Source organism: Spirochaetia bacterium, assembly GCA_022482625.1.
Lineage (GTDB): Bacteria > Spirochaetota > Spirochaetia > Sphaerochaetales > Sphaerochaetaceae > Pleomorphochaeta.
On sequence record JAKVOU010000001.1, the window covers coordinates 2,133,338 to 2,248,680 of the forward strand.

Below are 115,343 nucleotides of genomic sequence, written 5' to 3' on the forward strand. Positions count from 1 at the left end.
CACCTGTGAATGGGCTAGCAAATACATCAATGAACGTGGTGGTAAGACCGGTGTCATCAATGTACATCTGTATCGTCCTTTCAGTGCAGAGCATCTGGTTGCTGCACTTCCCAAGACCGTAAAGAGGATTGCAGTTCTTGACAGGACAAAGGAACCGGGAAGTCTTGGTGAACCTTTGTATCTGGATGTTGTTGCAGCTTTGGAGCAGATGGGTAAGACTGGTATCAAGGTCATCGGCGGACGCTATGGCTTGAGCAGCAAGGATTTCCCACCGACTCATGCAAAGGCTGTTTTCGATCATCTTGCAGGACCGGCTTTCCATAACTTTACCGTTGGTATCAACGATGATGTTACCCATAAGTCCATCAAGATCGGTGATTCGATTGATGTTACACCCAAGGGCGTTGTTTCCTGCATGTTCTGGGGCCTTGGTTCCGATGGTACTGTCGGTGCAAACAAGAACTCCATCAAGATCATCGGTAACAACACTCCCCAGAATGCACAGGCTTATTTTGCCTATGATTCCAAGAAGTCCGGCGGTATTACCGTCAGCCATCTTCGTTTCGGTGAAAGCAAGCTGAATATGCCATGGTTGATCGACCATGCTGATTTCGTTGCTTGTCATAATCCTGCTTATATCGGCCGTTATGATATGCTTGGTCCATTGAAGGAGGGCGGAGTATTTCTTCTCAATAGCCAGATTCCTTCTGATGAAGTATTCGAGCATCTTACCCGTGATATGCAGGAGCAGATCATCAACAAGAAGATTCGTTTCTTCAATATCAATGCTCTTGAGATCTCCGGTGCCGCTGGCCTTGGTACAAGGATCAATACGGTCATGCAGGCTGCTTTCTTCAAGATCAGCCGTATCCTTCCAGAAGAAGAAGCCATCAAGCTGATCAAGGAATACATCAAGAAGACCTTCCTCAAGAAGGGCGAAGATATCGTCAAGAAGAACTGGGCTGCCGTTGACGGTGCATCCGATGCACTCCACGAAGTCAAGATTCCTGCTACGATTACCAAGAGCTGTGAACCACCGGTTCTGATTTCTGCAGATGCCGATGAGTTTGCACAGGACATCATCAAGCCGATCATGCATCGTCAGGGTGATACTATTCCTGTTTCCAAGATGTCTTTTGACGGTAAGTTGCCTACTGGTACCGCAAAGCTTGAGAAGCGTGGTGTTGCACCGTTCATTCCTCATTGGATGAGTGAGAACTGTATCCAGTGTAACCAGTGCGTACAGGCTTGCCCGCATGCAGCAATTCGTGCAAAGCAGATTGAACCTGCCAAACTTGAAAATGCTCCGGAAGGATTTGTTACCATCAAGTCCAACACCAAGAACACCAAGGACCTTCGTTTCAAGATTCAGGTCTATCCTGAAGACTGCCAGGGTTGTGGCGTCTGTGTTGAGACCTGCCCGGCAAAGAACAAAGCTCTGGAGATGCGTCCTGTTCAGGATGAAAGAGATGCAGGAGCTGACAAGTATGCTGAATTCTTCGAAGATCTGCCTTATGCAGTGATGGATGGTGTTTCTGATACGACCGTCAAGGGTCTGCAGTTCAAACAGCCTCTGTTTGAGTTCAGCGGTGCCTGTGCAGGTTGTGGAGAAACTCCTTATGTCAAGCTTGTTTCCCAGATTTGTGGCGAGAACATGATTGCAGCCAATGCTACAGGATGTTCTTCCATTTATTCAGGAACATTCCCGACTATTCCGTATACCAAACGCCAGAGTGATGGCCGTGGTCCAGCATGGGGCAACAGTCTGTTCGAAGACAATGCCGAATATGGCTTGGGCATGCGCCTTGCATTGGATAGCAACCGTCACCAGTTGAAGATCTATATCGATCAGTTGCTGGAAGCTGGTACTACTCCGGAACTGACTGAAGCAATCAAGAAGAGCCTTGATGTCTGGGGTTCAGCCAAGGAAGATGCAATTGAAGCACAGAATGCTGTACAGGCTGCACTTCCTGCTGCTCTTGCTGCTGCAACGGATGCCAACAAGGGTATTCTTGCCAAGATCGATGAGTTCAAGGATTATTTCTGTGACAAGAATGTATTCATCATCGGTGGTGATGGCTGGGCATATGATATTGGCTATGGTGGTGTTGACCATGTTGTTGCCAGTGGCAAGAATGTCAATATTCTTGTCCTTGACACAGAAGTATATTCCAATACCGGTGGACAGGCTTCCAAGGCTACGCCACTTGCAGCTGTTGCAAAGTTTGCAAATGCAGGTAAGCAGGTCGGTAAGAAGAACATGGGCTTCATGTGCATGAGCTATGGCTATGTGTATGTAGCTTCCATCAGCTTGGGAGCCAACAGGGCTTTGGCTCAGAAAGCACTGCAGGAAGCTGTTGCATGGAATGGTCCTTCCATTGTCTTCTGCTACGCTCCTTGTATCAACCATGGTATGAATATGAGATTCAGCCAGGTTGAAGAGAAGAGGGCAGTTGATGCTGGTTACTGGCCGTTGTATCGCTATAATCCTGCACTGCCTCAGGGTGAGAGATTCTCTTGGGATATCAAGAAGGCTCCGACAATTGATTATCTCGACTTTATCAAGGGTGAAGTCCGCTACAAGTCATTGTACAAGACTAATCCGGAACATGCAGATGAACTGTTTGACAAGGCAAAAGCCGATGCAGCAAATCGCATGAGTTTCTATGAGAGAGTCGGTAAGCTTATGTAATTGTTTCCTGCAATGGAAATATGCAAGGGTCCTTTCGGGGGGCCCTTGTTTTTTCTGCCATTACCAGAGTATTTGATTTTTTGACAATTTGTCTTAATTGTTTTCCTGTCGTCAGGATCATGACATTGAGATGAAAGCGGATGTCAAAAGGGTTGTTTCTGTAATTCCAATGTACGTATGAAGTTCAATTGACATTCAGTTGTTTGTATGATTAAATCAACAGTGATATTGTCCAATGGATACTTTAAGAAGGTTTGGATGTCGGAGATTTTATTTCCAGATGCCCAAAGGTCGGCTGATCAAGTGTTGAAGGCAACCATTCTGAATCTGTTGATCGGGATGGACCTGGATTGCTATGGATGGAGGAATTCATGAAAAAATTGAAAAACACCTTATTGATGACGATGCTTGCCGTTTTATTGTGCTCATGTGCCGGTACAGCAGCAAATACAGCACCGGCAATCGAGTATGACAGCCAGAACAGTACCTATCTGCAGGAAGTCCTGGGAGTAAAGCAGTTCGCGGGAACAGTATCTTCTGCTGATTTTACTGCAGCAGCGAACAAGATTACAGGGAAGGAAATAACTGCTGATGCGGATATCCTGAAAGTATTGGTACAGGAGGCTGATTTCGATGAACTTGCCCAAACCTATTCTCGGGATAAAGTCTCGGCACGCTTGAAGAATTATGGCATTGCCGATACTGGCACATATGACCAAAAGTATGTTGTCTGTGCCTTGGATGCACACCTTGTTGATACCCTTCATTTCCAGGCAATCGTAAAGGAAGGAAGTCTCGATCCTGACATGGCAGACTATCTGCTGATGCAATTAGCCAAGACTACCGGCCAGGCCCGACATTATTTGGGCAGGGTTTCAGATCCTGATATCATCAGCAAGATTTCTACAGCTTTTGACAATTTGTATCTGTTCTCATACAGCGATCTTGACAATGCAGGAGCTAAATTGGTCGAAGATAAAGTTACGACTGGATATAACCTCAAGGAGGATGGCTATAATGCCAATTTCCTACCGGAACTGACAATCAAATACGGACATAGTGAAGAAGTCCATCTCAAGCAGCTGGTTGCCTTGCTCAACAGTGAGGGAATTGACGCACGCTTGCAGCTTGAACCAAAAATATCCATCTATCAGTACTTGCTTGAATGGGGCCCGATTCCGGAACCGACACCGACCTATCGTGTAGAAAAATATTCTGATAATCTCTATTTGGTCTATGCTACGGAATATGATGCGATGTTTGAGTTTGACAATGAAAGTGACTTGGAAGCCTTTGATGGCATAATCAATAAATATTCAAAGAAAAACTCAGCTAACCAAGCAAAAGGCAGTGATGTCAAATTGATTTCCGGTGCTTGGTGGCAGCCTCTGTATAGCACGATGGATAAGAATCATGACCAGAGTGCTTACAAGGCCGTCTATGATTGCAGTGCATCTGAGAATGGATATACATTCCATTCATTCTGCTTGCCTGCAGTCAAGGACAACCTGCTTGCAGCAATGAAGAAAGAAATGTCTGATAAGGCAAAGATTTCCGTTGCTCCACTCTATGTTGACAATGCCTTCTACAGGTATCTGAATGGAGAATCAGAATAAACAGCTGATTATATGTGCAAACCGGAAGCAGTTTGCTTCCGGTTTTTGCTTCTAAGTCTGGAAAGGCATACCCCTATGAAAGTTGGTTTGTACTTTCAATTTTCTGCATCAAGAGAAGCAAGGGTTGCCACCATTCATGTTGGTCTGGGTCTGCACCGATACTCCTTATTTTCTTCAATCGGTAACGCACCAAGCTGTCTTTATTCTTCTTGCAGAGGATATCAAGATCCTTTCGGATAGTTTCTCTTATGGCCTGGGCTGTAAAATCTGGATCTGCCTGGGCTCCTTCTTCGACTTCAGGAATAATACCATTGATGATTTTCAAAGCAAGAAGGTCTCTGGAAGTCATTTTCATGATATCAGCGGCTTCCTCGGCCTTACTGGGATCATGCAGGAGTATTGATGCAAAACCTTCAGGAGTGATGACTGAATATACTGCGTTCTCCAAAAGGTATATCTTGTCTGTGATGCCGATACCCAAGGCGCCACCACTACCGCCTTCACCGATGATGAAGCTTATCGTGGGTATCTTGAGCAAAGCAAATTCCCTGAGGTTTTTCGCTATGGCTTCGCCGATACCCCGTTCTTCTGAATCAATGCCGGGATAAGCTCCTGGTGTGTCGATGAAACTGATCAAGGGACGATGGAACTTTTCTGCCTGTTTTGCCAGCCTAAGAGCTTTTCTGTATCCTTCGGGTCTGCTCATACCATGGTTGCAATCAAGATTTTCCTTGAGGTTTGAACCTTTTTTTATGCCGATGACCGTTACTGGTCTGCCCTCGAACAGTGCAATGCCACCTATCATTGCAGGATCATCTCCGAAAGCACGGTCTCCATGCAGTTCCATAAAGTCATCAAAGAGCAGATGTATGTATTCCATTGTACCTGGACGTTTGATATCCCTGGCCAGCTGCACGCAATTCCATGCAGATCTCGGCGTTACTGCTTTATCAACAGAAGACAGCCGTTTCTTGATTGTCTGATAGTTATTGTTCATGTTGCCTCATGTGTCCGCAATAGGAACGAAAGTGTCCTGTGCAGGTCTTTTCTCTCGACGATGGCATCAAGAAATCCATGTGATTGTTGGAATTCAGAAGTCTGAAAGCCTTTAGGCAGTTTTTCTCTGATGGTTCCCTGTATGACTCTGGATCCTGCAAAACCTATCAAAGCCTGTGGTTCTGCAAGTATGACGTCTCCGAGCATGGCAAAGGATGCCGTAACGCCACCCATCGTTGGGCTGGTCAGCAGAATGAAGAGTGGTACGGCAACTTCACCCATCAATGCAGCCGCCGCGCTTGTCTTTGCCATCTGCATCAGGGAGAAGATACCTTCCTGCATCCGAGCACCGCCACTGGCCGTACAGATGATCAGAGGGAGGTCTTCAAGTGCAGCTTTGATCATTGCTGCTGTAATTTTTTCTCCTACGGTGGCTCCCATGGAGCCTCCCATGAAATCGAAACTCATGACGCAGAGTATGACCTTCTTTCCGTCAATCGTACAAGTTCCTGTAGAAACTGCATCATTCTGCCGTGCCTTTTCCTTATTTTCCTGTAATTTTTTATCATAGCCGGGAACTCCTAATAAATTCGTTGCTTTCATGTCCTCGGCAAATTCTTTATAAGAGCCATCATCACAGATAAGGGTAAGCCTTTTCTCCCAGTCCATCCTGAAGTAATGGTGGCAGTATGGGCAGATGTCTAGATTTTCTTCTAGTTCTTTTTCAGAAAGCTCCCTGTTGCATCCAGGACAGATTTTTACTGATTCCTTCATAGTTTTCCTTCCTTTTCCAGGATGTCGTAAAGATCAGTTGCGAACTTACCGCTGGAAAACTGTTCGCTGTCCAATATGGTTCTTACTGCTTCTTTGTTTGTATGAATGCCTTGTATATCCAATTCGTCCAGAGCTTCATGCATGGTCCTTATGGATTCTTCCCTGCTGTCTGTATGTACGATGATCTTTGCCAACAAGGCATCATAGAAAGGACTGACCGTATAGCCTTCATACAGATGGGAATCACAACGTATGCCGCAGCCGATCGGTGGGATGAACTTGGTGACCTTTCCACAGGAAAGGGCATTTATCCTGACTTCGAGTGCATGTCCCTGGAGCGGTGGATCTTCTCCCAGGCATCGTGAAGGAATCCCGTCACTTATGAGGACCATCTGTTTTACCAAATCAATGCCCGATACGGCTTCCGAGACTGTGTGTTCGACTTGGATTCTTGCATTGACTTCCATGAAACAGCAGTTGTGATCCTGTATAAGGAATTCAATGGTTCCTGCACCTTTGTACGCCAAAGTACGGAACAGATTTACAGAAGCTTTTCTCAGTCGAGTCCTTAAGTCTCTTGAAACGACAGGAGAGGGACTTTCTTCAATAATTTTCTGATGATTCTTTTGCACGGAGCAGTCTCTTTCACCAAGAAAGATTACATTGCCGTTACCGTCGGACAAGAGCTGTACTTCTATATGCCTGGGATGTTCCAGGTAGGCTTCCATATGAACTGTACTGTCACCAAAGAACAATTTGGCTTCTTTCTGTGCAATGCCAAGTCCTTCTGCAAGTTCCTCTTCCTTGCGTATGATTCTCATTCCTTTGCCGCCGCCTCCCAAGGAAGCTTTGAGTATGATGGGATAGCCGATATCCTTTGCGGTTTTCTTTGCTTCCTCAATGGTCTTGACTGCGCATTCTGAACCAGGAGTAATATCCAGGCCTGTGGCTTTTGCCTTTTTTCTGGCTTCAATCTTGTTACCTAGCAGATTGATCGTGGTGGGGTCTGGTCCGATGAAGATGAGACCCGCTTGACAGACTCTGTCGGCAAATGTTCCGTTTTCGCTGAGGAAACCTACTCCTGGATGAATTGCCTGGCAATGTGTATAGAGTGCTGCTGCAATAATATTCTGCATGTTGAGATAACTGCTTTCACAATCTTTATCCCCGATGCAGATAGCCTCATCTGCCATTTTCGTCCAAAGTCCATCGGCATCTGGTCGGGAAAAAACAGCAACGCTGCCTATTCCCATCATTTTCAGGCAACGGATGATTCTTACGGCAATTTCTCCACGATTTGCTACAAGCACTTTGGTGATCATAGTGGTTTTACCTTGAACAGAGGTTGCCCGAATTCTACCAATGAGCCTTCCTGTGCCAGTACTTCCATGATTTTGCAATCTTCATCTGCTGGCATTTCGTTCATCATTTTCAATGCTTCTATAATGCAAAGTGTCGTGCCTTTTGTTATTGTCGTACCGACAGGAGCAAATGGCAAAGCATCAGGAGATGGTGCGCTGTAGAAGGTGCCTACCAGGGGAGCTGTGATTGTCTTATATGTTTCTGTGCCAGATTCTTTGCAGTCTCCTTCAGAAAATTCCTTTATTACAGGGACAGAACTCTGTGCTGGACCTGAGGAGTTTTTTTTCATATGTAATCTGCATCCCTCAACTTCAAGTTCAAGTTCCGTCATGGAACTGCTATTGAAAAGGGCTGTGATATCCTTGATTGTCTTGATGTCGATATGTTCCATAATTCACCTCATGTAGCAGAAGTATTGACTATGTTTTATAATTACAGTATTTCTAATTTATGTCAATATTGACATTTTTTTAAAATGTGTAGTATTACATATACAGGAGATGACATGATACGTCAAGCATCGATAGATATAACGGCAGTAGGTGGTTACCTGCCTTTGAAGGTAGTAGTGAATGATGATTTTGCCAGCATGGTAGCTACCAGCAATGAATGGATAACTTCACATACAGGCATCAGGGAAAGGCGTTTTGCTTCTGTTTCTATGTTGACAAGCGACATGGCTGCGGAGGCTGCACGAAGCATGTCTGTCGATTTGAGTGATGTGGACGGGATTATTGTGGCTACGGCTACTCCTGATTATCAAGGATTTCCATCAACTGCCTGTGTATTGGTTGAAAAACTTGGGCTCAGTCAGGTGAAAATTGCCTTTGATCTTGTGGCAGGTTGCACTGGATTCGTGTATGCACTGGAACAGGCCAGGGCACTTGTCCATTGTGGCAGTTGCAGAAAAATGCTTGTCGTGGGTGCTGAGAAGATGTCTTCTGTCCTTGATTTTTCTGACAGGAATACCTGTGTACTTTTCGGAGACGGAGCTGGATGTGTGATCGTTGAAGAAGGGGACGGACTCAAACGAACCTTGCTGGGCGTTGAAGGCAAGGGAGCTGATAGCCTATATATCAATCAATCACGTCATATCGTCATGAATGGGCGGGCGGTCTATAACTTTGCCGTAACAAAGATGACTGAAATAATTGCAAGATTGACGCAGGAAGAAGGAATAAGTCTTGCAGATATTTCATGGATTGTACCTCATCAGGCAAATGAGAGGATTATAAAGGCTGCAGCAGAAAGGCTGGGTGTCGATGTCGAAAAGTTTTACCTCAATGTCAGCCGCTATGCCAATACCAGTGCGGCAACAATTCCATTGGCATTATGGGATATGGAAAAGGAAGGAAAGCTGAAACAGGGTGATATCCTGTTGCTTGTTGCTTTCGGTGCAGGCCTTACGTATGGAGGAAATTGTCTGGTATGGAAAAAATAATTGTTTCATTTCCTGGCCAGGGAGCCCAGTATCCCGGTATGGCTATGGACTTCTATAAACAGAGTGCTATGGTCAGGGATTTGTTTGGACAGGCTTCTGATGCCTGTGGGCTTGACTTGAAGAAGCTTCTTGAAAGCGGAAATGCAGAGAAACTGAAAGATACCCAGGTTGCACAAGCTGCCATTGCCTTGGCAGATCTTGCCAGTCTTGCCATATTGGAGGAAAAAGGTTGTATTCCCGCAGCTGCTGCAGGTTTCAGTCTGGGAGAATATGTAGCCTGTTACGCTGCAGGAGTCTTTGATATCCCTACTTTGTTTCAGCTTGTGGGGCTACGTGGCCGTCTGATGCGTGCTGCCTGTGAATCTGCTGTAACCTCATATGGCAAGCTTATGATGGCTGCTGTAATCGGTATCAACAGGGAAACCGTAGACAGAATATTGGAAGAAAATAAAGCTGATGGGCTCTTTTTAGCCAATGACAACAGCACCCGCCAGGTAGTTCTGTCAGGCAGGGAAAGTGAATTGGAGCGGTTGCTTCCGGTCTTCAAGAAGGCTGGAGCCAGAAGAATTGTTCCTTTGTCAGTTTCAGGACCTTTCCATTCGCCATATATGGCACAGGCAGGAAGAGAATTTGCCAAGCGAATTGGGTCGATACCTTTCAATGATCCAATCATACCGATTTTCAGCAATGTGACTGGGGTACCTATGTTGACCGGACAAGAGGTCAAGGAACTGGCAGGATTGCAGATTACCAGTACCGTTGCGTGGAGAAAAACGATGGAATCAATCATTGCAAGTTTCGATAAAGATGTGCTGTATGTTGAAGCTGGCCCAGGTAAGGTCCTTACAGGATTTTGGAAAACAATGGATGTAAGTTGCTGCCCTTGCGGGACCATGGAGGCAATAGAGAAAACTATGGAGAAAAAAGACAATGTGTGACAGAAACATGAAGAAGGCCATCCTTACCGGGGGATCCAGAGGTATCGGTCTTGCAATAATCAAGGCATTGCTGGCTGACGGGTATGAAGTCTGGTATCTCAGCAGGACTCCGATTTCAGAAGAAATAGCAGGGACCGCACATCATCTTAGCTGTGATGTGATGGATCGGATGGCTTTTGAAAAAGCCCTGAAGACAGCAACGGAAGAAGCTGGAGAAATAAGCCTGCTGGTCAATGATGCCGGTATTACCCGTGATGGATTGATTATGAGAATGAAGGATGCGGACTGGGATGATGTCCTGAAAGTCAATCTTACTTCTGTATTTCTGTCCTGCAGGGCTTTGTCAAGGCAGTTCCTGCGTCAGCGCTATGGCGTAATCATTAACATAGCAAGCGTTGTCGGCATTGTAGGTAATCCAGGACAGGCAAATTATGCGGCATCAAAAGCAGGAATAATCGGATTGAGCAAGAGCCTTGCAAAAGAATTTGCTTCCAGAAATATACGCGTCAATTGTATTGCTCCTGGCTTTATTGATACCAGTATGACACAGAAGCTCAATGAAGAACAGAAAAAGTCAATTTGTGACAAAATTCCGCTTGGTTACATCGGAGATGCAGAGCAAGTCGCCAAGGCTGTACGTTTCTTGGCTTCTGCTGATGCATCATACATAACCGGACAGGTATTGGCCGTCGACGGCGGCATGACCATGTGAGGGACAGACAATGGAAAAACAGAGAAAAGTAGTAATCACAGGTATGGGAACCGTAAATCCCATCGGCAAAGATGTTGCAGAGTTCTATACCAATATTCGCAAGGGCAGTTGTGGAATTTCTCGCATCACACGGTTTGATATCACTGATTATCCTGTCAAGATTGCAGGAGAGGTCAGGGATTTCGAACCATCCCTTCGCATTGACAAGAAGAATTTGAGGTCCATGGCCTTGTTTTCACAATTTGCTGCCTATGCAGCACAGGAAGCCATGGAAATGGCAGGCATCGGTGGCAAGGCTGAGGATGGCAACAGGATAGGTGTCTATGTCGGCAATGGGATAGGAGGCTTTGATGTTGCAGAAAACAACTTGGAGAAGCTTTTTCCCAGAGGCCCTCGGGCGATATCTCCGCTTACTATCCCTATGTTGATTGGTAACGAGGCTGCCGGTAATATTGCCATACTCCATAATCTCCAGGGGCCGTGCCATACCATCGTTACGGCTTGTGCTTCGGGGACAGATGCCATAGGCACTGCCTTTCTGGCCGTCCGTTCAGGACTGGTTCGACATGGCTATTACCGGTGGCACGGAAGCTGCCATTACCAGGCTTGCAATGAGCGGGTTTGCAAGACTCCATGCCTTGTCTGCTTCTCATAATGATGATCCCCTTCATGCCAGTTCTCCTTTTGACAAGAACCGTGATGGGTTTACCATGGGAGAAGGTGCCGGTATGCTTGTCATTGAAAGTGAAGATTCGGCAAGAAGCAGAGGTGCTGTCATCTTGGGTGAAATTCTAGGTTATGGGGCGTCCTGTGATGCTTTCCATATCACTTCTCCTGAACCTTCGGGCATCGGTGCAGCAAAGGCAATGAAGGAAGCCTTGTCTATGGCCGGTCTGGGTACATCTGATATAGACTATATCAATGCGCATGGTACCAGTACCCCTGCCAATGATGCAATGGAAACCAATGCCATTAAACTGGCTTTCGGTGAAGATGCCTATCGCCTGAAGGTATCTTCAACCAAGGGAATGACAAGTCATCTTGTCGGAGCAGCAGGAGCTGTAGAGGCAATCGTGTGTGTGAAATCAATCCAAGAAGGATATTATCCTGCAACGATCAACTATCACACTCCTGATGAGCAATGTGATCTTGACTATGTGCCTAATATAGGTATTGATGCGCCGATGCACTATGCGCTCAGTGAATCCTTGGGCTTTGGAGGTCACAACGGGGCACTGGTGTTCGGCAGCTATGAGGAGAATAGATAACCATGGAAATTACTGACATATTGTTACACCGGAAACCCTTTCTTTTTGTCGATACCATCGAGAAGGCTGATGAAAAGCAGATTGTCGGTACTTACACGTACCGTGAAGATGAATTTTTCTTCAAAGGGCATTTCCCTCAATATCCTGTTGTCCCCGGTGTCTTGCTTATTGAGTTCCTGGCACAGGTGGGGGGAGCAGGCCTGGGCATGACGCAGGTGCTTGCCCCCGGTTCACTTTTTGTCCTCGGTACGGTCGAGAAGGCAAAGTTCCGCCATCAGGTACGACCCGGCGATACTGTCAGAGGTGAAGTGGAGAACCTTAGGGTTTCAAGTCATATCATCCGTCAGCAAGGCAAGGTAAAAATCGGAGATATAATCTGTGCCGAGGCTTCATGGATGTGTCTGTTGTCAGGAGAAGGAGACAGGTAGAATGATCATAGAGGAAAAAGTCTTGCATGGGGTATGTCTGACCGCGCATCCTACTGGGTGCAGGACATATACGACAGATGAAATTACGTTTGTAGAAGATGCCTGCAAAGGGCTTGAGGGAGATAGATACAAACCCTTTGAAAAAACACATCCGAAGGCGCTTGTCCTTGGTTGTTCAACAGGATATGGTCTTTCCAGCAGGATAGTTTTGTCTTTTGGCTGTGGAGCTGATACACTTGGTGTTTCTTTTGAGCGAAGTCCGAAAAAAAACAGATGTGCGACGCCTGGCTGGTACAATACCAAGGTGTTTGAGGAAAAAGCAGCACATGAAGGTCTCTATTGCAAGACATTGGACGGTGATGCTTTTTCTGATGCTATGAAACAACAGGTAGCACAGCTCATCAAGGAAGAACTGGGCAAGGTGGATTTGGTCATCTATAGTCTGGCTTCCCCTGTCAGGATTGATCCTGTGACTGGTGAGACATACAAATCCGTACTCAAGCCGGTCGGTAAGGATTTTACTTCCCTTTCTCTTGATCCTGCGACTGGTCAGATTGGTCAGGTAACACTGTCTGCTGCAGATGAAAAGCAGGTCGAGGCTACCATCAAAGTGATGGGAGGTGAAGACTGGTTACTTTGGATTGATTATCTTTCAAAACAAGGATGTCTTGCTGATGGTGCAAAAACGATAGCTTATTCTTACATTGGGCCGAATATTACAGCACCTATTTATCGAAATGGTACTATCGGTCAGGCAAAAAAGGATTTGGAACGTACTGTTCCGAAATTAAATGGAATCATGGCTGGGATCGATGGCAAAGCCTATGTATCTGTAAATAAGGCTTTGGTAACAAGGGCAAGTGCCGTTATACCTGTAGTGCCTCTTTATATAACAATTCTCTATCGAATAATGAAACAGAAAGGGTTGCACGAAAGTTGTATAGAACAGATGTATAGGCTATATCGTGACAAGTTTCCTGCGGAAATGGTAGAAGAAGATGGACTCCTACATATGGATGACTTTGAAATGCAGCAGGACGTTCAGGATGAGGTTAGGAAAATCTGGGCGACACTGCACGAGGGACAGGTCATTGGAGATGAGGAACTGGAGCAATTCCGAACGGACTATGCACATCTTCATGGATTCGGTTATCGGACAATTGACTACGGTAAGGATGTTGATCCATTGAATCCTTAGAAAATAAGACCGCTGCAGATATCATTTGCAGCGGCCAATAGTTACCTTTGTAAAAATACTTCAATCACAGGGTGAAAAATCATCCTTTGAAGCTCCGCAAAGAGGACATACCCAATCATCAGGGAGATCTTCAAAAGCTGTGTTTGGTGCGATTCCTCCGTCAGGATCACCGACGGCGGGATCATAGACATACCCACATAAATTACATTCGTACTTTTTCATTGCGTTGTTCTCCTTGGTTTGATAATACTCGACAAAGCTTTTCTGTGCAAGTCACTTAATGATATAGGGATAGAATTCCTTCCAATAAATAAACAAACCTACTTCTGAAGTTCTCTGGTTCGAGAATTTCTACGGAATTTCCACATTGGATGATTTTGAGAAGCAGGTCTGTAGAATTTTCGACATCCATGGTACAAATAGAGTAACCATCAAAATTTTCAATCTTTGGTTCATCATGATTGAGGCCATGGAATACGTTCATTGCCGATTCTTCCTTTATTTTCAGAGAGAGGTGAACCATGTCGATGGAATCGTAGCTGTCACTCTCTTCAGGACGTTTGAATGGTTTCAGATTATCTGGGATAGTATAGGTCTGATCTAAGATGACAGCCTTTGTAATGGTGCTGATATCTATGGTTACCATTTCCGGAGTATGCCGCAACCGTCCTGTTACGCTTATGGGATTCCTGCCTGTCGAATCTTCCCTGAAACCGATAAAATAAGGGGCCAGTTCTGTTTCGCTTTTCTTTTCCCCGATTTTTTGTTCAATCTTTACGATTCTGCCAGAGACCCAGGAATCTATCAGGACATCAAGTATGCTGCTGTATTGGCTATTGCCGCTTTTTTTCTGGACTTCTTTGTCTATTTCTTCTGCCAGCTGCATGATATTTTCGCTGATTTTCGGTGCATAGACTCTCATGCTCAGTGCAATTTTTCTCAGGCCTGAAGCAAGATGTGGATTTTGGAATTCAGTGTTTTGGGCCAGTATTTCTGCAGACATATTGAATGCAAGACTTTCATAGACGGACAATTCAATGTTTTCGTCTTCATTTTTGTTTCTGATTTTGATGAGATTGTTTTCTTCATATACGTCAATATATTGACTGAGGTCCGTAACGTATCTGCTGATAGTTGACCGATGTACGCCAAGTCTCCGTGCTATTTCTGCTCTTCTCAGGCCCTCAGGATGGGAAAGCAGGAGCAATTCCAATTGTGCAACTCGTTCTCCTTTCATAATGCCTCCGATAAATAGAACTTATTGCAGTGGGACATCAGCTTGCAACGACGTTAATCATAGCATTTTTTTTAAAAAATGCAACAAAAATTCAACATTTAATTCCATATGTTGCATTTTTGTTTTGTTTGAGCCGTTTGTTTTTCAAGGATTTTTCTGTTGTTGTTTTGTTTCTTTCGTGATGATACTATGCCTTGGGAGGAGAGAGTCTATGAAGGATGATGAAGCGCGTACTACTGCCATTGAGATCAAGCTTGCCTATGCAGAAGAAATGATAGCCCAGCTCAATGAGGTAGTCATAAGGCAACAGAAAGATCTGGGGGTGTTGGAAAACCATGTGGCAAAACTTGAAAAGAAGATGAAGGATTTCATTGACAATTCAGAAGGGGAGGAAAGACCGAACCGCAGACCGCCACATTATTGATTCAGCAGTCATTCTACCTCAATCCTGGGTTTCCATGTAGTTTTGGCTTCAAATACCTTTGATTTGCTTCCGTCCTGCTCATCTTTCCAAATCTGATGAAAAAAAATCGGAGCTGGCCCAGAAAAGGGATTGTCAGCATCACTGAATGTCTGTACATGGATATGGTCAGCAAGGAAAGTCTGTCGAAGCCATGAAACAGTAATCTGAGAAACCTTGTAGAGATCCCTGAAATCATTGGGCATTGCAGTAAGCAACCAGTTGATATAAGCAACATTGTTGACATGATGGTTGGAGTCTGTTACTCCGTAGGTAACATCTGGCTGTGTATGTGATATTTCCTGTATATCCTTTGGTATGATCCTTGATATTCGGGGAGGAAGTGCACAGTGCTGGGGGTAACGCTCACTATCTGTAGGCTGTATAAGTTTTTCCATGATTTTGGAAGGCACACGGGGCCGGCCTGTGTTGGTATCCAGGATTGCCCAGAAGGTTTTTGCAAGAAAACATCTTTTGCCATACTTGTCGTAAGCACGAACAGAACGGGGGATAAAGATACCTGATGGATTCTGTGCCCAGGTTTCCATGTGGACGACTTCTGGCCAATGAGGATATCGGTCAATTTGCATCTCTGTGTGGGTAATGACCCATGTACAGCCTATCTCATGCAATTCAGGAATACTGCAATGACGCTGTACTGCGTGGAACGCCGCCATTTCCTGTGCCAATTCAAAGAACCAACTAAGTTTTGCAACCATATGGCTATCTTCGTTATAGGTATAGCTTCTAAAGTCTTCTCTGAAGACATTGTCTGCATCTATTTCTCTCAGTCCGTCAAGATCCATGGGCTGCATTACTCTTTCTCCTCCGTTGCCAAGCTGATCCTACGGTAAAATATAAGCTGGCTTCTGCCATATTTCCGTTGGTCACAGCAAGTCAGTTCTCCGATATGTTCCGGCCAGTTGTCTTTTTCTTCCACAGGATAATGGATGATGAACAAGCCGTTTCCCTTTACCAGATGGTTGCTTTCAACCAAGCGGGCAAGGGAAACTTTACCTTCCATATTGAACGGAGGATCGGCATAGACGATATCGTATTCCTGCTTGGCAGTCGGAATAAAACGTTTGACATCAACCATGAACAGCTTTATCTGGGAACCTTCAACGATGGACAGGTTCTTCTGTATGACTGTTTTCTTACCTCTGTCTTTTTCTACTACATGTACAGGATCTGCACCTCTGCTGGCAGCTTCGATGCCTACACATCCGCTGCCTGAAAAAAGATCAAGGAAAGACATACCATCCAGGTTGCCTAAGATTGAAAAAAGCGATTCCCTCATCCTGTCCATTGCCGGTCGTATGACTCCCGGTGGGCAGACAACTGTCCTGCCTCTATACACTCCGCCTGTTATCCGCATCTGTATGCTCCGTGATTCAGATTCTTTGTACAGTATAGCCATTGGAAGCTGAAAGTACAAACAGGGAGCAAAAAGAAGTGTATTTTTCTGTTTTGGTGTTTTCTCTATGATCGGTTATAATGTTATCCTGAATGAACTGGTTTGTCTGTACTGCATTAGGTCATTTTTGCATCTGCGGGGTAATGCCTGAAAGCGGAACGCAGGTTTTTTCGAGAATCCTAGAACTTATCCAAAAAAAGGGGTGACAGTGTAATTATGTAATCTTTATGATTTCTATGCCATGTCTTTCAAAATAGTACATCTTGTCTGTATCAACCCTTTTAGACTGGTTTTCAATGGCTTCTGTAGATATGAGCTATCAATGATAGGGTTGAAGGAACTTGCTTTTTCAATCAGCTCGTCCATCATGTTGAGGATTGCCTTGTCATTGATTCCAAGATTCTGACCCAAAGCAATGAAATCCTTGCGTCCTATCTTGTTTTTTTTGCCGTTCAATGTCAGTGCAGTTTGTTCCGTATCCATGGGATTGACCAGCTGTACAGGCAGAAGGTCATAGGCTTTCGACAGGCGAAAGGCATGGTTTTCATTTTCAATCAACGAAAAATTCTTCAAGTGCATGTCTGAGTTTCCTGTGATGAAGTTGAACAGGGTAAGTCTGAAAAACCCTGTGATATCTATCCCAGGCATTGAAGACCATTTCCTGATAATCTTTCCGCATTGCTCATATGAACCTTTGTATTTGTCTTCAGTAAGGCGTTCTGAAAGTTGACAGAAGTCCTCCATCTGCAATTTGTTTTTTCCTTTTCTGTCTATTCGCTTCGTAATATATGCAGGTGTCCCATCCTTCATAAGGATCAATGCATGCGGAACCGTCGGAATACCGATTGAATCTGCAAGCAACATGACGGTGTGTTCTGCTTCCGGTAATTGTTGGTAGCCCTTGCTTTGGGGTTTCAATATGAATCCTGCAGGGTAGCCGATGAGCGTCAATCGAAAATCCTTTTTATGTATGTTTTCGGAGCTTAGGTGTAGGGATAGTTTCTTTTGAATGCCTGTAACGGTAAGTCCTTTCTGAACAGTTTCTTCTGCAAGTCTGTTGATACCCTCATCATCCAGCTGTAACCGAGGAAGAGAAGAAGTACTGAAGAATTTCTTTATGCAGCCTTGATGCCATCCGGTAGCATATTCATTTTGTAATTCCAATGGTCTTCCACAACAAAGGCAATGATCATATTTCATCTGCTACCACGCTCACAGCACCGATGCAATCTTTGCAAGTTGTCATCAACAGTCCCATTCTGTCATAGGAATTAAGATTCCATTTTTTGATGGCGATATTCAGCAACCACCCTTCTGGAATCAATCCATCAAAAAAAGGAAAGAATGTCTTGCTCTTATATGGTTGTTTTTGCAGGGGAAGTGTCAGGCTTATCGGAAGTGCATCTTTATCCATGAGGTAGTTTTCCGTATAGATGAATTCATACCCATCTTCGGTTTCCTTTATGGTTCCTGCTTTCTTGTCATACATGTACACTGATCCTTGTCGTTTGTCGGTCATTCTTTTTCTTCCCTGTCAAGCATGACTGGTCCCAATTCTTTTCCGAACATTGCCAGAGCTTGGTTGACCTTGTCCATCCGGACAGGTTTCTTTTCCTTGTTCCAGCTCTCTGACGAATCTAAGGCCCAATCCAGACCGGAGTGCAAATTCCTGTTGCGTCAGTCCTGCTTCCCTGCGGTTTTTTCTTGATGTAGTTTCCAACTATATTCATTAATCTTATTTATATACCCTATCGGGTGTAATGTCAACTATTTTTTATATTTTTGTACCCGTTAGGGTATAATTGGTACTATCATATAGTGTTTTATACCTTTTCGGGTGTATCCCTTGTACAAAGACTATCGGAATGTGTGAATTATAGGCTGATATGAGGTGGCCGTTTGTCAAGCACTATTGTAACAATCTTTACTCCTTTTTCATCGGTTGAGCCGTTTCTGCAGATGTCATGGACGTGGATAAGGAAAAGGCTACAGTCTTTTCGACACTTGGCCATTCTGATATACGTGGATTGGGTACCTACAGGTCAATGGTTCGTCGAAAGCCCTTTCAGTCTACAAGCGAGAGTCTGTTTCATAGACAATATCAGTAATCCTATACCCAGGTTTCTCTATATGCCTTTTTTTCCAACATGAAACTTTCTATTGTTTCTTTGGTGTTGTTTTCTAGAAGCAAAGGAGAGAACTGATGTGTTCCTGCATGATCAAGGCAGTCAATGCATCTTGATTTGATTACCTGCAGCCCTCCCTGTATATTTTTTCCTTTAATCAACAATATATAATTTAAGGAGATAAGAAGTGATACGAATCAAGGTATGGAGGTACGAAAAACATATCTTTGGTTGAATATGTTTTTTCTATTGATCCAAAAAAAATAATCCCGAAATATAACGTTATTCTAGAATCATTTGGATGTCGTACTGGTATAGCAAAACAGGAAAGAAGGGAAGAGAGAGCCAGGAGATATATATCGGGATGACAGAAGATGTCCTATGCGTATCTTTATAGAAATATTATCCAAAACAATATAAAGATTGTTAGGTGAGTTCATTGGACAATTGAATTAATATTACTTTTTTGGTAATCCGTATTTGGAGGATAATTAAATGTCAAATATCAATGTACGAAATTGCGTGATTGAATATAATATCCAAGGATCTGGACCTGCAATTGTTTGGGGGCATGGGCTCGCATCATCAATGAAGCAAGAAGATTCCTTTAAAGTTGTTGATTTGGCAGGATTACAAAATGATTATTCAATTCTTCGGTACGATGCCAGAGGTCATGGTGCAAGTAGCTTTACTAAAAATTTGGAAGATTATTCTCTAGAAAATCTTGCAAGAGATCAGCTTGAGTTAGCAACCTCATTAGGTTTTAAGAATTATATTGCTACAGGAATATCTATGGGAGCATCAACAGCAATAACAGCAGCAATTATTTCACCTGAAAGAATTAAGGCGTTAATACTTGTACTTTTGCCAACTGCCTGGGAATTTAGGAAGGCACAAGCTGAAAGATATGAAAAAATTGCAGAGTGCATTGAATCAGGAGATATGGAGGGATTTCAGAAACTTATGAAATCTGTTCCTTTACCAGATCCCCTTGCAAGGTTTTCATCGAAAAAAGGAAAGGGACCAACGGTTCTTGAGGAGGATGAAAAAAATCGGTTATCGTTAATTTTTCGTGGACTGAGTAAGACAGATTTGCCTTCAGTTGAATTAATAAATCGTATAAGTCAGCCGACTCTGATTCTTGGCTGGACGGGCGATGAAAATCATCCTTTAACTACAACTGCAAGATTCCAGGAGTTGGTACCGCATTCAAAGATTGTTTTAGCTACAACTTTTGACGGAGTAAAAAAATGGAATGAGCATATTAAAAGCTTCGTGGAAAATATATGAAAAGTAAAAAAAATTGCATTTAGCAATTGCTGCAACCTGATAATTTCTTTTGTCATGAAACGTACAAGCGAGAGAGCAAAGATAGCTGTTGTCTCTCAAGGTTCAATGGTTTGTATGCTGATAACATTGTCTTTGTAGGAAAACTTGCAATGATACCTGATCAGTATGATGTGGTTACGTATGATGTACATGCTGCCATATATCTGGCAATGGATTTCCTGATGGAAAAAACATTGCTGAGGTTGTATTTTTCGACGGCAAGGATACCTGTAACATCCCAAGGTATTATTGGAAATCAACTCAGGTAAAATACTTTGTGGAAGAAAATCCTCAGATTTCTCTGAAGGAAGACATCTTGTGTGATGGTTTTGGTTCGATTGCGGGCTATGATGCACTGAAAAGTTATATACAGGCGGGTAAATCGATTCCTCAAGCAATCTTTACCGGAACGGATTCCCTTGCCATAGGGGTTCTCAAGGCTATGCATGAATTCCATAAACCTATACAGAATATCATTTCCATCAATGGAGATTCTTCTGGTGCTTGGGCACATCCTCAACTGACCAGTGTTGATATCAATGCAAGGCTTATGGAATGGAAGCAGTCTCCCTGATTTTACAGAATTCAAAAATGTTCTGTTGGTTCGCAAGATGGTTTCATTCGGACCTCATATAATTGACCGTGATAGTGTTGTTGCAGGTAAGTAGCTTGGGGAAAGAAAAAAATCGGGAAAACAGCCTGTCCAAGAGATAGAAACGGGTATGTTCAGAACCCCATGGAATATGTATTGATACTGTTTGTCTAAGGATTGTTGCAGAGATTATGCGTTTTGCCTTTAATCTCTTTCCCTGTCCGGAAATGGATTCGCTTCTTCCAGTACCCTTGCAATGACCCGGTTTTCTGCCCGAATGAATCCGGGGTCTTCTTCCAATATCCGATCGCAGCAATCCCTTGCTTGCTTGATCAGCTCAAGGTCATCAGTCAAGGATGCAAAATGTAATCTGAGATAACCGCTTTGTCTGGTACCGGTAAGCTCTCCGGGGCCTCTGATCTTCAAGTCTTCCTCAGCAATCTTGAAACCGTCATCTGTTTCACGCATGATCTTGAGCCGTTTTATTGCATCTTCACTGAGATTGTCTGAGAATACAAGAAAGCAATAAGACTGTAACTGTGAGCGTCCTACACGTCCCCTGAGCTGGTGCAGCGCTGACAGTCCGAAACGATCGGCGTGCTCGATAATGATACAGGTAGCATCAGGAATATCAATACCGACTTCGATGACACTGGTTGAGACGATGTACATCAATTCTTTCTTCTTGAATTTTTCCAGAATCTGTACTTTCTCTTCATCTTCCACTTTACTGTGCAACAAGGCAGAAGGGACACCTGGATATTGGTTTTTCAGATATTCAAACATATTGGTGACATCTCTCAGTTCACTTTGTCCTGAGTCATCAATCCTGGGATAGACAAAATATGCCTGATGTCCTCTGTTGAATTCAACGGCTACTGCCTTGTACATACGTTCCCTGCTGGCTTCTCCTACCAGATGGGTAATGATTTTCTTTCTGCCCTTCGGCATCGTATTGATTGTTGAAACTTCCAAGTCGCCATAGATGGTCAGTGCAAGTGTCCGTGGAATCGGGGTTGCACTCATCATCAGTACATGGGGCATTTTACCTTTCTGGAGAAGCTGTTCCCGTTGTTCTACGCCGAAACGATGCTGTTCATCGATGATGACGAACCTTAGGTCGGCAAAGGTGACTTGATCGGAAAACAAAGCATGGGTACCGATGATGATATCTATTTCTCCGGCTTTGATTGCTTCAAGCAGAGGACGTCTGTCTTTCTGTTTCGTTGAACCGATCAGCAGCCCTATCCTGATACCGAATGGTTCCAGCAGTCTTGCTGCGTTTTCTGCATGCTGGAGAGCCAAAAGCTCAGTAGGGGCCATGAAAGCAACCTGTCCATGGCGGGAAAGTACATGCAAGGCACTTACCCATGCGACCAATGTCTTGCCACTGCCCACATCACCCTGAAGCATTCTGTTCATCGGTATATCGGCATCCAGATCTTCCCGTATCTGTCTGAGAACTTTGATTTGGTCGGGAGTCAGTGAAAAAGGAAGTGAAGCTACAAACCTGTTTTCCAATTCTGTCGGGATTGATTGCCCGTGGACTTTTCTTTTCTTTGACAGGTTTCTTCGGGCAAGAATCTGCAGGTAGAAAAGCTCTGTGAACGCAAGGGAACGACGAGCGGAAGCTCTGGAAGTGGAATCAGGAGGAAAATGGAAGCATCTGATTGCCGTGTCACTGTCCATAAGATGCAAGTCTGCCGTAAGTTCCTGTGGGAGTTCGTTTTCAAATGAAGTATTTTCCTGCAGGATCTGATGTATGGCTTTTCTCAGTATTTTTTGGGTCAGGGTACCTCGAAGAGGGTAAACGGGAAGTATCTGCCCAAACGGCGCTGGTGGTTCTTGTCCCAATTGCATTTCGGTAAGTTCAAAAGACCCGGTCTGAAGTGAACTGCCCCGGCGTGTCACGTTTGTTGCGTAAAGGTAGAATACGTGATGAAGCCTGATGGTCCGTTGCAGGAAGTTCCTGCCGAAACATAGAAGCTGTATGTTGCCGGTTTCTTTTCCGCTGACATCTTGCATCAGTAGTTTCAAGGTGCGTTTTGCCCCGCCTCCGAAAAATTCATAACCGGTTGCCATGACTATTGTATTGACCGTTACGGGTTGTCCTAGATAAGGTGGAAACTGCCCTAACGGCGTAAGGACCGATCGATCTTCCCAACTCCGGGGGGCCAGGAGCAACAAATCTTTCTGGCTTTTGACATCAAGTGTAACCAAGGATGCCTCAGCCGATTTTCCTATGCCTTTCAGCAGTGAAACTTTCTTCTCGAGTGCCCTGATGAACATCGTCAGGTCCTACAGTGTGTAAAGAAAGGCCCATAAGCGGTATAGGCCTATCCGACAGGCTATGAAAAGAACGACCACGAAGATGAGGCTGACGATCAGCAAGTGTCCGTCATTTGCAATATTTGAATTGAAAAAGACTTTCTGTGTCCAGTTTATGATACCCTCGGTCAGGTTGTTGCATATCCTGCTCAGCGTAATCGGTGCCGGACCACTTTTGTAGAAGAAAAACAATCTAAGTGCCAGGGCAATGATGATGATCCAGAAGATGAAGGCTATGATGGATTGCCAGAGTATCTGCATTGACAAGGCTATGCATATACCCCAAGTCAACTTTCCTGTCCTGCTGAAGATACTTAATATGGCCTGGACAAAGGAAAGCAGGGCAAACCCAAGGACAGGCGTAAAATCAATGACCCCTTTCCGTAACCATCCTACTCCGATGAACAAGTTGAGGAAAGGATCGACTATCTTGACGAGCCATCGGGTAAAACCATTGTTTCCTAGTTGTGTTCCAGGGATACGGATCCATGTCAGGATTACCCTGATCCAAATCAAGAACATATAAATCTGTATCAAGCCAGCACCTAAGCCTGCCAGCTTCATCAGTAAGGTAGGTGCATCATACACACTCATGGATTCCTCCTTCCTTAGTTGAACCAGACGTCTGTAACGACAGGAATCTGTTTGGCTTCCTGGGAGAAACCTTCATTGTACGAAATAGAAAATTCCGGACCGCAGATGATTTTCGTTTCTTCAGTCGGACTTTCCTGCTGTTCGTCTTCTTCAGTATAGGTTTCATCTTCAATTCTGGCCGATGAGTTGTCTTTTTGGAACAACAAATCTACCTGTATAGTTCCGTTTCCATCTGCATGGGTAACCAAAAGATCCCTTAGTTGCGTAAGATAATCCATGTTTGATTGGGCAATTGTCTGATTTACTTTTATGAAGCAGTTTTTCAATGCAACAGGAGGTAGCTGTGAAGGATCAACAACCTCATCAATGAGGAAACTGATTTTGTCCATGCCCCTTTTGTTGTCAAATTTTCCTGTAAAACCATGGATGCTGTCTGCTGCTAGGAGATCTTTATAACGTTCCCAACCATCAGAGAATATCGTAGCATCTATGGTACCGTTTTTGTCAACCAAAGTAAGGAATCCCATCCGCTTGTTGTTTTTCTTGCTTGTGTATTGCTTGACGGATTGAATCATTGCAATGATGGAAACTGTTCTTCCGAAAGGAAGCTTTGTCGGCTCACCGAGATTTACTACGACACTTTTCTTTATGGCATCTGCGTACACATCCATCGGATGTCCTGAAATATAGAAACCGAGCAGTTCTTTTTCTTTTTCAAGTTTTTCCATGATTTTCCAATCAGGAACCGGAACCATGTTGAACTGATTGATTTCTTCCGTTTCTTCTTCGCCGAAGAGAGAAAGTTGCCCATATTGGTTGTCTTCATGGCTCTTTGCAACGAATTTCAACATTTCCGGCAGATTGGTCAGCAAGGTGGGTCTGTTGACACCGAGCTTGTCAAAGACTCCTGCACAGATCAGTGATTCTATGAGCTTGGAGTTCAATACCTTCGAGCTGCTGCGCATAAGGAAATCCATGAAATCCTTATACGGTCCGTTTTTCTCCCGTTCTTCTACTATTTGCTGCACAGCACCTTCTCCAACGTTCTTGATACCGCTCAATCCGTAGATGATCTGGTTGTCAACGACTGTGAATTGGTTTTCGGAGTAGTTGATCGTCGGGGGCAATACCTTGATACCCATTTCCTTGCATACGGCCAGATATTCGCTGTATTTGTCTGGATTGTTGATTTCATTGGTAAGGTTCGCGGCCATGAACTCTGCAGGGTAGTTTGCCTTGAGATAGGCAGTCTGGTAAGCAATGATGGAATATGCCACTGCATGAGACTTGTTGAAACCATAGCCCGCGAAAGGTTCAAGCATTTCAAATATTTCTATGGCATGCTCTTTGCTATGGCCTTTCTTTGCCGCTCCTGCGATGAACTTGACCTTTTCCTCTGCCAAGGCATAGACTTTTTTCTTACCCATGATCCTACGAAGGATATCTGCTTGCCCCAGGGTGTAGCCTGCAATGATCTGTGCAACCTTCATTACCTGTTCCTGGTAGACTATGACGCCATAGGTAGTCTTCAGTTCATCTTCAAGAGAAGGGTCTGCATAGGTAATCTGTTGTCTGCCATGCTTGCATTCGATGAATTGTGGGATATAAGCCATCGGTCCCGGCCTGTACAAGGCATTCAATGCAACCAGGTCTTCCATGTTGCTGGGGGCCGCGTCCCTGAGGATTTTCTGCATGCCGACGGATTCAAACTGGAATACGCAGGTACTGTCACCTTTTCTCAGCATATCGAAAGTCTGTTGGTCTTCATCTGAAATTGCCTTGAGATCAAAATCAGGATTTCTCTTGTGTATCAGGTCAACGCAATGCTTGAGCAAGGTAAGAGTCTTCAATCCCAGAAAGTCCATCTTTACGAGGCCGCACTGTTCGATGAGGTCCATCGTGTACTGTGTGGATATGGCACCTGTCTTCGAATCAGAACATAGCGGAACATAGTTGATCAGAGGAGTCTGTCCGATGACGACGCCTGCTGCATGGGTAGAGACATGCCTGTTCATACCCTCCAGACGGGAGGCTACGTCAAACAACGTTTCGTAAATGCCTCCCTGTTGGCGGAGAGCTGTCAGTTCCGGACTCATTTCCAAAGCTTTTGCTATGGTCATCTTCGGTTCATCCGGTATGAACTTTGCTATCTTGTTGGCCTCATCGAACGGGATATCCAAAGCTCTTGCGCAGTCTTTTATGACAGCTTTTGCTTTCAAGGTTCCGAAAGTTGCAATCTGGGCGACGTGATCCTTGCCGTAGTGCTGTGTGACATAGTCAATGACTTCCGACCGTCTTTCGAAGCAGAAGTCAATGTCAAAGTCAGGCATGCTTACACGGTCTGGATTGAGAAAACGTTCGAACAGCAATTTATACTTCATCGGGTCGACATCTGTAATGTCGATGCAATACGCCACGATAGAACCTGCCCCTGAGCCACGGCCAGGCCCTACGGGAATCCCATGGGTCTTGGCCCAGTAGATGTAATCACGGACAATAAGGAAGTATCCTTGGAAGTCCATTGTAATGATTATATTGAGCTCATATTCCAACCGGTCATAGTATTCCTGAGGAATGTCCTTGTATCGTCTCTTGATGCCGTCATGTGCCAGAGACCTTAGGTAATCTGCTGTATCTTTGAAACCTTCAGGAACTTTGAAAATCGGTAACAAGGGACCGGGGAAGTGAATTTCAATATGGCATCGCTCAGCTATCTTTGCGGTGTTTGCAATGGCTTCAGGGCACCATGAGAACAATTCTTCCATCTGTTGGGGAGTCTTGAAATAGAATTCCTTGGACGGGAATTTCATTCTGTTGTCTTCGCTGACCTTTGAGTTGGTACCGATACACAGCAACACGTCCTGTGCTTCCCAATCCTCTTTATCAATGTAGTGGATGTCATTGGTAGCCACGACGGGGATGCCGGTTTCCTTTGAAATCTGTACGAGGAGCGGGTTTGTCCTTTTCTGCTCTTCCAAACCATGGTCCTGTAATTCAAGGAAATAGCGACCGTCATCAAAGACAGAAGAAAACCATAAGGCCCTTTCCTTTGCACGGTCATAATCTCCGGCAAGCAGAAGTTGCAGAATTTCTCCGCCTAGGCACGCTGAGAGGCATATGAGACCTTCATTGTGCTCCTTGAGCAATTCATCGTCAATTCTCGGCTTATAGTAATAGCCTTCTGTCCAGCTGATGGAATTGAGCTCCATCAGATTATGGTATCCCTTTTCATTCATAGCCAGGAGGATGAGATGATAACGATGGGTATCATCCTTTCCTAGGCGAGGCCTTTCGGTATGTCCTGCCGGATTGCAATAGAATTCGCAGCCGACTATGGGGTTTATGTCTTCCTTCTTGCAGGCATCATAGAAACGGAGTGCTCCGTACATGTTCCCATGGTCAGTCAAGGCAAGGCTTGTCATGCCATTTTCCTTTGCCTTTTTTACGTATGATGATATCTTTGCTGCTCCATCCAAGAGGGAGTAGTCACTGTGGTTATGAAGATGTATGAAATCTGACAATTGCGTCTCCTAATAGTATGCTGTACCATGTTTTGGTTTCATTGAAAAGAGGACGTTCTGAAATACTCTTCTACAACGTTCTCTTTGCAATAGAGTCACCAAAGGCAAGTTTTTCCCGATATCGGCTATAAGCTTGTGCGAAAGGTCCACTACTTTCTGGGCTGAAAGTGGAATCTGGGCTCCTTCCAGCTCATTGCATAATTCCGATGCGAAATACATACCTGCAAGCGGAAATGTTATGCAAAGTTGCATTTCGCTGACCATTCCTCCGGTAATATCCGCCCGTAGGGCAAGAATTACCGTAGATTCTGGTTTCCTTATCGGATCTCCGATGCAGATGAATCTTTCATAGTCACTGCTTTCATATTCAATCCGTAGTTTTGATATGATACTGTTTTTTTCCAATTGCAGTTTCCCTGTTGCATCATAGATCCTTCGCAATGGAATTCTTTTCGTCGTATGCTTATTGTCCTGGACCTTGAGTATTTCTGCTTCGGTGTTCATCAGGATCAGGGTGCCTGGCAGGGCAAAGCGGATACCAGAAGTACACAAAGCACCTCCGATGGTCATCTGGTCACGAACGATACTGGAAGCTGTAGCATCCAATGTATGCAGCAGCAAGTCATTGAAAATGAGCTTGCCTATTTCCAGCATCCTGCTTGCACAGACCATACACCCTACATCGACGGTCCGTATGTTCTTTGTAATGTCGAAAAAGGCATCAATCTTTCCCAGATAGATGAGCGGACGGGTTGAAGTGTCAGGGTAGAAATCCGGCCTGCTCATGATGAAAGTTCCTCCTGCCCAAATCTGGCTGTCAGGATTCTCTGCAATGCATTGGAACAATTCACTGATTGTCTTAGGCATGAATATCTTTCTGTTAAAGTACATTGCGCTTGATCCTGTCCTCCCGTGCAGCCTTCACGATTTCCAGAAGTTCACTGGAATTCATGCATTTGCAGGTGCTTAGGGAAAACTCCCTTGCTACCATGTTCTCATCTATTTCTTCATGGGTATTCTTATCCAATCGTTTTTCCATGAAATTCCTTGAGTTTGCATCAAGGGTATCGAGCCTGTTGGCTTTCTTGGTTGCGAACCTGAGGAGAATTGATTCAATTATCAATGTTTTTGGTTGATAACAGTCAGGACAAGGTTCACTTCCCAAAGCATCATACGTACGCCTGATATTCCGATAGTGTGCGGTTTGCATGAAATAATCAAACGTAGTGACCGTCTTGCCTTGGAGCAGAAACGCCGGTGTCATGCAACCTAAGACCGGTTTGCCGTCTACGAGCACCAGGCAACCGCCGCAGCAGTTCCCGTCGCAGCGTACCTTGTTCAGACTGATTCCCATGTCTTCATAGAGGATGTCGGAAAGTGGTTTCGTTTCACTGACGATGAGTTCAAGTGGGGTTTTGTTAAGCGTCATGGCAAGCTTGATCATCCTTTTGCTTCCTCCATCAAAGCAACGATTTCTTCGGAAAAAATCGGTAATTCCGTAATTTGACAGCTCAATGCCTGTTCCAAAGCAACGGCATAAGCTGCAATGGCAATTCCTCTTAGGCCGCTTGAAAGCGAATCGGTGAGTTCCTTGTCATCACAATTGATATCGAGATCAATCTTGAATTCATTACCCAGTGCCAGTTTTGCTCCTTGCTCAAGCAAGGTCGTAATGATGGTCTGTTTCATCTTTGATGTAAAAGAAGGTTTGTCCGATACCTGACCTGTAAGGAAGGTCCCCCATATGTGAGAGATGATTGGTTCCAGATTGACAGGGTCAATCTGAAGCTCTATGACCAAGGCTCCCCAGGTGTTTGTCTGAAACAGATGTTTGCCTGCAAGTTCCTTGCTATCGGCACTTTCACTGATAGGAAGAGCTTGGAGGAACCTTTTTGATTTGATCTTTTCACATGCCAAGCTTATGTTTTTTGGCATCCTGCCGCTGCTGACAGAAAGGAGTGAAGGTCCGCTGTCAATCATGAAAGGTCCGTCTTCTGTAAAGCTGATGTCATTTTCATTGACTTCCAATTTCTTTGCAATGATCTGTTTCCAGATATTGGCACTGTGTCCGACCGGCAGAAAGGAAGTATTGCATATGACTTTTCCTTTTGTATGCAGGGTGAGCATGACGGACTGTTGCTGAATGCCTTTGCAGTTTGATGAAAAACCACAGAGGCCAGGGCCAGATGCAATACCGATGCCTCTGGCATAGCTTGACAGCAATGACAGTTTCTTTTGTATTGACTTGTGTATCTGGTAGCTTGCATTCTTTCTGTTGAAAAAACATTTCTGAGCCAGTTTGTCCAATTGTCCATCAGGTTGCTGTTCGCTCTTCCATGCAATGACCTGGGGCCTGAGCGAATCGGCACTGTGCAAGGACTGCCTCCACAGATATGGTGACTGCTCCAGTTTTTTCCCAAGGCGTGAGCTGTGTATTTCAGATGCTGCCAAGGCATCACAATACCCCAGGTCCCCGAAGAAGTTTGAAGCTTGTGTCGGACTGGAAACTATCGATATGGTACAGCGGAATCCTTTGAGTGGATATTCCGGCAACAGGCCGGCTAGCATTTGTTTGCATAGTTCATTGCTGAACAAAGGGTAGGCGCCCTGGTCTATCTGGACTTCGGCTAGCTCTGCAACAGTCTGTTTGTTCTGATCATACCATGTTGTTTTCTTGACTGTAGTTTCAATTTTGACCGTCTGTGCAAAGCTGGTCAATTCAACAGGAAGGCCGGATTTGATGGCCGCTATCGCTGCTATGCAGGCCATATGGGCTGGCTGTAGCCAATATTCATCATGGGGAGCAAAGTACAGTTGCCGATGGATGATGATTTTCCGTTTGTTATAGCCTGTTGCGGCGGCAACTGCTTCCTTGATCAGGTTAGGCCATTGTGTCGGAGCAGAAATTTCAATGGTGTCGCTTGCTGTCCTGGCGGTAACTTTCAGAGGCTTTCCGGGTTCTGTCTTCCGACGTTTGGAAGTAAAAGAACTTTCGAAACGTTGCAGACCTACTGCAGAGGTAGCCTGGTCATAATTGCCCAAGTCCTGCTTGAAGGTCAAGATTCGTGGCTTTTCCAGTTTTTCCGGCTGGTGATAGGAAATTTCAATCTGCCTTGAAAGGACTTCTACGGTGTCTAAGGTCGGGCCGAAAAGTGCGAATAGCGGCTCGCCTATATAGGATACCTTTGCCGCTGCCAGCAAGGGGATATACTCACCCAGGACATTCAGTCTGTTTGCTCCCATGATATCCATCGGGGTAATGGCAAGGTAGTCTTCATCCAACTGGGGCAACTGGATGTCGGGAACCAATCCCAAGCCGCTGGTTGCTCCGACCAACATGCCTTGGAGAGGCTCAAGTTGCAGATTGTTCTTTTTCTTTTTTGCCATGGAAAAATAATAGCATTAAAATCTGCTCTCTGCAATGTTCGGTTGTTGACGAGGCCTGTTTATCGGTTTGTTTCATATGGAAAAAATCCAATGGCTGGAGTATGATATACCTATGAATGACGAAGAGAAACTGCTGGATGAGGTCAATGATCTCAGTGACCGGCTAAGGACTTATCAGAGGGCTTATTATGTGGATGCCAGACCTTTGGTTTCCGATATGGAATATGATCGTTTGTTTGACCGGCTCAGGATGATTGAGGGCAGCCATCCCAAATTCAGGTTCCCTGATTCCCCGACCCAACGGGTCGGCAGTGACCTTTCTTCAGATTTTCCTGAAGTGACGCATACTATCCCTGTGCTGAGCCTGGACAAGGCATACAGTGAACCTGCCGTACAGGATTGGATCAGCAAATGCGAGAAGAAAGAAGACCGACAGCTTTCATTTGTATTGGAGCAGAAGATAGATGGCATCAGCATGGTACTCTATTATGAGCATGGTGTACTTGCAAGGGCTGTTACCAGAGGCAATGGTACGGTAGGCAACGATGTGACTGCCAATGTCAGGACGATCAAGTCAGTTCCGCTACGGTTGTCCAAGCCTGTTGATATTGCTGTAAGGGGTGAAGTCTACCTGCCGAAAGCAGATTTTGAGGCTTTGAACAATAAGCTTGAGGAGCCTTTTGCAAACCCCAGGAACCTGACGGCAGGGACCATCAGACGAAAAAAGAGCAGTGAGACTGCCCAGGTTCCCCTTGCGATATTTGTCTATGAAGGCTTTTGGAAAGAAAATCCTCCGTTTGCCGATCATGTTGCCATCCTTGCAGAATTGAAAGCGTTGGGCTTCCGTACCAATCCGAACATAGGTCTTTTCTGCCAGACTGCAAAAGAAGCCAAGCAGAAACTTGATGCAGCACATCTGGAAGGAAGCTGGGGAAGTTTTTCTGACCTTCAGGAACATATACGCAGGCAGACTGAAGGACGGGCATCGTTGCCATATGAAATTGACGGGCTTGTACTGAAGGTAAATGAGATCCATGTCCGGGAACGGTTGGGCTATACTGAGCATCATCCCCGCTGGGCAATTGCCTACAAGTTTGAAGCTCCACAAGCACTGAGTACTGTCCAGCAGATCGACGTGCAGATCGGTAGGACAGGGAGAGTGACACCGGTTGCACGTATCACTCCAGTGGCAATAGGCGGTTCCACGGTATCGAATGTCACCTTGCACAACCAGCAGTACATTGATGAACTTGAACTTGCTGTCGGAGATACTGTTGAGGTAAGCAAGAGAGGTGATGTGATTCCGGCTGTCGAACGGGTCGTTGATAAAAATGAACAGGGTAATACGACGTATCATATTCCTTCCGCCTGCCCTGTCTGTGATACGGTCCTGGTACAGAGGGGAAGCCATCATTTTTGTCCCAATCCTGATTGCAGGGCCCAAATGCTGGGGCGGATTGAATTCTTCGTCGGCAAGGATCAGATGGATATTGCCTCTTTTGGTCCCAAGACAGTGGAATTCCTCGTGGACAGGAAATTGGTAAAGGATGTACCCGACTTGTATTCGGTAAATTACAGTGTCTTGATGGATGCTCCTGGCTTCGGAGACAAGAAAGTCGCTGCGATACAGGCTGGTATTGAAGCGAGCAAGAAGCAGCCTTTTTCACGGGTGCTGGTAGCCTTGGGAATGCCTGAGATAGGCAAGAAAGTCGTCGATATGCTTATCGAGGCCGGTTTTGATTCCATGGACAAGCTGCTGGATATTGCAGCAAAGAAAGACAAGGCAACTCTTGCGACTGTCCGTCTTATTGCTGACAAGACTGCGGATAATCTGATAGACAGCCTTAACGAACCAGCAATGCAGGAAAGGATAGCAGCCTTGAGGGCTGCTGGTTTGCCTATGAAGATGGTCAGGACAGCAGAGCCAAGCCTTCCCAAGATCTTTGAAGGGCAGGTCTGGTGTGTCACCGGTTCATTCCAACAATTCAATCCAAGGACCAAAGCCATGGAAGAAGTTGAAAAGCGTGGAGGGCGCGTAGTTTCTGCGATTACTGGCAAGACAACCCATCTGCTATGCGGTACCGGGGGAGGCAGTAAAAGAGCCAAGGCTGAAAAACTTGGCATAAAACTTGTTGATGAAGCGCAGTTCCTTGCTTTGCTTGGTGAAAGTAATGGAGGAGACCCGGCAGTGCCATCGGAACAGTCCTCTCAGATGGAGCGTCAGGGAGAATTGTTCTGAAAGCAGTAGAAAAACTGGAGGATTTGGATTAGGATGCAAGTATCTTTTTGCCTACTAGGCTATAAGGAGCTGGAAGTTGCATACGTTAGCTGTTGAGTTGAATGACCGGTTGAAAGGTACGGTTCCCGGTGAGTTTCTTTCCGCATATGGGAAAAGAATGTATTTTCCGAAAGGTATCGTGGCACAGAGTGCCGAAGCCAAAAGCCAGGCAAAGCTCTATAATGCTACGGTCGGCCAGGCTTTCAAGGATGGACATCCCATGTACCTTTCCTCTATCTATGATGAATTTACGAAGGAACATCTGACGACTAACCAGATCTTTACCTATGCTCCAGGTGGAGGAGAGCCGAAACTGAGGGAGCTTTGGAAAGCTGATATGCTGGAAAAGAACCCTGGGTTGGAGGGTAAGACCTTTTCAAGGCCTTTGGTTACTGCCGGTCTGACCCATGCCATTTCAATGATTTGCCGCATGTTCCTTGATGAAGATGATACATTGCTCGTTCCTGATTTATTTTGGGACAACTACGACCTTATCGTCACGGAAAATGTCGGGGCTTCTCTTACTACGTTCCCTCTGTTTGATGACAGCGGACGCCATTTCAATCTGAATGGCCTGGAAGAAAGCATTGCTGCTGCAAAGGGAAAGAAGCTTGCAATCCTGCTCAACTTCCCCAATAACCCGACAGGCTATACACCGACCAAGACAGAGATGAAAAATATCGCTGATCTGTTGCTTTCTGCCGCTGAAAAGGGACAGAAGATGATAGTGATAGATGATGATGCCTATTTTGGCTTGTTCTATGAAGCGGATACAGCCAGGGAAAGCTTGTTTTCATATCTTGCCGATGCACATCCGAATATCCTGGCGATAAAGGGAGATGCTGCAACGAAAGAGGCCATGGTCTGGGGCTTCAGGATCGGATTCATTACGGTTTCCTGCAAGGGATTGACAGCAGACCAGTATGATGCCATCGAAAAGAAATTCATGGGAGCCATCCGTTGTTCCGTTTCAAATTGTGACAAGCCTGGACAGAATCTGCTTGTCATGGCAATGAGTGACCGCCCAAGTTTCCTGGCTGACAAGAAAAAGGCCTTGGAAGAAATGGAGAGGCGCTACAGGACTCTTCAGCAAGTTCTTGCAGACAAGCAGGATATGGATTGCTTGAAGCCTTTGGCTTTCAACAGCGGTTATTTTATGTCATTTACCTGCAAGGGTGATCCTGAGGAACTGCGGAAGTATCTTCTTTCGAAATACCAGATAGGTGCAATCAATATCATGGGAAAAGTCCTGAGACTTGCTTACTGTTCAGTAGAGGAAACTGATATCAGGGATTTGATTGACAAAGTATATAAGGCGGCAGGAGAGCTATGGGACTGAAGACCAAGGTATACTTGGTAGATGACAAAGGTAACAAATACATGGGTATCGGAGTAGTCTGGCTTTTGGAAGAACTCCAGAAGTGCGGGTCACTGCGGGCCGCTGCAGCAGATCTTCAATTGTCATATTCAAAGGCTTATATGATGGTCTGCAACCTTGAAGCATCATTGGGAAGAGAAGTCATTGTGCGTCGTAAAGGCGGTGTGTCGAGGGCAGGAGCCAGTCTGACCCCTTTTGGTCATGCTTTTCTCAAACGTTACAAACAGTTCCATGAAGATATAAAGAGGGCTGAACGGCCTGTATTTGAAGAATTTCAGACAGATATCGACCAGATGATAGGAAGGTTTGAAAAATAAACGGAGGAATCCATGAGCAAAATCAAAAAGACCGAAGAGAAATATGATTTTAATATTTCTGATCTAGGTGAGGCAAAGATTCCCACTCCGATTGTAATGAGTGAGATATCCGGTGAGGGACGGGCAAATTACGTGAGTGATAATGACCGCCTATATTTCAGTACCGAAACTATTCTTGACACCAATGGGAATAGGTTGCCGATGTTTGATGATACGGTTGAAAAAGCTGGGCCCCGTCAGAAGATTTATTTCAATCCTGCCCATGTCCATGCGGCTATCTGTACCTGCGGAGGACTTTGTCCTGGACTTAATAATGTTATCAGGGCTGTGGTACGTTGTTTCTGGTACCGATATGGGGTACGTAGGATCAGCGGGGTACAGTATGGCTATCGTGGCCTGCTTGAGAACAGTCCTTGGCCGTTGATTGCCCTTGACCCTGATATCGTGGATGATATTCAGGAAAAAGGTGGTACGATACTCGGTTCTGCCCGCGGTGGCGGAGAACTCGTTGATGAAATAGTAGACTCATTGGAGAGGCTCAATATCACTATCCTGATTACCATCGGTGGAGACGGAACTCTTCGCGGAGCCTATGATATCGGCGAAGAAATCAAGAAAAGAGGTCTCAAGATTGCTGTCATCGGTGTACCGAAGACCATTGACAACGACCTGTCTTTCATTCAAAGCTCCTTTGGCTTCGATACTGCCGTTACCAACGCAGTTCCCAGTGTCCGATGTGCCCATGTCGAGGCAAAGAACTCAATCAATGGTATTGGTTTGGTAAAAGTAATGGGTAGGGAAAGCGGCTTTATTGCAGCCAATACATCCTTGGCACAGTCCGATGTGAATTTCTGCCTGATTCCTGAAAACCCGTTTGATTTGGAAGGGCCCAATGGACTTCTTGCACATTTGAAGGAAAGGATCCTTACCCGCAAGCATGCTGTCATTCTTGTTGCAGAAGGTGCCGGACAGGATCTGGTTCCCAAGACAGGGATAAAAGATGCATCAGGGAACATAAAGTATGGAGATATCGGTCTGTTCCTGAAAACGGAAATCAAACGTTTCTTCGTCGCTGAGGGAATTGAAGTAAACATCAAGTATATAGATCCTTCATACATCATCCGTAGCGCAGCTGCAGATTCCTTTGATTCCATCTATTGTGCAAGGTTGGGAGCCCATGCCGTCCATGCTGCGATGGCAGGTAAGACACAATGCCTTATTTCCCAGATCAACAACAAATTTGTTCATATTCCGATCAAGCAGGCGGTGAGCAGACGTAATCATGTGGATATAGAAGGTAGCCTTTGGAGGGATGTCTTGGAAAATACCCGACAGCCTTTCAGCATGAAAAATGATGGTGAACTCAATCAGTTCTAACGTGTGGCTCCGGTGATTGACCGGGGCCTTTTTATTGGTTTGACTTTGTTTTTTGTACAAATAGGATTTCTGTTGTACTCTCGATACATTTTTACCCAATTAAAAACATAATAAATAATAAAGTAATTCTTTTTAATATAATGTTATATGTAAATTATATACAATTTTTCTAAAAAAATTTTTCTATTTTTTAAAAAAAAGTACTTGATGTTTGAATTGGTTTGTATTATGTTTTGAGACGTTAGAGAGACAGACAATACTGAAACTCTACAAACCTCCTTTTGTTTTGCCTCGGTAGGCTTTTACCTCCTTTTGGCCTACCGGGGATTATTTTTTTCGGTTTCATTTTTTCTTTTTTAAGAAACTGGATTTTATGGGTCAGCAGTCTGCTGGCCATTTTTTATCTTATTTTCTCTATATTGTTCATGAAGTAACTACCAAATAGAAAAGATTTTATTTGGCTGCTTGATACATTCTACCAATGGCATTGCACTTTTTATAAGCAGAAAATGCCAATGTTTTGCTCTAGATGGCCTGTCTGGTTTATGTTATCTGTGTCTGTTTCTTGAAGTAACTCAATTCCGGAAGTACCAGGATATAAGCTAAGATTGTAGAAGCATAATCTGAAATAGGCTGAGCAATCTGTATTCCCCGTAGACCAAGGAAATGTGTCAGGATTATCAGCAAGGGAATAAGAAATAGTCCCATTCTGGCAATTGAGGCAATGCTGGCCTTAAGGCTTTTTCCGATGACTTGGAGCAACATGGTACTGACGATATTGAAGGATAAAATAGGAAATGCAAGTGAAAATGCCCTCAGTGCATAGGCACCGATCCTTATGACGTCAGGATCATTTCTGAAAAATTGCACCAGAGTCCTGGGAAATATCCAACAGAAAGTCATCATGACCAAACCGACGACTACACCTGCTGCTGTACAGAATTGATAGCCATCATAGAGCCTTTTGAATTTTTTTGCTCCATAGTTAAAGCCACATACAGGTTGAAAACCTTGCCCTAGGCCTATGATGATGCAGACTCCGAAAAAAGATAACCTGGAATCGATGGAAAGTGCTGCGATTGCCGTATCTCCATATTTTCCTGCACAGAAATTCAATACGATGGTTGAAATACTGGCGACCATATTCCTGAAAAAAGATGGTGAACCCAACGCAAGCATAGTGGATATATATCCATTTTTCAGTTTTATGGCAAAAAGTGGATGGCGTAGGTTTCCATGCATCGTACATCCATGCAACAGCAACAGGAAAGAAACGAACTGGCTGATGATGGTCGCAAGGGCGGCTCCTTTGATTTCCATATGTAGGGGAAAGATGAAGATAGGGTCAAGTATTACATTGATGATGACTCCTGATACGATACCTACCATGGAAAAGAAAGCACTGCCCTGATACCGAAGCTGGTTGTTGAGTACCAAGGCACTCATCATCCGGGGAAAGCCGAAAAGGATGATGGAAGCATATGCATGTGCATAAGGACGGATAGTTTCCGTTGTTCCCAGGATACCAAGCAAGGGATTGAGGAAGGCCAGTCCTGTGACCATGAATAAGAGACCAAGCAGGATAGAAAAATAGAAACCGGTCGAAGCCATTTGTTCGGCTTCCTTTCGTTTGCCTGCACCTAGTTTCTGGGACAGATAGGTTCCGGTCCCTTGACCACAAGTGAATCCCAAGGCCTGCATGAATCCCATGAGTGGCAGGACGATACCGATTGCTGCAGTTGCACTGGTATTGATTCTCCCGATGAAGAAAGCATCAACCATGTTGTACGAAGCTGATACCAGCATGCTTATGATGGTAGGTATGGCGAGTTTTATAATCAGGGGCCTGACTGGTTCAGTCAGCAGGCCTTTCTAGAGATCAATATCTTTTCTTTGCATGAATGCTATCATGTCCATTTGTATAAGAAAAAGCAATATTGCTGAAGAAAACCATCTGTTTTTGCTATGTGGATTTTGAAAAAACAACAGTTATGCTTGACTAACCGGCAGAATGTTGTTACCATGTACTTAATGAAAATGAATTTCATTAAGGAGTGTGCAAATGAATCTCTACAAATACACAGTAAAAGATCGTAAAGGACAGGATGTAGCGTTGAGTGCTTACAAGGGCAAAGTAGTACTGGTAATCAATACAGCAACAGAATGTGGCTTTACTCCCCAATATGCACCGCTTGAAGCAATATATGAGGATTTGCATGACAAAGGCCTTGAGATACTTGATTTCCCATGTAACCAGTTCGGAGGACAGGCTCCTGGTACGGCAGAGGAAATCCATGAATTCTGCACGGGCCGTTTCGGAGTGAAATTCCCCCAATTTGCAAAGATTGATGTCAATGGTGATAATGCTGATCCTCTTTACAAGGATTTGGTACATAATACCAAGTTCGGTGGTTTTGACATGAACCATAAGATTGCTCCTATTCTGGTTGAAATGCTGTCAAAAGCTGACAAGGATTATGATAAGAAGAGCACGATCAAATGGAATTTTACCAAGTTCCTTTTTAACAAGGAAGGAAATCTGGTAAGACGATATGAACCTACTGCAAGTCTTGATGGTCTGAAAAAGGATATCGAAGCACTTCTGTAGAAGAAAACAACCTCTCTTGTATTTATCTGACGCTCCATGTCTCCAAGCATGGAGCGTTCTTTTTCAGAAACAGAAAGGCCGTTGCATCTGATATACAACGGCCTTTCTGTTTACCTTAGGATGTGATTGCTTAGCCTAACAAATCTGCATAGGCCTTCAGTATGTCATTACCTTCACAGCCCGCAAGGACTTTTTTTGCAAGTTTTTTCCCAAGTTGGACTCCTTCCTGGTCAAAGGAATTCAAATTCCAGATAAGGCCCTGGAACATTACCTTGTTTTCAAAATGTGCAAGAAGAGCTCCTAAGACTTTCGGAGTCAGTTGCTTTGCATACAATAGTGATGAGCAACGTTCACCGGCAAACTGTTTGTTCGGATTGTCATCATTCTTACCTAAGGCAAAGGCAACTATCTGCGCTGCAAGGTTTGCATTGAGTTTCGTTTGGCTATATGAATCTGCTGTTTTGATGTCTTTGCCATATTGGCAATTCTTGAAGCCAATGAACTGCAATGGTACGATGTCTGTTCCTTGATGCAGCAACTGGTAAAAAGAATGCTGTCCATTGGTTCCCGGTTCTCCGAAAATAATCGGTCCTGTCGGATATGCTACAGGTTTCCCGAAACGGTTTACATGTTTTCCATTGCTTTCCATGTCCAGTTGCTGCAGATGTGCAGGGAAACGGGACAATGCTTGTGAATAGGGAAGGATGGCTGTTGTCGGATAACCTATCACATTCCTGAGATATATGCCTATAAAGGCATCCAGCATCGCAGGGTTGTCTTTCACCTGTGGGGCAAGTGCTTTGATATCTGCTTCATGGGCTCCTTCAAGCAGGGCTTGGAAAACATCGAATCCCAGTGCAATGGAAATTATGGTACCACCTACGGCACTTGTAGAGCTGTAGCGGCCTCCGATATAGTCATCGATGAAGACTGCATCGCGGACATCTTTGCTTTTTGCCAGAGGGCTGGTTTTGCTTGTAACGGCAATCATATGCTTCGAAGCATCAAATCCTTCGATTTTGGTTGATTTCAATGCATCAAAGACCAAATCCCTGTTTGTCAGGGTTTCCTGTGTCGTACCGCTTTTTGAGACAAGGATGAAAAGTGTCGTTTCGAAATCCATGTCCTTGATGACTGCAGCAACATCATCAGGATCGACATTGCTGATGAATTTTGCTTCAAGCATCTGCCGTTTCTGACCTTCACACCAGCCTTTCAGTGCCAGGTAAAGGGCTCTTGGGCCCAGGTCGCTGCCCCCGATACCGATTTGAACGACAGTCTTGAAAGATTTGCCCGTAGAACCTACCAGTTCGCCATTTCTTATGTCTTCTGATAGCTGTTTGATTTTTTCCAGCTGGCTTTTGTAGAATTGTCCCTTGTCTTCTCCGTCTGCATGGACCGGACCGAGTACCTGTCCTCTGGTAAGGTGATGGAGCACGAGGCGATTCTCGCCTGTATTCATCCGTTCCCCAGAAAGGATGGCTTTGTATTTGTCTAGGAGTTGCTGTTCCTGTGCAAGCTCCTGGAAGACTGCCAGGTGCCTTTCATCGATCGGCATGGCGGCATAGTCATAGATGATGCCGGCTCCTTCGGTTGCTTTATATGAATTGATGCGTCGGCTGTCCAGGCAGGATTTGAGCCTGACTGGTGCAAGCGCCTTCAATGCCTCGAAAGAGGCAAGTGTATCAAGATTGTGGAATTCCATTCTGTTCTCCTGTCAGTCCTGTATTTCAGGGATACGTGTCTTGAAACTTTCCTGAAGGTCTTCCTTTGTCATGCCTTCGCGAAGAATGACGAAGATCGTATCATCACCGGCTAGTGTACCCAATATTTCAGGCAAGGCCAAGACATCCAGCGCAATTGCAACGCTGTTTGCATGTCCAGGTCTTGTCTTGATGACTCCGAAATTGCCGCTGAATTCAATGGAAAGTATACCACGGCGGACATCCTGTATGTAACTTTTTTCTGATTCACTTACCATGTCATTCTCTGGCAATGCATAGTAGTAACCTGACCAGCCATCGGATATCTTGCCTACCTTCAGCATCTTGAGATCTCTGGAAAGCGTTGCTTGGGTAACCGAATAGCCTTCCTTCTTCAGCATTTCCAATAGGGTATCCTGGTTGTCTATCCTATTGTTCTTTATCATTTCCTTGACTACGTTCAGTCGCGTATGACGTTCTCTCATTATGTCTGCTCCCCTCTGGACATCGGATCAGTTCCATGTCCGGTCCAAATATGGCTTTGTATGTACACTGTATAAATATACAGTAACATCGTACATTTAACAAGGTATAAGTATATTGAAAAAATGAGTTCATATTCTTGGCTTGCCAAACGGTAATTAATACTTCTTTAATACTTTTCTTGTAAACGGCTAATACTTCTTCCGTAAGGTAAGGCTATCTTATCAAGGAGAGAAACAATATGAATAAGAAACTGATCGTTGTAGCCATGACAGCAATGCTTGCTGCTTCAGCAGTGTTTGCTCAGGGCTCCAGTGAATCTTCGGCAAAACCGGCGGCTTCCACTTCTACCTATACTTTCGGGGGGTCATCGACCGTAGCTCCGATTGCCAATTCGGCAATCCCTGTATTTGAATCCCTCAATCCAGGCAAGAAAATAAGCTATGAGACCTTGGGGTCTTCCGTAGGTATCAAGCAGCTGCTGGCCGGAACTCTTTCACTTGCAGGTTCTTCCAGAGAATTGAAACAGTCAGAACTTGATGCCGGTTGTGTCCCGACAACCATTGCCCTTGATGGCCTTTCGGTTGCGGTCAACTCTTCCGTGGCTGTTTCGAACCTTACCATGGCACAGCTTGCCGGAATCTTCTCTGGGGAGATTACCAACTGGAAGGAAGTCGGTGGCAAGGATGCAAAGATCCAGTTGATCGTGCGTGATGAGACTTCCGGTACATATGGTTCCTTCAAGGAGATCGTCATCGAGGCTGCTGGAAAGGAACCTACTACTGATGCCATCGTAGCTAAGGAAAATGGAGAAGTCGCTACAAAGATTGCATCTACTCCCAATTCAATCGGCTACATCGGCATGGCTTTCGGTAGTATCGTTACCGATGCCGGCGGAAAAATTCTGACTGTCAACGGCATTGCTCCGAATACCCAGAATGTCATTGACAAAAAGTATCCTATCAGCCGTGCACTGTACGTGGTTACCATGGGTAAGCCTGTTGACGGTACTGTTGAGAAAGACTTCATTGATTTCCTGCTGAGTAGCAAAGGACAGAAGATTGTTGCAGAAAGTGACTTCATCCCACTCAACTGAGAGTGAAACAATGGTCACAGGTTTGAAGACGGGATTGCAGAAATCAAAACGTCTGAGAACTGCCATGGAATCTGTCAGCAGGGTTGCCCTGCTGGCAGCTGCCTTGATTTCCATTGCTGCTGTTGTACTTATTACTTTGTTTATCGTCCAGCAGGGACTGCCGATGTTTTCAAAGGTTCCCGCTTCTGAATTCTTCCTGTCGACTGTATGGACACCGTCGGCATCGAATCCCCATTACGGGATTGCTTCTTTCATCATTGCAAGCTTTGAGGTGACATTCCTGGCTATGATTTTTTCCTTGCCTATTGCACTTTCATGTGCAATTTATCTTTCTGAGTTTGCAAAAGGGAAGTTCGCAGGAATCCTACGCAGTGCAATTGAGCTTTTGGCAGGCATTCCTTCCATCATCTATGGATTGTTCGGCATCGCGCTTGTTGTCCCCGCAATCAGGAATACGCTGGGAGGCAACGGATACAGCCTGCTTTCAGCCGGTATTATCTTGGCTATCATGATCTTGCCGACTATCATCAACTTCAGTGAAGTTTCCATCAGGGCCGTTTCCAAGGACCTGAGGATGGCCTCAGTGGCTATGGGTGCTACCCCCTGGCAGACCATATACAAGGTTGTCCTTCCTTCTGCTATGAGTGGAATCGTCTCATCTGTTGTGTTGGGGCTGGGAAGGGCTATCGGTGAGACTACTGCTGTATTGCTGGTCGGAGGCAATGCCCCTGTATTTGCAATCAAACCTACGGACATGGGCAGGACAATGACGATGAATATCATTACGGACATGAGCTATGCGACTGGAGTGCATATGGAAGCTTTGTTTGCTACGGCGATGCTTCTTTTCCTGTTCATCCTGCTGCTGAATGCTTTGGTTGTGGAAATATCCCGCAGATCCCGGTTGGAGAATTGATATGGACAGAAGAAAAACCAATAGGATTGCCTTGGGGACAATAAATATCTTGGCATTTGCTGCCATAGTCATTCTTGTCGTCATCCTTTCTTATCTTGTCTTCAGGGGCTTCTACAGCAGTGCACAAAAGGAAAGAACCGTACTCAATACGGTTGACCAGGATCTTCCTTTTGGTGTCTATGCGGCAAAAAAATCTCACATCAGGGAACTGGATTGGTTTACCCTCAGGAATATGGGCGAAGGAAACATACTTACCTTACGCTCCCTTACTTCCGTAAACAAGATGTTTGAACTTATAGCCTTAGATGAATGATTTTGTAGTACTACATTCCAAATAGTTTGAATATTTTCTTTTGAATTATTGATATAAGTTGTAATGCGCTGTATATTATGTAGTGATATAAAAGACTACTTAAGAGGCGAACATGGCTTTTATCAAAACTCAGAAGACTTGTTGCGATGCCGCAGGCAATTTCATATCCGGTTCGGCTTCGATCAAGGACGTCGCATACGTCCGCGGAGCGAAATATCATTCCAGGCAGATTTCAAGGGAGGTGCTGGGGAAGATAATATTCCTTGATGCTGCAAAGAAAAGGGGGGTCTTCGTTTCTCCGACCAGGGGCCTTGTCTCCTATGATGTGGAAAAGGATGAGTTCAGTCCCGTTGATGACGATGACGGGAGGATCATGTCGCACGGGGAACTGAAGAAGGAGGTACACACCGTCTTCGGGGATGCCTATCTCCTTTTGGAGTTTCTGAGGAAACAGGGGCTGGCAGGGCTTCTGGAGGACGTCTTTACGAAAAAAAAGGACCTCCAGAGGGTGTATGCCCATCTCCTGCATGGGATACTGAGGAACGGAAGTGCGATATCGTGTGACAGCTTCCTGGACAAGTCCTTTGCAGCCTACCTCCTTGATGACATAGGGACAGCCTCGTTGCATTGTGATTCGGGCTTCTTCTCCCTGCTGGGGGATGACCGTGTGAAGATGGCATTCTTCAAGGGGTTCGTGTCCTTCATGAAGATGAAGGATCCTGGTTTCGGCAATGCGTGCTATGTGGATTCGACCCCCCTGCCGAACAGCATGGCGGACAATCCCTTCGATGCACTGTGCAGCCACGGGGTACATGGGAGCGCCTGCATGATGAGGCTTGTCCTGGTACTGGACGCACGGCATTCCCTTCCGGTATGGTTCGACATCATCCCGGGGAACCTGCTTGACGTGAGCACGGTGATGGGCATCGTGGAAGACGTGGAGTCAAGCCTGTGCATCAGCGTCGGTTCCCTCACCCTTGATGCCGGATATGCATCAAAGGAAATCATAAGGGCGTTTTCTGACTGCGGGGACAAGTCCCTGATACTGAGGATGCCGGCAAGGAAGGGATATCCATACAAGGAACTGTACTGGAGGCACAAGGAACAGATCCCAAAGGGCAAATATGCATTTGTCCGCAACAGGCATACTTATTTCGGGACCTGCGAGGAGAGCAGGCTCTTTGATGCGCATATGTTCCTCTATCCGTTCGTCGACAAGGAAAATGCGCTCATGGGATTCCGTGACGGCATCCTGAGGGATGAGGATGCATACGGGAAGCTAAGTGCCAGGGACAAGGACTTCCTGACAGTGAAATCCGGATATTTCGTACTCATTGCAAACTACCGGGCTGCTCCCAAGGACATCCTTTCCCGCTACTTTGACCGTGCCGACATAGAAGGAGCCTTCAAGACATCCAAGGCATATCTCAAGCTGCTTCCCCTTGCAAAGTGGACCGACTGCACGGTACGGGGCAAGATCCTTGCAGATATGATCTGCCTCATCATCACGCTTCTGTTCAGGAAGGAAGCGAATGGGGACGGCCATCCGCTTCCGGAGATCATCGGCAGGACACAGTCCCTGATGTGCTTCAGAAAGCAAGACGGAACAGTCATAGTCGAAACTCCGAACAGGCAAGTAAAGGAATGCTACAGGGCCTTTGGGATTGAGGTTCCCTCAAGTCTTGACTCAGGAAAGTTCAAGGAAGCATTGGGGTTAAAAATGTAGTGCTACAATTTCGGGCATCTTGGGTTATAGTTGAAAAGGACGCTGCGGCTTCTTTTGCTTCATATCTTGGTATAACGGAGAAGGGACTCAAGTCAGGAGGAGCCATCATTGTTCCTTCCTTGGCAGACGTCAAGGACTTGGCTTCCCATGAAGGAGCATTGGTAATAACAGCCCAAAAGGGCCGTGTACCTTCGCATTTCAGAAAGGTTGCAGTCAGTGATGAAGTCCTTGCCATCAATCCGTCGGTAACGGCCTTGTTCGGCAACCGTAGCATCGGTAGCCTTTCCCAGCAACAGGCAGAGGATATTGCTGCATCCCGCTATACTTCCTGGCAACAGCTCGGAGGTCCTGACCTGCCTCTGCATGTACTGGCTTCTGGTTCAGGCGCCTATGCCGTGGCAGCAGCAAAGGGCTCGGCTTGCCTTATGTCTGCAAAAGCCTATCAGCAGGCAATTGACCGAGGACTCAAGCTTTCATTGATGAAGATACAGCATAAAGTTACGGGCTTGAATCTGACCTGGGAATACATTACCAGCAAGACGGAAGAATCGGGCAAGTTCGGAGGTATCCTCTCGATTATCATCAACACGGTGTTCATGGTAATTCTGACTACGCTCTTTGCTGCTCCCCTTGGGGTAGCTGCTGCTGTCTATTTGGCAAAGTATGCGAAGCGGGGTAAGCTTACACAGATTATCAGGGCCGGTATAGATCTTCTTGCCGGTGTACCGTCCATCATATTCGGACTGTTTGGCCTTCTGGTGTTCGTGCAGTTGCTTGGCTGGAGTTTCTCGCTGATCAGCGGAGTTCTGACCCTTGTCCTGATGATTCTTCCTACGATAGTCAGGACAAGTGAAGAAGCCATCAAAAGCGTCAATCCTTCCCTTGAAAATGCAAGCAGGGGACTTGGGGCCACGAAGATTGAGACCATATGGAAGATTACCTTGCCTTCTGCGGCAAATGGCATCACTACAGGTGTCATCCTGGCTATCGGAAGGGCTGTCGGTGAAACTGCGGCACTGATCTTTACCATCGGTTCTTCCACTGATGTGGCAACAGGGTTGGACAGCTCAGCTAGGGTACTTGCACAGCATATCTACCTTACCATTACGGAGGGCCAGTCCATTGACCATGCCTTTGCTTCGGCATTGGTTCTGATTGTCCTGGTGCTTTTTATAAATACATCGGCAAGGATGCTGATGCAGAGAGGAAACAAGAAGAAATGAGTGATGTACAGCAATCCTTGTTCCATGTGTCCGGCCTGAATCTTTGGTATGGGCAGACACATGCACTTAAAGATGTATCCATGGATATCAAAGCCAATACGATCACTGCATTCATCGGGCCTTCAGGCTGTGGAAAATCAACTTTTCTCAGGACGCTTGACCGTATGAATGACCTGATCGATGGTGTCAGGATTACCGGGGAAATCCTCTATGGAGGACAGGATATCTACAAGGAAATGGATACATTGGACTTGAGAAGAAAAGTCGGTATGGTGTTCCAGAGCCCGAATCCTTTTCCTATGAGCATCTATGACAACGTAGCGTATGGACCTCGGCTCCATGCGAGGTATTCAAAAGGTGAAATGGATGAGATAGTAGAAAAGGCTTTGCGGCAGGCCGCACTCTGGGATGAAGTCAAGGATCGTCTTAATCAAAGTGGTATCGGGCTTTCCGGAGGCCAGCAACAACGACTCTGCATGGCAAGGACACTTGCTGTTGATCCTGATGTCATACTGATGGATGAACCTACCAGTGCCTTGGATCCTATTTCGACGACGAGAATAGAAGAGCTGATGGTCGAACTGAAGCAGAAGTATACCATCATTGTAGTTACCCATAACATGCAGCAGGCGTCCAGGGTCTCGGATACGACGGCATTTTTTCTCATTGATGAAAAGAAGTGTGGATTTTTGGTGGAATCAGGGAAAACCGAGGATATTTTCTTCAATCCGAAGGACAAACGGACAGAGGATTACATATCGGGTAAGTTCGGTTGATTCAGGGAAGAGGAGAGATATATATCATGACAGACAAGAAACATCAATTGGATGAGAAATTGGAGTTCTTCAGGGAATTGCTGCTTCAGATGGTCAACAGAGTCGAGGAATCATTGGTAAAGGCTACTGCCGCTGTCAGGGATAATGACCAGCAGCTTGCAGAACGGGTATTGGCAGATGACTATTTCATAGACCAGATGCGGACGATGGTAGAAAATGATGCTGTCAGATTGTTGATCAGCGAGGCTCCCTACGGACATTACATGCGCCAGGTAATAGCAGGGCTGAAGATTGTTACCAGTCTTGAGCGCATGGGAGACCATGCAGGTCACTTTGCCAAGATAGCCTCTACCCAGGACAGAACGAACAAATATGAATGCGAGATTGTCAAAGATATCGTTGACATGGCAATGGCAGATGTAGCGATGTTTCGAGGAGCCGTAGAGGCTTTGATGGTCATCAATGCTGATATGGCTATGGACGTAGCGAGACAGGATGACAAGGTCGATGCGTACAGGACCAGTATCAAGAAGAAGATACTTGATGCAGACCCAGGCGATGACAAGCGTTTTTCCCGTAATCTTTTTGAATACTACTATATCGTGACGGAATTGGAACGGCTTGGAGACCATGTGACTACCATCTGTGCCTGGATCGTCTATATGGATCAGGGCGTCAAGCCGAAACTGAACTGAAAATATAGAATTCCTTGTTTGATTTTGCCTCATGAGAGCAATAGTAATCGGTAAAATCAGTTTAACTTCTTTTTTAACAAAAATTGCCTATAAGGCTATATAATGAATGAAAGGAGTGAAAGTATATCTATGGAACTATTGCTTGATACGGCAAATCTGGAAGATATTGCCGACGGTTTGGAAACTTTTGCAGTCAGCGGTGTGACGACAAATCCTACTATACTCAAAGCTGAAGGCAAGGTGCCTTTCTTTGATCATCTGTGCAGAATCAGGAAGTTGATCGGAGATACCCGCAGCCTGCATGTCCAGGTTGTGGGGAACAGCTGTGAAGAGATGGTGAAGGAAGCTGGGAAGATACGCAGTGAAGTAGGAAAGCAGACATATATCAAAGTACCTGTGACGAGTGAGGGACTGAAGGCCATCCAAATTCTTGCCCCGGAAGGTGTGAATGTCACGGCTACGGCCATATACTCTACGTTCCAGGGAATGATGGCTTCAATTTCAGGGGCGAAATACTTGGCTGTATACTATAACCGGATGAAGAACATTGATGTCGATCCCGACCGTGCAATCAATGATATCAGTAAAGTGCTTCCCAGCGATGGAAGCTGCAGTATCCTGGCAGCAAGCTTCCATAACATTGCCCAGGTGACTTCTGCTTATGCTGCCGGTGCCAGGGCCTGTACGGTGGGCTATAAGTTGCTGGCCGGAGGATTATGCATGCCTTCGGTACAGAAAGCAGCAGAAGATTTCCACAAGGACTGGGTAGCTGTCTATGGAAACAGGTCAATGACTGATATGTAGCAGCTGCAATAGTGCAATCGGTTCAAACCTTTTGTTGTTTTCCGTACAGTTTCTTGCTTTTTTCTTCCAATTGCTTCAGCGAAGGACTTTCTTTTGGAATCGTAAGGGTAAAGGTAGAGCCCAATCCCTCGGTACTGTCTACTTCAATGGTTCCTTTGTGGATCAATGCAATATGCTTGACGATGGAAAGTCCCAGTCCTGTGCCGCCGGCACTGCGACTGCGGGCTTTGTCTACTCTGTAGAACCGTTCGAATATTCTCTGTTGTTCTGGTTTTGGGATGCCTATACCATGATCCTTGACCCAGATGCGTACGTAGGAGTGCTTTTCTTCGGCAGCAAGGATGACTTCAGTGTGTTTGTCACTATAGGCAATGGCATTGACGAGCAAATTGATTACTGCCTGTTTGAGCAGTCCCGGGTTGCAGGTAAGTTCAAGTTTGTCAGGACAATCCAACGTCAATGTGATTTTCTTTGTTTCGGCCTTGAAGCGGACGCCTTCGATACAGGCATCCAGAAGCTTTTTTAGTTTCTCCTTTTGCATCGGTGGAGCAATTTCTGCTTTTTCCAGGGAGGCCAGAGTCAACAGATCATCGATTATGGTCTGCATCTGGATAGTGTTTCTGTGGATAATTGCGGCAAAATGTTTTATTTCAGGTTTTTTAAGATCACCATTGTCAAGTATTTCTGAAAACCCACTGATTGAAGTCAACGGGGTCTTGAGCTCATGTGAGACATTGCTGACAAAGTCCTGACGTACCTGTTCCAGGTGCTTGAGTTCAGTTACATCCCTGAATGTCAGTACTGCTCCGTTTGTTTCCTGCTGGTTTTCATCCTTGATTGCCGTAATATGCAGATTGAAGGTCTTTTGCTTGCCGGCACTCATCAGCAATGCAGTTTCTCCCCTATAGGGACCCCAGCATATCAGTTCGTATTGTGATGAGGTACCTTCTGCCAATGTCTTGTCTACCAATCCGTCCAATTCAAGGTCAGAGAAGATGTCCATGAGCCTGCTGCCGATTTCAATTGTCTGGTCAAGGAGTGTCTTGCTTGCCCTGTTGCTTATCATTACTTTCTTTCCTTTGTCAAGCAAAAGGACTCCTTCGTCCATGGAAGAAAGCAAGGAAGAATACTTGTTACGTTCGTTTGAGATGCCTGAGATGGTTTGCTGCAATTGGTTTGCCATGTGGTTTATGGTATCAGACAACTTATGGAATTCTTCCGGCTTGTCAATGTAGGTACGATATTCAAGATCTCCTGTTGCATACCTGCTTCCGGCAATTACCAGAGCTTCTACAGGATTGAGCAGATGACGTATGACAATATAGAGGATTATGAATACGAGTATACCGATCATGAGCAGCAAAGGTACAAGCAGGGAGAGGAACTGCTTGTTCAGCAAAGAAAAATATGTATAAGGTGCAGCCACGCGTATATAATATAAGCCATCGGATGTCCGCATGGCACAATAGAGTGTTTCTTTTCCTGTAGTAATACTCTGTCGGACAGCTGTCCCACTTCCGTTTTCCCTTGTCTGCTTCAGTTCTTGCCTGAAGTAATGGTTATCCATGGTTTCGGTATTGTGTTCGCTGTCGTATACGACGGTACCGTCTTCCTTGATCAATGTTATCCTGATGTCCTGTGTAATTGCCAAACGGTCCAGCAGCTGTCGGTTCCCATAGAACTCCGGTTCTCCCAGCAGCTTGCATCGGTCCATCAGCAGTTCAGTTTCGCTTTGTCGGAGCGTACGCGAAAAAATAACTCGGGAAGTAAATATACCGGCAAGCAGGACCAGAAGCATGGAGAAAGATACCAACAGGACAAGTTGGTTCTTTACTTTCATGTTTCTTCCTCCGTGCTGTACTTGTAGCCGATTCCCCAGACTGTACGTATCCGTTTGCCACATGTACCGAGCTTTTTCCTGAGAGAAGCGATCTGTACATCGATTGAACGTTCTGTCGCGGGATAATCTTCACCCTTTGTCGAACTGATCAGCTGGTCCCTTGTAAAGACACGTCCCTCATTTCTGAAAAGCAATAGCAACAAGTTGAATTCTGAGGCAGTAAGTATAAGGGAAGTTCCCTCGAACGTACATTCCCGTTTGCTGGGATCCATCGTCAGACCTTGCCTTGACAATGGACCGTCTTCATTCTTCTTCTCATGTCTCAGCCGTGCCTTCACCTTTGCTGTGAGGACTTTTGCACTGAAAGGCTTTGTCAGGTAATCATCTGCGCCAAGTTCCAACCCAGTGATGATGTCACTTTCTTCTGAACGTGCAGATGCTATGAGAATAGGCAGTTCCTTATAGCCGAGTTCATACCTTGCAATCTTCAGTACTTCCAATCCATTGAGACGGGGAAGCATCAGATCCAAGATCATGCAATCCGGTTCCTTTTCCTTCAGTTTCTCGATTGCTTCTTCTCCATCATTGGCCCGTATGACCTTGAAGCCTTCCTGTTGCAGTTGATAGGCAATGAGTTCCTGTATGTCCAGTTCATCTTCTACGACAAGTATCCTGGTCTTCATGGTTCAATTCTGAAGCAAGTCGGAATCAGTGACAAGGGGCTTTGGTCCATAGTATCTGGTTATTAACATTTTTCTAATACTTTCTCAGCATAAAAAATGGGAAGCAGAAGCTTCCCATCTAATGTTGGACAGAACCTATTTACAGTTTAATAGTTGTTGTGATGAAAACTATTGGTTCTTGGCTTTGAAATGGCTTCGCTTACTTTGAGTTTCCTTTCGTCGAATTCTGTGCCGTCAAGCTGGGAGATTGCTGCATCGGCAGCTTCGTCTTCTTCCATTTCAACGAAAGCAAACCCCTTAGGTCTGCGGGTTTCGCGGTCAAGGATGATATTTGCATTGTTGACAGTACCAAACTGTGCAAAAAGATTGCGAAGTTCTTCTTCGCTGGTGCGGTAATTCATATTACCAACATAAATTTTCTTAGACATCGTGTATCCTTTACAAGCAGATGCTTGTGTTTAAAATTGCTTCTTTTCTTTTCATTGTGAGCTGAACAGACCCTACCAGGCTTCTTTTTATCTTTTTCCTGATAAAAAAAGGCTATTCGGAGTGCTTGCACAAAAGAAGCTTGTTATACACTTACTTCATTCGGTTCCGGCGTCTATCAAAAGAACTGTCCAACATCTTTTTGTCATAGAGAGCAAGAATGCAGCTACACCAATTTATTTCTTAAAAAGCAATAAAATAATAACATCAAAATTGTCCAGATGTCAATCTGAAATAATGTATTTTTACACGTTTTTAGGTGTAGTTTGGTTTCTACACTGCATATAGTGCAGGTATTTGGGAGAAACGGCATATGGAGGGAACTATAATGATATGTTTTCAATTACTGCCAGAATTAGAAAAAACTTACAGTCGGATTGATGATGAAAAAGATAGTGCCTGTTGAAACAATTTGTCTTTGCTGGCAAGATTACCGCATGAAGAGTGATCTGGCACATGTAGCTTTTTCCTTTATTGCGATTTTTATCCTGCTTGCTGCCGTGATGGTCTTTCACAAGAAAACGAAGACCAGTGCGGAGCTTCTGCGCAAGCTGATTCATATTACGGTTGCCAATTGGTGGCCGATCTGCCTGTTTACTGTACATGATATCCGCTATGCAATCATCGGACCTGTTTTTTTCATCCTGTTCAATTCCTTGTTCGTGTTCAGCCCACGAGTCCAGCAGGCTTTTGGTTGGAATGACCGACGGCGGAACTTGGGACTTATTTATTATCCTGTGACTTTGCTGATTTTTGTGCTTCTTTGCTACAATGGCCTCTTGAGTGCCAGGGCGAGCTTGGCTGGTGTCTATTGCATGGCCCTTGGTGACGGCCTTGCGGCCATCACCGGTACTATCTGGGGGAAAAAGAAGTTGCCGTTTCCTACAGGGGGAAAAACCTATATCGGTTCATTTGTCATGTTCCTGGCCTGTTGCATTGTCTGTCTGACCGTGCAGGCGGGGCTGGAAATTTCTCCTCTGGTGCTTCTCGGACGTGCAGTTCTCATAGCCGGTATTGCTACTGTTATGGAAATGCTGACTCCATTGGGTCTTGACAATCTCAGCGTACCTTTGGTTTCTGCGTTACTGATGGAGGTCCTGCTATGATCGACCGTTTTATGCTTTCAGGGGCAAACGGATCCCTGACAGCTTATGTTGATTATCTTGTCAGGCAGCTCCCTTTCTTTCCTGTGATCATTGCCTGCCTGATGTTCCTGCTTGCCATTGTTGCATGGAAGGAACGACAGCTTACTGCAGGAGGTGCATTCGGTGCTTTTGTTCTCGGTAATCTGACAACTTTTGCCTTTGGTTTCGGTGGGCTTTTCCTTTATGTCTTTTTTCTTCTTTCTGCCTCGGTACTTGCCAGGATCGGTAGTCAAAACAAAACCGTGGCTTCTGCACAACAAACACAGAAAAAAGGAAGTTGCAGGGACTTCATGCAGGTCTTTGCCAATGGGGGTGCAGGATTTTTCCTTGCACTACTATATCTATATCAACCTTCCATGAGGCTTTTGCTTCTTTTCGGAGCTTCTGTGGCAGAGGCAGTCAGTGATACATTTGCCGGTGAAGTCGGCGTGTTGCTTGGGGGTCCGAGTTTTTCTGTGTTGACAGGACGACCTATGAAAAAAGGACTTTCCGGTGCAGTTTCCCGGGGGGGGACGCTTGCCGGGCTGATTGCTGCCTTTTTTGTTGCCATGTTATGGTATCCTTGTTTTTTCCCTGTTGCGGCAAAAAGTCTTGTGTTTCTGGTTATCGTTGCTTTTGCGGGTTTCTTGGGATGTGTGGCAGACAGCTTGCTTGGGGCAACCATACAGGTACAATACTATGCCCTTGACGGAAGTCTGACAGAGAAATCACAAATGGATGGCAAGTCTTTGGAAAAAGCCCGAGGAATAGCTTTTTTTGATAATGATATCGTAAACCTATGCAGCAACTGCATCGCCGTAGCGATTGCCTACTTGCTCTCGATAATATTTTTCTGATTTACTTGCCGACGGACTGAATTCTTTGTATTTTATCTTCCGATGGCTTAAAGTCATCGTCATTTGAAAAAATATATTCAACGAATAAGAGAGGATATGAATAATGGCAAAACAGCTACAATTCAGTGAGGAATCCCGTAAATCTTTAGTCAATGGCGTAGAGAAGATTTCTCATGCTGTGATGACAACCTTGGGCCCTAAGGGTCGCTTGGTCTTGCTTGACAAAAAATTCGGTGCACCGACCGTTACAAAAGACGGCGTGTCTGTAGCCCGTGAAATTGAGCTTGAAGATCCGTTTGAGAACATGGGTGCCCAATTGCTGAAAGAAGTTGCAACGAAGACGAATGATGTTGCTGGTGATGGAACAACTACTGCGACTGTATTGGCTTGGTCAATTACAAAAGAAGGCATGAAGAGTGTCGCTTCCGGTGTGAATCCGATGGGAATCCGTAGGGGCATTGACAAGGCTGTGGCAGATGCTGTGGCTGAAATCAAGAAAGAATCAAAGGAAGTCAAGGATAAGGAAGAAATCGCACAGGTTGCAACCATCAGCGCCAATAACGATACTACAATCGGCGAGGAAATTTCCAACGCAATGGAAAAGGTCGGAAAAGACGGTGTCATTACCGTTGAAGAGTCCAAGACATTTGAGACGACGACTGACTTTGTTGAGGGCATGCAGTTTGACCGTGGTTATCTGAGTGCTTATTTCTGCAATAACAGGGAGACCATGACATCTGTGATGGAAGACCCCTATATCCTTATTTATGACAAGAAGATTTCCAACATGAAGGAATTGCTTCCGATTTTGGAGAAGGTTGCTCAGACAAACAAACCGTTGCTGATCATTGCAGAGGATGTCGACGGTGAGGCTCTTGCAACATTGGTCGTCAATAGCGTCAGAGGTGTACTGAACGTTGTTGCAGTAAAAGCTCCTGGTTTTGGTGACCGCAGGAAAGCAATGCTGGAAGATATTGCAGTGCTGACAGGCGGACAGGTTATCAGCGAAGAGCTTGGTCTGACTCTTGAGAATGCAGAGTTGGATATGCTTGGCCGTGCAAAAAGCATCAAAGTTGATAAGGAAAATACAACAATCATCAATGGCGCTGGTGAAAAGACTGCTATTGCTGAAAGGACTGCACAGATCAAGGCTCAGATTGCTGATACAACCAGTGACTATGACCGTGAGAAGCTGCAGGAAAGACTTGCAAAACTGGCAGGTGGCGTAGCTGTCATCAATGTCGGAGCTGCAACTGAAGTTGAACTCAAGGAAAAGAAGCACAGAGTCGAAGATGCTCTCAGTGCAACACGTGCAGCGATTGAAGAGGGTGTTATTCCTGGTGGTGGTGTTGCTCTTGTACAGGCTGCAAAGCAGCTTGCTGAGAAAAATCTGACTGGTCTGAGCGAGGATGAAAAGATTGGTTACAAGATTGTGCGCAGGGCACTTGAGGAACCTATCCGTCAGATTGCACAGAATGCCGGCGTGGATGGATCCATCATTGCTGACAAATGCATGAACAGTGAAAAGGGCTATGGTTTTGATGCAAATGAGATGAAATGGTGCAACATGGTTGAAAACGGAATTATCGATCCTATGAAGGTAACCCGCTGTGCATTGCAGAATGCAGCTTCCATTGCTCAGCTTATCCTGACCACTGAATGTGCTGTTACAGATATTCCAGCTCCGGAACCGGCAGCACCGGCTGCAGCTAACCCAAATATGGGCGGAATGATGTAATATCAGTTCACTGATGTAGTTACAAGAGGCTACGGGACAAATCCCGTGGCCTTTTTTTCTTTCCTATAGGATTTACTGAATCAAAACTTGACTAGCGTTGCAATAACGTGTTACTTTTATCGATAATTACGGGGCTGTCGTTATTGAACAATGACAGTATTTCGCCCCTACGTATTTTAGGGGAGTATTATCATGCCGGAGACTTCCGGTATGTAAGTTAGAAGAGAGGATTCGCTATGGAATTATTGTTGGCTCTGGCTGGGGCTTCGGGAACTGCGACAGGAAGCGGTACTGCGGCTGCAGGTTCGATGACGACGTCGATCGTTACCTTTGGCCTTATCATCGTCATCTTTTATTTTTTGTTGATCAGACCGCAGCGTAAGAAAGACAAGGAAACTCAATCGATGATTTCTTCGATTGCAAAGGGCGATAAAGTCGTTACCATCGGCGGAATCCATGGTACTGTCGTTGCAGTAAGGGAAAAGTCTTTCGTGCTCAAAGTGGATGATAATACGAGGATTGAGTTCAATAGGTCGGCAATCAGCAGCGTCATAGAGAAAAAGGGGTCAGGGGCTAAGAACAATTCCGGAAAACAAGCCAAGAAAGTTGCCTTGGAAAAGAAACAGCCCTTGAAGGAAGCAGAAGCTCCGGCTGAGGAAGAGAGCACTGCTGCAGCTGAAGCTGGCAGCGAGGACAATAATATTAATAAGTAGATAACCTGATTCAGATAAAGTTATCATAGTGTCACAATTGGAGAATGTTATGAAAAAACGTGATCGATTGATCATTGTTCTTTTGGTACTGTTTCTGTGTGGTCTGTTCCTTTACCCGACGTTCAAGTGGTATGTGCTGACCCCATCGGAAACAAAGGATTTGGCCAGTGGATCAAATGAACAGATCAGGGAATATGCCTTGGGACAGGCTACGAAAGATCTGCATGAAATCAAGAACTTGGTTCAATCCGACGAAAATGCCGAGGTTCCTGCCAAATTTATCTATTTGGAAGCTATAGCAAAGGATAATTACCATGCAATGAAGAAGGATGTTCCCTCCAAGTGGAACATCTTGAATCTTTGTGCCGGTTTCTATACGGAGAAAGATATCTTCAATACGCTGGAAAATCACTATAGGTCATCCATCTATGATGCAAAGACCCTGAGCAACAACGTGTTGCAGCTTGGACTTGATTTGAGAGGTGGTATGAGCATCCTTCTTGATGCAGACAAGGATGCCTATGAAAAGAAGGTCGGTAAGGCCGTTTCTGATACTGAAGTTACGAAACTTGTCAACCAGGATATCGAAATTCTCAAGAATCGTATTGACCAGTTCGGTGTAAGCGAACCTGAAATCAGACTCCAGGGAAGCAATCAGATTTTGGTTGAGATTCCTGGTGCAGCAGATCCTGAAAGGGTGAATTCCTTCCTCCAGGGCAAGGGTTCTCTTGTCTTCCAGATCGTGGATACGACTCTTACGGATAAGATCAATACAGAATATGCAGCCAATCCTGGTGAAGCCTATACGGAAGATGGGCAGATCAAACAACCGGCTGATTTGCCAGCCGGCAAGACTGTCGCAGGATATTATGTCAAGGATGACTATGGTATCGATGAGCTGAAAAAGTTCGTGGTTTTGGATGATGAGATCGGATTGGATGGCATACATCTTGAAAGTTCGACAACCAGCACGAATGGTATTACAGGACAGCCAGTAGTTGATTTCCATCTCGATTCCGTAGGTGGTGACCAATTCTACAAGTTGACAAGCACGCACGTAGGTGATTCGATGGCTGTGGTAATGGATGGCAAAGTCAAGTCTGTGGCAACCATCAACGAAGCTATCCGTCAGGATGTCCAGATTTCGGGCTTTTCCAAGAATGAAGCTTCCGATTTGGCTGTCGTACTGCGTACTGCAGCCCTTCCTATCGAGTTGACGGTATCAAGTCAACAGTCTGTAGGTGCTACACTGGGTGAAGATGCTGTGTCTGCAGGGTTGCGGGCCATTGCGATTGGCTTGCTCCTTGTCGTGGTGTTCATGGTGCTGTATTATAGCCTGTGCGGCTTGGTGGCTGACTTGGCGCTGGTATTCAACCTTGTCATCATGTTGGCTTGTCTTTCTGCGTTCCATTTTACGTTGACTCTGACGTCTATCGCAGGCCTCATCCTTACTCTAGGTATGGCTGTTGATGCGAATGTCATTATCTATGAACGTATAAAGGAAGAGCTGGCTGTAGGCAAGTCTTCACAAGCTGCTGTCCGTCAGGGCTTCTCGAAAGCTTTCTGGACTATTATGGATGCAAACATTACGACCATCATTGCTGCGTTGGTACTTTCCCAACTTGGTTCCAGTGCAGTCAAAGGTTTTGCAAATACGCTTGCCATTGGTATCATCAGTTCCTTGTTCACGGCATTGTTTGTCTCGCATCTGATTTTTGATACGACGATTACTGACAAGGAAGGTGCGAAGATCCATATCGGCAGGAGGGCAAAGAAATGATCAAAAAAGATTTACCTGTCATCAAGGTTCGTAAGATTGCAGTTACTGTATCTGCTATCCTCCTGGTTATCGGTATTGCTTCCTACATCATCAACGGAGGATTCAATAAGGGTATTGATTTTGAAAGTGGCTTGAGTGAACGTATTCAGGTTGCCCCTGTGGGGCTTCAGGTTACCTACGAAGGAAAAGATGATGCAACATTGTCTGTAACCAATGGTAATGTAGTACTCGAGACGAGAGGAACCGAAGGCGTACATTCCCAGACCTTCCTTGTGGCGGACAATCCGACTGCAGGGGATTTGGCAAAATCGATGGATGCTGTTTCTGGTATCACGGCAACTGCCGTGGATGCAAGCCTCTCGACAAGTGATTTGCTTTCCGGATATGGTTTCCCGGCAACACTCAGCAAGGATCCCACCAGCCTTAACTTTGCAGTGGGTGGAAATGTAACAATTGACCAGGTCCGCGCTGCTCTGTCCAGTCTTGGCAATGTACAGGTACAGACAATGGGTACTGATTCCCAGCAGCTGTTCCAGGTAAGAATCGGAACCGGTGCAGGAGATACACAGGCCAGCCTTGAAAATGCTGTTTCCAAATGCTTTGCCGGTGCTTTCGGTGAAAATGGCTTTGTTGTCTTGGAAAGCAACTTCGTCGGGCCACGTTTTAGCCGGACTTTGATTACTTCATCTTTGATTGCAGTTTTGGTGGCTATGGTATTGATCCTGCTGTATGTTTGGTTCAGGTTCCATATCGCTTATGCAGTTTCTTCAATCATTGCACTTTGTCATGATGTACTGATGCTTCTTGGCTTCATTGCCTTGTTCCAATTTGAGGTGTCCAGTACGACTATTGCTGCTGTACTGACAATCATAGGTTATTCTCTCAATGCGACTATTGTTATTTTTGACCGTGTCCGTGAGAATTCCGGCTTAATGAAGGACAAGTCGTTTGCCGATGTCATCCAGCATAGCGTTACACAGTCTTTGACTCGTACGATCATGAGTAGTTTGACGACTGTGCTCGCAGTGTTGCCGTTGGCTATTCTGGCTACTGGCAGTATCCAGCTGTTTGCCATCAATTTGATTTTTGGCATTGTCGTAGGTACATATTCCTCAAACTTCATTGCCCCTGCTTTCCTCTATTGGATCAGCGGCGGACAACATATTGTTGAGAAGAAGGAATCAAAATAAGCTGGTTGCCTGATTGACATTCATGCCGCCGAAGAACTGTTCTCCGGTGGCAGTTTTTGTCTTGGGGGAAAACATGGAAATTGTCAGGATGCAGATCCTTGGATTCTGCAAGGGTGTAGAAAGAGCTGCCCGTTTGACTGAACGTATACTGGAAAAAGCCAAGGGACTTGATTTGCCTGTCTATGCTCTTGGCTCTCTTGTGCATAATACGGTTTTCAATTCGTATATGGAAAAGAAAGGTTTGAGGATCATCGATGGCAGCGGAGACTTGGCTCCCGGGTTCCTTATCCTGCGTACCCATGGTGTCAGTGATCGACTGAAGCGGGAATATCTTGGCAGGGGGATGATTCTCTGTGATTCGACCTGCCCGGTGGTACTGCATGAACAGTCACTTGTCCGCCATGCGGCACCGGGGGAGTTTGTCTTGATCGTCGGGACAAAGAATCATCCTGAGGTCATGGCCCTGTACGGGGTTGCTGACAGGGACAATGACAAGATGATCATTTCCTCCCTTTCTGATTTGGATCGGGTTCCGAAGGATGTCGCGTTGCTTGTGGTGATGCAGTCTACGGCTTCTCCTTCCTTGGCGAATCCGATTTTGGCAGAGTTGGAACGATGGAAACAGAAAGGCCGGCCTGTAAGAATAGGCAACAAGCAATGCCATTCGACTGAGTCGAGATTGCATGCCATTCAGGAACTTGCCGGGAAGGTTGATTGTGTCTTGGTAGTAGGGGATCGGCAAAGTGCCAATACCAATGGTTTGGTTGAAAAGGTGACGAATGCGGGGAAGTGTGCTAGACTTGTTTCGGATGCATCTGACTTGGATGAACATTTGTTCGACATGGAAAGACTGGGGATAGCTTCCGGAGCATCCACACCTATGTTTGTCATTGATGAAATTATCGCAGCATTGAAAGGAGGAGTAGAAAAATGGAGAGGAAAATACCTATCCCAACAATAAAAAGGTACCCTTCATATCTTCGTAGACTTCAATCATACAAGGCGCAGGGCATGGTAAATATATCTGCGACCTTTTTAGCTACGGACTTGCAGCTGAATCCTATACAAGTCAGGAAAGATATTGCTCTGACTGGCATTGAAGGTAAACCCAAGATAGGTTTTTCCGTCAATGCCCTGATTATTTCCTTGACCAATGCATTGGGCTGGAACAATACATCAGATGCCATTTTGATCGGAGCTGGTAATCTGGGCAAGGCCTTGCTTGGGTATGAAGGTTTTTCATCATATGGACTCAGAATCGTGGGGGCTTTTGACAAGGATCCACAGAAGATAGGTACGGAAGCTTCCGGGCTTGTAATCAGGCCTCTTGAAGAACTTGAGGCCTATGTGATTGACAACAGAATCAATATTGCAATCATTGCCGTACCTGCGCGGCAGGCCCAGACCGTAGCAACACTCTTGGTCAAATGTGGGGTCATTGCATTATGGAACTTCGCTCCCGTACACTTGCAGCTTCCTGATGGCATTGTCGTCCAACGGACGGACTTGGCTTCTCATTTTGCGGCTTTGTCAGAAAAGATGCGGAGGGCGTTGGATGAAAAAGAAGTTGGAGTTCGCAAAAGGTGGTAATATGTTTCATTTGTTGTTTATAATGTGATTAGTACCATATTATTATATAAATTATTCATATTAATTTATCATTTCTACTGTTTTAATATATTTTAATGACATTTTGTTTGTGTATAAGTGATATGCTGTTGTATTAGTTGACTTTGGTAAGCCAGCGTGTTATCCTTGTTGCAGGAGAAGAAAACATGGATAAGGTACACGTGGATCTGTGTATGGGAAGTTCCTGTTTCGCAAGGGGCAATTCCCAAGCCTTGGCAAATCTTGAATCCTATATCAAGGAAAATCATCTGGAGGACAAGGTAGAACTTGTAGGACACCTTTGCATGAACGCCTGTAGCAGCGGACCGAACGTCAGGATTGACGGTATGAATTACTGTGGACTTAATCCCGATTGTGTTGTTGATCTTGTTGCCCAGGCCCTTGAAAAACACAAGGAAGACCAATCATGATATATCCTATCTATACTGAACTTACTGAATGTAGGGATTGCTACAAATGTGTCAGGGCTTGCCCTGTGAAAGCTATCCAGGTAAAGGATGGCAGTGCCGTAGTCGTCCATGAACGATGCATCTATTGCGGTACCTGCGTGGGGGTTTGTCCTGCCCATGCGAAGAAAATACGAGATGATCTTCCTCGAGTACAATTGTTTCTGGAAAAGAATGAAAATATATTCTGTTCTCTTGCTCCTTCCTATGTTTCTGAGTTTGAAGGTCTGGATGAAGCCTTGCTCATAGGTCTCAAGAGGCTTGGCTTTGCCCATATCAGCGAGACTGCCATCGGAGCAACATTGGTAAGTGCCTGCGTGGACAAGGTTGCCCGGAATACAGCCGGCGGAACGTGCAATTGGATTTCGACAGCATGCCCATCCGTGGTCAAGATGGTCAAGAAATACTATCCGGGACTTGCAGGTCAGCTTGCACCGATACCCTCTCCACTGCAGATGCACAGTGCATTCCTGCGGAAGATATACGGGAAGGACATCGGTATTGTCTTCGTGGGACCTTGCATTGCCAAGAAAGGTGAAGCAGATGAACATCCGGGATATCCGGATTTTGCCTTGACTTTCGAAGAGCTTCGCAGATGGCTGAACCAAAAGGGAATCGACCTTCCTGCCTTGCAGCGGCTGGTTGACACAGGACAGGCTTTTGTTCCGCCTTTTGAACCTGCTGCGGCAGCAGAAACCACTTCATATCCGGTGGAAGGCGGTATGCTTGCAAGTCTTGATTGGAGCAGTGATCCATTTCAGTCCAAGGCTGTTGCCCTGAGTGGGGCGAAACAGATAGTATCGGCATTGGCCGGATTGCAGGACAAGGCTTCTTCTGAATTCCTGGAACTGCTTGCTTGTGATGGTGGATGCATCAATGGGCCGGGTACCAGGGAATTTCATGGGGTTGCTGAAAAGAAAAAGATAACCTCGCACCATACCCAGCAGAGACTAGTCAGAAAGAACGATCTTTTTAAAATTCCTGAAGATTTTATTGACTATGCGCTGGAAAAGGGATATGGCATACTTGAAAAGGCGGAATTGCCTCTGGCTTCAGAGAAACCTTTTGTCAGGAATGCCCATAGTGAGGAAGAAATACTGCAGGCTCTGCATGCGTTGGGTAAATTCAATGAAAGTGACCAACTCAACTGCGGGGGATGTGGATACAATACATGCCGTGATATGGCGTGTGCCTATCTGGATGGCATGGCCGAACCGGAGATGTGCGTGACGAAGATGCGTAAAGAGGCTCAGAATAAGATTGATGTCTTGCTGAGAACGATTCCCATGGGCGTCGTAATGGTGGATGACCAGCTTCGCATCGTCGACTGCAACAGTGGCTTCCTGCATCTTTTTGGGGATATCGACTATGATATCGACGGTGAGATCATTGATTTGATCGGAGGATTGCCTGTTGAACGTTTTGTCAGCTTTACCGACAAGTTCCGGCAGCAGTTTGATACCAAGCGTGGACATCAGTTCATGCTCCGACATAAGGACAAATTCCTGCGTGTAACGTTCTTCAGCGTTGAGAATCATCATCTTGTCGGAGCGCTTTTCGAGGATATAACCAGTCCGACTGTCAGGAGGGAAACAGTGGTAAAGAAGGCTGAAGTCGTCATACAGAAAAGTCTTGAGACTGTGCAGCAGATTGCTTCCTTGTTGGGTGAGAACGCAGCAGATACTGAGATTACACTTAATTCCTTGATTGAGGCATTTCAGGTCCCTGATGCAGAACATGAGGATGGCTTTACTTCAGACACCTTGGAGGATGTGCCATGAATGATGTCTTTATCGATGTCGATTACTCACAGGTCTACAAGCATGGGCAGCAGATAGGAGGTGATGTATTCCTGCTTAGTCGGAATCCTGAAAGGAATCAGATTGTCGCTATTCTCAGTGATGGACTAGGAAGTGGAGTAAAAGCCAATGTGCTTGCTTCGTTGACTGCCCATATGGCACATAAACTGAGTTTTTCTCCGATGGACCTTACTCATTCGGCAAGAATAATCATGGATACGCTTCCTGTCTGCAAGGAAAGGAAAATAAGCTATTCGACTTTTTCCATAGCGGATATCCGCTATACGATGGGGAACCATGACATTGATGTGAATTTCATAGAGTATGATAATCCTGAAGCACTGATTTTTCGAGGAATAGAAAACATCGATTGGAAAGGCAGGACCATTGATCTGCAGCGGGAAGGAGCTTTCAAGAAGGAACTGCTCCATACGATCAGTCTTAAATTGTCCATCGGTGATCGTCTGGTCATGTTCAGCGATGGGGTAACACAGGCAGGCCTTGGCCTTTCGTTACCACTTGGTTGGAGGCACTCCGGAGTGACAAAATTCGTCCAGGATGCCATTCTTGCAAATCCGATGATAAGTAGCCGGAAACTTACTTCTGCAGTTGTCAATAAAGCTTTGGGATTGGATGGCCTTGCTTCGCGGGATGATATTACCTGTGCCTGTATCTATGTCAGGAGACCGAGAAGAACCCTTATTGTCACAGGGCCGCCGTTTGAAAAGAAAAGCGATGTGATTCTAGGTGAAAAGATCAGGGCTTTCGAAGGTCGGAAAATTGTTTCAGGTGGTACGACAGCTTTGATTGTAAGCCGTTTGTTTGACAAGCAGCTTAAAGTCGATCTTTCCTGTTGGTCACCTGATGTTCCTCCGATTTCGTATATGGATGGGATTGATTTGGTTACTGAGGGAATGTTGACGCTTTCCAAGGTTGCAAAGGTCCTCGAAGAAAAGATTCCTGTCTATACGTTGCCGGATAATGCAGTCAAAAAGTTTATGGAGATACTGATGGATAGTGACCAGGTCCATTTTATTGTCGGTACAAAGATCAATGAAGCACACCAAGATCCGAATATTCCTGTGGAAATTGGTATCAGACGTACTATAATAGGAAGACTCCGCAAGGCTCTTGAGGTAAACTATCTCAAGGAAACCAGTCAGGAGTATCTATAAGACGAGTGGGTGATTGATGTGTGCACAAGGGGTTCGGAGAATCCCAGAACGAATATATAGGGAGGAAAGCAATTTCTCTTCGGTTACTACCGGGAGTCCTTTGCTGACGGTCTATGAAGAAAAAAGAGAAAGTCAAAGTCAATATTTGCGTCGGGACATCTTGTTTTGTCCAGGGCGGGGCGGATTTGCTTCTGTACAATGATTTTTTGGATCCCGCTTTGCTTGACAGGTGTGAAATTGCGGGCTGTTCCTGCTTTGAGGCGTGCAAGAAGCTGGAAGCTGCTTCAGGCAAGGAAAGTAAACCTCCGTTTGTTTCTATCAACGGCGTACTTCATGGCAGTGTTGATCCGAATACGCTGGCAGCCCTGATAGCGGAGGCTGTCAATGCTTGAACTCAACAACCAATATAATTTGGTAAAGCGACGAGTTCATACTGAAGTCGTAAAAGAATTCTTGGAAGGTAGGCTTGAAGCTGATGTTGATAAGATTCCTTTCAGGATCATTCCGAAGGATGCAGTACCCAGCAGATGCTGTATCTATAAAGAAAGGGCAATGGTCCGTTATAGGATCATGGCACTTCTCGGTGTCAATATCGAACAGGATGATGATGAACTGAAACCACTCTCAGCCTATGTCCATGAAGCATTGGAGAAAGATGCCGCGCCAGTTCCTGTGCTCACGACTATCGCAACTGCCTGCAGTGCCTGTCCCCGAGACCAGTTCAAGGTAAGTGATGCCTGTAGAGGTTGCTTTGCCCGACCTTGTCTTGCAAATTGTCCTAGGGATGCCATCGTGTTCAAGAACGGACAAGCCTGCATAGACCAGGACCGTTGTGTCCGTTGCGGCAAGTGCATGGAGGTCTGTCCTTTTCATAGTATCATTCATATCCCGGTACCTTGCGAAGGCGCTTGTCCCGTCAATGCCATACGTAAGAATGAAAAGGGATTTGTTGAGATTGACTATACGAAATGCATCAGTTGCGGCAATTGTGCCAGGTCCTGTCCTTTTGGAGCAATTGTCGAGAGAAGCGGGCTTTTCCCTGTGCTGAAAATGCTGAATGATCCTGAGATGAAGACCGTGGCAATGATTGCACCTGCCATAGACGGACAGTTTCCCGGTACGCTCGGCCAGATCAAGGCTGCGCTTCTGGAAGCGGGCTTTGATGAAGTGGCTGAGGTCAGTGAGGGAGCAGAGACAACTTCTGTCCATGAGGCAAAGGAAGTTGTCAAACGTCTTGAAGAAGGTGAACCCTTCATGACTACAAGTTGTTGCCCGGCCTACATGGAGTTGGTGGCACGTCATCAGCCATACTTGAAGACGAAATGCAGTGATGCACAGTCCCCTATGGCTTATACTGCTGATATCTGCAGACAGCGTTATCCTGGCTACAAGACAATATTCATCGGTCCTTGCCTTGCCAAGCGCATTGAAGCAGTCCGGCTCGGTACTGTGGATGGGGTCATCACATTCAGTGAACTTGCTGCCTTGTTCATTGCCAAGGATATCGATGTCAGGGAAATGGAAGAAGCTGATATGGGCAAAGTGGAAGAATTCCAGGATTGTCGGAATTTTGCACTTACCAGCGGAGTTGCCGGCTGTGTCGTTTCCCGAGTCAAGGATCAGAGGGAAGTCAGGACCATGTGTATCAATGGATTGGACAAGAAAACTGTCAAGATGATGGGAGTCTGGGAACAGAGGCCTCCGGTGGCAGACCTCGTTGAGGTCATGACCTGTGAAGGCGGATGTATCAATGGACCTGGCTGCATCGTGAAGCCTGCACTTGCGATGAGACTTCGGAACGGACGTGCGGTTACCCCTGTCAAATCTGCCAGGACCCGACCGTGAATTCCATTGTTTCCCAACTTGAGGCCCTGCTGGATCCTTGGAATGCCCAGTTGCCTGTGCGGTATGCCGGTCTTTCCAATGCCATTCCGGTTCTCAGACAGTTGCTTGGAGCCGTACGGGGGCTGAATTGGGTGGGGTTCTATGTCGTCGATAGCTCTTCGCTTTTGCTTGGCCCTTTTTTCGGAAACGTTGCCTGTGTTCGTATTTCTTACGGCGCAGGTGTCTGTGGTAAGGCTTGGAAGGAAAAGAAAAGCATCCTGGTCCCTGATGTGCGATTGTTTTCCGGTCATATTGCCTGTGATGCCAATTCCCGAAGTGAATTGGTCGTGCCGATAGTGAGCAGAGGGCAAGTAGTCGCTTTGATTGATGCGGATTCAGTGGTAACAGAAGCTTTTTCCCTTGAGGATGCCCAGGTCGTGGAGCAGGCGGCTGCCGTTATTGCAGAACGTCTGTTTTATGTGTCGGCTACTTGACGAGTAACTTATTTTGTAGCATCCTGTTGTTACTCCCTGATAAGGAGCTGGGCGTTGACGAAGACGAGTAACAGATACAGATGGCCTGAGAGAGGGAACCCTTGGCTGGAAGGTTTCTGCCGATCTTTCTGTGAAAACCACTTCTGAGCTGTACCGTGAAAGGTCCGTACCTAGTAATTGTACCGTATTTCCTGCGTGAAGGGGAAAAATTGAGCGTCTTTCCTTAGGGGAAGGAAGCAAGGTGGAACCGCGGAGTCCTTATGCCTTCGTCCTTGCACTGATGAATGTCATCATGTGCGAGAATGATGACATAAGGATTTTTTTTGCAATCCGCCGTTGGTGGAGAGGAGTTTTTGATATGGCAGAGAAAAAAGACGAACACCTGCAGATGATACGTCATTCAATGGCTCATGTCATGGCAGAGGCTGTGCTTGAGATGTTCCCCGGTGCCCAGATAGCAATCGGGCCTGCAATCGATACGGGATTCTACTATGACTTTGAATTGCCCCGTCAGTTGTTGGAGTCCGATCTTGATGAGATTACCGAACGGATGAAGGCAATTATCAAGCAGGACAAGCAATTTGTCCGTATTGAGGTTTCCCGAGAAGAAGCAAGGAAACGTTTTGCAGATCAGAAGTATAAGCTTGAACTGCTTGATGCTATCCCTGAGGGGGATACGATTTCCTTGTATAACCAGGGTGGTTTTACAGATCTGTGCAGAGGCCCTCATGTTGCATCTACCAAGGAGCTTCATCCCGATGCTTTCAAGCTGATGAGCATTGCCGGTGCTTATTGGAGGGGGGATGAGAAAAACCAGATGTTGACCCGCATCTATGGTACGGCTTGGAACAATGCCAAGGAGCTTCGTCTGTATCTCAAGGAAGTGGAAGAAGCTGCAAAGCGAGATCATAGGAAATTGGGCAAGGAACTTGATTTGTTTTCTCTTCATGAGGAAGCCGGTCCTGGCTTGGTATATTGGCACCCCAAAGGGGCACGCATACGTCAGGTAATTGAGGATTTCTGGCGGAAAGAGCACTATAAGAATGGTTATGAGATGGTGTATACACCTCATGTAGGTAAATCATGGCTATGGGAAACCAGCGGACACCTGGATTTTTACCATGATGGTATGTATCCTCCGATGAAAATGGATAATGCGGATTACTATGTCAAGCCGATGAATTGTCCTTTTCATATCATGATTTACAACAACTCCAAGCATTCCTACAGAGATCTTCCTTGCAGATGGGCTGAACTGGGTACTGTCTACAGGTATGAAAAGGCAGGCGCTCTCCATGGTTTGCTCAGGGTAAGGGGCTTTACTCAGGATGATGCACATCTTATCGTTACTCCTGAACAGATGAATGACGAAATCAGCGAAGTGCTACGGTTCAGTCTATATATGCTCCATAGCTTCGGGTTTGAAGACATAAAGGCATATCTTTCTACTCGCCCAGCAAAGGCTGTAGGAGAACCTGCCCGTTGGGATGCCGCTACGGAAGCTTTGCGTGGTGCAATTGAAAGGGCAGGACTTGAATATGACGTAGATGAAGGCGGCGGAGCTTTCTATGGTCCGAAGATTGATTTGAAGATCAAGGATGCCATCGGACGCAGATGGCAGCTTTCTACCATTCAGTTTGATTTCAACTTGCCTGAAAGATTCAAGATGACATTCGTTGATAAGGATGGTATAGAAAAGCGTCCATACATGATTCACAGGGCATTGTTGGGTTCCATTGAAAGGTTCTTTGGTGTACTTCTTGAGCATTATGCAGGAGCATTTCCTCCTTGGTTGGCTGCTGAACAGGTGCGGATCATACCAATTGCAGAGGCTTGTAATGCATATTGTACTGAACTGGAGAAGAAGCTGAGGGAGAAGGAATTCAGAGTATCTGTCGATCTTGGCAACGACCGTATGAATGCAAAGATAAGGAATGCCCAGAACCAGAAGATTCCATATATGCTGATAGTCGGCGAAAGGGAAATGGAAAACGGGCTTATGTCTGTGAGACTTCGGACTGGAAAGCAGGAAAACTGGGGTACTTTCGATCAGTTCGTTGAGAAACTGCAGAAGGTCATTGATTCCAAGCAACAGGTCTGAGGAAGTGGACGATATCTACGAATGAAAATGGGTGGGCGGTTCCTAGGGGATTGCCTGCCCTTTTTCTGATTGGAGGAGAAAAACCGTGGATAATGAAAAGTTTGCCAGATTGGAAGAATTGGACCGTAAGGTCACCATGATAGATCATATTGCTGCAATCCTTGAGTATGACCAAGAAACAGCAGCCAAGGACAAGGCTTTTGCTGAGCGTTCAAAACAGATGGGATGGGTCAAGGAACAGGAGTTCCTGCTTGTTTCCGGTAAAGAAATGGGAGCTTTGCTTACAGCTCTTGGCGCTGATGATGGAAATGAGGAAGGAGATGGGGAGAATGATTTTGAAAAGGCTCTGATTCGTAATCGTTATCGCCAGTATGCAAGGGCCGTAAAAATTCCTGCAGAGTTTGTTTTAAGAAAAGAAATGGTGACCTCTGATGCATATCGGAACTGGATCAAGGCAAGGGAAAGTGGTAACGATGCCGATTTCCTTGAAAGCCTGAAGGCTGTAGTAGACTGTATCCGACAAGAAGCCTCATATGTCAAAAGACCAGACCAGCTTCTGTATGATGCCTTGTTGGATACTTACGAACCTGACATGACCACACAGGACATAGACGGGTTGTTTTCAGCTATGGAAAAGGATTTGCTGCGATTGGTGGCTACCTATAAGGATGTTGAAGTTCCGATTTCTTTTCTGTATGGTCCATATGAAGAAAAACTGCAGGAAAAATTTGCATTGTCTGTGATTTCTGCGATGGGCTTTGATTTTTCCAGGGGACAGCTTGCTTATGCCCCTCATCCGTTTACTACGACATTGGGTGAAGATGACATACGGATAACGACCAGATATTCAGATCCGAGTGTCATGGATCCTCTTTGTTCTACGGATTCACGAAGCCGGACATGCCCTTTATGAAATGGGAGCTTCGTCAGGGAGGCTGAAGGGAACAAGCCTCGGTTGCGGAGGAAGCATGGGGTTGCATGAAAGCCAAAGTCGCTTTTGGGAAAACATAGTGCTGAAGTCTCCTGATTTCTGGAAATATTGGTATTCTTCGTTCAAGGCGATTTTTCCTTCTCAGGTGGCGGGTATCAATGGAAATGATTTCGTAAAGGCAATAAACCTAGTAAAACCGTCATTCATCAGGGTCAATGCGGACGAGGTATCCTATGGCCTGCATATAATTATGCGCTACCGATTGGAAAAAGCATTGGTGGAAGGTAGTCTGGAGGTCAGGGACCTTCCTGATGCTTGGAACTGTGAGTGTTCCCGCTTGTTGGGACTTACCGTGCAAAAGCCTCAGGATGGCTATCTGCAGGATGTCCATTGGGCAAGTGGCCTATTTGGATATTTTCCTTCATATGCACTTGGAAATCTTTACGGAATACAGATTTATGATGTTATGAAACAACAGCTTGGCATATCTGCTGGGAATCCTCTTGATCCTGAGATGCTTGGCAGAATCAGTGATTGGCTTTGTGCGAAAGTATATGGATATGGCAGTATGTATACCCCTATGCAACTTCTGAAAAAGGTCACAGGGAAAGCTCTTGACGCATCTATGTACACACAGTACCTTGAAGAAAAGTTGTCATCTGTGTATGGCCGCTGAGGAGGCTTTCTGTGAACTTGCCGAATAGACTTACTATTGCCAGACTCGTTATGGCTCCGTTGTTCTTTGTTGCGTTCAGTTTGGCTGAATGGATTGGCCCCTCGGCATATCTTGTCTCGACAATACTGATGCTCATTCTTTTTATTGCCATAGAATGTACTGATCTGCTTGATGGAAAGATAGCCCGAAGCAGGCATATGGTGACGGACTTGGGAAAAGTGATGGATCCGTTTGCTGATACGTTCAGTCGGTTGACTTATTTTGTCTGTCTCATGCATGCGGGAATCATGCCGATGTATGCCTTTATGGTTATCATGTGGCGGGAATTCGGGCAGGCTTTCGTCCGATCTCTCATGTTGAAGGAAGGAGTTGCAATGCCTGCCAACATATGGGGTAAGAGCAAAGCCGTACTTTATGCCGTATCTGCAGTCTTGGGTGTCTTGTTGCTGAGCCTTGAGCGGGTAGTACCGAGTTTGTCATGGCTTTCCTTTGCCCATACTGGCATGCAGGTCCTTTTTGCTGTCACGGCTGTTGCATCAGTTGCTTCGTTCCTTACCTACCTTGTCGGGATTCGTCGTTCAGGTGTATTGTCTGGTTTGTCAAAATAGGAAGGCACCTGTCGGGTTGCCTGTTTTGCAGAGGAACGGTACCTGAGTTTCAATGAGAGTAAAAAGCATTGAAAAAGGCTCTGTTTTCTGAGTGTATTGCAGGGCTAGCCAACAGTGGGAAAAGGCAAGGGAGGCTTGTGAAATATCCCCCAAGAGGTTGAACATGTTCCGATTGTCCGCATCTTGTCCAGCAATACGGTTTTCAGATCCAGGCGATTCGATCCGGGGTTCTCGACCTCGAAGCCATTCCAGGCAAGATAGTTGTCAAGATATTTCGTGGAGACACCCCTGAATCCAGCCAGCAGCCCCCGAAGACGGCTATGCAGGCTGTTGACCTTCTGCAAGTTGTATCGCCCTCGTACCGGGCATCCCTGTATGCCCGCCTTCAGCTGTACCACCGGCAGGCCATCCGAGGCGCAGAATTCCCGGCTTGCCCGGCTCTTGTCGGTCACCATCACCACGTCATCGCCCAGGTGCGAGGCCAGGACAAAGGAAAGGTAGCGGGGTTGCACCATCCCCCTGCCGGCAGCCTTCGCCAGGGTCTTCCCCTGCTCGTCGATGGCGCACGGCACGCAGACCTTCTGGTTGCCCAAGCCCCTCGTATGGGTCGCTTTCCCTCTCTCATGACGATGGCCCGTCACCCTGTGGGTCTTGTATGCCGGGCTCCGATGCCGCTTCCCCCTGGTTTTCCGCATCGCAGTTGCCTTTGTAGTTGTCCTGGATGTACGTCTCGTCCTCCTGTACCCGGCCGCTGAGCAAGTTCCCCGTGGATCCCGCCGCCAGTGCATCGAGGATCTTGTGCCGCCAGAAGAACGAGGTGCTCAGCGCTATGCCGCACTTGCGTGCGGCCTCCCGCAGGGGAAGCCTCAGGGCGAATGCCTCCAGGTAGGCCTCCCAGGTTTCCTTGCCGTGCTTGCTCTTGTATCGCACAGAACCGGTGGTCGCCCCGAACGTACGCCCGCAATCCCCGCAGAGATACCGCTGCCTGCCCCTGACGAAGCCGTTGCGACGGACATGGACACCGGAGCAGTGGGGACAACGCGGCATGTCCTCGTGACTGTCCCGATGCTTGTCGGGAGCATCCGTTGCCAGTTCGGCCAATGCAATGACCCTCTGGCGATCCTGTTCCGACAGATTCCCGAGCATTTCCGCCAATGTTTCAAGGCTGATGGTTTCTTTGTCTTTACATAACATATGTTGAGTATATTACAAAAAGACGGTCGCTTCAAGCGCTTAGCAATACACTTGGAAAACAAGCGCTTAGAAAAAAAATATTGGAAGTGCTTGACGAAAGATTTTCTAAATGATATCTTCATCAAGCACGTTGAAGCATAGGACTTCAAGAAAGTTGCTTTTTGACATATCTATAAGCGAAGGGAAGAGAAGACAGTTTTGTTCCACAACTGCAATTATGCAGGTGTGAATCGAATAAATCAGAGGTTTTTTGTCAATTCAAGGATGAGAGAACAGACAGATTGAAGAAGTCGGTCGTGAGTTCTTGGAGCGGCAGGAGAGGACGCCGGAAATGATATCGAGCAGCGCGGGCTTCGGCCCGCGCGATATGATGACGGAGAGTTTGATCCTGGCTCAGAACGAACGCTGGCGGCGCGTTTTAAGCATGCAAGTCGAGCGGCAGGGGGGCTTCGGCCCCCCGAGAGCGGCGGACGGGTGAGTAACACGTGGACAACCTGCCCCCCGGAGCGGGATAGCCGGTGGAAACACCGGGTAATACCGCATGAGACGCCAGGGCCGGAAGGGCCCCGGCGGGAAAGGCGCCGAGGCGGCGCCGGGGGATGGGTCCGCGGCCCATTAGCTAGACGGCGGGGTAAAGGCCCACCGTGGCGACGATGGGTAGCCGGCCTGAGAGGGTGGACGGCCACATTGGGACTGAGACACGGCCCAGACTACTACGGTGGGCAGCAGCTAAGGATCTTCCGCAATGGGCGAAAGCCTGACGGAGCGACGCCGCGTGGACGATGGAGGCCGTGAGGTTGTAAAGTCCTTTTCGGGAGGGGGAACGACGCCGGCAGGGAATGGCCGGCGGATGACGTGAATCCCGGAAGAAGCCCCGGCTAACTACGTGCCAGCAGCCGCGGTAACACGTAGGGGGCGAGCGTTGTTCGGAATCATTGGGCGTAAAGGGCGTGCAGGCGGCGCTGCAAGTCCGGCGTGAAAGGCCCCGGCCCAACCGGGGGGACGCGCTGGAAACTGCGGTGCTTGAGTACAGGAAGGGGCATCGGAATTCCGGGTGTAGGGGTGAAATCTGTAGATATCCGGAAGAACACCGGTGGCGAAGGCGGATGCCTGGCCATGTACTGACGCTGAGACGCGAAGGTGCGGGGAGCGAACAGGTTTAGATACCCTGGTAGTCCGCACAGTAAACGATGTGCACCAGGCGTCGGGCCCTGAGGGTCCGGTGCCGAAGCCAACGCGATGAGTGCACCGCCTGGGGAGTATGCCCGCAAGGGTGAAACTCAAAGGAATTGACGGGGGCCCGCACAAGCGGTGGAGCATGTGGTTTAATTCGATGATACGCGAGGAACCTTACCAGGGCTTGACATGCGTCCGGCGGGCCGGGAGACCGGCCTTCCCTTCGGGGCGGGCGCACAGGTGCTGCATGGCTGTCGTCAGCTCGTGCTGTGAAGTGTTGGGTTAAGTCCCGCAACGAGCGCAACCCCTGCCGCCAGTTGCCAGCAAGTGAAGTTGGGCACTCAGGCGGGACTGCCGGTGACAAACCGGAGGAAGGTGGGGACGACGTCAAGTCATCACGGCCCTTATGTCCTGGGCCACACACGTGCTACAATGGCCGGTACAGGGCGCAGCGAGGCCGCGAGGCGGAGCGAATCGCGCAAAGCCGGCCCCAGTACGGATCGGAGCCTGCAACCCGGCTCCGTGAAGTTGGAATCGCTAGTAATCGCGCATCAGCATGGCGCGGTGAATACGTTCCCGGGCCTTGTACACACCGCCCGTCACACCATCCGAGTCGGGGGTACCCGAAGTCGCCAGGCCCAACCTGCAAGGGGGGGCGGTGCCTAAGGTATGCCCGGTGAGGGGGGTGAAGTCGTAACAAGGTAGCCGTACCGGAAGGTGCGGCTGGATCACCTCCTTTCTGCAAAGAAAGGCAGGGGCATGCCCCGCTCACAGGCGGCGTGCCCCGAAATATATGGCGATCTTTTAGAAATACTCTGATTTAGAATTGGCTCTCTTCTCTTCTCTTATATATATGTCAACCGGGACTGTAGCTCAGGTGGTTAGAGCGCTTGCCTGATAAGCAAGAGGTCACAAGTTCAAGTCTTGTCAGTCCCATGTGTGATATTTGTTAATGTTTTTTTTGAATAGAGAGCGAAGGGACAGCAAGGGCAATATGGTCAAGCAATGAACAGGGTCCACGGAGGATGCCTGGGAGCCGTCAGGCGACGAAGGACGCGGCAAGCTGCGAAAAGCCGCGGGGAGGGGCAAGCACCCTATGATCCGCGGGTCGTCCGAATGGGGTAACCCGGCAGGCGCTGAGCCTGCCGCCCGCACGTGAGGAAAGACAGCGTGCGGGAGCCATACGCCGGGAAATGAACCATCTGAGTACCGGCAGGAGAAGAAATCAAGCACGAGATTCCCCAAGTAGCGGCGAGCGAACGGGGAGGAGCCCAAACCGCGCGCCTTCGGGCACGCGGGGTTGTAGGCGCGCGCCTGGGGAGACCCGGGCAGTGAGAAACCCCCATGCCAGGCGAACGCACCTGGGAAGGGCGGCCGGAGCGGGTGAAAGCCCCGTAGCCGGCGGCATGGGGGCTGCCTTGGCGCGCAGCCTGAGTACGGCGGGGCACGAGGAACCCGGCCGGAAGCAGGGGGGACCACCCTCCAAGGCTGAATACTCGGCGGCTACCGATAGCGCACAGTACCGTGAGGGAAAGGTGAAAAGGACCCCGGGAGGGGAGTGAAAGAGAACCTGAAACCGTGGACCTGCAAGCGGTCAGAGCCCGAGAGGGTGATGGCGTGCCTTTTGTAGAATGAGCCTGCGAGTCGCCCTGTGCAGCGAGGTTAAGGGACAGGAGTCCCGGAGCCGTAGGGAAACCGAGCCTGAAGAGGGCGCGAGTTGCACGGGGCGGACCCGAAGCCAAGTGATCTAGCCATGGCCAGGCTGAAGCCGGAGTAAAGTCCGGTGGAGGGCCGAACGTAAATCCGCTGAAAAGGGTTGCGATGAGCTGTGGCTCGGAGTGAAAGGCTAAACAAACTTGGAGATAGCTGGCACTCCCCGAAATAGCTTTAGGGCTAGCGTCGCGTGGACTGCACCGGAGGTAAAGCACCGGATAGATGCGGGCCCTTCACCGGGTACCAAGTTTAACCGAACTCTGAATGCCGGTGTACAATGCGCGGCAGTCAGACGGCGACTGATAAGGGCCGTCGTCGAGAGGGGAACAGCCCGGACCGCCGGCCAAGGTCCCCAAGGCGTGCCGAGTGGGAAAGGAAGTGTGACTGCACAGACAGCCAGGAGGTTGGCTCAGAAGCAGCCATCCCTCCAAGGAGTGCGTAACAGCTCACTGGTCGAGTAGTCACGCGCCGACAATCCAACGGGGCTAAGCACGCCGCCGAAGCCGCGGCACAGCGCCATGTGCGCTGTGGGTAGGGGAGCATTCCGCGAACGGACGAAGCGGGCCCGGGAGGGCCCGTGGACGGGGCGGAAGAGAGGATGCAGGCATGAGTAACGGAAAGGGGGGTGGGATCCCCCCCCGCCGGAAGCCCGAGGTTTCCGGGGTAAAGGCAATCTGCCCGAGGGTCAGTCGGCCCCTAAGGCGAGGGCGAAGGCCGTAGCCGATGGGAAGCGGGTCAACATTCCCGCACCTCCCGGTGTTTCGACGGAGCGAAGCATGGGGCGGAGCACGGCAGGGCGACGGTAGTCCCTGTCCGGAAGGCGGGCCTATGACGGCCGGGAGGCAAACCCCCCGGCCCAGGTGAGCCGGCGGCGAGCCGCCGCAAGGGCGGCGAAGCGTGCCGAGCCGCGGTGCCGAGAAACAACTTCTAAGGCAAGGCACCGGGAGACCGTACCGCAGACCGACACAGGTGGGCGAGCTGAGAATGCGAAGGCGCACGGACGAACTCACGCTAAGGAACTCGGCAAAATGCATACGTAACCTAGGGATAAGTATGGCTCCCCGCAGGGGGAGCCGCAGAGAAATGGCCCATGCGACTGTTTACCAAAAACACAGGTCCATGCGAACCGGCGACGGGAAGTATATGGACTGACACCTGCCCGGTACTGGAAGGTCAAGGGGAGCCGTCAGCCGCAAGGCGAAGCGGCGAACCCAAGCCCCAGCAAACGGCGGCCGTAACTATAACGGTCCTAAGGTAGCGAAATTCCTTGTCGGGTAAGTTCCGACCCGCACGAATGGTGTAACGACATGGGCGCTGTCTCGGCGTGAGGTCCGGTGAAATTGAAGTCCAGGTGAAGATGCCTGGTACTCGTGGTTAGACGGAAAGACCCCGTGAACCTTTACTCCAACCCGGCATTGGGGGCTGGGCAGGGATGTGTAGGATAGGTGGGAGGCAAGGATGCCCGGGCGTCAGCCTGGGCGGAGCCGCCGGTGAAATACCACCCTTCCCTTTCCAGCCTCCTCACCCGCGCCGTGAACCGGCGCGGGGACCGTGCCAGGCGGGGAGTTTGACTGGGGCGGTCGCCTCCGAAAGCGTAACGGAGGCGCGCGAAGGTCGCCTTGGGATGGTCGGGAATCATCCTGCAAGTGCAAGGGCACAAGGCGGCTTGACTGCGAGGCGTACAGGCCGAGCAGGTACGAAAGTAGGTCCTAGTGATCTGGCGGCAGCGAGTGGAAGCGCCGTCACTTAACGGATAAAAGGTACTCCGGGGATAACAGGCTGATCTTGCCCAAGAGTTCATATCGACGGCAAGGTTTGGCACCTCGATGTCGGCTCATCGCATCCTGGGGCTGGAGCAGGTCCCAAGGGTTTGGCTGTTCGCCAATCAAAGCGGTACGCGAGCTGGGTTCAGAACGTCGTGAGACAGTTCGGTCCCTATCTGCCACGAGCGTAGGAAGTCTGGGGGGAGCTGCCTTCAGTACGAGAGGACCGAGGTGGACGGACCTCTGGTGTACCGGTTGTCGCGCCAGCGGCAGGTGCCGGGTAGCCACGTCCGGAAGGGATAACCGCTGAAAGCATCTAAGCGGGAAGCCCGCCCCGAGATGAGACTTCCCATCCCCCCCTGTGGGGGACTGAAGGAACCAGGGAGAATACCTGGTCGATAGGCCGGGGGTGGAAGCGCGGCGACGCGTGCAGCCCACCGGTACTAATCAGCCGTGAGGCTTGACCATATTGTCGTTGCGGTCCCCCGCAGGGCCAAGGCCGGGTGTACCAGGGACTCTCCTGGTGCCCCTGGGCGTTGGCCGGGTCCGGTGGCGATGGCGGGGCGGGCACACCCGTTCCCATCCCGAACACGGAAGTTAAGCGCCCCTGCGCCGATGGTACTGCCTTCTGGCGGGAGAGTAGGCAGCCGCCGGACCCCTTTCTTTTTCCCTTCCATGGCCCTTCGGGTCTTTTTTTTTGCCCTTTCGGGTATACCTGTTGGTTGTAAATAAAAAATTACTGAGCTGTATCCTACTCTGAAATGCAACGATTTTACAGGCAGTTCATCAATTTTGTTTGGTGTGCAGGATAATGTTATTGTAATATGGGTTGACCTTAGCTTTATACAGCTACATCTTTCAATATGGACAAAAAGACCTATGCTTTTATTGGTTCAATTTTCGGGTCTGTATGATTTCTTTGTTCTGGCAAATAGCTTCCTTCCATTTCTTTCTGATAGGCTATTTTTGCATGACTATTCTCGAAAGATTTTCTCCTTTTTTCTCCACTGCTGTGCTTATTGTGGCAGAGGTTGCAGATCCATCACAGTACAGGCATGTTCTTGTTCCTTTCTTCCTCAATCCAGTGTATAGTGAAATTGATGACAGAATATTCTTCAGAAAAACTGACTGTTTGCTTGTTGTAATTGTTTAAGGGACGTTGTGTTTGGGATGGTCTGGAAAGATTTCCTTTTCCATCATCAATCAGGGCTATTGGACATTCTGAAAATGCTGTTGCACCAGTATAGCTGGGCATAAGCCTATTCCATATCAGAGGAATGAAGTGAACCTGCTGACAAAACTTAAAGATACGATGATTTCCGTTGTTCCCCTCATGGTGATTGTATTGATTCTTCATTTTTTTGTATTTCCTTTGCCGAAAACCATACTTATGGACTTTCTCATCGGAGGTATCTTGCTGATTCTTGGTTTGTCTGTTTTTCTTCTTGGTGCCGAAATTGGAATGGTACCCATTGGACAGAAAGTAGGTTCTTCCTTGACAAGGAAAAGGAATCTTCCTCTTATACTTGTCATTGGATTTGTTGTTGGTTTTGCCCTTTCCGTTGCGGAGCCAGATATCCAAGTCCTTGCATCCCAGGTCACAGACGCCGATGCTTCCATTACTTGTACTTCTCTGATCATGATGATTTCTATCGGTGTGGGATTGTTTGTCTCGATGGCTTTTGCAAGAACTATTTTTCAGGTTCCGCTTAAATGGTTGTTTTCTGTTTTTTATGGTATTGTCTTTATCTTGACGGCAGTAGTGCGTCCTGAATTCGTGGGGATTGCTTTTGATGCCGGAGGTGCTACGACAGGTCCGATGACAGTTCCTTTTATCATGGCACTCGGACTTGGTGTAGCCTCTGTCAGGAGAAATGTATCTACTTCAAGCGTAGAGAATGATAGCTTCGGATTTGTAGGTGTTGCTTCTATCGGTCCAATTCTTGCCGTTTTGTTAATGGGACTGATTTCCGACGGTGCAGCGGGGACTACTTCACAAGCCGTCTCTGTCGAGGCATTTTCCACAGGAACTATCATTCAACATTTTCTGAGGTTGTTGCCTGGTATATCCAAAGAAGCACTGAAAGCATTGCTTCCGCTTTCCTTTATTCTCCTTGCGTTTCAAGTGACATTGCTCCATATGCCGAGGCACCAAGTGAAGAAGACCATCCTTGGCTTATTCTATACGTTTGTTGGATTGGTAGTATTCCTTGTCGGAACCAATGGTGGGTTTATGCCTGCAGGGAAGGCCTTGGGAGCAGGAATCGGTAACTTGGGTGACGGATGGGCTCTTTTTCCCATTGGATTGTTGTTCGGTGCAGTAGTAGTATGCGCCGAACCGGCTGTCTGGGTCCTGACCGATCAGGTTGAAGAGGTATCTGGAGGACACATCCGACGTCCCGTGATGCTGATTACACTTGCGATAGGAGTCGGTACAGCCGTTGCACTTTCGATGTTGCGGGTCGTCGCCGGCATAAACCTTGTGTGGTTTTTGCTTGCGGGATATGGCATCGCCTTGATTATGACCTTTTTTTGTCCTCCTTTATTTACAGCTATTGCATTTGATTCTGGTGGTGTAGCTACAGGACCGCTGTCTTCGACCTTTATCCTGTCGTTCGCTCTAGGAGCGTCAGCAGCTTTTGATGGCAATCCGACAACCGATGCGTTCGGCATACTTGCAATGATTGCGATGACGCCGTTGATTGCAATTCAGACGCTTGGTTTGATTTATAAGAAAAAGCAACATACAATGAAAAAGCTTAAGGACCGGCATAAGGCGCAAACAGCATCTGTGAGGGACAAAAGATGATAGACAGAAACGGAAATACAACTACGGTTTTTCGTCCTGGAAAACTATTGCTGACCATTATCGGAAGGCATCAGGGGGAACGTTTAGTCAACGCAGGAAGGGCCGCAGGGGCAATGGGAGGAACAATTCTGCTTGGGCGTGGTACCGCTACCAATCGAGTGCTTGCGGCGTTGGGTATAGGTGATACGGCCAAAGATGTTTTGCTTACGCTTCTTGATGATGGTCAGACTGAAGCTGTCAAATCTGCGCATATTTCGGCTGCAAAAGAAGATACTAGACACTTGACAGGCATAGGAATGTTGCTTGATGTCGCCGGAATTTTACGACAAAAGGAGCATGACGAAATGGAAAACCATGCCAATGAAAGGATGGGGGGAACAATGGAAACAAAATGGAAATTGATATCCGTCATTGTCAACCAGGGATATGCAGATGAAGCAATGGTTGCGGCGCGTAAAGCAGGAGCTGAGGGCGGGACAATCCTTACCGGAAGGGGCACAGGAACAGAAAAGGATGTGAAATTCTTCGGTATCAGTCTGGTACCGGAGAAAGAGCTGCTGCTGATCCTTTCTCAAAGCGAGAAGGTGGAACGGATATTGAATGCGATGCGCTGTGAGACATGTTTGCAGGAACCTGGAAGCGGAATTGTATTCTGTATGGCTGTAGAAGATTTTTTCCCTTTGGGAAAATAATGTCCGGAACTTTTCTGATTGTAATTGTCTTGTTTCTTGACATTCATTTTGAATGGGGCACATTGAAATTCATCTAAAAATATTGTAGAAATTGAACTTTTTGTTCTGGATGCAGTCAGAAGATCTGATACTGGGCTGATGTATGCAGGATAATGACGCTTTCTGTTTCGTTGACAAAAGATGTTCTGCTATCAGAGACAGAACAAAACGGGTGTTTTCTTGCCATGGTTCCATGGCTTGAGGTTATATCTGATTTTCTCTGGGGATTGCTGTTGTAAAATTTATATATAATATTGTCCGGCTTGTTTATCATTGTAATTTTGTGGGATAATATATATAATCAGTTTAGATTATCCCATAATAAGGAGCACCAATATGCATTTTATCCCACGTCAGGCAGAACAGACTTTAAAAAGGCTTGCAAATTCATTTCCGGCTGTATTGGTTGTAGGTGCACGTCAGACAGGAAAAACGACGTTGATCAGGAACTCAGCAGTTGCTTTATCTGCGAACTATGTAACATTTGATGATATTAATGAAATACAATCCGTTGCGGCCGATGCCAAGACATATCTCGAGTTCCATCGTTCCCCTGTTATCTTTGATGAGATACAGCATGTGCCGAATCTTTTTCCATACCTGAAAATGGAAATTGATGAAAACCGTCATCCCGGGATGTTTTTCTTGACAGGCAGCCAGCGTTTTTCAATGATGAAACATGTTACAGAAAGCCTTGCCGGACGTATTGGCATTTTGCAATTGCCTGGTATTTCTTTGAGAGAACGTTTGGCTGATACATGTACTGAACCCTTTGTACCGTCGAAACAATTCCTTGTTCGACGTACCGTTCCTGCCAGAATCGATTCGATCGGAACTTTATGGACGATGATCCAGAAAGGTTCTTATCCTGAAATCGTTACAGGAAATGTTCTGCCGGAAGATTTCTATGGTTCCTATCTGCAGACGTATATAGAACGGGATGTCCGACAGCTGACGCAGGTTGCTGATGAACTTCAGTTCAGTAACTTTGTCGTTGCTGTAGCTGCGCGGACTGGCCATTTGGTCAATTATGCAGATTTGGCACGCGATATTGGCATCAGTGAAGTAACTGCCAAGAAATGGCTTTCAATTCTTGTTACTTCGGGATTGGTATATTTGCTTCAGCCATATTCGGCAAATGTAGAGAAGCGGGTCGTAAAGACTCCGAAACTTTATTTCATGGACACTGGTCTTGCTGCGTTTCTAACGAAATGGCGTACGTCTGAAGTCTTGATGACGGGTGCAATGGCAGGGACTTATTTTGAGACTTTCGTCGTGACCGAGATTATAAAAAGTTATTTGAATGCAGGACAGATACCGCCGGTTTATTTCTATCGGGATAAGGATAAGATTGAAATAGATCTGCTTATAGAATCAGAAGGTACATTATACCCTGTGGAAATAAAAAAAACAGTAAGCCCTGCAAAAAAAGATATTGCTGCTTTTTCCATATTGTCACGTATCAGGAATGTAAACATAGGAACAGGAGCTGTTATCTGTCCCTGTACCAAGTTGGGTATCCTGAGCTCTGATGTGTATACGGTACCAGTTGATTATATCTGAATGCTGAGTATGTTTTTTTTGCAAGGATGCAATGTGAAAAGATCTTTATTCTGTGGGCAGGTGTTCTGGTGCTTGGTGTAACGGGTGATAGATCTTACGCAATTGCAATGAAGTTCAATAAAAACAGATATTGCTTCTGAAATTTTTTCTTATTATGTTTATATCATGGATTACATTTCTTTTTGAGGAGGGAAAAAATGGATACGGTTCTTGAAAACATACTGACGAGAACGAGCGTCAGGAGCTATACAGAAAAGAAAATTGATTCACAGACGCTTGAACTGTTGCTAAAAGCAGGAATGGCTGCTCCTTCTGCCATGAACAGGCAGCCCTGGCGCTTCATTCTAATTACGGAAAGGGCTGTCCTTGATTCTTTGGCAACCAGACTTCCATATGCAAAGATGGCAGCAGAGGCACAGGCGGGAATAGTAGTCTGTGGTGACATGGATGCAACAGGAGAGGGGGAAAAGGACCTTATGTGGGTTTCTGATTGTTCGGCAGCAACAGAGAACATCCTTCTGGCGGCACATGCTCTTGGACTGGGAGCTGTGTGGACAGCTGTATATCCTGTGAGAGACCGGATGGAGACTGTTGTTGATGTATTGCATCTGCCCTCCAAGATAGTTCCTCTTTGTTTTGTTCCTGTCGGATATCCGGTGGGTACGGAACGCGTAAAAGAAAAATTCAAGAAAGACAACATTCATTTGAATCGATGGTAAACATCGTCTGAATGCCTTTTCTTTGCTGTTTAAGCACTAAAGTAGCAGTTGAAAAGTGATGATGGAATCTGCAAAAAAAAGTTGTAATAAAATTTGTCTGAACTATTGACTAGAGTAGGGCAAATCTGCTATGTTGACCGAGCGCTTCGAGAGGAGCGCCTGAGAGCAGGAGGCCGGGGAAACCCGGGGACTGCAGGTCTTTTTTAGAAGAAGAGCGAAGGGGAGACGAGAAATGGAAGGAAGCCGACCGGCCGGGCGCGAGCCTGGCCGGGGGGGGCTCCCAGTCAATTCAAGGATGAGAGAACAGACAGATTGAAGAAGTCGGTCGTGAGTTCTTGGAGCGGCAGGAGAGGACGCCGGAAGAGATATCGAGCAGCGCGGGCTTCGGCCCGCGCGATATGATGACGGAGAGTTTGATCCTGGCTCAGAACGAACGCTGGCGGCGCGTTTTAAGCATGCAAGTCGAGCGGCAGGGGGGCTTCGGCCCCCCGAGAGCGGCGGACGGGTGAGTAACACGTGGACAACCTGCCCCCCGGAGCGGGATAGCCGGTGGAAACACCGGGTAATACCGCATGAGACGCGCGCGCCGGAAGGGTGCGGGCGGGAAAGGCGCCGAGGCGGCGCCGGGGGATGGGTCCGCGGCCCATTAGCTAGACGGCGGGGTAAAGGCCCACCGTGGCGACGATGGGTAGCCGGCCTGAGAGGGTGGACGGCCACATTGGGACTGAGACACGGCCCAGACTACTACGGTGGGCAGCAGCTAAGGATCTTCCGCAATGGGCGAAAGCCTGACGGAGCGACGCCGCGTGGACGATGGAGGCCGTGAGGTTGTAAAGTCCTTTTCGGGAGGGGGAACGACGCGGGCAGGGAATGGCCTGCGGATGACGTGAATCCCGGAATAAGCCCCGGCTAACTACGTGCCAGCAGCCGCGGTAACACGTAGGGGGCGAGCGTTGTTCGGAATCATTGGGCGTAAAGGGCGTGCAGGCGGCGCTGCAAGTCCGGCGTGAAAGGCCCCGGCCCAACCGGGGGGACGCGCTGGAAACTGCGGTGCTTGAGTACAGGAAGGGGCATCGGAATTCCGGGTGTAGGGGTGAAATCTGTAGATATCCGGAAGAACACCGGTGGCGAAGGCGGATGCCTGGCCATGTACTGACGCTGAGACGCGAAGGTGCGGGGAGCGAACAGGTTTAGATACCCTGGTAGTCCGCACAGTAAACGATGTGCACCAGGCGTCGGGCCCTGAGGGTCCGGTGCCGAAGCCAACGCGATGAGTGCACCGCCTGGGGAGTATGCCCGCAAGGGTGAAACTCAAAGGAATTGACGGGGGCCCGCACAAGCGGTGGAGCATGTGGTTTAATTCGATGATACGCGAGGAACCTTACCAGGGCTTGACATGCGTCCGGCGGGCCGGGAGACCGGCCTTCCCTTCGGGGCGGGCGCACAGGTGCTGCATGGCTGTCGTCAGCTCGTGCTGTGAAGTGTTGGGTTAAGTCCCGCAACGAGCGCAACCCCTGCCGCCAGTTGCCAGCAAGTTAAGTTGGGCACTCAGGCGGGACTGCCGGTGACAAACCGGAGGAAGGTGGGGACGACGTCAAGTCATCACGGCCCTTATGTCCTGGGCCACACACGTGCTACAATGGCCGGTACAGGGCGCAGCGAGGCCGCGAGGCGGAGCGAATCGCGCAAAGCCGGCCCCAGTACGGATCGGAGCCTGCAACCCGGCTCCGTGAAGTTGGAATCGCTAGTAATCGCGCATCAGCATGGCGCGGTGAATACGTTCCCGGGCCTTGTACACACCGCCCGTCACACCATCCGAGTCGGGGGTACCCGAAGTCGCCAGCCCAACCTGCGAGGGGGGGCGGTGCCTAAGGTATGCCCGGTGAGGGGGGTGAAGTCGTAACAAGGTAGCCGTACCGGAAGGTGCGGCTGGATCACCTCCTTTCTGGAAAGAAAGGCAGGGGCATGCCCCGCTCACAGGCGGCGTGCCCCGCAGCAAGGGTGGTCCTTTCCAGGGGGGCCCCCGGGGCTTCCTTCCGTTTCCCGTCTTCCCTGAGGCAGAGCCGGGGGCGTAGCTCAGGTGGTTAGAGCGCTTGCCTGATAAGCAAGAGGTCACAAGTTCAAGTCTTGTCAGTCCCATGTGTGATATTTGTTAATGTTTTTTTTGAATAGAGAGCGAAGGGACAGCAAGGGCAATATGGTCAAGCAATGAACAGGGTCCACGGAGGATGCCTGGGAGCCGTCAGGCGACGAAGGACGCGGCAAGCTGCGAAAAGCCGCGGGGAGGGGCAAGCACCCTATGATCCGCGGGTGTCCGAATGGGGTAACCCGGCAGGCGCTGAGCCTGCCGCCCGCACGTGAGGAAAGACAGCGTGCGGGAGCCATACGCCGGGAAATGAACCATCTGAGTACCGGCAGGAGAAGAAATCAAGCACGAGATTCCCCAAGTAGCGGCGAGCGAACGGGGAGGAGCCCAAACCGCGCGCCTTCGGGCACGCGGGGTTGTAGGCGCGCGCCTGGGGAGACCCGGGCAGTAAGAAACCCCCATGCCAGGCGAACGCACCTGGGAAGGGCGGCCGGAGCGGGTGAAAGCCCCGTAGCCGGCGGCATGGGGGCTGCCTTGGCGCGCAGCCTGAGTACGGCGGGGCACGAGAAACCCTGCCGGAAGCAGGGGGGACCACCCTCCAAGGCTGAATACTCGGCGGCTACCGATAGCGCACAGTACCGTGAGGGAAAGGTGAAAAGGACCCCGGGAGGGGAGTGAAAGAGAACCTGAAACCGTGGACCTGCAAGCGGTCAGAGCCCGAGAGGGTGATGGCGTGCCTTTTGTAGAATGAGCCTGCGAGTCGTCCTGTGCAGCGAGGTTAAGGGACAGGAGTCCCGGAGCCGTAGGGAAACCGAGCCTGAAGAGGGCGCGAGTTGCACGGGGCGGACCCGAAGCCAAGTGATCTAGCCATGGCCAGGCTGAAGCCGGAGTAAAATCCGGTGGAGGGCCGAACGTAAATCCGCTGAAAAGGGTTGCGATGAGCTGTGGCTCGGAGTGAAAGGCTAAACAAACTTGGAGATAGCTGGCACTCCCCGAAATAGCTTTAGGGCTAGCGTCGCGTGGACTGCACCGGAGGTAAAGCACCGGATAGATGCGGGCCCTTCACCGGGTACCAAGTTTAACCGAACTCTGAATGCCGGTGTACAATGCGCGGCAGTCAGACGGCGACTGATAAGGGCCGTCGTCGAGAGGGGAACAGCCCGGACCGCCGGCCAAGGTCCCCAAGGCGTGCCGAGTGGGAAAGGAAGTGTGACTGCACAGACAGCCAGGAGGTTGGCTCAGAAGCAGCCATTCCTCCAAGGAGTGCGTAACAGCTCACTGGTCGAGTAGTCACGCGCCGACAATCCAACGGGGCTAAGCACGCCGCCGAAGCCGCGGCACAGCGCCTTGTGCGCTGTGGGTAGGGGAGCATTCCGCGAACGGACGAAGCGGGCCCGGGAGGGTCCGTGGACGGGGCGGAAGAGAGGATGCAGGCATGAGTAACGGAAAGGGGGGTGAGATCCCCCCCCGCCGGAAGCCCGAGGTTTCCGGGGTAAAGGCAATCTGCCCGAGGGTCAGTCGGCCCCTAAGGCGAGGGCGAAGGCCGTAGCCGATGGGAAGCGGGTCAACATTCCCGCACCTCCCGGTGTTTCGACGGAGCGAAGCATGGGGCGGAGCACGGCAGGGCGACGGTAGTCCCTGTCCGGAAGGCGGGCCTATGACGGCCGGGAGGCAAACCCCCCGGCCCAGGTGAGCCGGCGGCGAGCCGCCGCAATGGCGGCGAAGCGTGCCGAGCCGCGGTGCCGAGAAACAGCTTCTAAGGCAAGGCACCGGGAGACCGTACCGCAGACCGACACAGGTGGGCGAGCTGAGAATGCGAAGGCGTACGGACGAACTCACGCTAAGGAACTCGGCAAAATGCATACGTAACCTAGGGAGAAGTATGGCTCCCCGCAGGGGGAGCCGCAGAGAAATGGCCCATGCGACTGTTTACCAAAAACACAGGTCCATGCGAACCGGCGACGGGAAGTATATGGACTGACACCTGCCCGGTACTGGAAGGTCAAGGGGAGCCGTCAGCCTTCGGGCGAAGCGGCGAACCCAAGCCCCAGCAAACGGCGGCCGTAACTATAACGGTCCTAAGGTAGCGAAATTCCTTGTCGGGTAAGTTCCGACCCGCACGAATGGTGTAACGACATGGGCGCTGTCTCGGCGTGAGGTCCGGTGAAATTGAAGTCCAGGTGAAGATGCCTGGTACTCGTGGTTAGACGGAAAGACCCCGTGAACCTTTACTCCAACCCGGCATTGGGGGCTGGGCAGGGATGTGTAGGATAGGTGGGAGGCAAGGATGCCCGGGCGTCAGCCTGGGCGGAGCCGCCGGTGAAATACCACCCTTCCCTTTCCAGCCTCCTCACCCGCGCCGTGAACCGGCGCGGGGACCGTGCCAGGCGGGGAGTTTGACTGGGGCGGTCGCCTCCGAAAGCGTAACGGAGGCGCGCGAAGGTCGCCTTGGGATGGTCGGGAATCATCCTGCAAGTGCAAGGGCACAAGGCGGCTTGACTGCGAGGCGTACAGGCCGAGCAGGTACGAAAGTAGGTCCTAGTGATCTGGCGGCAGCGAGTGGAAGCGCCGTCACTTAACGGATAAAAGGTACTCCGGGGATAACAGGCTGATCTTGCCCAAGAGTTCATATCGACGGCAAGGTTTGGCACCTCGATGTCGGCTCATCGCATCCTGGGGCTGGAGCAGGTCCCAAGGGTTTGGCTGTTCGCCAATCAAAGCGGTACGCGAGCTGGGTTCAGAACGTCGTGAGACAGTTCGGTCCCTATCTGCCACGAGCGTAGGAAGTCTGGGGGGAGCTGCCTTCAGTACGAGAGGACCGAGGTGGACGGACCTCTGGTGTACCGGTTGTCGCGCCAGCGGCAGGTGCCGGGTAGCCACGTCCGGAAGGGATAACCGCTGAAAGCATCTAAGCGGGAAGCCCGCCCCGAGATGAGACTTCCCATCCCCCCCTGTGGGGGACTGAAGGAACCAGGGAGAATACCTGGTCGATAGGCCGGGGGTGGAAGCGCGGCGACGCGTGCAGCCCACCGGTACTAATCAGCCGTGAGGCTTGACCATATTGTCGTTGCGGTCCCCCGCAGGGCCAAGGCCGGGTGTACCAGGGACTCTCCTGGTGCCCCTGGGCGTTGGCCGGGTCCGGTGGCGATGGCGGGGCGGGCACACCCGTTCCCATCCCGAACACGGAAGTTAAGCGCCCCTGCGCCGATGGTACTGCCTTCTGGCGGGAGAGTAGGCAGCCGCCGGACCCCTTTCTTTTTCCTTTCCATGGCCCTTCGGGTCTTTTTTTTTGCCCTTTCGGGTATACCTGTTGGTTGTAAATAAAAAATTACTGAGCTGTATCCTACTCTGAAATGCAACGATTTTACAGGCAGTTCATCAATTTTGTTTGGTGTGCAGGATAATGTTATTGTAATATGGGTTGACCTTAGCTTTATACAGCTACATCTTTCAATATGGACAAAAAGACCTATGCTTTTATTGGTTCAATTTTCGGGTCTGTATGATTTCTTTGTTCTGGCAAATAGCTTCCTTCCATTTCTTTCTGATAGGCTATTTTTGCATGACTATTCTCGAAAGATTTTCTCCTTTCTTCCTCAATCCAGTGTATAGTGAAATTGATGACAGAATATTCTTTAGAAAAACTGACTGTTTGCTTGTTGTAATTGTTTAAGGGACGTTGTGTTTGGGATGGTCTGGAAAGATTTCCTTTTCCATCATCAATCAGGGCTATTGGACATTCTGAAAATGCTGTTGCACCAGCATAGCTGGGCATAAGCCTATTCCATATCAGAGGAATGAAGTGAACCTGCTGACAAAACTTAAAGATACGGTGATTTCCGTTGTTCCCCTCATGATGATTGTATTGATTCTTCATTTTTTTGTATTTCCTTTGCCGAAAACCATACTTATGGACTTTCTCATCGGAGGTATCTTGCTGATTCTTGGTTTGTCTGTTTTTCTTCTTGGTGCCGAAATTGGAATGGTACCCATTGGACAGAAAGTAGGTTCTTCCTTGACAAGGAAAAGGAATCTTCCTCTTATACTTGTCATTGGATTTGTTGTTGGTTTTGCCCTTTCCGTTGCGGAGCCAGATATCCAAGTCCTTGCATCCCAGGTCGCAGACGCCGATGCTTCCATTACTTGTACTTCTCTGATCATGATGATTTCTATCGGTGTGGGATTGTTTGTCTCGATGGCTTTTGCAAGAACTATTTTTCAGGTTCCGCTTAAATGGTTGTTTTCTGTTTTTTATGGTATTGTCTTTATCTTGACGGCAGTAGTGCGTCCTGAATTCGTGGGGATTGCCTTTGATGCCGGAGGTGCTACGACAGGTCCGATGACAGTTCCTTTTATCATGGCACTCGGACTTGGCGTAGCCTCTGTCAGGAGAAATGTATCTATTTCAAGCGTAGAGAATGATAGCTTCGGATTTGTAGGTGTTGCTTCTATCGGTCCAATTCTTGCCGTTTTGTTAATGGGACTGATTTCGGACGGTGCAGCGGGGACTACTTCGCAAGCCGTCTCTGTCGAGGCATTTTCCACAGGAACTATCATTCAACATTTTCTGGGGTTGTTGCCTGGTATATCCAAAGAAGCACTGAAAGCATTGCTTCCGCTTTCCTTTATTCTCCTTGCGTTTCAAGTGACATTGCTCCATATGCCGAGGCACCAAGTGAAGAAGACCATCCTTGGCTTATTCTATACGTTTGTTGGATTGGTAGTATTCCTTGTCGGAACCAATGGTGGGTTTATGCCTGCAGGGAAGGTCTTGGGAGCAGAAATCGGTAACTTGGGTGACGGATGGGCTCTTTTTCCCATTGGATTGTTGTTCGGTGCAGTAGTAGTATGCGCCGAACCGGCTGTCTGGGTCCTGACCGATCAGGTTGAAGAGGTATCTGGAGGACACATCCGACGTCCCCTGATGCTGATTGCACTTGCGATAGGAGTCGGTACAGCCGTTGCGCTTTCGATGTTGCGGGTCGTCGCCGGCATAAACCTTGTGTGGTTTTTGCTTGCGGGATATGGCATCGCCTTGATTATGACTTTTTTTTGTCCTCCTTTATTTACAGCTATTGCATTTGATTCTGGTGGTGTAGCTACAGGACCGCTGTCTTCGACCTTTATCCTGTCGTTCGCTCTAGGAGCGTCAGTAGCTTTTGATGGCAATCCGACAACCGATGCGTTCGGCATACTTGCAATGATTGCGATGACACCGTTGATTGCAATTCAGACGCTTGGTTTGATTTATAAGAAAAAGCAACATACAATGAAAAAGCTTAAGGACCGGCATAAGGCGCAAACAGCATCTGTGAGGGACAAAATATGATAGACAGAAACGGAAATACAACTACGGTTTTTCGTCCTGGAAAACTATTGCTGACCATTATCGGAAGGCATCAGGGGGAACGTTTAGTCAACGCAGGAAGGGCCGCAGGGGCAATGGGAGGAACAATTCTGCTTGGGCGTGGTACCGCTACCAATCGAGTGCTTGCGGCGTTGGGTATAGGTGATACGGCCAAAGATGTTTTGCTTACGCTTCTTGATGATGGCCAGACTGAAGCTGTCAAATCTGCGCATATTTCGGCTGCAAAAAAAGATACTAGACACTTGTCAGGCATAGGGATGTTGCTTGATGTCGCCGGAATTTTACGACAAAAGGAGTATGACGAAATGGAAAACCATGCCAATGAAAGGATGGGGGGAACAATGGAAACAAAATGGAAATTGATATCCGTCATTGTCAACCAGGGATATGCAGATGAAGCAATGGTTGCGGCGCGTAAAGCAGGAGCTGAGGGCGGGACAATCCTTACCGGAAGGGGCACAGGAACAGAAAAGGATGTGAAATTCTTCGGTATCAGTCTGGTACCGGAGAAAGAGCTGCTGCTGATCCTTTCTCAAAGCGAGAAGGTGGAACGGATATTGAATGCGATGCGCTGTGAGACATGTTTGCAGGAACCTGGAAGCGGAATTGTATTCTGTATGGCTGTAGAAGATTTTTTCCCTTTGGGAAAATAATGTCCGGAACTTTTCTGATTGCAATTGTCTTGTTTCTTGACATTCATTTTGAATGGGGCACATTGAAATTCATCTAAAAATATTGTAGCAATTGAACTTTTTGTTCTGGATGCAGTCAGAAGATCTGATACTGGGCTGATGTATGCAGGATAATGACGCTTTCTGTTTCGTTGACAAAAGATGTTCTGCTATCAGAGACAGAACAAAACGGGTGTTTTCTTGCCATGGTTCCATGGCTTGAGGTTATATCTGATTTTCTCTGGGGATTGCTGTTGTAAAATTTATATATAATATTGTCCGGCTTGTTTATCATTGTAATTTTGTGGGATAATATATATAATCAGTTTAGATTATCCCATAATAAGGAGCACCAATATGCATTTTATCCCACGTCAGGCAGAACAGACTTTAAAAAGGCTTGCAAATTCATTTCCTGCTGTATTGGTTGTAGGTGCACGTCAGACAGGAAAAACGACGTTGATCAGGAACTCAGCAGTTGCTTTATCTGCGAACTATGTAACATTTGATGATATTAATGAAATACAATCCGTTGCGGCCGATGCCAAGACATATCTCGAGTTCCATCGTTCCCCTGTTATCTTTGATGAGATACAGCATGTGCCGAATCTTTTTCCATACCTGAAAATGGAAATTGATGAAAACCGTCATCCCGGGATGTTTTTCTTGACAGGCAGCCAGCGTTTTTCAATGATGAAACATGTTACAGAAAGCCTTGCCGGACGTATTGGCATTTTGCAATTGCCTGGTATTTCTTTGAGAGAACGTTTGGCTGATACATGTACTGAACCCTTTGTACCGTCGAAACAATTCCTTGTTCGACGTACCGTTCCTGCCAGAATCGATTCGATCGGAACTTTATGGACGATGATCCAGAAAGGTTCTTATCCTGAAATCGTTACAGGAAATGTTCTGCCGGAAGATTTCTATGGTTCCTATCTGCAGACGTATATAGAACGGGATGTCCGACAGCTGACGCAGGTTGCTGATGAACTTCAGTTCAGTAACTTTGTCGTTGCTGTAGCTGCGCGGACTGGCCATTTGGTCAATTATGCAGATTTGGCACGCGATATTGGCATCAGTGAAGTAACTGCCAAGAAATGGCTTTCAATTCTTGTTACTTCGGGATTGGTATATTTGCTTCAGCCATATTCGGCAAATGTAGAGAAGCGGGTCGTAAAGACTCCGAAACTTTATTTCATGGACACTGGTCTTGCTGCGTTTCTAACGAAATGGCGTACGTCTGAAGTCTTGATGACGGGTGCAATGGCAGGGACTTATTTTGAGACTTTCGTCGTGACCGAGATTATAAAAAGTTATTTGAATGCAGGACAGATACCGCCGGTTTATTTCTATCGGGATAAGGATAAGATTGAAATAGATCTGCTTATAGAATCAGAAGGTACATTATACCCTGTGGAAATAAAAAAAACAGTAAGCCCTGCAAAAAAAGATATTGCTGCTTTTTCCATATTGTCACGTATCAGGAATGTGAACATAGGAACAGGAGCTGTTATCTGTCCCTGTACCAAGTTGGGTATCCTGAGCTCTGATGTGTATACGGTACCAGTTGATTATATCTGAATGCTGAGTATGTTTTTTTTGCAAGGATGCAATGTGAAAAGGTCTTTATTCTGTGAGCAGGTGTTCTGGTGCTTGGTGTAACGGGTGATAGATCTTATGCAATTGCAATGAAGTTCAATAAAAACAGATATTGCTTCTGAAATTTTTTCTTATTATGTTTATATCATGGATTACATTTCTTTTTGAGGAGGGAAAAAATGGATACGGTTCTTGAAAACATACTGACGAGAACGAGCGTCAGGAGCTATACAGAAAAGAAAATTGATTCACAGACGCTTGAACTGTTGCTAAAAGCAGGAATGGCTGCTCCTTCTGCCATGAACAGGCAGCCCTGGCGCTTCATTTTAATTACGGAAAGGGCTGTCCTTGATTCTTTGGCAACCAGACTTCCATATGCAAAGATGGCAGCAGAAGCACAGGCGGGAATAGTAGTCTGTGGTGACATGGATGCAACAGGAGAGGGGGAAAAGGACCTTATGTGGGTTTCTGATTGTTCCGCAGCGACAGAGAACATCCTTCTGGCGGCACATGCTCTTGGACTGGGAGCTGTGTGGACAGCTGTATATCCTGTGAGAGACCGGATGGAGACTGTTGTTGATGTATTGCATCTGCCCTCCAAGATAGTTCCTCTTTGTTTTGTTCCTGTCGGATATCCGGTGGGTACGGAACGCGTAAAAGAAAAATTCAAGAAAGACAACATTCATTTGAATCGATGGTAAACATCGTCTGAATGCCTTTTCTTTGCTGTTTAAGCACTAAAGTAGCAGTTGAAAAGTGATGATGGAGTCTGCAAAAAAAAGTTGTAATAAAATTTGTCTGAACTATTGACTAGAGTAGGGCAAATCTGCTATGTTGACCGAGCGCTTCGAGAGGAGCGCCTGAGAGCAGGAGGCCGGGGAGACCCGGGGACTGCAGGTCTTTTTTAGAAGAAGAGCGAAGGGGAGACGAGAAATGGAAGGAAGCCGACCGGCCGGGCGCGAGCCCGGCCGGGGGGGGCTCCCGAGTCAATTCAAGGATGAGAGAACAGACAGATTGAAGAAGTCGGTCGTGAGTTCTTGGAGCGGCAGGAGAGGACGCCGGAAATGATATCGAGCAGCGCGGGCTTCGGCCCGCGCGATATGATGACGGAGAGTTTGATCCTGGCTCAGAACGAACGCTGGCGGCGCGTTTTAAGCATGCAAGTCGAGCGGCAGGGGGGCTTCGGCCCCCCGAGAGCGGCGGACGGGTGAGTAACACGTGGACAACCTGCCCCCCGGAGCGGGATAGCCGGTGGAAACACCGGGTAATACCGCATGAGACGCCAGGGCCGGAAGGGCCCCGGCGGGAAAGGCGCCGAGGCGGCGCCGGGGGATGGGTCCGCGGCCCATTAGCTAGACGGCGGGGTAAAGGCCCACCGTGGCGACGATGGGTAGCCGGCCTGAGAGGGTGGACGGCCACATTGGGACTGAGACACGGCCCAGACTACTACGGTGGGCAGCAGCTAAGGATCTTCCGCAATGGGCGAAAGCCTGACGGAGCGACGCCGCGTGGACGATGGAGGCCGTGAGGTTGTAAAGTCCTTTTCGGGAGGGGGAACGACGCCGGCAGGGAATGGCCGGCGGATGACGTGAATCCCGGAAGAAGCCCCGGCTAACTACGTGCCAGCAGCCGCGGTAACACGTAGGGGGCGAGCGTTGTTCGGAATCATTGGGCGTAAAGGGCGTGCAGGCGGCGCTGCAAGTCCGGCGTGAAAGGCCCCGGCCCAACCGGGGGGACGCGCTGGAAACTGCGGTGCTTGAGTACAGGAAGGGGCATCGGAATTCCGGGTGTAGGGGTGAAATCTGTAGATATCCGGAAGAACACCGGTGGCGAAGGCGGATGCCTGGCCATGTACTGACGCTGAGACGCGAAGGTGCGGGGAGCGAACAGGTTTAGATACCCTGGTAGTCCGCACAGTAAACGATGTGCACCAGGCGTCGGGCCCTGAGGGTCCGGTGCCGAAGCCAACGCGATGAGTGCACCGCCTGGGGAGTATGCCCGCAAGGGTGAAACTCAAAGGAATTGACGGGGGCCCGCACAAGCGGTGGAGCATGTGGTTTAATTCGATGATACGCGAGGAACCTTACCAGGGCTTGACATGCGTCCGGCGGGCCGGGAGACCGGCCTTCCCTTCGGGGCGGGCGCACAGGTGCTGCATGGCTGTCGTCAGCTCGTGCTGTGAAGTGTTGGGTTAAGTCCCGCAACGAGCGCAACCCCTGCCGCCAGTTGCCAGCAAGTGAAGTTGGGCACTCAGGCGGGACTGCCGGTGACAAACCGGAGGAAGGTGGGGACGACGTCAAGTCATCACGGCCCTTATGTCCTGGGCCACACACGTGCTACAATGGCCGGTACAGGGCGCAGCGAGGCCGCGAGGCGGAGCGAATCGCGCAAAGCCGGCCCCAGTACGGATCGGAGCCTGCAACCCGGCTCCGTGAAGTTGGAATCGCTAGTAATCGCGCATCAGCATGGCGCGGTGAATACGTTCCCGGGCCTTGTACACACCGCCCGTCACACCATCCGAGTCGGGGGTACCCGAAGTCGCCGGTCCAACCTGCAAGGGGGGGCGGTGCCTAAGGTATGCCCGGTGAGGGGGGTGAAGTCGTAACAAGGTAGCCGTACCGGAAGGTGCGGCTGGATCACCTCCTTTCTGCAAAGAAAGGCAGGGGGCATGCCCCGCTCACAGGCGGCGTGCCCCGGAACATATGGTGGTCCTTTTCCAGGGGGTCCCCCGGGGCTTCCTTCCGTTTCCCGTCTTCCCTGAGGCAGAGCCGGGGGCATGGCTCAGCTGGCTAGAGCATCGGCTTTGCAAGCCGAGGGTCGGGGGTTCGAGTCCCCCTGCCTCCAGTGGGATGAAGGTTTTTTTGACATAGAGAGCGAAGGGACAGCAAGGGCAATATGGTCAAGCAATGAACAGGGTCCACGGAGGATGCCTGGGAGCCGTCAGGCGACGAAGGACGCGGCAAGCTGCGAAAAGCCGCGGGGAGGGGCAAGCACCCTATGATCCGCGGGTGTCCGAATGGGGTAACCCGGCAGGCGCTGAGCCTGCCGCCCGCACGTGAGGAAAGACAGCGTGCGGGAGCCATACGCCGGGAAATGAACCATCTGAGTACCGGCAGGAGAAGAAATCAAGCACGAGATTCCCCAAGTAGCGGCGAGCGAACGGGGAGGAGCCCAAACCGCGCGCCTTCGGGCACGCGGGGTTGTAGGCGCGCGCCTGGGGAGACCCGGGCAGTAAGAAACCCCCATGCCAGGCGAACGCACCTGGGAAGGGCGGCCGGAGCGGGTGAAAGCCCCGTAGCCGGCGGCATGGGGGCTGCCTTGGCGCGCAGCCTGAGTACGGCGGGGCACGAGGAAACCCTGCCGGAAGCAGGGGGGACCACCCTCCAAGGCTGAATACTCGGCGGCTACCGATAGCGCACAGTACCGTGAGGGAAAGGTGAAAAGGACCCCGGGAGGGGAGTGAAAGAGAACCTGAAACCGTGGACCTGCAAGCGGTCAGAGCCCGAGAGGGTGATGGCGTGCCTTTTGTAGAATGAGCCTGCGAGTCGCCCTGTGCAGCGAGGTTAAGGGACAGGAGTCCCGGAGCCGGAGGGAAACCGAGCCTGAAGAGGGCGCGAGTTGCACGGGGCGGACCCGAAGCCAAGTGATCTAGCCATGGCCAGGCTGAAGCCGGAGTAAAGTCCGGTGGAGGGCCGAACGTAAATCCGCTGAAAAGGGTTGCGATGAGCTGTGGCTCGGAGTGAAAGGCTAAACAAACTTGGAGATAGCTGGCACTCCCCGAAATAGCTTTAGGGCTAGCGTCGCGTGGACTGCACCGGAGGTAAAGCACCGGATAGATGCGGGCCCTTCACCGGGTACCAAGTTTAACCGAACTCTGAATGCCGGTGTACAATGCGCGGCAGTCAGACGGCGACTGATAAGGGCCGTCGTCGAGAGGGGAACAGCCCGGACCGCCGGCCAAGGTCCCCAAGGCGTGCCGAGTGGGAAAGGAAGTGTGACTGCACAGACAGCCAGGAGGTTGGCTCAGAAGCAGCCATTCCTCCAAGGAGTGCGTAACAGCTCACTGGTCGAGTAGTCACGCGCCGACAATCCAACGGGGCTAAGCACGCCGCCGAAGCCGCGGCACAGCGCCTTGTGCGCTGTGGGTAGGGGAGCATTCCGCGAACGGACGAAGCGGGCCCGGGAGGGTCCGTGGACGGGGCGGAAGAGAGGATGCAGGCATGAGTAACGGAAAGGGGGGTGAGATCCCCCCCCGCCGGAAGCCCGAGGTTTCCGGGGTAAAGGCAATCTGCCCGAGGGTCAGTCGGCCCCTAAGGCGAGGGCGAAGGCCGTAGCCGATGGGAAGCGGGTCAACATTCCCGCACCTCCCGGTGTTTCGACGGAGCGAAGCATGGGGCGGAGCACGGCAGGGCGACGGTAGTCCCTGTCCGGAAGGCGGGCCTATGACGGCCGGGAGGCAAACCCCCCGGCCCAGGTGAGCCGGCGGCGAGCCGCCGCAATGGCGGCGAAGCGTGCCGAGCCGCGGTGCCGAGAAACAGCTTCTAAGGCAAGGCACCGGGAGACCGTACCGCAGACCGACACAGGTGGGCGAGCTGAGAATGCGAAGGCGTACGGACGAACTCACGCTAAGGAACTCGGCAAAATGCATACGTAACCTAGGGAGAAGTATGGCTCCCCGCAGGGGGAGCCGCAGAGAAATGGCCCATGCGACTGTTTACCAAAAACACAGGTCCATGCGAACCGGCGACGGGAAGTATATGGACTGACACCTGCCCGGTACTGGAAGGTCAAGGGGAGCCGTCAGCCTTCGGGCGAAGCGGCGAACCCAAGCCCCAGCAAACGGCGGCCGTAACTATAACGGTCCTAAGGTAGCGAAATTCCTTGTCGGGTAAGTTCCGACCCGCACGAATGGTGTAACGACATGGGCGCTGTCTCGGCGTGAGGTCCGGTGAAATTGAAGTCCAGGTGAAGATGCCTGGTACTCGTGGTTAGACGGAAAGACCCCGTGAACCTTTACTCCAACCCGGCATTGGGGGCTGGGCAGGGATGTGTAGGATAGGTGGGAGGCAAGGATGCCCGGGCGTCAGCCTGGGCGGAGCCGCCGGTGAAATACCACCCTTCCCTTTCCAGCCTCCTCACCCGCGCCGTGAACCGGCGCGGGGACCGTGCCAGGCGGGGAGTTTGACTGGGGCGGTCGCCTCCGAAAGCGTAACGGAGGCGCGCGAAGGTCGCCTTGGGATGGTCGGGAATCATCCTGCAAGTGCAAGGGCACAAGGCGGCTTGACTGCGAGGCGTACAGGCCGAGCAGGTACGAAAGTAGGTCCTAGTGATCTGGCGGCAGCGAGTGGAAGCGCCGTCACTTAACGGATAAAAGGTACTCCGGGGATAACAGGCTGATCTTGCCCAAGAGTTCATATCGACGGCAAGGTTTGGCACCTCGATGTCGGCTCATCGCATCCTGGGGCTGGAGCAGGTCCCAAGGGTTTGGCTGTTCGCCAATCAAAGCGGTACGCGAGCTGGGTTCAGAACGTCGTGAGACAGTTCGGTCCCTATCTGCCACGAGCGTAGGAAGTCTGGGGGGAGCTGCCTTCAGTACGAGAGGACCGAGGTGGACGGACCTCTGGTGTACCGGTTGTCGCGCCAGCGGCAGGTGCCGGGTAGCCACGTCCGGAAGGGATAACCGCTGAAAGCATCTAAGCGGGAAGCCCGCCCCGAGATGAGACTTCCCATCCCCCCCTGTGGGGGACTGAAGGAACCAGGGAGAATACCTGGTCGATAGGCCGGGGGTGGAAGCGCGGCGACGCGTGCAGCCCACCGGTACTAATCAGCCGTGAGGCTTGACCATATTGTCGTTGCGGTCCCCCGCAGGGCCAAGGCCGGGTGTACCAGGGACTCTCCTGGTGCCCCTGGGCGTTGGCCGGGTCCGGTGGCGATGGCGGGGCGGGCACACCCGTTCCCATCCCGAACACGGAAGTTAAGCGCCCCTGCGCCGATGGTACTGCCTTCTGGCGGGAGAGTAGGCAGCCGCCGGACCCCTTTCTTTTTCCCTCCTTTTCGTAAGTTTTGGAGGGGCTTAGACCTGATTTGACATAGCTATGTCAAACATGGCGTAAGTTTACTTGGTAGCAATGGCAGAGTGGATACACCCGTTCCCATCCCGAACACGGAAGTTAAGCACTCTCACGTCGATGGTACTGCCTTCGGGCGGGAGAGTAGATAGCTGCCAAGTTTTTTTTTGCTTTTCGCAGACGCTTTCCGCATACTGCTTGTTCATTTCATGAAACTGCATTAAGATAGTAACCCGATAAACAACTAGGAGTTACCATGCAGATATCCTTGCATAACCTGAAGCGAATTTATGGAGATTTACACGCTGTAGATGGTGTGTCTCTTGAAATTCCAAGCAACACGGTCTTTGGAATCATCGGGAAAAGTGGTGCCGGTAAATCTACCTTGGTCCGATTGATAAGTATGCTGGAACGCCCTGATGAAGGTCAGGTATACTATGATGCAAGGCGTGTAGACGATTTACCTAAACAGCAACTGCTGTCCCAACGGCGTCATATCGGTATGATATTTCAGAATTTCAATTTATTTTCTTCACGGACGGCTGGTGGAAATATTGCCTATCCTATGGAAATCCAAGGAATGGGCAAGGAAAGGATTCGTGCCCGAGTCAAGGAACTGTTGGAATTGGTTGAACTCTCAGGAAGGGAAGATGCACCGATAAGTACCCTTTCCGGCGGGCAAAAGCAGCGGATTGCCATTGCCAGGGCACTTTCCATAAATCCAGATATATTGTTTTGTGATGAGGCGACCAGTGCCCTTGACCCTCAGACTACCCATTCAATATTGCAGCTGATCAAGGACATACAGCAAAAAATGTCCCTTACTGTCGTGATGATTACCCATCAGATGGAAGTAGTACGGGATGCCTGTGAAAAAGTTGCTGTCCTGGACAATGGCAAAGTTGTGGAACTTGGAGACGTCGTTGATATTTTTTCCAATCCGAAAACCGAAGTTACTAAAGATTTCCTTGCCCATCTTTCCAACAATCAGCAAGATTTGATCCGATGGGGAGAAGGCGGAGCTTTTACGCTTCGTTTCCAAGGAAAACTTACAGATGAACCGGTACTTTCAAGAATAACAAAAAAAGTTGATGTTGCATTCAATATACTTGCAGGTGGCGTACAGAATGTCGGCAGTAGCCATGTCGGCACCATGATCTGTGATATTGAGGGAAGTACGGAGAATGTCCACAAGGCTGTTGAAGCACTGCGGAAAGAAGGAATCATCGTAGAGGAGGAAAAGAAATGAGCGAACTATGGATGCTTGTATGGACAGCTACATGGGAAACCTTTGGTCATGGTTTTCTTTTCTACTCTTTTTTCTCTTGTGATTGGTCTTCCTTTGGGTGTCTTGCTTTGCATTACTGCTCCAGAGCAACAGGGAGGCATTATTCCGCATGCCATACTCAACAATGTATTGGGACGGATTGTAAATGTACTCCGTTCCTTTCCTTTCATAATATTGATGATTCTGCTTTTTCCTCTTTCCCGTCTTATTTTGGGGACTTCAATCGGGACAAGAGCTGCAATCGTACCTTTGAGCATTGCTGCTGCTCCTTTCGTTGCCCGTGTCATTGAGTCTGCCCTCAAAGAAGTTGACCCGGGCATGGTGCAGGCTGCAAAAGCCATGGGATCGACAAATATGCAGATTATTGTCAAGGTCTTGTTGCCTGAAGCAATGCCGTCGTTGGTCGCCGGCATTACGCTTACCATTATCAATCTGATAGGCTATTCAGCTATGGCCGGAGCCATCGGGGCAGGCGGTTTGGGTGATTTGGCAATCCGCTATGGCTACCAGCGGTTCCGTGCCGATGTCCTGTTGGTCTCGGTCATTGTCATTTTGGTGATGGTTGAAGCCTGCCAAGTAGTCGGAGATTATCTGGTAGCTCGGTTGATGGCGAAAAGATAGAATTTTTAGGTACCTTGCTGACATGTGCAGCAAGCGTACCAAGGATGATATCCATGTAAAAACAAGGCGATTTAAAGAAAAGGGATACGTTACTTTGCCATTTCTTTTTGTCAGATGTGCTCGGAACGACAAAAGTTTGTAGCATTGAGGTCTTGCATATTATTACAAATCTCGCTAAATTCGAAATAACCTATTGGTAGAGGAGGACAGCTATGGTTTTCTATGTAGACGATACATTGATGTGCACCCTGTCTCTTCTTATGATGCCCGTTTGGGCATAAACTTATTCATATACCATAGGAATCAATTCTGTTCCAGATAAAAACAAAAATATTCACATGATGTGAGGAGGATGCCGGCAGAGCGGGTAGTACTGCCTTTTGTCGGTCTCGATACAACTGTTTCCCCTTGGGGAGAATCAACATGTTAGGAGAGAAAAATGAAGAAAAGTGTGGTTGCCATTGTAGTGGCATTGTTTGCCAGTGCAGCCTTGTTTGCCAATGGTGCGGCAGAAACCAGCCCTTCTGCTGCTGGTGCAACGACTGGACCTACGGAGCTTAAGGTCGGTGCGACGCCATTGCCGCATGCTGCATTGTTGAATTTGGTCAAGGACCAGCTGGCTCAGGAAGGAGTCAACCTGAAAGTCATTGAATTTACTGATTATGTTACGCCGAACGAAGCTTTGGCAAGTGGAGAGCTGGATGCAAATTATTTCCAGCATTTGCCGTATCTTGAGACTTATAACAGGGAACATGGGACAAACCTTGTCAGTGCAGGAGGTATTCATATTGAGCCGCTTGCTCTTTATTCGAAGAAATTCAAATCTCTTGATACCCTTCCTGACGGGGCAAGTATTGCAATTCCCAATGATCCTACCAATGAAGGCAGGGCTTTGCTGCTTCTGCAGAGTGCCGGTTTGGTCAAGCTCAAGGACAACGCAGGATTGGAAGCAACTCCGTTTGATATAGCAACTAATCCGAAGAAACTGAAATTTCAAGGAAATTGAAGCAGCTTCTTTACCCAGGGTATTGCCTGATGTCGATGCTGCAGTCATCAACGGAAATTATGCAATTCCTGCAGGTTTGGTGGCAACCCGTGATGGTTTGTACGTAGAAGGTGCTGACAGTCCATATGTCAATGTTGTAGCCGTACAGAAAGGCCATGAAAAAGACCCCGCCATCGTCAAGCTTGTAGCAGCGCTTCACAGCCAGATTGTAGTTGATTGGGTAGCCAAACAATATCCGAACGGTGAAGTCGTACTGGTCAAGTAGCAAATCTGTCATGTTATGCGATTCCCCTGGTTGTACCGGGGGGATTTTTTTTAGTTGTCCCAGATGGTATCATGGATGGCATGGAAATCATGTCTGTTGTCTTTTTCTGTATCATATTGTTGATCTTGATCCTTGTGGTCCGGCTTTCTTTGCGCGGGAAGAGCCATGAAGAAATCCAGCTCCTTCTGAAGGAAAATTCCCAGACGAGGACAGAACTCCGTCAGATGCTTGAATCCCAACGTACAGCCCTTGCTACACAGGTAAGTGATTTGGAAAATCGTCTTTCTGGTACCCTTGTACAGGTAGAAGGAAAGAATGACAAACTTGCTGATACTGTTGCCTTGCAGCTTGAAAAAATCCGCATTGACAACCAGACGCAATTGGATGAAATGCGCAGGACTGTCGATGCCAGATTGACTACCACTCTTGATTCCCGGTTAGGTGAATCATTCAAGATCGTCAGTAACCAACTGGAAGTGGTCAACCGTTCCTTGAAAGAAATGCAGAGCTTGGCCGATGGCGTGGGCGATCTGTCCCGGTTGCTCGGAAATATCAAAACCAGAGGTAGCTGGGGAGAACTCCAGGCACAGAATCTGCTTGATGAGGTTTTTGTTTCTACGCAGTATGAAAAAAACGTAGAAACAAGGAAAGGCAGTGGGCAACGTGTTGAATTTGCCCTGAAACTTCCCGGAGAAAAGGATATACCTGTTTATCTTCCTATTGATGCCAAATTTCCAAGGGAAGATTACGAAAGGCTACAGCAGTCGTTGGAAACAGGCGATCAGGAGGGTTGCCGTGTTGCCAGGGTCGCTCTTGCAAGACGTATGAAGGAAGAAGCGAAAAAAATCAACGGCAAATATCTTGACCCTCCTGCTACTACGGATTTTGCAATAATGTATCTACCTATAGAAGGCCTTTATGCCGAAGTGCTGAATATCCCGGGATTGGTTGATGACCTGCAGAGGGATTTCAAAGTCGTACCAAGTGGCCCTACTACTTTTCTGGCTCTGTTGAATAGCCTGCAGATGGGATTCCGTACCTTGGCCATAGAAAAACGCAGTGAAGAAGTCTGGAAGGTACTTTCTTCGGTCAAGAGTGAATTCTCCAAGTTCGGAGAACAAGTTGAAAAAGTCCAGCAGAAACTTGTTGCAGCGTCCGGAAGTGTTGAACAGCTCGGTAGGAGAACAAGGGTCATGAACAGTAGGCTGAAGGATGTGGAGCTGCTGGATGAAGCTGGAGACAATGAACCTGCAGAGGTACAGTAACGGCTGGATATTGCACAGCCGCCGGTTTTCTGCTAGAAATATGGATATTGATACAGAGAAAGGAAATCTGATCTGCTAGTAGCTGGCATAGGCTGGCGGCAGGTTTGAACCTGTTCCTATCATATTTCAGAGGTAGCAATGAATAATGAGATTTGTTTGAAAGGAAGGAGCTATTTGTCCCTGAAGGACTACACGACTGAAGAAATACTTTATCTTCTTGATTTGGCAAAAGAACTGAAAGACAAGAAGAAAGGAAAGAAATTCGACAGCAGGTTGAAGGGAAAGCTTCTGAAGGGCAAGAATATCGTACTTATCTTTGACAAGACTTCTACCAGAACTCGCTGTTCCTTTGAAGTGGCTGCCTATGATGAAGGAGCCCACGTAACTTTTTTGACGAACAGCCAGATGGGCAAAAAAGAATCTATTGAAGATACTGCAAGGGTACTGGGAAGACTCTATGATGGTATTGAATACAGGGGGTACAGCATGGAGCTGGTCAAGAACCTGTATGTGTATAGCGGTATTCCTGTCTGGAATGGCCTTACTGATGATGATCATCCGACCCAAGTCCTGGCGGATTTTCTGACGGCCCATGAACATTGTGGCAAAAAATACTCCAAGATGAAGATGGCCTATGTCGGAGACGGAAGAAACAATGTGTCCAATGCTCTGATGATCGGTGCAGCAAAAGTAGGCATGGATTTCAGCATTGCGACTCCGAATGCTTTGCAACCTGATGCTAGTCTGCTTGCTGAGATGACCGAGGTGGCACAGAAAACCGGATCGACGATTTCGGTAACTGCAGATCCTATGGAAGCCGTCAAGGATGCGGATGTCATCTATACTGATATCTGGGTTTCAATGGGAGAAGAAGACAAGATGAAGGAAAGGATCAAATTGCTCAAGCCTTATCAAGTAACCATGAAGTTGCTTGAAGCCAGTGGGAATGAGAAAGTCCTTTTTGAGCATTGCTTGCCTTCTTTCCATGATACAAATACCCAAATTGGAAAAATGGTTGCAGACACGTATGGATTGAAGGAAATGGAAGTCACCGATGAAGTTTTCCGGTCAAGACATTCCGTAGTCTTTGATGAAGCAGAGAACCGTATGCATACCATCAAAGCTGTCATGGTTGCAACGATGAGTGACAAACTATACAGATAGAAAATTGACTGAGGAGGAACGACGGCTTGATGCCGTCTGTTACTCCTGTTTTGATAGGATCTGGCTGCTTATTTCTCCGATAGGCGAACAATAGGGAGATATTTCTTTCTTTCTGATCTTTTCTTTATAGGTTGTCGGAGAAAAACCAGTGATTCTTTTGAATTCTTTTGCAAAATAATTGGGAGTTGCGTATCCGACCATCTGGGAGATTTCTTCCACTGAAAGGTTCCTTCCTTCCAGTAGGGATGCAGCTTTGTCCAGTCTGAAAAAAATCAAATAATTTTTCGGCGGAATTGAGATGGCATGCTTGAAAATCAGATATAGATGTTTTCGGCTGATGCCGATATTGTCTGCAAGGTTTTCTATTGAGACATTTGTTCTGTAGTATATTTCAATGTATTCCAATGCCTTGATGAAAAAATAATTGTCTGAGTATTTTTCCGGATACGTTGTTTTGTAACAGTTGTCAAGTAACAATGCAAAGATTGCATAAAGGTTTGAGACCATCGTGCAATATCGGTTTGCTGGTTTGTGAGCTGCTGCATTGATTTCCCCGAAATGCATCCTGATTTTGTGATCTGATGTATCATATGAAATGGGGTAAACAGGCGTTATGCCGCCGCGCAGCAGGTAATGTTCGATCATATAACCGGAAAAACCGACCCAAGAGAGAGAAAGTGGATTGTCGGCATCAGGAATGATGTTTGTTTCGGAGAGCGGAAAAACAATGAAGATGGTTTCTTCAGAAAGGGGAAAGGAAACTGTGTTTGTCTTGAGCATGCCCTTTCCCTTGTCTACCATATACAGACCATAATAAGAAAGATTTTTCTTCTGTTCAGTAGAGATGATTGAAGTCCCGCATGTATTCAGGTTCAGGACCAGATTTATGCGGTCAGGAGCGCTTCTGTAATTTATTTCTTTCCTATCCATGGTCGTGCGGCTGTTTCTCCATATCGAAAAGAGGATGCATATACAACAACCTGCCTTTCCCCTCATAGAAAGAAAGGCAGTATCCATATATCCAGCATATCACCGGATATCAAAGACTTGAACCGGTAGGTTTGGTTTTTTGTCCTGTTGTTGGATTATATTTCTATTTTGCTTTACTGATCAAAGTCTGTACATTGTTCTTTGTCAGTATATCGATGCCTGAATTGACAGTTTTATCGACTGTTTGTCCATTAAGTAATTTGATTGCAGCTTCTACGGCAAGCGTTCCCATTTTATTTGCACGCTGTGCAACATCTGCATAAAGAGTTCCGTCTGCTACTGCCTGGATACCTTGTTTTTCTCCGTCAAAGCCCATGACCCTAGCTTTGCATCCGGCTTGGATGCAGGCCCTGGCAGCACCGAGTGCCATGTTGTCATTTGCGCAGAATACAATATCGACATCAGGGGTTTTTTCAAGGATATTCTGCATGGTGTTGAATGCCTTTTCCTTGTCAGAATATCCAGGTTGATACGCAACTATCTTATAACCTTTTGCCGTATAGATAGTACTGGCTCCCTTGGCTCTGTCTCCACATGAAGGATTACCTGGTGTTCCTTCCATGATGACGACGTTGGCAGTAGGTTTGTTCCAATTGTCAATCATGAACTGCGCTCCCTTGCATCCCGCATCATAGTTTGCCGTACCGATGAACGTGTCGTAATCTTTGAAATCATCCGGCATGGGTGTATCGATGATGATAACTGGGATGCCGCTTTTCTTTGCTTTCGAGATTACAGTCTTTGCTGTCTTCGGCTGTGATGGAGCGACGATCAAAGCATCAGGATGCGTGGCCAGTGAGTCTTCAACCATGTTGATCTGCTGTATGATATTGTCTTCCTGTGGTGGAGCGAGTATATCTACTTCTGCTCCTGCCTTTGCCGCAGCTTCCCTGCATCCGGCAGCTACCTTTTGCCAATGTTCCTCACTCAGTGTCTTCAGCACTACGGCAATGTGTATTTGCTTTTTTGTGTCTGTCTGCTTGCTTTCTGCTTCTCCGTTGGCAAAAGCAAAGGCAGAAGAGAGCAGTAGCAAAGGCAAAAGCAACCCTATAGTCCTTTTCATATTTTCCTCCTATAAAAAGTCAATAGTTTCTACGGAAACTATCAAGCTCCGTTTGTTTTCTCCTCATAGGAGACCTTACCTTTAGGCCCCTATGACCTCCTCCGCACTCAGTGACCCCCCGACTTCCCTTACCATCAGGGATTCGTCGAACGGCCTCCTGCTGTTCAGGATCGCAAAGATGACCCTCGCCAGCTTACGCGTCGTGGCTATGATGGACTTCCCCGACCCCTTCGTTTCCTTCATCCTTCGGTAAGCCACCATCAGCCGCCAGCTGCCCGTCTTCTTGGACAGCCGCAGCATCCCCATCGTCGCCTGTACCAGCGCCGTGCGCAGCATCTGCGGCCCGTGCTTCGTTATCCTCCCCAGCAGGACCGTGTCGTTCGAGTTGTGTACCGACGGCACCAGCCCCGCATACGAGGCAAACTTCCTGAAGTCTCCCCCGAACCGTCCCTGCAGGTCACCCGCATAGGCCGCAATCGTCATCGCCGTGACCGCGCCGATCCCCGGCACCGTCCTGAGCAGCGCCACGTCCTCGTTCTCCCCGGCCGTCTCGGCCAGCTGCTTCTCCACTGCCTTGATTTGCTCCGCCAGGTCGTCTATAATGCCGAACAGAAGCTTGAGCGAAGCGGCGGCGGTCTGCGTGAATCCATGGTCTTCGAGATCTTTCAGCAGTCCCTGCCGCTTCCTCTTGCTCTGCAGCTGGCTGTGCCTCGTGTCGACCCCGTAGCCGAGCATCATCCCGTGGACCTGGTTCTTCACCTTCACCTGCGTGCTCACCAGGATGCTCCTGGCCTTCAGCAGCCGCCTGGCCTCCTCGCTCTGCTGGTCGCACAGGTGGCTCTGCGGGAGCATGTCCTTGTACAGGTAGTAGGCCAGCGTCCTCGCGTCGTTCCTGTCGTTCTTGCTCGTGCTCTCGCTGATGACCTTGAACCTGTTCGTGTTCACCACCGTCACGGCAAAGCCTTCCTTCTCGAACCTGTTCTTGAAGTACCGGGCGTTGCCCGTCGTCTCCACGGCAAGCCGTACCGGGCAGCCGTATGCCTCCTGCAGGCCATGCAGCCTCGCTGCCAGCTGTCCCAGCCCGTCATGCCCCCTGGTGACGTATGCCTTCTCCTCCACGGGCCTTTCCTCGTCTCCGTCCGCAAGGACGCATACCGTCACCTGCGTCTTGTGCAGGTCCACGCCTACGTCCAGCCTCTCCGTCCCTTCTTCCATGCCGTTTGCCATATCAGGCCTCCTCGCTTCAGTTTCCGGGCAGGACGGCTTCCGTTCGGTGATTCCTTCCAATCTCCTATCCGGCCTCAGCCGCATCGCTGCGGCGGACCACTGAGTGATTCGATGTAAACCCTTCCATTCTCCTTTGCGACATCAAGTGCCATTAGATATGCCGGACTTGCATCTCAGCCTTCCTGCCTGTACCTTCCAGTATAGACCCTCCAGCTCCTAGGTAATCACCAACTATTTACTTTTTATCACTCCTCCTTTTTGCAATACAAACCTTACCTGTTGCCTGAAAGGCAAGGTTGATATTATTTTATTTCCTTTTGTTGTCTATTGTTGTTTTAGCAGTATTTCATAATGGCCCGTACTGCAGATGCTGTGTCGGCCTTAGGGAAAAGCTCAAATCCCAACCGTCCTCGATAGCCGTTTGCCTCCAGCGTGCTGACTATCGCACCATAGTTGATTTCACCTGTCCCCGGTTCATGTCTGCCTGGGGCATCCGCAATATGAATATGCCCGATGGTATCACAGTAGGTACTGATGGTGTCACACAGACAACCTTCATTCAACTGCATGTGGTAGACATCATAGAGAATATGCAATTTGTTTGATCCTATAAGCCTGATGATTTCTGCTGCCATCTGAGTATGCTTGAGAAAATTACCAACATGATCGACTTTGACATTAAGGGCTTCTAGGTTCATTGATATGCCGGAACTTTCGGCAATTTCAGCACATTTCTCCAGCGTTCGGTACATTGAGCAAAGTTTGACGGTATCAGAGAGGTCATCGTAATGGTTGACCACAAATCCACCTTCTCCCAAAGCATTGGAATGTATAGTTACCGCACTAGCTTTACACTGACAGGCAAAATCGACTGATTGCCTGAGATATTCCAGGTATTTATCGAAATGTGTAGGATCGACCAAGGAATAGTCAGCATCTCCATTGAAGCCGTTGATTGCAACTCCGGCAGCTTCGGCCAGTTCCTTTAATTCCTGTGGATTCTTGTTTCTCCAATCCCAGAATTCAATGGCCGCAAATCCATCTTTTGCTGCTGCCGAGAACCTTTTTTCAAAGGGAATTTCCGTATAAAGGGTATCAATGCATGCACATTTTTCCAGACTCATTCTTCAACCTCCGATATTTTCACAGGCCTGTGTTCTTTCAGAGACCTGTTTGCAGCTGTAGCCATCAGTATGGGATAAAGACCTTCTTCCCCTGGGACCGGAACTTCCGTACCATTGATAAGTGCAGTGGCAAAAGCTTTCATTTCTTCTACGAAAGCAGCTGCGTAACGATCCCACATGACCGTATATGTATGCTCACACAGTGTCGCTTTTCCTTTGGACACAACTGCCGTATCGGGAAGGTCGTTCGTATCGTATGCCATGCCTTCCGATCCAAGTACTTCTACCCGTTGGTCATAACCATAGACAGCCTTCCTACTGTTGTCAATTATAGCGATTACGCCATTTTCAAATCTGACCATTGCGGCGGCAGTATCGACATCTCCCGCTTCTCCAATTGCGGAATCTATCAGTACAGCTCCGTCAGCATAGACTTCCTTTGCTTCGCTTCCTGCTAGGAAACGGGCCATGTCGAAATCATGGATCATCATATCATAAAAGATTCCTCCGGATGCTTTTACATATTCGATGGCAGGAGGTTCAGGATCCCTTGAGGTAATCCTTATGACCTGTACCTTGCCTATCTGCCCTTTTTCCACGATGTCATGGACTGCCCTGTGGTTATGGTCAAATCTTCTGCAGAACCCTATCTGAAGTTTTACTTTTGCCTTCTCTGCCTCTGCAATGGCTTGCTTGACCTTTTCCAGATCATAGGCTATTGGCTTTTCGCAGAAAATGTTCTTTTTTGCCTTTGCAGCGTCAATAATAAACTGTGCATGAGTATCGGTAGATGAACAGATCAGGACTGCATTTATTTCAGGATCATTGAATATGTCTTTAGGATCTTCGGAAATGTTTGGAATTCCGCATTGTTTGATGAAGCTGCGTGATGTATCAGTAATATATGGGTCTACAACAGTCTTTATGTGCATTGCTGGAATTGAAGATGTAATATTGTGTATATGCACTTTTCCAATTCTTCCCGCACCGATTACTCCGATATTTATTTTATTCATAAGTTCTTTTTCCTTAAATAATTATTTTTAAATATACTTACTTTGATGATTCTATGATACCTTAGGAAAACCCTGTTCACAATGCAAAAATGTAGAAATCTTCTTTATTATTTTTAGACAATGGCATGCTTTCTAGGATATTTTTACCTATTAGGGAACATTTATATAAGATGATTTTTGGCAATAACCTAAGCAAATGTTTCTTTATGACAAGGAAAAACCGAAAATGATCTTTGGTTTTTGACACTTGGCTAGTAATATGTCATAATATTGACGGTCAATTCATGACATACAGCAAGGAGACGGTAATGCCGAAGAAGATAGATCATGAAGAAAGAAAAGAAATGATCCTGGCAATGGCCCTGAAGGTTTTTGCAGAAGAGGGGTATAAAGATTCGAATCTTTCATTGATTGCGCAACGTTGTGGCATTTCACGTCCTACTATCTATCAGTATTTCAGGGACAAGAAAGAGATCTACTACTATGCAGTAAAGCTGGTAACCGGCCGTATGTTTGCAAAATATGTCGAACATGCCTGGGATAATACTGACAATGTATTGGATAAGATCAACTGGATCTGCGGAGATATCATCGACACTGGTCTTGTACATAGTGCGGAATTGATTTCCTTGGTTGATGTCATGCTTGATATGCGCAAGGAAGGGCAGGATTTCAATGCCATCATCCTTCGACGTACTGCAAAACTCAATATTCTGTTCAAGCGGCTTTTGAGGTATGGTATACAGAACGGAGATCTGAAACCTGATTGTGACATCAATATGGTTACTGACCATCTTGTCCTGCTCATTGAGTCTTTCTGTATTGAGCTTGCTTTTCTGGAGTTGCCGAATGCTGATAAGAACAAAGAACTGATTCATACGTATCTTGAATTCTTCAAGAACACTGACCGTCACGGGAAATAACATTTTCTTGTCGATTTCTGGTTTTTTGAGTATCTTTTGCACTGCTCAGGGGTGAGTACCAAAGGATAGAACTATGGATATGGAATCATTGACGATCAAGCTGAAGGAAGCAATCCAATCAGCTGGTTCGATTGCCCATGAGGCAGGTAATCCTGAGATTACCACCGAACATGTGCTGTTGGCGTTGCTGCAGCAGAAAGAAGGTCTGCTCGGGCCTTTGTTTGAAAAGATAGGCGTTGCGCCTTCTGCTGTCGAACAGGGGCTGCAGGATCTTGTTGACAAACTTCCCAAGGCATATGGGGGAAATGCCAACCTTTCCCTTTCTCAGGAATGTGGAAACATTCTCTATGATGCGGAAAAGGAAAGCAGCAAATTCAAGGACGAGTATATAAGTGCGGAGCATTTTTTACTGGCGGTATTGTCCAGTGACGGAAATGCTGCCCATTTGCTGACTTCTCTTGGTGTCAGCAAAGCGAACCTCCTTGAGGCCTTGAAAGATATCAGAGGTGGGCAGAGGATTACCAGCAATGATCCTGAGAGCCGTTACAAGAGCCTTGAGAAATACTGTGTTGACCTGACGAAGAAAGCCCGTAGCGGCAAACTTGACCCTGTGATCGGAAGGGATGATGAAATCCGCCGTCTGATGCAGGTGCTTTCGAGAAGGACAAAAAACAATCCCGTACTCATCGGGGAGCCAGGGGTCGGTAAGACTGCCATTGTCGAGGGGCTTGCCCAAAGGATTGTTTCCGGTGATGTACCTGAATCGCTCCAAGGGAAGAAATTGCTTTCCCTTGATATGGGATCGTTGCTTGCCGGAGCAAAGTTCCGGGGTGAATTTGAAGAAAGATTCAAATCTGTCGTCAATGAAATTGTCCGCAGTGAAGGACAGATCATCCTTTTCATTGATGAATTGCATACTATCGTCGGTGCCGGCGCTGCAGAAGGTTCTACGGATGCTTCCAATATGATCAAGCCTGCGCTTGCAAGAGGTGAATTGCATGCAATCGGAGCTACGACATTGGATGAGTACCGGAAGTACATCGAACCAGACAAGGCCCTGGAAAGAAGGTTCCAACCTGTATATACCAAGGAACCGACGGTAGAGGATACCATTGCCATTCTCCGTGGGCTCAAGGAAAAATATGAGGTGCACCATGGAGTGCGAATCAAGGATGAAGCCTTGGTAGCTGCTGCAGTACTCAGCAACAGGTACATTACCAACCGTTTCCTTCCCGACAAGGCTATTGATTTGGTCGATGAAGCTGCAAGCCAGCTGAAGATTGAGATTGAAAGTCAACCGGAAGAACTTGATAAGCTCAACCACAAGATCCTGCAACTCAATATCGAGAAACAGGCTCTTTCCAAGGAAACTGATGAGGCCAGCATCCAGCGGCTGAAGAAAATTGAAAGTGAACTGTCTGGATTGAAAGGACGTCAGCAAGTGATGAATGCCCAGTGGCAGAATGAAAAATCTGCCATTGCTTTGCTCCGTGACCATAAGGCTGAACTTGAACAGCTGAAGACGGAAGAAGCTCAGGCTGAAAGAAACGGTGATTTTGAGCAGGCTGCTATGATCAAGCACGGAAAGATCCCAGAGGTCCAGAAGGCTATCGAGGAACAGTCGAAAGTGTTAGATTCCAAGTCAATGCTGAAAGAAGAAGTCGACGAAGAAGATATGGAAAGGATTGTATCCAATTGGACGGGTATTCCCGTTTCAAAGATGAAACAAAGCGAGATGCAAAAGTATCTGCATCTTGAGGATTCGCTTTCCAAGCAAGTCATTGGACAGGATCAGGCGATTGCTGCCATCAGTGATGCCATAAGAAGAAACAAGACTGGCATCAGTGATGCAAACAGGCCTTTGGGTTCTTTCCTGTTTGCCGGTCCTACGGGTGTAGGCAAGACGTTGCTTGCCAAGGTGTTGGCCCAATTTCTGTTTGATGATCCGAAGGCCTTGGAAAGGATAGATATGAGCGAGTATATGGAAAAATATTCCGTATCCAGGCTCATCGGGGCTCCTCCCGGGTATGTGGGATATGACCAGGGAGGCCAGCTGACCGAAGTCGTACGCAGGCGGCCTTATTCTGTCATCCTGTTTGACGAGATAGAAAAGGCACACCCTGATGTCTTCAACATCCTTCTCCAGGTCCTTGATGACGGCCGCCTGACTGATGGACAAGGTAGGGTCGTGGATTTTACCAATACGGTAATCATCATGACAAGTAACCTCGGAGCACGGGAGCTTCTTGAAGCCCGCACTGAGGAAGAAGGGGATGCCCAGGTAAAGGAAATCATCAAGCATACCTTCAAGCCGGAGTTCATCAACCGTATCGATGAGATCGTTGTCTTCCATAAGCTTGGACAACCTCAGGTCAAACAGATAGTGACCTTGCAGCTCCAGGAGCTGGCAGATAGGTTGAAGATCCGCAGGCTGAAGCTTGAATGGGATCCTTCCGTCGTCGATGCAGTCTTTGCTGCAGGTTACAATGCTGATTTCGGAGCCCGGCCTATACGGAGGGCAATCCAACGATTAGTGGAAAACCCGTTGGCCAAGATGATACTTGGAGGGCGTTTCCCCGAAGGATCTGTCATCAAACTGAGCTTTCAGCGGGGTGAACTTGTCGTCAACAAGGAGTAAGCCTGTGGTGTGTCGATATCGGTGATATAAGCAGTGTCGTCTGATATGAAGGTCTGGGTATCCCTTCCCCTGAGGAAGGAACCTAGACCTTTTTCCATGTCTGCCGGTTTCCATGATATGATAGAGTCCCGTAGTTTTCCGTCAAGCAGTACCGGATGCCCGAAAGTACCATTGACTTTCGGACGAACTGCTTCATGTCTTTCAAGCAAAGGAATCAAGGTCAGGTAGTGCCTGCCTCGAAGAAGCGGCAGGTCGCTGACGGTTATGAAAAAGGGTTCATCGTTTTCCAACAGCGCGATACCGGCCTGGATGGAGGATAACTGTCCCTTTTGAAAATCAGGATTATAAACCAGAGAAACTGGCTTTTTCCATTTGCTGATGGTCTTTTCAATATCCTGCCTGTGGGAACCTGTTACCACAATGGGGTCCAGCCCTGCTTCATTGCATGCCCGCAACGCGATTAGGATCAATGGAATGCCTTGGAAAGGAAGCAAAAGCTTTGTTGCTTTCATTCTGGAGGAGAGTCCAGCTGCCAACAAGATGGCTTTCATGAGACTTTCCTGTTTTTTTTCCTTACTGGGAATAATATGTTGTTGCTGGCTTTCATTTTCACTTCCTTTTGCTATAATAACTCAAAATCTCAATGTTTCAAGCATAAGACTTTGGGGAAAAGGAGCTTTTTTGTGTTTCCTACATTTGTAAACTGTCTTACTGTCATTATCGGTTCCTTGCTTGGGCTGTTGATAAAGAAAAGGCTTTCTTCTGGCTTTAAGTCCGTAGTGACGACCAGTGCAGGAATAGTGACATTGGTCATCGGGATGTCAATGGCCCTGAAAACGACCTCGTTTCTGATCATGCTGTTTTCGGTTGTCATCGGAGGACTGATAGGATATGCGTTGCATCTTGAAGATCATATATTGCATCTTGGCAATTGGCTGGAGGCAAAAAGCCTGAAAGGCAAGGGTGAGGGATCCGCTACTTTTGCTGTCGGTTTTCTCAATGCTTCTATTCCTTTTCTGTTCCGGTGCAATGAGCATAGTAGGTTCCATCCAAGCAGGAACTTCCGGTGATTATCGGTTGATTTTGGTCAAATCTGTCCTTGATGGAAGTATGGCTATTGTCTTGGCTGCTGCCTATGGGGTAGGAGTCCTGTTCAGCAGCTTGTTCATATTGGTGTACCAAGGATTCTTTACATTGGCTGGAAGCTGGCTTGCGCCCCTCCTTGGCAAGACAGGAATCAACGAACTGTCAGCAGTCGGTGGTATCCTGATAATCATGATTGCCTTTTCTTTGTTGGATATAAAGCATTTCAAGACAGCAGATTATCTTCTTGGCATGTTCATAGCTCCGCTTTTGGTTGCTTTATCACCTTATATTGTTGCTTTGATACCGGCACTGAACTGACCTTTTATGTTTCAGTCCCGATAAACTGCCATTCCCTGTTTGCAAGGAATGGCAGTAGTGGTCAAAGTTTCTTTGCTGTTTCTATGGCTGTTTCGGCATCAGGAGCAGTTGATACCGGGCACTTCTTGACATGCCAGATATCCTTTGCGTATTCCATGATGGTTCTGTCAGAAGAGAATTTTGCGGAAGCCGCTATATTGAGGATTGCCCGTCGGTTCCATTCATCTTCATCTTTTTTATAAAGCATCATGGCTTCATTATGTGCTTTGTGGTACATCCCTAGATCTGCGAAGATGAAATAACGATCCCCTTCCTTGAGCAGGGAATGCATCAATGGATCAAAGATGTTTGGTTCGTCTACATTGAAATAGCCGCTGGAGACTAGCTGAACCATGTTCCGTATGGCTGGGTCATTAAGCACATAGTCATAGGGATTATAATGGCCCCGCAGTTCTTCTATCTGTTGCTCGGTATTTCCGAAAATAAACAGATTTTCTTTTCCTGCACATTCTGCCATTTCAATATTTGCTCCGTCCATTGTACCGATGGTCAAGGCTCCGTTACACATGAACTTCATGTTGCCTGTTCCTGAAGCCTCGGTCCCGGCAGTGGAAATCTGCTGAGACAAATTGGTTGCAGGAATAATTGATTCTGCCATCGTAACTCTGTAGTTCGGCAGGAAATGAATATTGATGATTTTGTTGACCGTGGGATCTGCATTTATTGTCGAAGCAATATTGTTGATGAACTTGATGATCAGCTTTGCATTGACGTAACCTGGCGCTGCCTTACCACCGAAAAAGAATGTGGTCGGAGGAAGGTCTTCTTTTTTGATTTCTCCGTTTTTCAACTTGGAATAGATCAACAGGATGTTCAAGGCATTGAGCAGCTGGCGTTTGTATTCATGTATTCGCTTGACCTGGGTATCGACCATGGTTTCGGGATCAAGGATGATGCCTGTATCTTTCTTCAGGAAACGTGCAGCTTCTTCCTTGCAGTGATGCTTGATTTTCTTGAAATCATCCCTGAATGCTGCGTCATCAGCCAAGGGAGCCAATTTCTTGATTTGGTCAAAATCTATAATCCATCCGTCACCGATTGCTTCTGTTATCTTTGCCGCAAGAGCCGGATTGGCATCAAGCAACCAGCGCCTTTGGGTGATACCGTTTGTCTTGTTGTTGAACCTGTCGGGGAAAATCTGGTTGAATTCTGGGAACATTTCTGTCTTCAGCAGCTGGCTGTGCAGGGCTGCAACTCCATTTGTGCTATGGCTGCCGATGATGGCAAGGTTGGCCATCCGGACCATCTTTGGATTTGTTTCTTCAATGATGGAAATCTTGCCGAGCTTTTCGGGATGCATGGGAAAGAAAGAAACTGCCTGCTGCAGGAACCTGTGATTGATTTCAAATATGATCTGCATATGTCGGGGTAAGATTGAGCTGATCATCGGCAATGGCCATTTTTCGAGGGCTTCAGGCATCAGGGTGTGGTTGGTATATCCCATTGTCTTTGTCGTAATGTCCCATGCTTCATCCCAAGGCAGCTGTTCAATGTCAACGAGGAGCCTCATCAGCTCAGGAATAGCGAGACTCGGATGCGTATCATTCAGTTGAATGGCAGCACAGGAAGGGAATTCATCCCATCTGTGAGGTTTTTGCTTGAAACGTCTGATTATATCCTGCA

The 115,343-nt window shown here is 47.8% G+C and carries 87 protein-coding genes, 3 tRNA genes, 10 rRNA genes, 5 pseudogenes and 1 other annotated feature (2 of these 106 running past the window's edge); of the genes and pseudogenes, 73 read left to right on the forward strand and 32 right to left on the reverse strand.

Translation table 11 applies throughout. From position 1 onward, the window contains the following. Positions 1-2,692, forward strand: partial view of a pyruvate:ferredoxin (flavodoxin) oxidoreductase gene (gene nifJ, locus LKE40_09670; GenBank protein MCH3917711.1) — the 3' portion only. The gene continues 845 nt to the left of window position 1, outside the view; the window shows 2,692 of its 3,537 coding nt (coding positions 846-3,537); its start codon lies beyond the left edge, outside the window; it ends in the stop codon at positions 2,690-2,692. A gap of 371 nt (positions 2,693-3,063) precedes the next feature. After that, a complete protein-coding gene (locus tag LKE40_09675) occupies positions 3,064-4,308 on the forward strand; it encodes a hypothetical protein (protein ID MCH3917712.1) in 1,245 nt (414 codons plus the stop codon). A gap of 73 nt (positions 4,309-4,381) precedes the next feature. Here LKE40_09675 and LKE40_09680 read toward each other — a convergent pair whose 3' ends face one another. From LKE40_09680 to accB, 4 genes are read right to left on the reverse strand one after another with little or no spacing between them, the layout of a single operon-like run. Next, positions 4,382-5,305, reverse strand: a complete 924-nt coding sequence (locus LKE40_09680; GenBank protein MCH3917713.1) for an acetyl-CoA carboxylase carboxyltransferase subunit alpha — start codon at positions 5,303-5,305, stop codon at positions 4,382-4,384. Continuing rightward, on the reverse strand, positions 5,302-6,078 hold the full coding sequence (gene accD / locus LKE40_09685; GenBank protein MCH3917714.1) for an acetyl-CoA carboxylase, carboxyltransferase subunit beta: 777 nt from the start codon (positions 6,076-6,078) through the stop codon (positions 5,302-5,304). The genes LKE40_09680 and accD overlap by 4 nt, the downstream gene beginning before the upstream one ends. Then, positions 6,075-7,400, reverse strand: coding sequence for an ATP-grasp domain-containing protein (locus tag LKE40_09690; protein ID MCH3917715.1), 1,326 nt, complete (start codon positions 7,398-7,400; stop codon positions 6,075-6,077). The genes accD and LKE40_09690 overlap by 4 nt, the downstream gene beginning before the upstream one ends. Beyond that, a complete protein-coding gene (gene accB, locus LKE40_09695) occupies positions 7,397-7,831 on the reverse strand; it encodes an acetyl-CoA carboxylase biotin carboxyl carrier protein (protein ID MCH3917716.1) in 435 nt (144 codons plus the stop codon). The genes LKE40_09690 and accB overlap by 4 nt, the downstream gene beginning before the upstream one ends. Before the next feature lie 114 nt (positions 7,832-7,945). On the opposite strand from accB, the gene LKE40_09700 reads away from it, so the two are divergent. The 6 genes and pseudogenes from LKE40_09700 to LKE40_09725 all read left to right on the forward strand — a co-directional run bounded on the left by LKE40_09700 (position 7,946) and on the right by LKE40_09725 (position 13,425). Next, the gene (locus LKE40_09700; GenBank protein MCH3917717.1) at positions 7,946-8,881 is read left to right on the forward strand and encodes a ketoacyl-ACP synthase III; all 936 of its coding nucleotides are present in this window, start codon (positions 7,946-7,948) and stop codon (positions 8,879-8,881) included. Next, on the forward strand, positions 8,869-9,819 hold the full coding sequence (gene fabD, locus LKE40_09705; GenBank protein ID MCH3917718.1) for an ACP S-malonyltransferase: 951 nt from the start codon (positions 8,869-8,871) through the stop codon (positions 9,817-9,819). Before LKE40_09700 ends, fabD begins: the two co-directional genes overlap by 13 nt. Beyond that, a complete protein-coding gene (gene fabG / locus LKE40_09710) occupies positions 9,812-10,531 on the forward strand; it encodes a 3-oxoacyl-[acyl-carrier-protein] reductase (protein ID MCH3917719.1) in 720 nt (239 codons plus the stop codon). Before fabD ends, fabG begins: the two co-directional genes overlap by 8 nt. A gap of 10 nt (positions 10,532-10,541) precedes the next feature. Next, positions 10,542-11,799 (forward strand): annotated as a pseudogene (gene fabF / locus LKE40_09715) (beta-ketoacyl-ACP synthase II). Positions 11,800-11,801: 2 nt separating this feature from the next. After that, entirely contained in the window at positions 11,802-12,227 is a 426-nt protein-coding gene (gene fabZ / locus LKE40_09720) for a 3-hydroxyacyl-ACP dehydratase FabZ (GenBank protein ID MCH3917720.1), read from the forward strand. A gap of 1 nt (position 12,228) precedes the next feature. Further along, entirely contained in the window at positions 12,229-13,425 is a 1,197-nt protein-coding gene (locus LKE40_09725) for a trans-2-enoyl-CoA reductase family protein (GenBank protein ID MCH3917721.1), read from the forward strand. A 60-nt stretch (positions 13,426-13,485) separates the two neighbouring features. On the opposite strand, the gene LKE40_09730 is transcribed toward LKE40_09725, so the two are convergent. Further along, positions 13,486-13,647: a rubredoxin gene (locus LKE40_09730; GenBank protein MCH3917722.1), complete on the reverse strand. Its 162-nt coding sequence runs from the start codon at positions 13,645-13,647 to the stop codon at positions 13,486-13,488. Positions 13,648-13,702: 55 nt separating this feature from the next. Continuing rightward, the gene (locus LKE40_09735; protein ID MCH3917723.1) at positions 13,703-14,662 is read right to left on the reverse strand and encodes a WYL domain-containing protein; all 960 of its coding nucleotides are present in this window, start codon (positions 14,660-14,662) and stop codon (positions 13,703-13,705) included. Positions 14,663-14,873: 211 nt separating this feature from the next. On the opposite strand from LKE40_09735, the gene LKE40_09740 reads away from it, so the two are divergent. After that, a complete protein-coding gene (locus tag LKE40_09740; GenBank protein MCH3917724.1) occupies positions 14,874-15,086 on the forward strand; it encodes a SlyX family protein in 213 nt (70 codons plus the stop codon). Between the two features lie 8 nt (positions 15,087-15,094). On the opposite strand, the gene LKE40_09745 is transcribed toward LKE40_09740, so the two are convergent. The 5 genes and pseudogenes from LKE40_09745 to LKE40_09765 all read right to left on the reverse strand — a co-directional run bounded on the left by LKE40_09745 (position 15,095) and on the right by LKE40_09765 (position 18,269). Beyond that, entirely contained in the window at positions 15,095-15,937 is an 843-nt protein-coding gene (locus tag LKE40_09745; protein MCH3917725.1) for a thioesterase, read from the reverse strand. Continuing rightward, positions 15,937-16,500: a 16S rRNA (guanine(966)-N(2))-methyltransferase RsmD gene (rsmD, locus tag LKE40_09750; protein ID MCH3917726.1), complete on the reverse strand. Its 564-nt coding sequence runs from the start codon at positions 16,498-16,500 to the stop codon at positions 15,937-15,939. The genes LKE40_09745 and rsmD overlap by 1 nt, the downstream gene beginning before the upstream one ends. Before the next feature lie 273 nt (positions 16,501-16,773). Further along, positions 16,774-17,739, reverse strand: coding sequence for a HipA domain-containing protein (locus LKE40_09755; protein MCH3917727.1), 966 nt, complete (start codon positions 17,737-17,739; stop codon positions 16,774-16,776). Continuing rightward, positions 17,729-18,028 (reverse strand): HipA N-terminal domain-containing protein, encoded by a 300-nt coding sequence (locus tag LKE40_09760; protein ID MCH3917728.1) that lies wholly within the window; start codon positions 18,026-18,028, stop codon positions 17,729-17,731. Before LKE40_09760 ends, LKE40_09755 begins: the two co-directional genes overlap by 11 nt. Positions 18,029-18,054: 26 nt before the next feature. Then, positions 18,055-18,269: pseudogene (locus LKE40_09765) on the reverse strand (helix-turn-helix transcriptional regulator). A gap of 891 nt (positions 18,270-19,160) precedes the next feature. Between LKE40_09765 and LKE40_09770 the strand changes: the two are divergent. From LKE40_09770 to LKE40_09780, 3 genes are all read left to right on the forward strand, one after another. Next, positions 19,161-19,955, forward strand: a complete 795-nt coding sequence (locus tag LKE40_09770) for an alpha/beta hydrolase (GenBank protein ID MCH3917729.1) — start codon at positions 19,161-19,163, stop codon at positions 19,953-19,955. Positions 19,956-20,104: 149 nt separating this feature from the next. Next, positions 20,105-20,263 (forward strand): hypothetical protein, encoded by a 159-nt coding sequence (locus LKE40_09775; GenBank protein ID MCH3917730.1) that lies wholly within the window; start codon positions 20,105-20,107, stop codon positions 20,261-20,263. Between the two features lie 8 nt (positions 20,264-20,271). Beyond that, a complete protein-coding gene (locus tag LKE40_09780; protein MCH3917731.1) occupies positions 20,272-20,568 on the forward strand; it encodes a hypothetical protein in 297 nt (98 codons plus the stop codon). A gap of 222 nt (positions 20,569-20,790) precedes the next feature. Here the strand turns inward: LKE40_09780 and recG are convergent, their stop codons facing one another. Genes recG through LKE40_09810 form a run of 6 tightly spaced genes read right to left on the reverse strand, consistent with a single transcriptional unit; the run spans position 20,791 to position 30,416 of the window. Beyond that, positions 20,791-22,875 carry an ATP-dependent DNA helicase RecG gene (recG, locus tag LKE40_09785; protein ID MCH3917732.1) on the reverse strand — a complete coding sequence of 695 codons (2,085 nt, stop codon included), beginning with the start codon at positions 22,873-22,875 and terminating at the stop codon, positions 20,791-20,793. 9 nt (positions 22,876-22,884) lie between these two features. Then, positions 22,885-23,508 (reverse strand): YggT family protein, encoded by a 624-nt coding sequence (locus LKE40_09790; protein ID MCH3917733.1) that lies wholly within the window; start codon positions 23,506-23,508, stop codon positions 22,885-22,887. A 14-nt stretch (positions 23,509-23,522) separates the two neighbouring features. Next, positions 23,523-27,029 (reverse strand): DNA polymerase III subunit alpha, encoded by a 3,507-nt coding sequence (gene dnaE, locus LKE40_09795; GenBank protein MCH3917734.1) that lies wholly within the window; start codon positions 27,027-27,029, stop codon positions 23,523-23,525. A 9-nt stretch (positions 27,030-27,038) separates the two neighbouring features. Continuing rightward, the gene (locus LKE40_09800) at positions 27,039-27,920 is read right to left on the reverse strand and encodes an FAD binding domain-containing protein (protein ID MCH3917735.1); all 882 of its coding nucleotides are present in this window, start codon (positions 27,918-27,920) and stop codon (positions 27,039-27,041) included. Beyond that, positions 27,910-28,473, reverse strand: coding sequence for a ferredoxin (locus LKE40_09805; GenBank protein MCH3917736.1), 564 nt, complete (start codon positions 28,471-28,473; stop codon positions 27,910-27,912). The genes LKE40_09800 and LKE40_09805 overlap by 11 nt, the downstream gene beginning before the upstream one ends. Further along, positions 28,470-30,416, reverse strand: coding sequence for a molybdopterin-dependent oxidoreductase (locus tag LKE40_09810; GenBank protein ID MCH3917737.1), 1,947 nt, complete (start codon positions 30,414-30,416; stop codon positions 28,470-28,472). The genes LKE40_09805 and LKE40_09810 overlap by 4 nt, the downstream gene beginning before the upstream one ends. Positions 30,417-30,528: 112 nt before the next feature. Here LKE40_09810 and ligA point away from each other — a divergent pair, with 112 nt between their 5' ends. From ligA to LKE40_09830, 4 genes are all read left to right on the forward strand, one after another. Further along, positions 30,529-32,655: an NAD-dependent DNA ligase LigA gene (gene ligA, locus LKE40_09815; protein MCH3917738.1), complete on the forward strand. Its 2,127-nt coding sequence runs from the start codon at positions 30,529-30,531 to the stop codon at positions 32,653-32,655. A gap of 76 nt (positions 32,656-32,731) precedes the next feature. Next, positions 32,732-34,033 (forward strand): aminotransferase class I/II-fold pyridoxal phosphate-dependent enzyme, encoded by a 1,302-nt coding sequence (locus tag LKE40_09820; protein ID MCH3917739.1) that lies wholly within the window; start codon positions 32,732-32,734, stop codon positions 34,031-34,033. Next, positions 34,024-34,389 (forward strand): LysR family transcriptional regulator, encoded by a 366-nt coding sequence (locus tag LKE40_09825; GenBank protein MCH3917740.1) that lies wholly within the window; start codon positions 34,024-34,026, stop codon positions 34,387-34,389. Before LKE40_09820 ends, LKE40_09825 begins: the two co-directional genes overlap by 10 nt. 12 nt (positions 34,390-34,401) lie before the next feature. Then, a complete protein-coding gene (locus LKE40_09830) occupies positions 34,402-35,766 on the forward strand; it encodes an ATP-dependent 6-phosphofructokinase (GenBank protein MCH3917741.1) in 1,365 nt (454 codons plus the stop codon). A gap of 543 nt (positions 35,767-36,309) precedes the next feature. On the opposite strand, the gene LKE40_09835 is transcribed toward LKE40_09830, so the two are convergent. Beyond that, the gene (locus LKE40_09835; protein MCH3917742.1) at positions 36,310-37,572 is read right to left on the reverse strand and encodes an MATE family efflux transporter; all 1,263 of its coding nucleotides are present in this window, start codon (positions 37,570-37,572) and stop codon (positions 36,310-36,312) included. Positions 37,573-37,828: 256 nt separating this feature from the next. On the opposite strand from LKE40_09835, the gene LKE40_09840 reads away from it, so the two are divergent. Continuing rightward, the gene (locus LKE40_09840) at positions 37,829-38,374 is read left to right on the forward strand and encodes a glutathione peroxidase (protein MCH3917743.1); all 546 of its coding nucleotides are present in this window, start codon (positions 37,829-37,831) and stop codon (positions 38,372-38,374) included. Positions 38,375-38,504: 130 nt separating this feature from the next. On the opposite strand, the gene LKE40_09845 is transcribed toward LKE40_09840, so the two are convergent. After that, positions 38,505-40,079: a glucose-6-phosphate isomerase gene (locus tag LKE40_09845; protein MCH3917744.1), complete on the reverse strand. Its 1,575-nt coding sequence runs from the start codon at positions 40,077-40,079 to the stop codon at positions 38,505-38,507. 12 nt (positions 40,080-40,091) lie between these two features. Further along, positions 40,092-40,562 carry an arginine repressor gene (argR, locus tag LKE40_09850; protein ID MCH3917745.1) on the reverse strand — a complete coding sequence of 157 codons (471 nt, stop codon included), beginning with the start codon at positions 40,560-40,562 and terminating at the stop codon, positions 40,092-40,094. Positions 40,563-40,801: 239 nt separating this feature from the next. Here argR and LKE40_09855 point away from each other — a divergent pair, with 239 nt between their 5' ends. The 8 genes from LKE40_09855 (at position 40,802) to LKE40_09890 (ending at position 48,109) form a co-directional block, all read left to right on the forward strand. Next, positions 40,802-41,656 (forward strand): phosphate ABC transporter substrate-binding protein, encoded by an 855-nt coding sequence (locus tag LKE40_09855; GenBank protein MCH3917746.1) that lies wholly within the window; start codon positions 40,802-40,804, stop codon positions 41,654-41,656. A 10-nt stretch (positions 41,657-41,666) separates the two neighbouring features. Continuing rightward, positions 41,667-42,572, forward strand: coding sequence for a phosphate ABC transporter permease subunit PstC (gene pstC / locus LKE40_09860; GenBank protein MCH3917747.1), 906 nt, complete (start codon positions 41,667-41,669; stop codon positions 42,570-42,572). Position 42,573: 1 nt separating this feature from the next. Beyond that, a complete protein-coding gene (locus LKE40_09865; GenBank protein MCH3917748.1) occupies positions 42,574-42,885 on the forward strand; it encodes a hypothetical protein in 312 nt (103 codons plus the stop codon). A gap of 112 nt (positions 42,886-42,997) precedes the next feature. Further along, positions 42,998-44,611, forward strand: coding sequence for a transposase (locus tag LKE40_09870; protein ID MCH3917749.1), 1,614 nt, complete (start codon positions 42,998-43,000; stop codon positions 44,609-44,611). Beyond that, positions 44,611-45,834, forward strand: coding sequence for a phosphate ABC transporter permease PstA (gene pstA / locus LKE40_09875; protein ID MCH3917750.1), 1,224 nt, complete (start codon positions 44,611-44,613; stop codon positions 45,832-45,834). Before LKE40_09870 ends, pstA begins: the two co-directional genes overlap by 1 nt. Beyond that, positions 45,831-46,610, forward strand: a complete 780-nt coding sequence (pstB, locus tag LKE40_09880) for a phosphate ABC transporter ATP-binding protein PstB (protein ID MCH3917751.1) — start codon at positions 45,831-45,833, stop codon at positions 46,608-46,610. The genes pstA and pstB overlap by 4 nt, the downstream gene beginning before the upstream one ends. A 26-nt stretch (positions 46,611-46,636) precedes the next feature. Next, positions 46,637-47,305 carry a phosphate signaling complex protein PhoU gene (phoU, locus tag LKE40_09885; protein MCH3917752.1) on the forward strand — a complete coding sequence of 223 codons (669 nt, stop codon included), beginning with the start codon at positions 46,637-46,639 and terminating at the stop codon, positions 47,303-47,305. A gap of 129 nt (positions 47,306-47,434) precedes the next feature. Beyond that, positions 47,435-48,109 (forward strand): fructose-6-phosphate aldolase, encoded by a 675-nt coding sequence (locus tag LKE40_09890; protein MCH3917753.1) that lies wholly within the window; start codon positions 47,435-47,437, stop codon positions 48,107-48,109. A 22-nt stretch (positions 48,110-48,131) separates the two neighbouring features. On the opposite strand, the gene LKE40_09895 is transcribed toward LKE40_09890, so the two are convergent. From LKE40_09895 to LKE40_09905, 3 genes are all read right to left on the reverse strand, one after another. Continuing rightward, a complete protein-coding gene (locus LKE40_09895) occupies positions 48,132-49,949 on the reverse strand; it encodes an ATP-binding protein (GenBank protein MCH3917754.1) in 1,818 nt (605 codons plus the stop codon). Then, complete coding sequence (locus LKE40_09900) at positions 49,946-50,632, reverse strand: response regulator transcription factor (protein ID MCH3917755.1); 687 nt, start codon at positions 50,630-50,632, stop codon at positions 49,946-49,948. Before LKE40_09900 ends, LKE40_09895 begins: the two co-directional genes overlap by 4 nt. Before the next feature lie 146 nt (positions 50,633-50,778). Beyond that, positions 50,779-51,060 carry an RNA-binding protein gene (locus tag LKE40_09905; GenBank protein ID MCH3917756.1) on the reverse strand — a complete coding sequence of 94 codons (282 nt, stop codon included), beginning with the start codon at positions 51,058-51,060 and terminating at the stop codon, positions 50,779-50,781. Between the two features lie 495 nt (positions 51,061-51,555). On the opposite strand from LKE40_09905, the gene LKE40_09910 reads away from it, so the two are divergent. The 17 genes and pseudogenes from LKE40_09910 (at position 51,556) to pgsA (ending at position 70,203) form a co-directional block, all read left to right on the forward strand. Next, positions 51,556-52,224: a hypothetical protein gene (locus LKE40_09910; protein ID MCH3917757.1), complete on the forward strand. Its 669-nt coding sequence runs from the start codon at positions 51,556-51,558 to the stop codon at positions 52,222-52,224. Continuing rightward, positions 52,221-53,099: a DUF92 domain-containing protein gene (locus tag LKE40_09915; protein MCH3917758.1), complete on the forward strand. Its 879-nt coding sequence runs from the start codon at positions 52,221-52,223 to the stop codon at positions 53,097-53,099. The genes LKE40_09910 and LKE40_09915 overlap by 4 nt, the downstream gene beginning before the upstream one ends. A gap of 103 nt (positions 53,100-53,202) precedes the next feature. Next, positions 53,203-54,837, forward strand: coding sequence for a chaperonin GroEL (gene groL / locus LKE40_09920; protein ID MCH3917759.1), 1,635 nt, complete (start codon positions 53,203-53,205; stop codon positions 54,835-54,837). A 236-nt stretch (positions 54,838-55,073) separates the two neighbouring features. After that, positions 55,074-55,550 carry a preprotein translocase subunit YajC gene (gene yajC, locus LKE40_09925; GenBank protein ID MCH3917760.1) on the forward strand — a complete coding sequence of 159 codons (477 nt, stop codon included), beginning with the start codon at positions 55,074-55,076 and terminating at the stop codon, positions 55,548-55,550. 49 nt (positions 55,551-55,599) lie between these two features. Next, positions 55,600-57,330, forward strand: a complete 1,731-nt coding sequence (gene secD, locus LKE40_09930; GenBank protein MCH3917761.1) for a protein translocase subunit SecD — start codon at positions 55,600-55,602, stop codon at positions 57,328-57,330. Beyond that, a complete protein-coding gene (secF, locus tag LKE40_09935) occupies positions 57,327-58,520 on the forward strand; it encodes a protein translocase subunit SecF (protein MCH3917762.1) in 1,194 nt (397 codons plus the stop codon). The genes secD and secF overlap by 4 nt, the downstream gene beginning before the upstream one ends. 22 nt (positions 58,521-58,542) lie before the next feature. Next, complete coding sequence (locus LKE40_09940) at positions 58,543-59,481, forward strand: hypothetical protein (protein ID MCH3917763.1); 939 nt, start codon at positions 58,543-58,545, stop codon at positions 59,479-59,481. Further along, entirely contained in the window at positions 59,451-60,110 is a 660-nt protein-coding gene (locus tag LKE40_09945) for a redox-sensing transcriptional repressor Rex (GenBank protein MCH3917764.1), read from the forward strand. Before LKE40_09940 ends, LKE40_09945 begins: the two co-directional genes overlap by 31 nt. A gap of 185 nt (positions 60,111-60,295) precedes the next feature. Next, positions 60,296-60,559 carry an NAD(P)H-dependent oxidoreductase subunit E gene (locus LKE40_09950; protein ID MCH3917765.1) on the forward strand — a complete coding sequence of 88 codons (264 nt, stop codon included), beginning with the start codon at positions 60,296-60,298 and terminating at the stop codon, positions 60,557-60,559. Beyond that, positions 60,556-62,376 (forward strand): 4Fe-4S binding protein, encoded by a 1,821-nt coding sequence (locus tag LKE40_09955; GenBank protein MCH3917766.1) that lies wholly within the window; start codon positions 60,556-60,558, stop codon positions 62,374-62,376. Before LKE40_09950 ends, LKE40_09955 begins: the two co-directional genes overlap by 4 nt. Further along, entirely contained in the window at positions 62,373-63,569 is a 1,197-nt protein-coding gene (locus LKE40_09960) for a SpoIIE family protein phosphatase (GenBank protein MCH3917767.1), read from the forward strand. Before LKE40_09955 ends, LKE40_09960 begins: the two co-directional genes overlap by 4 nt. A gap of 113 nt (positions 63,570-63,682) precedes the next feature. Next, positions 63,683-63,961 carry a (2Fe-2S) ferredoxin domain-containing protein gene (locus tag LKE40_09965; protein ID MCH3917768.1) on the forward strand — a complete coding sequence of 93 codons (279 nt, stop codon included), beginning with the start codon at positions 63,683-63,685 and terminating at the stop codon, positions 63,959-63,961. Then, on the forward strand, positions 63,954-65,414 hold the full coding sequence (locus LKE40_09970) for a monomeric [FeFe] hydrogenase (protein ID MCH3917769.1): 1,461 nt from the start codon (positions 63,954-63,956) through the stop codon (positions 65,412-65,414). The genes LKE40_09965 and LKE40_09970 overlap by 8 nt, the downstream gene beginning before the upstream one ends. After that, the gene (locus LKE40_09975; GenBank protein MCH3917770.1) at positions 65,411-65,887 is read left to right on the forward strand and encodes a GAF domain-containing protein; all 477 of its coding nucleotides are present in this window, start codon (positions 65,411-65,413) and stop codon (positions 65,885-65,887) included. Before LKE40_09970 ends, LKE40_09975 begins: the two co-directional genes overlap by 4 nt. 45 nt (positions 65,888-65,932) lie before the next feature. Further along, positions 65,933-66,164: a binding site (T-box leader), on the forward strand. An 81-nt stretch (positions 66,165-66,245) separates the two neighbouring features. Then, positions 66,246-67,988 (forward strand): threonine--tRNA ligase, encoded by a 1,743-nt coding sequence (gene thrS, locus LKE40_09980; protein ID MCH3917771.1) that lies wholly within the window; start codon positions 66,246-66,248, stop codon positions 67,986-67,988. A 136-nt stretch (positions 67,989-68,124) separates the two neighbouring features. Continuing rightward, a pseudogene (locus LKE40_09985) lies at positions 68,125-69,595 on the forward strand (carboxypeptidase M32). Between the two features lie 11 nt (positions 69,596-69,606). After that, entirely contained in the window at positions 69,607-70,203 is a 597-nt protein-coding gene (pgsA, locus tag LKE40_09990) for a CDP-diacylglycerol--glycerol-3-phosphate 3-phosphatidyltransferase (GenBank protein ID MCH3917772.1), read from the forward strand. A gap of 104 nt (positions 70,204-70,307) precedes the next feature. Here the strand turns inward: pgsA and LKE40_09995 are convergent, their stop codons facing one another. Then, positions 70,308-70,898, reverse strand: coding sequence for a hypothetical protein (locus LKE40_09995; GenBank protein ID MCH3917773.1), 591 nt, complete (start codon positions 70,896-70,898; stop codon positions 70,308-70,310). A 103-nt stretch (positions 70,899-71,001) separates the two neighbouring features. Here LKE40_09995 and LKE40_10000 point away from each other — a divergent pair, with 103 nt between their 5' ends. From LKE40_10000 to rrf (LKE40_10065), 14 genes are all read left to right on the forward strand, one after another. After that, positions 71,002-71,394 (forward strand): hypothetical protein, encoded by a 393-nt coding sequence (locus LKE40_10000; GenBank protein MCH3917774.1) that lies wholly within the window; start codon positions 71,002-71,004, stop codon positions 71,392-71,394. Between the two features lie 373 nt (positions 71,395-71,767). After that, positions 71,768-73,312: ribosomal RNA gene (locus LKE40_10005) — 16S ribosomal RNA — on the forward strand. Between the two features lie 123 nt (positions 73,313-73,435). Next, positions 73,436-73,509: transfer RNA gene (locus tag LKE40_10010), tRNA-Ile, on the forward strand. 60 nt (positions 73,510-73,569) lie between these two features. Continuing rightward, positions 73,570-76,517: ribosomal RNA gene (locus LKE40_10015) — 23S ribosomal RNA — on the forward strand. 77 nt (positions 76,518-76,594) lie between these two features. Next, positions 76,595-76,705, forward strand: a 5S ribosomal RNA gene (rrf, locus tag LKE40_10020). Together the 16S, 23S and 5S rRNA genes with 1 tRNA gene alongside form the textbook arrangement of a ribosomal RNA operon. Positions 76,706-77,019: 314 nt before the next feature. Beyond that, a complete protein-coding gene (locus LKE40_10025; protein MCH3917775.1) occupies positions 77,020-77,202 on the forward strand; it encodes a hypothetical protein in 183 nt (60 codons plus the stop codon). A gap of 129 nt (positions 77,203-77,331) precedes the next feature. After that, positions 77,332-78,858, forward strand: a complete 1,527-nt coding sequence (locus LKE40_10030; GenBank protein MCH3917776.1) for a DUF1538 domain-containing protein — start codon at positions 77,332-77,334, stop codon at positions 78,856-78,858. After that, a complete protein-coding gene (locus LKE40_10035) occupies positions 78,855-79,550 on the forward strand; it encodes a P-II family nitrogen regulator (GenBank protein ID MCH3917777.1) in 696 nt (231 codons plus the stop codon). The genes LKE40_10030 and LKE40_10035 overlap by 4 nt, the downstream gene beginning before the upstream one ends. A 375-nt stretch (positions 79,551-79,925) precedes the next feature. Further along, positions 79,926-81,152 carry an ATP-binding protein gene (locus tag LKE40_10040; protein MCH3917778.1) on the forward strand — a complete coding sequence of 409 codons (1,227 nt, stop codon included), beginning with the start codon at positions 79,926-79,928 and terminating at the stop codon, positions 81,150-81,152. Between the two features lie 197 nt (positions 81,153-81,349). Next, on the forward strand, positions 81,350-81,871 hold the full coding sequence (locus tag LKE40_10045) for a nitroreductase family protein (GenBank protein MCH3917779.1): 522 nt from the start codon (positions 81,350-81,352) through the stop codon (positions 81,869-81,871). Positions 81,872-82,272: 401 nt separating this feature from the next. Next, positions 82,273-83,816 (forward strand): 16S ribosomal RNA (locus tag LKE40_10050). A 121-nt stretch (positions 83,817-83,937) separates the two neighbouring features. Next, positions 83,938-84,010: transfer RNA gene (locus tag LKE40_10055), tRNA-Ile, on the forward strand. A 60-nt stretch (positions 84,011-84,070) separates the two neighbouring features. Next, positions 84,071-87,017 (forward strand): 23S ribosomal RNA (locus tag LKE40_10060). Positions 87,018-87,094: 77 nt separating this feature from the next. Then, positions 87,095-87,205 (forward strand): 5S ribosomal RNA (gene rrf, locus LKE40_10065). A 221-nt stretch (positions 87,206-87,426) separates the two neighbouring features. Here rrf (LKE40_10065) and LKE40_10070 read toward each other — a convergent pair. Continuing rightward, positions 87,427-87,834, reverse strand: coding sequence for a hypothetical protein (locus LKE40_10070; GenBank protein MCH3917780.1), 408 nt, complete (start codon positions 87,832-87,834; stop codon positions 87,427-87,429). 33 nt (positions 87,835-87,867) lie between these two features. Here LKE40_10070 and LKE40_10075 point away from each other — a divergent pair, with 33 nt between their 5' ends. The 14 genes and pseudogenes from LKE40_10075 (at position 87,868) to argF (ending at position 103,275) form a co-directional block, all read left to right on the forward strand. Continuing rightward, positions 87,868-89,286 (forward strand): DUF1538 domain-containing protein, encoded by a 1,419-nt coding sequence (locus LKE40_10075; GenBank protein ID MCH3917781.1) that lies wholly within the window; start codon positions 87,868-87,870, stop codon positions 89,284-89,286. After that, entirely contained in the window at positions 89,283-89,978 is a 696-nt protein-coding gene (locus tag LKE40_10080) for a P-II family nitrogen regulator (GenBank protein ID MCH3917782.1), read from the forward strand. Before LKE40_10075 ends, LKE40_10080 begins: the two co-directional genes overlap by 4 nt. A gap of 375 nt (positions 89,979-90,353) precedes the next feature. Beyond that, on the forward strand, positions 90,354-91,580 hold the full coding sequence (locus LKE40_10085) for an ATP-binding protein (GenBank protein MCH3917783.1): 1,227 nt from the start codon (positions 90,354-90,356) through the stop codon (positions 91,578-91,580). A gap of 197 nt (positions 91,581-91,777) precedes the next feature. Next, a complete protein-coding gene (locus tag LKE40_10090; protein ID MCH3917784.1) occupies positions 91,778-92,299 on the forward strand; it encodes a nitroreductase family protein in 522 nt (173 codons plus the stop codon). Between the two features lie 402 nt (positions 92,300-92,701). Next, positions 92,702-94,245: ribosomal RNA gene (locus LKE40_10095) — 16S ribosomal RNA — on the forward strand. Positions 94,246-94,368: 123 nt separating this feature from the next. Further along, positions 94,369-94,442, forward strand: a tRNA-Ala gene (locus LKE40_10100). A 53-nt stretch (positions 94,443-94,495) separates the two neighbouring features. Then, positions 94,496-97,443, forward strand: a 23S ribosomal RNA gene (locus LKE40_10105). 77 nt (positions 97,444-97,520) lie between these two features. After that, positions 97,521-97,631, forward strand: a 5S ribosomal RNA gene (rrf, locus tag LKE40_10110). Between the two features lie 85 nt (positions 97,632-97,716). Further along, a 5S ribosomal RNA gene (gene rrf / locus LKE40_10115) occupies positions 97,717-97,827 on the forward strand. 95 nt (positions 97,828-97,922) lie between these two features. Further along, positions 97,923-98,915, forward strand: a complete 993-nt coding sequence (locus tag LKE40_10120; GenBank protein MCH3917785.1) for a methionine ABC transporter ATP-binding protein — start codon at positions 97,923-97,925, stop codon at positions 98,913-98,915. Between the two features lie 15 nt (positions 98,916-98,930). Continuing rightward, positions 98,931-99,575 (forward strand): ABC transporter permease, encoded by a 645-nt coding sequence (locus LKE40_10125; protein MCH3917786.1) that lies wholly within the window; start codon positions 98,931-98,933, stop codon positions 99,573-99,575. A gap of 439 nt (positions 99,576-100,014) precedes the next feature. Then, positions 100,015-100,846 (forward strand): annotated as a pseudogene (locus tag LKE40_10130) (MetQ/NlpA family ABC transporter substrate-binding protein). Positions 100,847-100,917: 71 nt separating this feature from the next. Beyond that, the gene (gene rmuC, locus LKE40_10135) at positions 100,918-102,111 is read left to right on the forward strand and encodes a DNA recombination protein RmuC (protein ID MCH3917787.1); all 1,194 of its coding nucleotides are present in this window, start codon (positions 100,918-100,920) and stop codon (positions 102,109-102,111) included. A 138-nt stretch (positions 102,112-102,249) separates the two neighbouring features. After that, entirely contained in the window at positions 102,250-103,275 is a 1,026-nt protein-coding gene (gene argF, locus LKE40_10140) for an ornithine carbamoyltransferase (GenBank protein ID MCH3917788.1), read from the forward strand. A gap of 39 nt (positions 103,276-103,314) precedes the next feature. Here argF and LKE40_10145 read toward each other — a convergent pair whose 3' ends face one another. The 5 genes from LKE40_10145 to iolG all read right to left on the reverse strand — a co-directional run bounded on the left by LKE40_10145 (position 103,315) and on the right by iolG (position 108,695). Beyond that, on the reverse strand, positions 103,315-104,205 hold the full coding sequence (locus tag LKE40_10145) for an AraC family transcriptional regulator (GenBank protein MCH3917789.1): 891 nt from the start codon (positions 104,203-104,205) through the stop codon (positions 103,315-103,317). Between the two features lie 163 nt (positions 104,206-104,368). After that, positions 104,369-105,328, reverse strand: coding sequence for a sugar ABC transporter substrate-binding protein (locus LKE40_10150; GenBank protein ID MCH3917790.1), 960 nt, complete (start codon positions 105,326-105,328; stop codon positions 104,369-104,371). An 81-nt stretch (positions 105,329-105,409) separates the two neighbouring features. Then, entirely contained in the window at positions 105,410-106,555 is a 1,146-nt protein-coding gene (locus LKE40_10155; GenBank protein ID MCH3917791.1) for an IS110 family transposase, read from the reverse strand. Positions 106,556-106,890: 335 nt separating this feature from the next. Further along, positions 106,891-107,679 carry a TIM barrel protein gene (locus tag LKE40_10160; GenBank protein ID MCH3917792.1) on the reverse strand — a complete coding sequence of 263 codons (789 nt, stop codon included), beginning with the start codon at positions 107,677-107,679 and terminating at the stop codon, positions 106,891-106,893. Next, positions 107,676-108,695: an inositol 2-dehydrogenase gene (iolG, locus tag LKE40_10165; protein ID MCH3917793.1), complete on the reverse strand. Its 1,020-nt coding sequence runs from the start codon at positions 108,693-108,695 to the stop codon at positions 107,676-107,678. Before iolG ends, LKE40_10160 begins: the two co-directional genes overlap by 4 nt. 308 nt (positions 108,696-109,003) lie before the next feature. Between iolG and LKE40_10170 the strand changes: the two genes are divergently transcribed. Both LKE40_10170 and clpB read left to right on the forward strand, forming a co-directional pair. Then, complete coding sequence (locus LKE40_10170) at positions 109,004-109,618, forward strand: TetR/AcrR family transcriptional regulator (protein MCH3917794.1); 615 nt, start codon at positions 109,004-109,006, stop codon at positions 109,616-109,618. Between the two features lie 73 nt (positions 109,619-109,691). Continuing rightward, the gene (clpB, locus tag LKE40_10175) at positions 109,692-112,256 is read left to right on the forward strand and encodes an ATP-dependent chaperone ClpB (protein MCH3917795.1); all 2,565 of its coding nucleotides are present in this window, start codon (positions 109,692-109,694) and stop codon (positions 112,254-112,256) included. On the opposite strand, the gene LKE40_10180 is transcribed toward clpB, so the two are convergent. Beyond that, positions 112,223-112,807 (reverse strand): nucleotidyltransferase family protein, encoded by a 585-nt coding sequence (locus LKE40_10180; protein ID MCH3917796.1) that lies wholly within the window; start codon positions 112,805-112,807, stop codon positions 112,223-112,225. The two genes, clpB and LKE40_10180, sit on opposite strands and share 34 nt — an antisense overlap. 36 nt (positions 112,808-112,843) lie before the next feature. Here LKE40_10180 and LKE40_10185 point away from each other — a divergent pair. Beyond that, positions 112,844-113,660 (forward strand): annotated as a pseudogene (locus LKE40_10185) (DUF554 domain-containing protein). 61 nt (positions 113,661-113,721) lie between these two features. On the opposite strand, the gene LKE40_10190 reads toward LKE40_10185, so the two are convergent. After that, positions 113,722-115,343, reverse strand: the 3' portion of a protein-coding gene (locus LKE40_10190; protein MCH3917797.1) for a glycogen/starch/alpha-glucan phosphorylase. Its footprint extends 889 nt past the window's final position; only the last 1,622 of its 2,511 coding nucleotides appear in the window; its start codon lies off the right edge, out of view; its stop codon occupies positions 113,722-113,724.

Excerpts from the sequence above, each read along its gene's own strand:
- LKE40_09675 (MCH3917712.1), top strand. The coding sequence starts at position 3,064 with ATGAAAAAATTGAAAAACACCTTATTGATGACGATGCTTGCCGTTTTA.
- LKE40_09680 (MCH3917713.1), bottom strand. The coding sequence starts at position 5,305 with ATGAACAATAACTATCAGACAATCAAGAAACGGCTGTCTTCTGTTGAT.
- accD (MCH3917714.1), bottom strand. The coding sequence starts at position 6,078 with ATGAAGGAATCAGTAAAAATCTGTCCTGGATGCAACAGGGAGCTTTCT.
- LKE40_09690 (MCH3917715.1), bottom strand. The coding sequence starts at position 7,400 with ATGATCACCAAAGTGCTTGTAGCAAATCGTGGAGAAATTGCCGTAAGA.
- accB (MCH3917716.1), bottom strand. The coding sequence starts at position 7,831 with ATGGAACATATCGACATCAAGACAATCAAGGATATCACAGCCCTTTTC.
- LKE40_09700 (MCH3917717.1), top strand. The coding sequence starts at position 7,946 with ATGATACGTCAAGCATCGATAGATATAACGGCAGTAGGTGGTTACCTG.
- fabD (MCH3917718.1), top strand. The coding sequence starts at position 8,869 with ATGGAAAAAATAATTGTTTCATTTCCTGGCCAGGGAGCCCAGTATCCC.
- fabG (MCH3917719.1), top strand. The coding sequence starts at position 9,812 with ATGTGTGACAGAAACATGAAGAAGGCCATCCTTACCGGGGGATCCAGA.
- fabZ (MCH3917720.1), top strand. The coding sequence starts at position 11,802 with ATGGAAATTACTGACATATTGTTACACCGGAAACCCTTTCTTTTTGTC.
- LKE40_09725 (MCH3917721.1), top strand. The coding sequence starts at position 12,229 with ATGATCATAGAGGAAAAAGTCTTGCATGGGGTATGTCTGACCGCGCAT.
- LKE40_09730 (MCH3917722.1), bottom strand. The coding sequence starts at position 13,647 with ATGAAAAAGTACGAATGTAATTTATGTGGGTATGTCTATGATCCCGCC.
- LKE40_09735 (MCH3917723.1), bottom strand. The coding sequence starts at position 14,662 with ATGAAAGGAGAACGAGTTGCACAATTGGAATTGCTCCTGCTTTCCCAT.
- LKE40_09740 (MCH3917724.1), top strand. The coding sequence starts at position 14,874 with ATGAAGGATGATGAAGCGCGTACTACTGCCATTGAGATCAAGCTTGCC.
- LKE40_09745 (MCH3917725.1), bottom strand. The coding sequence starts at position 15,937 with ATGCAGCCCATGGATCTTGACGGACTGAGAGAAATAGATGCAGACAAT.
- rsmD (MCH3917726.1), bottom strand. The coding sequence starts at position 16,500 with ATGCGGATAACAGGCGGAGTGTATAGAGGCAGGACAGTTGTCTGCCCA.
- LKE40_09755 (MCH3917727.1), bottom strand. The coding sequence starts at position 17,739 with ATGAAATATGATCATTGCCTTTGTTGTGGAAGACCATTGGAATTACAA.
- LKE40_09760 (MCH3917728.1), bottom strand. The coding sequence starts at position 18,028 with ATGTATGACAAGAAAGCAGGAACCATAAAGGAAACCGAAGATGGGTAT.
- LKE40_09770 (MCH3917729.1), top strand. The coding sequence starts at position 19,161 with ATGTCAAATATCAATGTACGAAATTGCGTGATTGAATATAATATCCAA.
- LKE40_09775 (MCH3917730.1), top strand. The coding sequence starts at position 20,105 with ATGATACCTGATCAGTATGATGTGGTTACGTATGATGTACATGCTGCC.
- recG (MCH3917732.1), bottom strand. The coding sequence starts at position 22,875 with ATGTTCATCAGGGCACTCGAGAAGAAAGTTTCACTGCTGAAAGGCATA.
- LKE40_09790 (MCH3917733.1), bottom strand. The coding sequence starts at position 23,508 with ATGAGTGTGTATGATGCACCTACCTTACTGATGAAGCTGGCAGGCTTA.
- LKE40_09800 (MCH3917735.1), bottom strand. The coding sequence starts at position 27,920 with ATGTACTTTAACAGAAAGATATTCATGCCTAAGACAATCAGTGAATTG.
- LKE40_09805 (MCH3917736.1), bottom strand. The coding sequence starts at position 28,473 with ATGATCAAGCTTGCCATGACGCTTAACAAAACCCCACTTGAACTCATC.
- LKE40_09810 (MCH3917737.1), bottom strand. The coding sequence starts at position 30,416 with ATGGCAAAAAAGAAAAAGAACAATCTGCAACTTGAGCCTCTCCAAGGC.
- ligA (MCH3917738.1), top strand. The coding sequence starts at position 30,529 with ATGAATGACGAAGAGAAACTGCTGGATGAGGTCAATGATCTCAGTGAC.
- LKE40_09825 (MCH3917740.1), top strand. The coding sequence starts at position 34,024 with ATGGGACTGAAGACCAAGGTATACTTGGTAGATGACAAAGGTAACAAA.
- LKE40_09830 (MCH3917741.1), top strand. The coding sequence starts at position 34,402 with ATGAGCAAAATCAAAAAGACCGAAGAGAAATATGATTTTAATATTTCT.
- LKE40_09835 (MCH3917742.1), bottom strand. The coding sequence starts at position 37,572 with ATGCTGGTATCAGCTTCGTACAACATGGTTGATGCTTTCTTCATCGGG.
- LKE40_09840 (MCH3917743.1), top strand. The coding sequence starts at position 37,829 with ATGAATCTCTACAAATACACAGTAAAAGATCGTAAAGGACAGGATGTA.
- LKE40_09845 (MCH3917744.1), bottom strand. The coding sequence starts at position 40,079 with ATGGAATTCCACAATCTTGATACACTTGCCTCTTTCGAGGCATTGAAG.
- argR (MCH3917745.1), bottom strand. The coding sequence starts at position 40,562 with ATGAGAGAACGTCATACGCGACTGAACGTAGTCAAGGAAATGATAAAG.
- LKE40_09855 (MCH3917746.1), top strand. The coding sequence starts at position 40,802 with ATGAATAAGAAACTGATCGTTGTAGCCATGACAGCAATGCTTGCTGCT.
- pstC (MCH3917747.1), top strand. The coding sequence starts at position 41,667 with ATGGTCACAGGTTTGAAGACGGGATTGCAGAAATCAAAACGTCTGAGA.
- LKE40_09865 (MCH3917748.1), top strand. The coding sequence starts at position 42,574 with ATGGACAGAAGAAAAACCAATAGGATTGCCTTGGGGACAATAAATATC.
- LKE40_09870 (MCH3917749.1), top strand. The coding sequence starts at position 42,998 with ATGGCTTTTATCAAAACTCAGAAGACTTGTTGCGATGCCGCAGGCAAT.
- pstB (MCH3917751.1), top strand. The coding sequence starts at position 45,831 with ATGAGTGATGTACAGCAATCCTTGTTCCATGTGTCCGGCCTGAATCTT.
- phoU (MCH3917752.1), top strand. The coding sequence starts at position 46,637 with ATGACAGACAAGAAACATCAATTGGATGAGAAATTGGAGTTCTTCAGG.
- LKE40_09890 (MCH3917753.1), top strand. The coding sequence starts at position 47,435 with ATGGAACTATTGCTTGATACGGCAAATCTGGAAGATATTGCCGACGGT.
- LKE40_09895 (MCH3917754.1), bottom strand. The coding sequence starts at position 49,949 with ATGAAAGTAAAGAACCAACTTGTCCTGTTGGTATCTTTCTCCATGCTT.
- LKE40_09900 (MCH3917755.1), bottom strand. The coding sequence starts at position 50,632 with ATGAAGACCAGGATACTTGTCGTAGAAGATGAACTGGACATACAGGAA.
- LKE40_09905 (MCH3917756.1), bottom strand. The coding sequence starts at position 51,060 with ATGTCTAAGAAAATTTATGTTGGTAATATGAATTACCGCACCAGCGAA.
- LKE40_09910 (MCH3917757.1), top strand. The coding sequence starts at position 51,556 with ATGAAGAGTGATCTGGCACATGTAGCTTTTTCCTTTATTGCGATTTTT.
- LKE40_09915 (MCH3917758.1), top strand. The coding sequence starts at position 52,221 with ATGATCGACCGTTTTATGCTTTCAGGGGCAAACGGATCCCTGACAGCT.
- groL (MCH3917759.1), top strand. The coding sequence starts at position 53,203 with ATGGCAAAACAGCTACAATTCAGTGAGGAATCCCGTAAATCTTTAGTC.
- yajC (MCH3917760.1), top strand. The coding sequence starts at position 55,074 with ATGGAATTATTGTTGGCTCTGGCTGGGGCTTCGGGAACTGCGACAGGA.
- secD (MCH3917761.1), top strand. The coding sequence starts at position 55,600 with ATGAAAAAACGTGATCGATTGATCATTGTTCTTTTGGTACTGTTTCTG.
- secF (MCH3917762.1), top strand. The coding sequence starts at position 57,327 with ATGATCAAAAAAGATTTACCTGTCATCAAGGTTCGTAAGATTGCAGTT.
- LKE40_09940 (MCH3917763.1), top strand. The coding sequence starts at position 58,543 with ATGCCGCCGAAGAACTGTTCTCCGGTGGCAGTTTTTGTCTTGGGGGAA.
- LKE40_09945 (MCH3917764.1), top strand. The coding sequence starts at position 59,451 with ATGGAGAGGAAAATACCTATCCCAACAATAAAAAGGTACCCTTCATAT.
- LKE40_09950 (MCH3917765.1), top strand. The coding sequence starts at position 60,296 with ATGGATAAGGTACACGTGGATCTGTGTATGGGAAGTTCCTGTTTCGCA.
- LKE40_09955 (MCH3917766.1), top strand. The coding sequence starts at position 60,556 with ATGATATATCCTATCTATACTGAACTTACTGAATGTAGGGATTGCTAC.
- LKE40_09960 (MCH3917767.1), top strand. The coding sequence starts at position 62,373 with ATGAATGATGTCTTTATCGATGTCGATTACTCACAGGTCTACAAGCAT.
- LKE40_09965 (MCH3917768.1), top strand. The coding sequence starts at position 63,683 with ATGAAGAAAAAAGAGAAAGTCAAAGTCAATATTTGCGTCGGGACATCT.
- LKE40_09970 (MCH3917769.1), top strand. The coding sequence starts at position 63,954 with ATGCTTGAACTCAACAACCAATATAATTTGGTAAAGCGACGAGTTCAT.
- thrS (MCH3917771.1), top strand. The coding sequence starts at position 66,246 with ATGGCAGAGAAAAAAGACGAACACCTGCAGATGATACGTCATTCAATG.
- LKE40_09995 (MCH3917773.1), bottom strand. The coding sequence starts at position 70,898 with ATGCGGAAAACCAGGGGGAAGCGGCATCGGAGCCCGGCATACAAGACC.
- LKE40_10025 (MCH3917775.1), top strand. The coding sequence starts at position 77,020 with ATGACTATTCTCGAAAGATTTTCTCCTTTTTTCTCCACTGCTGTGCTT.
- LKE40_10035 (MCH3917777.1), top strand. The coding sequence starts at position 78,855 with ATGATAGACAGAAACGGAAATACAACTACGGTTTTTCGTCCTGGAAAA.
- LKE40_10040 (MCH3917778.1), top strand. The coding sequence starts at position 79,926 with ATGCATTTTATCCCACGTCAGGCAGAACAGACTTTAAAAAGGCTTGCA.
- LKE40_10045 (MCH3917779.1), top strand. The coding sequence starts at position 81,350 with ATGGATACGGTTCTTGAAAACATACTGACGAGAACGAGCGTCAGGAGC.
- LKE40_10070 (MCH3917780.1), bottom strand. The coding sequence starts at position 87,834 with ATGAAGAATCAATACAATCATCATGAGGGGAACAACGGAAATCACCGT.
- LKE40_10075 (MCH3917781.1), top strand. The coding sequence starts at position 87,868 with ATGGACTTTCTCATCGGAGGTATCTTGCTGATTCTTGGTTTGTCTGTT.
- LKE40_10080 (MCH3917782.1), top strand. The coding sequence starts at position 89,283 with ATGATAGACAGAAACGGAAATACAACTACGGTTTTTCGTCCTGGAAAA.
- LKE40_10085 (MCH3917783.1), top strand. The coding sequence starts at position 90,354 with ATGCATTTTATCCCACGTCAGGCAGAACAGACTTTAAAAAGGCTTGCA.
- LKE40_10090 (MCH3917784.1), top strand. The coding sequence starts at position 91,778 with ATGGATACGGTTCTTGAAAACATACTGACGAGAACGAGCGTCAGGAGC.
- LKE40_10120 (MCH3917785.1), top strand. The coding sequence starts at position 97,923 with ATGCAGATATCCTTGCATAACCTGAAGCGAATTTATGGAGATTTACAC.
- rmuC (MCH3917787.1), top strand. The coding sequence starts at position 100,918 with ATGGATGGCATGGAAATCATGTCTGTTGTCTTTTTCTGTATCATATTG.
- argF (MCH3917788.1), top strand. The coding sequence starts at position 102,250 with ATGAATAATGAGATTTGTTTGAAAGGAAGGAGCTATTTGTCCCTGAAG.
- LKE40_10145 (MCH3917789.1), bottom strand. The coding sequence starts at position 104,205 with ATGGATAGGAAAGAAATAAATTACAGAAGCGCTCCTGACCGCATAAAT.
- LKE40_10150 (MCH3917790.1), bottom strand. The coding sequence starts at position 105,328 with ATGAAAAGGACTATAGGGTTGCTTTTGCCTTTGCTACTGCTCTCTTCT.
- LKE40_10155 (MCH3917791.1), bottom strand. The coding sequence starts at position 106,555 with ATGGCAAACGGCATGGAAGAAGGGACGGAGAGGCTGGACGTAGGCGTG.
- LKE40_10160 (MCH3917792.1), bottom strand. The coding sequence starts at position 107,679 with ATGAGTCTGGAAAAATGTGCATGCATTGATACCCTTTATACGGAAATT.
- iolG (MCH3917793.1), bottom strand. The coding sequence starts at position 108,695 with ATGAATAAAATAAATATCGGAGTAATCGGTGCGGGAAGAATTGGAAAA.
- LKE40_10170 (MCH3917794.1), top strand. The coding sequence starts at position 109,004 with ATGCCGAAGAAGATAGATCATGAAGAAAGAAAAGAAATGATCCTGGCA.
- clpB (MCH3917795.1), top strand. The coding sequence starts at position 109,692 with ATGGATATGGAATCATTGACGATCAAGCTGAAGGAAGCAATCCAATCA.
- LKE40_10180 (MCH3917796.1), bottom strand. The coding sequence starts at position 112,807 with ATGAAAGCCATCTTGTTGGCAGCTGGACTCTCCTCCAGAATGAAAGCA.